The sequence below is a fragment of the Pseudomonas sp. Pse79 genome (assembly GCF_024519615.1).
GTDB classification, from domain to species: domain Bacteria; phylum Pseudomonadota; class Gammaproteobacteria; order Pseudomonadales; family Pseudomonadaceae; genus Aquipseudomonas; species Aquipseudomonas veronii.
Genome location: NZ_JALJRR010000002.1, coordinates 386150 through 481901, shown reverse-complemented (window position 1 = coordinate 481901; position 95752 = coordinate 386150). Strand labels below are relative to the sequence as shown.

The following is a 95752-nucleotide window of genomic DNA, read 5'->3' as shown; positions in this document are numbered from 1 at the left end:
ACTGGCGTTCATGACGGGGATTCAGGACAAGTCGATCCAGATCAAGGGCAACCCGGCGCTGGTGATCTGGTTCCAGGGCTTGACCAAGTATTTGAAGCCGAAGAAAAAGCAGTAGACCGAGGTGGATTCATCGGGGGCAAGCCCCCTCCCACACTTGACCGTGTTCGCAGATCAAAATGTGGGAGGGGGCTTGCCCCCGATAGCGATCTAACAAGCTACCGATTCAGCCCTGGCTGAACTGCGAGGCCAATTCGCGCAACAGCACCTCGGCATCCAGCACCTTGGCCACGACTTCTTCAGCCTTGTCACGGCTCAAGCCCAAACGTTCAAGCAGCTCGTCGGGGATGGTTTCGTGCGGCCCGGAGCCGATGCCCCGGCTGCGCAGCAGGCGCACGGCCAGGCATACCAGGTTGGGGTACTCGGCGTATTGGCCGTCGTAGGTTGGGTGACAAAGACCTGGCGTTCATGACGGGGATTCAGGACAAGTCGATCCAGATCAAGGGCAACCCGGCGCTGGTGATCTGGTTCCAGGGCTTGACCAAGTATTTGAAGCCGAAGAAAAAGCAGTAGACCGAGGTGGATTCATCGGGGGCAAGCCCCCTCCCACACTTGACCGTGTTCGCAGATCAAAATGTGGGAGGGGGCTTGCCCCCGATAGCGATCTAACAAGCTACCGATTCAGCCCTGGCTGAACTGCGAGGCCAATTCGCGCAGCAGCACCTCGGCATCCAGCACCTTGGCCACGACTTCTTCAGCCTTGTCACGGCTCAAGCCCAAACGTTCAAGCAGCTCGTCGGGGATGGTTTCGTGCGGCCCGGAGCCGATGCCCCGGCTGCGCAGCAGGCGCACGGCCAGGCACACCAGGTTGGGGTACTCGGCGTATTGGCCGTCGTAGGACGGGTCGTGCTGGAAGCGCAGGGCGGTGGACAGTTCGTCCGGCATGTCCCAGTAGCGCATCAGCCAGGCGCCGATCTGTTCGCGGCTGATACCCAGCAAATGCTGCTCCACATAGCTGTGGCACAGGTGCGGGTTGACCTCCAGGTGTCGGCAGATCAGCGAGAAGTGCGGCGGAAACACGTGGGCCAGCAGCAGGTAACCGAAGTTGTGCAGCAGACCGGCCAGGTAGGTCAGGCCGGCTTCCGGGCGTTGCGCGCGCGGCATGGCGCGGGTCAGGCCTTCGATGACGGCGGCGGTGTAGATCGACTGGTGCCAGTACGGCGTGGCCTGGTGCGGGTGGTCCTTGGGCAGGCTCAGGGTTTTGCCCAGGGCCAGGCCCAGCGCCAGGTTGATCACCAGGTCGAAGCCCAGCACCCGCACGATGGCGTCTTCCACCGAGCGGATCTTGCCCGGCGAGGCGTAATAGGGCGAGGCGGCCCAGCTGACCACCTGGGCGGCCAGCGCCGGGTCGGTTTCGACCACGCCGGTGATGTCGTCGATGGTGGCGTTGGGGTCGACGCGCAGTTTGATGATTTTCTGCGCAGTGTCGGCCAGCGGCGGAATCTCGATGGTCGCTTCCAGGCGTTGCTGGATGCGCCGGGCCGTGAACGCCTGCATGGCCTGGGTGATTTCCTCGCGGTCATCATGGGGCCGGTCGAGGTTGGGCCGGATGTTGCTCAGCGGCTCGCCGAATTGAGCGGCGCTGGCCTTGGTCAGCATGGTTTTGAAGTCGACGCTGGCGATCTCCAGCAGCAAACCGGCTTCGCCCGAGTGAACCAGCAGGCTCGACTCATCGAGCAGGCTGCCTTCATACAGGCAAGGTGAGCTGGTCAGCGCCGGCAGGCCGGGCAGCAGGCTGAGGTCATGCTTGCCCAGCATGCGTTCGATACGTTCCGGCGACACCGATGTCAGGCGGCGGCCGGTGAGTTCGGTCAGGCGGTTGAGGTCGAGCAACTGGTTCTGCGGGAACAGCACCATGAGCGCGCCCACCGCATCTTCCAGCAGCACCGCCTGGATCTTTCGCGCAGGGTTCAGGCCCGGATGTTCGGCGACTTCCGTGTAGCTGATGGAGAGTTTCGCGAGCAGCGCCCGAATAACCGGCGGGGCGGTCAGTGGTGCGGCGGCGTGGGCAACTTCTGACATGGCCTGATCCAAATTCGTACAGTCTTTGGAGTATAACCAGCTTGATACAAATGTTGGTCGGATAAGTGAAACAGGCGTCACACTTGGCCGTATTGCTGCCCATGCCTGAGCCAGCGATCCAGCAGCGGGCTGACGTGATCCGGCCAACGCTCGAGCAGGGCCTGGGCCGCATCGCGCACTGCCGGCAGCAGGTCGGCGTCGCGCATCAGGTCGGCGACCTTGAATTGCAGCAGGCCGGTCTGGCGGGTGCCGAGCATCTCGCCGGGGCCGCGCAGTTCGAGGTCTTTTTCGGCGATGACAAAACCGTCGTTGGTTTCACGCATGATGCCCAGGCGTTGACGGCCGATCTGCGACAGCGGCGGATGATACAGCAGCACGCAGTGGCTGGCCGCGCTGCCCCGGCCGACGCGGCCACGTAGCTGGTGCAGTTGCGCCAGGCCGAGGCGCTCGGGGTTTTCGATGATCATCAGGCTGGCGTTGGGCACGTCCACCCCGACCTCGATCACCGTGGTGGCCACCAGCAGTTGCAGGTCGCCGGCCTTGAATTGCGCCATCACCGCGGCTTTTTCCGCCGGTTTCATGCGCCCGTGGATCAGCCCGACCTTGAGTTCGCCCAAGGCGCTGGTGAGGTCTTCGTAAGTGGTTTCGGCGGCCTGGCAGGTCAGCTCTTCGGACTCTTCGATCAGCGTGCATACCCAATACGCCTGGCGGCCTTCGGCGCAGGCGCCGCGCACGCGCTCGATGACTTCCACGCGCCGGGAGTCGGTGACCAGCACGGTATTGACCGGGGTGCGGCCGGGCGGCAGTTCGTCGAGGATCGAGGTGTCGAGGTCGGCGTAGGCGCTCATGGCCAGGGTGCGTGGGATCGGCGTGGCGGTCATGATCAATTGGTGCGGGCTCATGCGCCCGCCCGCGCCTTTCTGGCGTAGGGCCAGGCGCTGTTGCACGCCGAAGCGATGCTGTTCGTCGATGATCACCAGCGCGAGGTTCTTGAACTGCACTTCGTCCTGGAACAGCGCATGGGTGCCCACCACCATCGGTGCGCCGCTGGCGATCTGCTCCAGCGCGATTGTGCGGTTTTTGCCTTTGAGTTTGCCCGCCAGCCACGCCACTTCCAGGCCCAGCGGTTCGAGCCAGCGCTTGAAGGTGATGAAGTGCTGCTCGGCGAGAATCTCAGTGGGCGCCATCAGCGCCACCTGGTAACCGGCTTCGAGTGCCTGCAGGGCGGCGAGGGCGGCGACCACGGTCTTGCCCGCGCCGACGTCGCCCTGGATCAGGCGCAGCATGGGTTCGGGCTGGCTGAGGTCGTAGGCGATTTCATTGCCCACGCGCTGTTGGGCACCGGTCGGCGCAAAGCCGAGGTTCGCCAGGTACTGCGCGGGCAGGCGCGTGGCCTTGGGCATCGCCGGGGCGCGCAGGGAGCGCATGCTCTCGCGCAGGCGTTGCTGGGACAGTTGGTGGGTCAGCAGTTCTTCGAAGGCCAGGCGGTGCTGCGCCCAGTGATGACCGAGGGCCAGTTCGTCCACGTCCGCGTCGGCCGGTGGGTGATGCAGGTAGCGGATCGCATCGTCCAGCGGCGCCAGTTGATAGTCGCGGGCCAGCTCCACGGGCAGCCAATCGGGCAGGCTTTTCGGGCCGAGCATCGTCAGGGTCTGCTGGCACAGTTGGCGCAGGCGTTGTTGGGTGAGGCCTTCGGTCAGCGGGTAGATCGGCGTCAGGGTGGTGTCGACCGGCGGCGGCTCGTCGCCCGTAATGGCGCGGTATTCCGGATGGTAGATCTCCAGGCCCGAGGCGCCGGGGCGTGCTTCGCCGTAACAGCGCACGCGGGTGCCGCGCTTGAGGCCTTCCTTCTGCGCGTTGCTGAAATGGTAGAAGCGCAGGCTCAGGCCGCCGGTGCCATCCTGCAGGCGCACCACCAGGCTGCGGCGCTTGCCCATCACCACGTCGGCGCCGCTGACGGTGCCTTCGATCACTGCGTCCTGCCCAGGGCGCAAATGACCGATGGGCACTACGCGGGTGCGGTCCTGATAGCGCAGAGGCAGGTGGAACAGCACGTCCTGAAGGTTCTCCAGGCCGACCTTGGCCAACTTCTCGGCCATGGCTTCGCCGACACCCTTGAGTGCCGTCACCGACACCTGCGACAGCTCAGTCATACAGTGGCTCAGCTCGCAGCAGGCGGTTTGGCCACCGAACACAGGCGGATCGAGTCGGCCAGGATCTCAATGGCTTTGGGCCGCGGGAAGCTGGCGCGCCAGGCGATCGCCACGGTGCGGAACGGCACCGGCGGCGTGAGCGGGCGCACGGCGATCACGCCCGGGGCGTAGTGATGGCTGTCCACCGCCGACAGCGGCAGGATCGAAATGCCCAGGCCGGAGGCGACCATGTGGCGAATGGTTTCCAGGGAGCTGGATTCCACGGTGGTGTGTTTGGCGCCGTCGTGGCCCTTGGTCAGGGTCGGGCAGGCTTCCAGCACCTGGTCGCGGAAGCAATGGCCTTCACCGAGCAGCAGCAGGCTCTTGTCGTTGAGCAGGCCGGCGTCGATGCTGTCTTTCTGCGTCCACGGGTGCGAGGCCGGCATCAGCACGTAGAACGGCTCGTCGTAGAGCGGCAGGGTCAGCACGTCGGCCTCGTTGAACGGCAGGGCGATGATGATCGCGTCCAACTCGCCGTTGCGCAGTTTGTCGCGCAGCACGTGGGTGAAGTTTTCTTCGATATACAGCGGCATCTGCGGCGCGACGCGGTGCAGTTGCGGAATCAGGTGCGGGAACAGGTACGGGCCGACGGTGTAGATGGCGCCGACTTTCAGCGGCGCGGTCAGCTGGTTTTTGCCGGCCTGGGCCAGTTCGCGAATGCTTTGGGCTTGCTCCAGGACCTTTTGGGCCTGGGCAACGATGCCTTCACCAACCGGGGTCAGGCGCACGGCGCTTTTGCTGCGCTCGAAAATCAGCACACCGAGTTCGTCTTCAAGCTTTTTCACGCCCACCGACAGCGTCGGCTGGCTGACGTGGCAACGCTCGGCCGCGTGGCCGAAGTGTTGTTCTTGGGCGAGGGTCACGATGTAGCGTAATTCTGTAAGAGTCATAGCGGGCGTCCATGAGGTTGCGAGCCAAGCATACCGGCTGCAATCGATAGACACACGTTATCAGAACTTTGATAAGGATTGAGCGGGGAATGTGCGAGATTTTGCTGAAGCGATAAAACCCGATGTGGGAAGGGGCTTGCTCCCGATGGCGATGGGTCAGTCGAGGACGTGTCGACTGATGTACCGTCATCGGGAGCAAGCCCCTCTCACATAGCCCTGCGCGTGCCTTTAGCGGCGACGCTTCTCGATGTTGTAAACGAACGGCGCGACGATCTCGATGCTGCCGCTTTTCACCATATCGGCCGGTGGCTTGGGCAATGGCTGGGCGCGACGGATCATGTCCAGGGTGGCGCGGTCCAGGTCGGCGTTGCCGGAGCGGCCCACCAACTCGTAGGACAGCACATTGCCTTCGGCATCGACCACGAAGCGCAAGCGATTCATGCCTTCCTTGCCACTGTTCTGCGCGCTTTGCGGGTACTTTTTGTACTTCTGCAAGTGCGCCAGCAGGGCGCCTTCCCAGGAGGCTTTGGCGGCGACCTGTTGCGGCGACGGGCCCGGTGCGGGCTGGGCCGATTTCTCCGCCGGTGTATTGGTCGGCGGCGTGTCGCTTGGCGGCGTCTCGGAAGGTTTCTCCTTGGGCGGCTCGGGCTTTTTCTCCTCCGGTTTGGGCGGCTGGGGTTTCGGCTTGGGCTTGACCGGCTTGGGCACCTGGATCGTCGGCTTGGGCGCTTCGGCCAGTTTCGGCAGCGGCAGCTCTTCCACCGGGGCGGGCGGCTGCGGCGGCGTGACCACCTTGGGCGGTGCCGGCGGCGGCGGTGCGGGCATTGGCGCCAGGTCGATGACCATGGCCGCCGGTGGCAGCTGGACCGTGCGCGGCGCCGACCAGTGGAGCGCGATGGCAATCGCGATGGCATGCACGCCCAGCACGACGGCGAGGCTGGTGCCATAACGCGTCAGTTTGTGGCGCGTCGTGATCATTTTTTGGCTGCCGTCTCAAGTCCGACCAGGCCGACCTTGAGGTAGCCGGCTGCCCGCAGGGCATCCATCACGCTCATCAGGTCGCCGTAGTCCACGCCTTTGTCGGCCTGGAAGAAGATCGTCGTGTCTTTCTTGCCTTGGGTCTTGGCGTCGAGCGCCGGCCCCAGGGTTTCGGCTTTGACTTCTTCTTCGCCCAGGAACAGGCGCTGGTCCGCCTTGACGCTGAGGAAAATCGGCTTCTCCGGCCGCGGCGCGGGTTTGGCGCTGGACGCGGGCAGGTCGACCTTGATATCCACGGTGGCCAAGGGGGCCGCCACCATGAAGATGATCAGCAGCACCAGCATCACGTCGATAAACGGCGTGACGTTGATTTCGTGGTTCTCGACGAGTTCGTCGTCGCCTTGATTCAAATGCAGGCCCATGGCCGATTACCCCACTTTCACCATGTGCGGTTGCGAGCTGCGCTCGGAAGGCAGGTGATCGAGGTCGCGGCTGACCAGCAGCAGGACTTCTGCCGACGCGTCCGATACCTGGGCCTTGTAGCCGGCAATCGAACGGGCGAAGACGTTGTAGATCACCACTGCGGGAATCGCGGCAACCAGGCCCAGGGCGGTTGCCAGCAAGGCTTCGGCGATGCCGGGAGCGACGACGGCAAGGTTGGTGGTCTGGGTTTTGGCGATGCCGATGAAGCTGTTCATGATGCCCCACACGGTGCCGAACAGACCGACGAACGGCGCGGTGGAACCGATGGTCGCCAGCACGCCGGTGCCGTTGCTCATGTTACGACCGCAGGCTGCCACCAAGCGCTCGAGACGGAACGCCACGCGCTCCTTGATGCCCTCTTTTTCGCGGGTGTTGGCCGACAGGCGCATTTCTTCCAGCGCGTCGTGTACCAGCGTATTGGCCAGGGTGCCCTTCTTGGTCGCCGTTTCGCTGGCTTCCTTGAGGGTGGTGGCCTTTTTCAGGTGGACGATCTCGCTGCGCAGGCGGCGCTTGGCGCCCAGCAGTTCGAAGCCTTTGGCGATCCAGATGGTCCAGGTGATGATCGAGGCGATGGCCAGGCCGATCATCACGGCTTTTACCACCACGTCAGCGTTTTGGTACATGCCCCATGGCGACAGGTCGTGGGCCATGCCAAGGGTGTTGTTTTCTTCCAGCACCACGCCGGGCTCGTCGGCGGTGGCCGGCGCTGCAGCCTGGGCTGGGTCTGTGGCGGCCGGCACCGCAGGGGCGGCGGTGGCATTCTGTTCGGCGGCAGCAGGAGCCGCCGGCGCGGTGGCATCAGCGAATGCGGCGGTCGGTGCCAGCAGTACGCTGAACAGCAGCGCCGCAATCGCACGCCAGGCGCGGGATGGACTGTGAAGTTTGGTTGGCGAAGCGGGGTGTGTATTACGTGTCATGCTGGCCGGACCTGAGAGAAAAAAATGAGTGATCGTCCTTCCAGACCCTGCGAGGTCGAGGACAAATGGGTCGTTATTATTGCAAGTAATTCTTGTTAACAGAAGTAATACAGTAACTTTATTTGTCCTTTTTCTGGCCGCTGGTCTCCTGCGACGGCTAATCTAGACCTTTCAGTACGGAGTTTTGTGATGTCTGCGCCTTCTGTTGTGATTGCCGGTTGTGGCGATGTGGGGAGTCGGCTGGCCAGCCAATTGCTCGCCTCGGAATGGGAGGTTCATGGCCTGCGGCGTGATATTTCGCGCCTGCCCGATGGCGTGATCGGCATTGCCGGTGACCTGTTCAATAAGGATTGCCCTGACACCTGGCCGATCGGCGGGGTGGATTACCTGGTGTATTGCGCGGCGGCGACGGATCACGACGAAGCCGGTTATCGCGCCGCTTACGTGCAAGGGTTGCAGCATGTGTTGGAGTGGTTGAAGGATTACGGCCAGGAGCCCAAGCATCTGCTGTTTGTGTCCAGCAGCAGTGTGTATGGGCAGCAGCAGGGCGAATGGGTCGACGAAACGTCCGAGACCCAGGCAAAAGGCTATTCCGGGCAGGTGATGCTGGAAGCCGAGCAAGTCGCGCTGAACAGCGGCATTGCGGCGAGCATCGTGCGCTTGACCGGGATTTACGGGCCGGGCCGCGAGTGGCTGCTGACGCAGGTGCGCCAGGGGTATCGCGTGGCGATCGATCCGCCTTTATATGGCAACCGGATCCACGTCGATGATGCGGCTGGCCTGCTGGCGTTTTTATTGCGGCATGTGGAGCAGGGCGGTTCGCTGGATCGCATCTATATCGGTGTCGATGACGCACCGGCGCCGTTGGCCGAGGTGGTGGCCTGGTTGCGTGAGTACCTGGGTGTGACGCAATGGTCCGATGACGCCAGTGTGCGCCGCGCCGGGAGCAAGCAATGCAGCAACGCCCGGGCCAAGGCGTTGGGCTGGGTGCCGACGTATCCGAGTTATCGCGAAGGCTACGCGGCCATCCTGAAGGGCTGAGCCGCGGTCAGAAAAGGTGGGAGGGGGTTTGCTCTGTCAGCCACGGTTGTAGTGGCTGATGCGCCGCGATCGGGAGCAAGTCGAATCGTCGCAGCGCCCCTCCCACATTCAGGTCTGTGGGATGACGGTTATTGTTTTTCAAGCAGCCACTGGCGTGGCCCCGGTGTAAACGAAGGCACTTCGTCGGCCTGCGAGGTATTGATCGCCTGGAAGATTTCCAGCTGCTTGCCCTTGCGTGCAAAGATCCACGCATTGCCCACGCCGTTGCGTTGCAACCACATGCTGTCGTAGCCGCCGCTCATGGAGGCGCAATCACCCGCCAGGCATAACGAATATCGATCGGCACCCGGCAGGCCGGCCACTTGGCCGTTGGCCTGGAACTGCACGGTGGCGCCTTCGCCATTGCCGTTGGCGATTTTCCAGTCGCCGCCCATATAAGCGGCGTACAGCGCGCGCTCGAAGTTGGCGCCCAATGGCGCGCCTTCCGGTGCGGGTTCCTTGGCGCGGGCAAACAGCTGTTCGGGCTCGTTGTCGTTGGCCACTTGCAGCAGTTGCCGACCTTTGCGCTTGAGATCGGTGGCGGCGCTGCCGTAGAAGTCGACGCTCCAGGCACCGGGCTTCTCACCGAGCAACTTGCCTTCCGCTACTTCAAAACCGTTGTAGTAGCGGGCCTGCAGGGCCTTGGTGTTGACGTCCCACTCGAGGTTCGGGCCAAAGCTCTGCAGTGCTTCACGCAAAGGGCCGCCCTTGGCTGCCGCGTCGATGGCAACCTGGTTGATCCAGGTGCCGCTCACATCCAGGTCGGCGGGGTTGCTGGCACAGCCGCCGAGCAACAGGGCGAGCAACGAAGAGGCTACAAGCGCTTTGCGCATCATGAAATCCTTTTAAAACGAAGTCGGCGCAGCCTATGGAGGCTGCGCCGGGTGTTTTACTCGATGACCAGAATCGCGTCCATCTCAACCTGTGCGCCCTTTGGCAGGGCAGCAACGCCGATAGCGGCGCGGGCTGGGTAAGGCTGTTCGAAGTACTTGCCCATGATCTCGTTGACCTTGGCGAAGTGGCTCAGGTCGGTGAGGAAGATGTTCAGCTTGACGATGTCCTTGAACGAACCACCGGCAGCTTCGGCGACCGACTTGAGGTTTTCGAAGACCTGTACGGTTTGTGCTTCGAAGCCTTCAACCAGTTCCATGGTCTTTGGGTCCAGTGGGATCTGGCCGGACATGTAGACGGTGTTGCCCGCCTTGATCGCCTGGGAGTAGGTGCCGATGGCGGCTGGGGCTTTGTCGCTGGTGATAACAGTCTTGGTCATGAATGACTCCTTGTAAGAGGTGGGCTATGCACGCATGCGGGTGATGCGGATCACACCGGTCAAGGCGCGCAGTTTCTTGATCACGCGGGCCAGGTGTACGCGGTCGTGTACGCTGACCACCAGTTGGACTACGCTGATGCGACCATCGCGCTCGTCCATGCTGATTTTCTCGATATTGCCGTCGGCCGCGTTGACGCTGCTGGCCAGCAGGGCGATCAGGCCGCGCTGGTGCTCCAGCTCGACCCGCAGCTCGACGTTGAATTCGCCGGTGACATCCTTGGCCCACGAGAGCTGGATGCATTTTTCCGGGTTGTGGCGGATTTCGCTGATATTGCGGCAGTTGTCCAGGTGGACCACCATGCCTTTGCCCGCCGACAGGTGCCCGACAATCGGGTCGCCCGGGATCGGCGTGCAGCACTTGGCGTAGCTGAGCACCAGGCCCTCGGTGCCGCGAATCGCCAGCGGACCTTCCGGGCTTGGCAATTGCTCGCCTTCGCCGAGCAGGCGACGGGCGACCACATAGGCCATGCGGTTGCCCAGGCCGATGTCTTCCAGCAGGTCTTCGATGGTTTCCTGGCGATACTCGCTGAGCATCGCTTGCACGCGCTCGCCGGGGATTTTCTCGAGGGCGCTGTCGAAGCCGTTGAGCACCTTGTTCAGCAAACGTTCGCCCAGGCTGATGGACTCGGAGCGGCGCTGCAGTTTCAGGGCGTGGCGAATATGGGTGCGCGCCTTGCCGGTGACCACGAAGTTGAGCCACGCCGGGTTCGGCCGGGCGCCCGGTGCGCTGACGATCTCCACGGTGGAGCCGCTTTGCAGCGGTTCCGACAGCGGGGCCAGGCGCCGGTTGATGCGGCAAGCGATGCAGCTGTTGCCGACATCGGTGTGTACGGCGTAGGCAAAGTCGACGGCCGTGGAGCCTTTGGGCAACTCCATGATCCGGCCCTTGGGCGTGAACACGTAGACCTCGTCCGGGAACAGGTCGATCTTCACGCTCTCGATGAATTCCAGGGAGTTGCCTGCACGTTGCTGCATTTCCAGCACGCCTTTGACCCACTGGCGCGCGCGGGCGTGGGTGCCTTTGGGCTGCTCGTCGCCGCTGGATTTGTACAGCCAATGGGCGGCGATGCCGTTGTTGGCCATCTCTTCCATTTCCCGGGTGCGGATCTGGATCTCGATCGGCACCCCATGCATACCGAACAGCGTGGTATGCAGCGACTGATAGCCGTTGGCCTTGGGAATGGCGATGTAGTCCTTGAAGCGGCCCGGCAGGGGTTTGTACAAATTATGTACAGCGCCCAATACGCGGTAGCAGGTGTCGACCTTGTCGACGATGATCCGGAACGCATACACGTCCATGATCTCGTTGAAGGCCCGGCGCTTGCCGCGCATCTTCTTGTAGATGCCGTAGATGTGCTTCTGCCGCCCGCTGACCTCGCCCTCGATCTCGTCGATCGCCAGGCAATGGCTCAGCGACTCTTCGATCTTGTTGACGATTTCCTTGCGGTTGCCCCGGGCGCGCTTGACCGCCTGGTAGATGCGCGCCGAACGCATCGGGTGCATGGCCTTGAAGCCGAGGTCTTCGAATTCGATACGAATGGCGTGCATGCCCAGCCGGTTGGCGATGGGCGCGTAGATTTCCAGGGTTTCCTTGGCGATGCGCCGGCGTTTTTCGCCGGACAGCACTTCCAGTGTCCGCATGTTGTGCAGCCGGTCGGCCAGCTTGACCAGGATCACACGGATATCCCGGGCCATGGCCATCGCCATCTTCTGGAAGTTTTCCGCCTGGGCTTCGGCCTTGGTCTCGAAGTTCATCTGGGTCAGTTTGCTGACCCCATCGACCAGTTCGGCCACGGTTTCGCCAAATTGCGCGCTGAGCGCTTCCTTGGCGATGCCGGTGTCTTCGATCACGTCATGCAGCATCGCGGCCATCAGGCTCTGATGGTCCATGTGCATGTCGGCGAGAATATTGGCCACCGCAAGAGGATGGGTGACATACGCCTCGCCGCTGCGGCGGCGTTGGCCGTCGTGGGCTTGTTCGGCGTAGAAATACGCTCGGCGGACCAGGTTGACCTGGTCTGGGCCGAGGTAGGTCGATAAGCGATCGGCGAGGGCGTCTATGCTCGGCAAAGGATGGACTCCTGCCGCGTGCGTTGACACCGCGCCGTGCTACGTCGACCAGGCATAGGCTTAGACGGCCTCGTTGGACTCGTCCTCGAACGCTGCAAACAGCGGTTCGTCTTCAACGATCTCGGCGTTGGCGATGAACTCGTAGCTCATCAGGCCTTCAGCGATTTCGCGCAGAGCGACAACGGTAGGCTTGTCGTTTTCCCACTGGACCAGGGGCTCTTTGCCGCCAGTGGCCAGTTGACGGGCACGCTTGGTAGAGAGCATGACCAGCTCAAAGCGGTTATCCACGTGTTCTAGGCAGTCTTCAACGGTTACGCGGGCCATGGTATTCCTCGGAGCGAATGCAAGATGCGCGCTGCCCGGTTGGGCGAGCGGACTAAACAGTTTAAAAAATCACCAGCGTTTAGGGAAGCGCTGATTTTTCCCAGGCTCTCGCAAAACCGCTGCAAGTGCCAATGTAAGGCCCTCGCAGCGGTTTTGGGAAGAGCTGATCAACCGAGCAGTTCGGCCAATAACTTGCCGAAACGCTGTTGTTGGCGTTTTTGCTGGAGCTGATTGGCGCGGAAAATCGCCTTCAAATCGTCCAGGGCGTGGGCAAAATCGTCATTGATGATCAGGTAATCGTAGTCGACGTAGTGGCTCATTTCGCTGACGGCTTCACGCATGCGGCCTTCGATGATCGCGTCGCTGTCCTGGCCGCGGTTGGTCAGGCGCTGGTGCAAGGCTTCCAGGGACGGCGGCAGGATGAAGATCGACCGCGCCTTGGGCATCAGCTGGCGCACTTGCTCGGCGCCCTGCCAGTCGATTTCCAGGATCAGGTCGTGGCCTTCGTCCAGGGTCTGTTGCAGGTGGCTTTGCGAGGTGCCGTAGAGGTTGCCGAACACTTCGGCGCGCTCAAGGAAGGCGCCGTGCTCGATCATCTTGACGAACTCGGTGCGCTCGACGAAGTGATAGTGAACGCCGTTCACCTCGCCCGGGCGCATGGCGCGGGTGGTGTGGGACACCGAGATGCGGATCTGTTCGTCAGCGTCGGTCAGGGCCTTGACCAGGCTGCTCTTGCCCGCGCCCGAGGGGGCGGAAATGATGTAAAGGGTGCCGGTGCTGTGGGTCATGGAAGTTGCCTTACTCAATATTCTGTACTTGTTCGCGCATTTGCTCGATCAACACTTTGAGGTTGACCGCCGCCGTGGTGCTGCGCGGATCGAACGCCTTGGAGCCCAGTGTATTGGCTTCGCGGTTGAGTTCCTGCATCAGGAAATCCAGGCGCCGACCGGCGGCGCCGCCGGACTTGAGCACGCGGCGTACTTCAAGGATGTGGGTGCTCAGGCGATCGAGTTCTTCGGCGACGTCGCTCTTCTGCGCCAACAGGACCATTTCCTGCTCCAGGCGTACCGGATCGAGGTCGGCCTTCATGTCGGCGAAGCGGTCGAGGACCTTCTGGCGCTGGGTCGCGAGCATCTGCGGCACCAGCTCGCGCAAGGTGACCACGTCGGCTTCGATCGCGCTCAGGCGCTCGCTGATCAGGCGGGCCAGCTCGGCGCCTTCGCGCTCGCGGCCGGCCTTGAGTTCCTTCAAACCCTGGGTGAACAAGGCGAGGGCTTCGGCGTTGAGGGCTTGCGGGTCGCTGGCGTCGGCCACCAGCACGCCGGGCCAGGCCAGCACCTCCAGCGGGTTCAGCGCGGCCGGCTGCTTGATCAGGCCGGCGATGGTTTCGGCGGCGGCGACCAGTTGCGCGGCGCGCTCGCGGTCGACCTGCAGCGGTTTGCCGGTGGTTTCCTCGGTAAAGCGCAGGGTGCATTCCAGCTTGCCGCGGGAAATGCCCTGGCGCAGTGCTTCACGTACCGCGCCTTCGAGGTCGCGGAACGATTCCGGCAGGCGCAGGTGCGGCTCCAGGTAGCGGCTGTTGACCGAGCGCAGTTCCCAGCTCAGGGTGCCTTGCGCGCCGGCTTTTTCGACGCGGGCGAAGGCGGTCATGCTGTGCACCATGGAGGTACCTCGCGTTGCAGTCCCGCGATGGCGGGCTGATGGGTAAATTGAAGCCGACAGGCTGCGAAGGCGCAGGAGTGTAGCGCAGTGGGACGATTGGCCCCAAACCCTGGCACTGACAAAGCACCGCCAGTCGACGATTCGTAACCGAATTTTTTAGACGTGCCCCGAATCGGCTCGCGGCTCTATAATGCTCGGCAGTTTTTCGTCCTCCGTACAGGTATCCCCTATGAAACGTCCAAGTGGTCGCGCTGCCGATCAGCTCCGCTCGATCCGCATCACCCGCAACTACACCAAACACGCCGAGGGATCTGTACTGGTCGAGTTTGGCGATACCAAGGTGATCTGCACCGTCAGCGTCGAAAACGGCGTGCCGCGTTTCCTCAAGGGCCAGGGCCAGGGTTGGTTGACCGCCGAATACGGCATGCTGCCGCGCGCCACCGGCGAGCGTAACCAGCGTGAAGCCAGCCGTGGCAAGCAAGGCGGCCGTACCCTGGAAATCCAGCGCCTGATCGGCCGTTCGCTGCGTGCTGCCCTGGACATGTCCAAGCTGGGCGACGTGACCCTGTACGTCGACTGCGACGTGATCCAGGCCGACGGCGGCACGCGCACTGCCTCCATCACCGGTGCCATGGTTGCGCTGGTCGACGCGTTGAAAGTGATCAAGAAGCGTGGCGGCCTGAAAGCCGGCGACCCGCTCAAGCAGATGATCGCCGCTGTGTCGGTGGGCATGTACCAGGGCGAGCCAGTGCTGGACCTGGATTACCTGGAAGACTCGGCCGCCGAGACCGACCTGAACGTGGTGATGACCAGCACCGGTGGTTTCATCGAAGTGCAGGGCACCGCCGAAGGTGCGCCATTCCAGCCGTCTGAGCTGAATGCCATGCTGGCGCTGGCGCAGAAAGGCATGACCGAGATTTTCGAGCTGCAGAACGCCGCGCTGGCCGACTGAACCGGCTTCAAGGAGAAACGCCATGAGTGACAGTCAATTGCCGGTTCCGGCACCGTCCAAGGAAGTCCGCCAATGGGCGATGTTGTGTCACTTCGCGGCGTTTCTGGGCCTGGTGTTCCCTTTCGGCAGCCTGTTGGGGCCGCTGATCCTGTGGCAGATCAAGAAGGACATGGACCCGCTGATCGATGATCAGGGCAAGGAAGCCCTGAATTTCCAGATCACCGTGGCCATTGCCTGGCTGGTCTGCATGGTGCTGGGGTTCGTGGTGATCGGCTTCCTGTTGATGTTGATCCTGGTGGTCGCGGCGCTGGTGCTGACGATCATTGGCGGGATCAAGGCCAACAACGGCACGGCCTACCGCTACCCATGGACCTGGCGGCTGATCAAGTAACCAGGCGCGCACAAAAAAACCGACAGCGATGTCGGTTTTTTTTGTGCCTGGGCAAAGACCTCAGATGGTCAGTGTCCAGTCATAGTCCACGATCAGCGGCGCGTGCTGCGAGAAGCGCGGCTGGCGTGGCAGGCGTGCGCTGCGCACAAAGCGACGCAGGCCTGGGGTCAGCAGCTGGTAGTCGAAACGCCAGCCCAGGTTGAGCATCTCAGCCTGTTCGTTGTCTGGCCACCAGCTGTACTGGTCGCCTTCGCGGCTGACTTCGCGCAGGGCATCGACATAGCCCATGTTGCCGACAATCTCGTCCATCCAGGCCCGTTCCGGCGCCAGGAAACCCGGGGATTGCTGGCTGTCGCGCCAGTTCTTGATATCCAGCTTCTGTTGCGCCACGTACAGCGAGCCACAATAAATGTACTCGCGACGTTTGCGTCGCTGTTTATCCAGATAACGGGCGAAGTCGTCCATTAGCTTGAACTTCTGGTTCAAGTCTTCATCGCCGTTCTGCCCCGAAGGAAGCAGCAAGGTCGCGATGCTGACCTTGTCGAAATCGGCTTGCAGGTAGCGCCCGTAGCGGTCGGCTGTCTCGAAGCCGAGGCCGCTGATGACCGCCTTGGGTTGCAACCGCGAGTACAAAGCCACGCCACCTTGGGTGGGCACTTCGGCATCGCAGGCATAAAGGAAGTAGCCATCCAGTTGGAAGGCTGGATCGTCCAGTTCAAAGGCGGAGGCGCGGGTGTCCTGCAGGCAGATGACGTCGGCATTCTGGGCTTGCAGCCAACTGAGCAAACCACGCTCGACTGCAGCCTGAATACCATTAACGTTCACACTGATGATCCGCATAAATGGCCCCAAAAATCGCGTGCGTGTATGATACACGCCGTCTACCTAATTAGCTAAATCCGTGGTATCTGAGGCTTTTTTCATGCAGGCGTATCAACGCGATTTCATTCGTTTTGCCATCGATCGCGGGGTTTTGCGCTTCGGTGAGTTCACCCTCAAGTCCGGGCGCACCAGCCCGTATTTCTTCAATGCTGGCTTGTTCAACTCGGGTTCGGCCCTGGCTCAGCTGGGGCGTTTCTACGCGGCTGCCATCGTTGAAAGCGGTATTTCCTTCGACGTTCTGTTCGGTCCGGCCTACAAGGGCATCCCCCTGGCCGCCGCGACGGCCGTGGCGTTGGCCGAACACCATGGGCGCGATCTGCCGTGGTGCTTCAACCGCAAGGAAGCCAAGGCCCATGGCGAAGGCGGTAGCCTGGTGGGCGCGCCGCTCACCGGCAACGTGCTGATCATCGACGACGTGATCACCGCCGGCACCGCCATCCGTGAAGTGATGCAGATCATCGCCTCCCAGGAGGGTGCCAAGGCCGCAGGCGTGCTGATCGCCTTGAACCGCCAGGAGCGTGGCAATGGTGAGTTGTCGGCGATCCAGGAAGTGGAACGCGATTTCGGCATCCCGGTGGTGAGCATCGTGTCGTTGAACCAGGTGTTGCAGTTCCTGGAAGATGATCCGCAGCTCAAGCAACACTTGCCGGCAGTACGGGCGTACCGCGAGCAATTCGGCGTCCAGTAAACGCCGCACAACAAAAAGCCCCACTCCCTGTAGGAGCGAGCTTGCTCGCGAAGAACGCCAACGATGACGCGTTTATTCTGGATGAACGCGGCGCCTTTACGTTTTTCGCGAGCAAGCTCGCTCCTACAGAGGGTGGGGCTTTTTGTGGTTAAGGACGCTTGCGGTTGCTGATCAGCGTACCCACACCGGTGTCGGTGAAGATTTCCAGCAGGATCGCATTCGGCACGCGGCCGTCAAGGATCAGCGAGCTGCCGACACCGCCCTGTACCGCTTCCAGCGCACAACGGATCTTCGGCAGCATGCCGCCGTAGATGGTGCCGTCGGCGATCAGCTCGTCCACTTGTTGGGTGGTCAGGCCGGTCAGCACCTTGCCTTGCTTGTCCATCAGGCCGGCGATGTTGGTCAGCAGCATCAGCTTTTCAGCCTTCAGCGCTTCGGCCACTTTGCCGGCAACCAGGTCGGCGTTGATGTTGTAGGACTCGCCGTTGGCGCCCACGCCGATCGGCGCAATGACCGGGATGAAATCACCTTTGACCAGCAGGTTCAGCAAGTCGGTGTTGATACCGATCACTTCGCCCACCTGGCCGATGTCGATGATTTCCGGCTGGGTCATTTCCGGCGTCTGACGGGTCACGGTCAGTTTTTTCGCGCGGATCAGCTCCGCGTCCTTGCCGGTCAGGCCAATCGCGCTGCCGCCGTGGCGGTTGATCAGGTTGACGATGTCTTTGTTCACCTGGCCGCCGAGGACCATCTCCACCACGTCCATGGTCTGCGCGTCAGTGACACGCATGCCATCGATGAAGTGGCTTTCGATCGACAGGCGCTTGAGCAGGTCGCCGATCTGCGGGCCGCCGCCGTGGACCACCACCGGGTTGATCCCCACGGCTTTCATCAACACGATATCGCGGGCAAAGCCGGTTTTCAGCTCGTCGCTTTCCATGGCATTGCCGCCGTATTTGATCACCAGCGTCTTGCCGACGTAGCGTCGAATGTAGGGCAACGCTTCGGACAGGACCTTGGCGGTGTTGGCAGCGGCTTCGCGTTCGAGGGTCATTCAGGGCTCCGGTGCAAAAAAATCAGAACGGTAATTGGAGATCAGGGGCAACACGTTTCAACTGGACGTGGAACACGTCCTTGATGCGCTGCAACTCAGCCTCGGTATCCGCCTCGAAACGCAGCACCAGCACCGGTGTGGTGTTGGACGCGCGAACCAGGCCCCAGCCTTTGGCGTAATCGACTCGCACACCATCAATGGAGGTCAGGTTGGCGCCTTCGCCCCATTGCGCGTCGTGCAATGCGTCAATGATGCTGAATTTGCTCTCTTCGGTCACATGGATATTGATCTCTGGCGTAGAAATATCATTCGGGAAGGTCTGAAACAGCTCCTGCGCCGTGGATTTTTCCTTGCTGAGGATCTCCAGCAGACGAGCGGCGCTGTAAATGCCGTCGTCAAACCCGAACCAACGCTCCTTGAAGAACACGTGGCCGCTCATTTCGCCGGCCAGCAGCGCGCCGGTTTCCTTCATTTTCTTTTTGATCAACGAGTGACCGGTCTTCCACATCAGCGGGCGACCGCCATATTCCTTGATCAGCGGCGTCAGGCGACGGGTGCATTTTACGTCGAAGATGATTTCGGCATTCGGGTTGCGCGCCACCACATCACGGGCGAACAGCATCAGCAGGCGGTCGGCGAACACGTTTTCGCCGGTGTTGGTCACCACGCCCACGCGGTCACCGTCGCCGTCAAAGGCCAGGCCGACGTCGGCCCCGGTTTCCTTGACCTTGGCGATCAGGTCCACCAGGTTTTCAGGCTTGCCCGGGTCTGGATGGTGGTTGGGGAAGTTGCCGTCGACGTCGCAGAACAACGGCACCACTTCGCAGTTCAGGGCTTCGAGCAGTTGCGGAGCGATCACGCCGGCCGCGCCGTTGCCGCAGTCCACCACCACTTTCAGGCGGCGCGCGAGTTTGACGTCGCCGGTGATTTCGTCGGAGTAGCGCTGAAGAATGTCGACCTTGGTGATGCTGCCTTTGCCGCTGGTCAGGTCGTTGGTTTTCAGGCGTGTGTGCAGGGCCTGGATCTGTTCGTTGGCCAGGGTGTCGCCGGCGATGACGATCTTGAAGCCGTTGTAGTCCGACGGGTTGTGGCTGCCGGTGAGCATCACCCCGGATTTGCCGGCCAGCACGTTGGCGGCGTAGTACAGCGCCGGGGTCGGCACCAGGCCGACGTCGCTGACATGGCAACCGCTGTCGGCCAGGCCCTGGATCAATTGCTCCACCAGCTCGGGACCGGACAGGCGACCGTCACGGCCGACCGAAACGTTCGGTTCGTCCTGGGCCAGGCTTTGGGCGCCGATGGCGCGGCCAATCCAGTAGGCGGTTTCGGCGGTCAGGGTCTTGGGCACCACGCCACGGATGTCATAGGCGCGGAAGATGCTGTCGGGGAAGGTCGGGGCTACTCGGGCGGCGGTACTCATCGCGGGGGGAAACTCCATCTGAAAGAGACAAGGCTGGCCTTAATGTGGCTGACCGGCAGGCTTAAACTGAAGGGTATGACGGCGTTTTCGGTGCAGAGTTCGTGGTGCAAAAAGGCCATCGGAGCATCCGCTCCGCGCTTATGTTTGCGTAATGCATTGATTTTACTTGGAAAGTGTCGCTCGTCAGGTCCGCGCATTCTTCATCCTGAAAGGCCATGCGGTGGCATCTAACCGGGCCGGACGGTAGCGTCCGCCCCGGTTTGGTGTGGTCAGTGACTGCCGGAATGCCCAAAACCGCCTGCGCCGCGTTGGGTTGCGTCGAATTCCTGTACCAGTTCGAAGTGCGCCTGCACCACCGGCACCAGCACCAGCTGCGCGATGCGCTCGCCGACGACGATGTTGAAGGCGGTCTGGCCGCGGTTCCAGCACGACACCATCAGCTCGCCCTGGTAGTCCGAGTCGATCAGGCCGACCAGGTTGCCCAGCACGATGCCGTGCTTATGGCCGAGGCCCGAGCGCGGCAGAATCAGCGCCGCCAGGCCCGGGTCGCCGACATAGATCGACAGGCCGGTCGGAATCAGCAGGGTCTGGCCCGGCTCGAGGACGGTGTCTTCCTTGAGCATGGCGCGCAGGTCCAGGCCGGCGGAGCCCGGTGTGGCATAGGCCGGCAGGGGGAAGTCGGTGCCGATGCGGGGGTCGAGGATCTTGGCTTGCAAAGCGTGCATGTAAATTAAACCTGGTTCAGCCGTTGGGCGATAAAAGAGATCAGTTGGCGGGCAATCTTGCCCTTGCTGGTCTGGGCGAAAAGGGTGGCGTGCAGGTCGCGATCGATCACGCTGCAGGCGTTTTCCTCACTGTTGAAGCCGATGCTTGGGTTGGCGACATCATTGGCAACGATCAGGTCGAGGTTTTTGTCTTTCAATTTACGTGCGGCGTAGTCCAGCAGGTGCTCGGTCTCGGCGGCGAAACCGACGCTGAACGGACGGTCCGGGCGGCTGGCGATGGTGGCCAGGATGTCCGGGTTACGCACCATTTGCAGGAGCAGGCCGTCGCCGCTGGTAGGGTCTTTCTTGAGCTTTTGCGGGGCGACGACTTCCGGGCGGTAATCCGCAACCGCTGCCGAGGCGATAAACAGGTCGCAGGGAATGGCCGCCTCACAGGCCGCCAACATGTCCCGGGCGCTGACCACGTCGATCCGGGTGACACGATCGGGCGTCGGCAAATGCACCGGGCCGGTGATGAGGGTCACGCGCGCGCCTGCCTCGACCGCCGCTTCAGCCAGGGCAAAGCCCATTTTTCCTGAGCTATGGTTGGTGATGTAGCGCACCGGGTCGATGTTTTCCTGGGTCGGGCCGGCGGTGATCAACACGTGCTTGCCAGTCAGGGCCAGGTGCTGGAAGCACTCGGCGGCGCACAGTGCCAGGTCGGTGGCTTCGAGCATGCGGCCCATGCCGACGTCGCCGCAGGCCTGGCTGCCGGAGGCCGGGCCGAACACCTTGAGGCCACGGCTTTGCAGGAGCTGCGTATTGGCTTGGGTGGCCGGGTCGCGCCACATGGCCTGGTTCATGGCCGGGGCGATGGCGACAGTGGCGTCGGTGGCCAGGACCAGCGTGGTCAGCAAGTCATCGGCGATGCCTTGCGCCAGGCGGGCGATCAGGTCGGCGGTGGCCGGGGCGATCAGCACCAGGTCGGCCCATTTGGCCAGTTCGATATGGCCCATGGCGGCTTCGGCGGCCGGGTCCAGCAGGTCCAGGTGAACCGGGTGGCCGGACAAGGCCTGCATGGTCAGCGGGGTGATGAACTCACTGCCGCCGCGGGTCATGACCACGCGCACTTCGGCGCCCTGGTCGAGAAGCCTGCGAACCAGCTCTGCGCTCTTGTAGGCGGCAATGCCGCCGCCGACGCCGAGAACGATGCGTTTCCGATACAGACGCTGCATTGGTTTGCCTTTCCAGTTCAGTGAAGCCAGTTCAGTGACGCCTGCGATGCCCCCTCCCCAGGTGAAATCGCATGCAAAAAAGAGGGCCTACGATAACACAGCGTCCGCCAGGCAACAGCGGCGCACATGCACAGGGAGGCGGGATGAGTATTCGTGATTGGCCGGTGGCCGAGCGGCCGCGGGAGAAGCTTTTGGAATGGGGGGCCGCAACGCTGTCCGACGCCGAACTGTTGGCTATCTTCCTGCGCACCGGCGTGGCCGGGCGGAGCGCGGTGGACCTGGCGCGGCATCTGTTGGCGCAGTTCGGTGGCTTGCGCCCGCTGCTGGAGGCCAGCCAGGTGCTGTTCAGCCAGCAGTTGGGGCTGGGGCCGGCGAAGTTTGCGCAACTGCAGGCGGTGCTGGAAATGTCCCGGCGCCACTTGGCCGAACAACTGCGCAGTGACTCGGTGCTGGAAAGCCCGGTCGCTGTGCGTGACTACCTCAAGGCGCTGTTGCGCCATGAGCCTCACGAGATTTTCGGCTGCCTGTTTCTCGATTCAAAGCATCGGGTGCTGGGGTTCGAGGCGTTGTTCCAGGGCACCATCGACGCCACCGTGGTTTACCCGCGGCAAGTGGTCAAGCGCGCCCTGGCGTATAACGCGGCGGCGTTGATCCTGTGCCACAACCATCCCTCGGGGAGCGTGGAGCCGAGTGCGGCTGATCGAAAATTGACCAAGATTCTGCAAAAAGCCTTGGAAGTGGTGGATGTGCGGGTGCTGGATCACATCATCGTGGGCGATGGTGATCCATTGTCGATGGCGGAATACGGGTGGATGTAGGAGGGGCAGCAGTTGCAAGGTTGCAGCTGCAAGCCTCAAGGGGGCTTGCAGCTTGCAGCTTGCAGCTTGCAGCTCAGGGCTTGACGCTGACTTTCGAAAAATCCTGCCGCCCAAACGGGCTCACCTGGTACCCCTCGACATTCTTGCGGGTCAGGGCGAACGCCATCGGGTGCGCCAGCGGCAGCCACAGTGCCTGCTGTTGGATCTGCGCCTGGGCCTGTTGATACAGCTTGCTGCGCACCCCTTGCTCGCTGGTGGTCTTGCCGGCGCTGATGAGCTTGTCCAGGGCCGGGTCGCAATAGCGGGCGAAGTTGGTGCCGGATTTCACTGCCGCGCAGGAGAACTGCGGAGTCAGGAAGTTATCCGGGTCGCCGTTGTCGCCGGCCCAACCCATGAACAGCAGGTCGTGTTCGCCGGCCTTGGCGCGGCGGATCAACTCGCCCCATTCGATCACGCGGATCTCGGCCTGGATGCCGACCTCGGCCAGGTCCGCCTGCAGCAGTTGCGCGCCGAGGTTGGGGTTGGGGTTCAGCAGGCTGCCGGTGGGGCGTGTCCAGATCGTGGTCTTGAAGCCGTCCTTGAGCCCGGCGCGCTCCAGCAGCAGCTTGGCCTTGGCGATGTCCTGTGGATAACCCGGCAACTCCTTGGCATAGCTCCAGGTGTTGGGCGGGTAGGGGCCGTTGGCGGCTTCGGCGGTGCCTTCGAACACGGCTTTGAGGTAGCTGTCCTTGTCGAAGGCCAGGTTGATCGCCTGGCGCACTTCGGGCTTGTCCAGCGGTGGGTGCTGGCTGTTGATCGCGACGAATGCAGTCATGAATGCTGCGGTTTTTTCTATTTTGAGTGCGGGATCTTTCTCGGCTTCGCCCACATCCAGGGGTTTGGGCGACAGTGCGATCTGGCATTCGTCGCGGTGCAGTTTCTGCAGGCGCACGTTCGCATCCGGGGTGATGGCGAAGATCAAGTTATCCACAGCCGGTTTGCCGGCGAAATAATCCGGGTTGGCTTTGTAGCGCACCACGGCATCTTTCTGGAACCGTGTGAAAATGAACGGGCCGGTGCCGATGGGCTGGCTGTTGAGCTTTTCCGGGGTGCCGGCCTTGAGCAGCTTGTCGGCGTACTCGGCCGGGTAGATCGAGGCAAAACCCATGCTCAGCGCGGCGAGGAAGGTTGAGTCGGGGTGATCGAGGGTGAAGCGCACGGTCAGCGGGTCAAGGGCGTCGATCTTCTTGATCAGTGCCGGCAATTGCAGCGACTGGGCATGGGGGAAGCCGCTCTGGGCGATCTTGTGCCATGGGTTGGCCGGATCGAGCATGCGCTCGAAGCTGAAGCGGACATCTTCGGCGGTCAGGGTGCGGCTCGGGGTGAAATAGTCGGTGCGGTGGAATTTTACGTTGGGGTGCAACTGGAAGGTGTAGGTCAGGCCGTCCGGCGACACTTCCCAGCTGTCCGCCAGGCTTGGCACCAGCTTGCCGCTGGCTGCGTCATAGTTCACCAGGCTGTTCATCAGCACGTCGGCCGAGGCGTTGGTGGTAGTCAGCGAGTTGTACTGCACTACGTCAAACCCTTCGGGACTGGCTTCGGTACACACGCTCAGATTGGTGGCCGCCAAGGCCTGCGGCGCGATAAACAGAGGGGCTAGCAAAAGCGGTAGGGCAGCGAGGCGCATGTTCGGTTTCCTGTGCAGATCGAAGGCCCATCTGCGAGTGCAGTCTGGAAAAGTCCTACCGTAGTGGTCTGATTGATAAATGACTAGTCCATTTTTGCCTGTGCTTTTGGCTCAAATGCTGTTTTGATGGCGCCTCAGCGCGTTTCGCCTTGTACTTTTTGGTACTTGCGGGCGTTGTAAATCATTCTGTGCGACGAGCGGTCGGCTATTGCAGCGGCCCCTCCTGGCAACGGTTCGGCCATCTGTCGCCGAGATTTACGCCGGTAAAAACACACGGGCTGTTGTTGCACTTGGGTCTTTCTGGTATAAAGCAGCGCTCTTTTCTAGGGGCCCGGTTCCTTCGCTTGTAGGTGTAGCCGGTAAGACCCTAAAGAAACGCGGCGCCTGGCGCCAAATGACTGAGAGATTAAGCGGCCAACCCATGCCGGGTTGGGCATGTGGTTTTAGAGGGCTGAGGCATGTCGAGAGTCTGTCAAGTTACCGGTAAGGGTCCGGTGACTGGGAATAACATTTCCCACGCAAATAACAAAACCCGTCGTCGTTTCCTGCCGAACCTGCAGCATCACCGCTTCTGGGTTGAAGAAGAGAAACGTTTTGTGCGTCTGCGCGTATCTGCCAAAGGCATGCGCATTATCGACAAGCGTGGCATCACTGTCGTGCTGGCCGAAATCCGCGCCGCTGGCAAGATCTAAGGAGCTCTATCATGCGTGAATTGATTCGAATGATCTCTAGCGCCGGTACTGGTCACTTCTACACTACCGACAAGAACAAGCGTACTACCCCGGACAAGCTCGAAAAGAAAATGTTCGATCCGCGCGTTCGCAAGCACGTGATCTACAAAGAAGGCAAAATCAAGTAATTGATTTTCTTCCTTGTGAAAAAAAGCCCGTTTCTCACGATTCGGGCTTTTTTTTGCGCAGGATTTGCTGATCAGGCCTTCTGTTCGAACACCACATAGATCTTGCGGCAGGGCTCGAGCACTTCCCAGGTGCCGCTGAAGCCGGCCGGGATCACGAAGCGGTCGCCGGCGCGCAAGGTCTTGGCGTTGCCCTCGGCATCGCGCAGTACGGAAACCCCCTGCACAATCTCGCAGTACTCATGTTCGGTGTAGTTGACCTTCCACTGCCCGACGTCGCCTTCCCAGACGCCGGCGCTCATCTGGCCGCACGGGCTGTTGTAGTGGTTGTAGATCGTTTGCTCGGGATTGCCCTTGAGGATTTTTTCCGGGGCAGGGAGGTAGCGATCGGGGGCGGTGTTGGCTTGGCTGAAGTCGACGATGTCCTGGATGCTCATGTGCGTGTCCCGTCTGGCCTGCGGTTGGAGAGCCCAAAGTCTATGTTTATTAAAATGAACATCGCAAGGGCGTTTACCGGCGTTATGTCAAATATATTGATACATCCCCAGCCGCTGGTTTAGGGTGGCAGTTGCCTTGAGCCGAACAACTGGCTGGCGGGGCAAGCATTCTTTGAGGCTGCCGGGGCACATCGCCTGGCCCTTGTATTCAATAAGAGGAGGACACTCGCATGACCACCCTGACCCGTGCCGACTGGGAGCAACGCGCCAAGGATCTGAAGATCGAAGGCCGCGCCTATATCAATGGCGAGTACACCGCCGCCGTTTCCGGCGACACGTTCGAATGCATCAGCCCCGTCGATGGCCGCCTGCTGACCAGCGTTGCCAGCTGTGACGTCGCCGACGCCCAGCGCGCCGTGGAAAATGCCCGCGCCACGTTCAATTCCGGTGTCTGGTCGCGCCTGGCGCCGGCCAAGCGCAAGGCCACCATGATCCGTTTCGCCGCGTTGCTCAAGGCCAATGCCGAAGAGCTGGCGCTGCTGGAAACCCTGGACATGGGCAAGCCGATCAGCGACGCCCTGAATATCGACGTACCCGGCGCGGCGAATGCCCTGAGCTGGAGCGGCGAGGCCATCGACAAGATTTACGATGAAGTCGCTTCCACCCCTCACGATCAGCTGGGTCTGGTGACCCGTGAGCCGGTCGGTGTGGTTGCCGCCATCGTGCCGTGGAATTTCCCGCTGATGATGGCTTGCTGGAAACTCGGGCCGGCGCTGTCGACCGGTAACTCCGTGATCCTCAAACCGTCCGAAAAATCCCCGCTGACCGCCATCCGCATCGCGGCCCTGGCCGTTGAGGCCGGTATTCCAAAAGGCGTGTTCAACGTGCTGCCGGGCTACGGCCACACCGTGGGTAACGCGCTCGCGCTGCACATGGATGTCGACACCCTGGTGTTCACTGGCTCCACCAAAATCGCCAAACAGCTGTTGATCCGCTCCGGCGAATCGAACATGAAACGTGTATGGCTGGAAGCGGGCGGCAAGAGCCCGAACATCGTGTTCGCCGATGCCCCGGACCTGCAAGCCGCCGCCGAATCCGCCGCCGGCGCGATTGCCTTCAACCAGGGCGAAGTCTGCACCGCCGGTTCGCGTCTGCTGGTGGAGCGCTCCATCAAGGATAAATTCCTACCGCTGGTGATCGCCGCGCTGAAGGGCTGGAAGCCAGGCAACCCGCTGGACCCGGCCACGAACGTCGGCGCGCTGGTAGACACTCAACAGATGAACACCGTGCTGTCCTACATCGAAGCCGGTCATGCCGACGGTGCCAAACTGGTGGCGGGCGGCAAGCGCACGCTGGAAGAGACCGGTGGCACTTACGTCGAGCCGACGATTTTCGACGGAGTGACCAACGCCATGAAGATCGCCCGCGAAGAAATCTTCGGCCCGGTCCTCTCGGTGCTCACTTTTGACAGCGCCGAAGAAGCCGTCGCCATCGCCAACGACACCCAATACGGCCTGGCCGCGGCGGTGTGGACGGCGGATATCTCCAAGGCGCACCTCACCGCCAAGGCACTGCGCGCCGGTAGCGTGTGGGTCAACCAGTACGACGGCGGTGACATGACCGCGCCGTTTGGTGGCTTCAAGCAGTCGGGCAACGGTCGCGACAAGTCGCTGCATGCGTTCGACAAGTACACCGAGCTGAAGGCGACCTGGATCAAGCTCTAAGCAACACCGCAGGTCCCCTGTAGGAGCGAGCTTGCTCGCGAAGAACTCAAAGACGCCGCGTTCAACCAGACAGCACGCGTTATCGTTGGCGTTTTTCGCGAGCAAGCGCGCTCCTACAGTTCGTTTGCAGCCCTGAAAAAACTATCCACAGGAGCGTGGAAATGCGTTGGGCGACTTATTTCGCCGTGCTGGCCTCGGTGCTCAGCGTTGGTCTGGCGTTGGGCGTCAGCATGCCGCTGGTGTCCCTGCGTCTGGAAGGCTGGGGCTACGGCAGCTTCGCCATTGGAGTGATGGCTGCGATGCCGGCCTTCGGCGTGCTGTTGGGGGCGAAGGTTTCCAGTCGGCTGGCGTCCTGGCTGGGCACTGCGCATCTGATGCGCCTGTGCCTGTGGGCGGGGGCGGTGTCCATCGGTCTGTTGGCGATCCTGCCGAGCTACCCGGTGTGGCTGGTGCTGCGGCTGATGATCGGGGTGATCCTGACCATCGTGTTCATTCTTGGCGAAAGCTGGATCAACCAGTTGGTGGTGGAGCAATGGCGCGGCCGGCTGGTGGCGCTGTATGGCTGCACCTATGCGCTGAGCCAGCTGTCGGGGCCGCTGCTGTTGGGCGTGCTGGGCACCGATCATGACTATGGGTTCTGGGTGGGCGTGGGCCTGTTGACGCTGGCGCCGTTGCTGTTGCTGGGGCGTTCCGGGGCGCCGACCGCCGAGTCCTTCAGCGTGACGTTTGCCGAGCTGTGGCGCTTCTGTCGGAGCCTGCCGGCGATTGCCTGGGCGGTGGCGTTATTCGCGGCGTTCGAGGCGATGATCCTGACGCTGCTGCCGGTGTATTGCCTGCAGCAAGGCTTCACGGCCGAGATCGCCCTGGCGATGGTCAGCACGGTGGTGGTGGGCGATGCGTTGCTGCAGCTGCCCATCGGCGCACTGGCCGACTACCTGCCGCGGCGCACGCTGTTCTTGAGCTGCGCGCTGCTGTTGCTGGGGGCGAGCCTGGCAGTCCCGTTGTTGATGCACACGCTGCTGATCTGGCCGGTGTGGGTGCTGTTCGGCGCGAGTGCGGGTGGTTTGTTCACCTTGTCGTTGATCCTGATCGGCGAGCGTTACCGCGACGATGCGCTGGTGCGCGCCAATGCCCACGTGGCGCAGCTCTGGGGCATCGGTTGCCTGATCGGGCCGCTGGTGGCCGGTGCGGGCAGCCAGTGGATCAGCGGGCATGCATTGCCGTGGCTGATGGCGGCCGGGGCGCTGGGGTTGGTGGTGCTGTTGTTGCGCCAGGGGGCGTTTGGCGCCGCGCAGCCCGCTTAGGCGCGAGGGGATGAAGGCTGGTTAAGTGCGGTGTTCTTGCGTTCTTCGCGAGCAAGCTCGCTCCTACAGCATGCGCTCCAGGCCGACGGAGGTGGCGAACCAGGCGTTGAAGTGGCGCCACCAACTGCCCGGCTCGCGGGTCAGGGTGTGCGGTTGCCCGTTATCTTCGGTGGTCCACACCACCTGGCCATCCTGTAATTTCGCCTCGTAGCTCAATGCTGGCGCCATGCCTTGCAGCGCCAGATTGCGCAGGTGCTCGGCCAGCTCAGGGCTGTCCACCAGCACGCCGACTTCGGTATTCCACAGCACCGAACGCGGGTCGAAGTTGAACGAGCCGATAAACGATTTCTGCCGATCAAAAATCATCGCCTTGCTATGCAGGCTGGAATCCGAGCCGAGGAACAGGCCGCGACGAAACAGGTGGGGCCCGCTGCCTGTGCGGGGTGCGCCGGGTTGGCGGCGCAACTCATAGAGTTTCACGCCGTGCTCCAGCAGCGCCTTGCGATAGGGCGCGTAGCCGCCGTGTACGGCCGGCACGTCGGTGGCTTCGAGGGAGTTGGTCAGCAGGCTCACCGAGACGCCCGCATCCGCGCGACCGGTCAGGTACACCAGGCCCGGCTGCCCCGGCACGAAATACGCCGAAATCATCATCAACTCATGGTTGACGCCTTCGAGTTCCGGTTCCAGTTGGGTGGTCAGCAGCAGGTGCGGGTCCGGATCATTCTTGGCGAGTACCTTGCTCGGGGCGTCCCACAACGCCTGGTTCCAGGCCCAGATCAGCTCGCGCCGCCAGATGTCCAGGCGCGGTTCGGTCTTGTAGGTGCGCAGGCGGTTGTACAAGGCGTGGTTCTGTTGGCGCGACTGGGCCAGGGATTCTTCCAGGCGCAGGCGTGCGCTGGCCAGGTCGCCTTTGGACGGCAGGTTGGAGATGAATTCATTGATGGGCTTGCTCAGGGCGCTGTTCCAGTACTGGTCGAAACTGTGGCCGAGTTGCTCGGCCACCGGGCCCACGCTGAGCATGTCGATGTCGGTGAAATTCAGGTTAGGTTCGGCGTCGAAATACTCGTCGCCCAGGTTACGCCCGCCGACGATGGCCGCGCTGTTGTCCGCCAGCCACAGTTTGTTGTGCATGCGCCGATGTTGCAGCGACAGGTTGAGCAGGCGCCCCATGGCGCGCGTCACGCCGGTGCTGCGCCCCAGGTGCAGCGGGTTGAACAGGCGAATCTGGATGTTGGGATGGGCGGCGAGGGTGGCGATGACCTGATCGAGGCCGTCGCTGGTGGTGTCGTCCAGCAGGATACGCACACGCACGCCACGGTCGGCGGCCTTGAGCAGTTCATCCACGAGCAGGCGGGTGCTGATGCCGTCGTGGACGATGTAGTACTGCAGGTCGAGGCTGGTCTGGGCGTTGCGGATCAGTTCGGCGCGGGCCATGAACGCCTCGCTGCTGTTGGGCAGCAGGCGAAAGCCGGAGCGGCCCTGATGCGGCGCGGCCTGGGCCTGGATCGAACGGCCGAACGACGACTGCGTCGCCGGCAGGGCATCGCTGGGGATGCGCGGCACATTCACCATGGCGCAGCCGCCCAGGGCCAGGGCGCCCAACAGGAAAAACGCTAAAAGCCGTCGAGTCATCAAGGGCACCGTTTCCAGATCAGGGCGGTTGTCGACATAGGACGGCTATTTTCCCGGAAAGGTCAGTCGGCGGCCTCGGCCAGCATCTTGCTCGCGACGGCGCCGACTTTGCGCACCGCCTCTTCAATCTGCGGCGTAGGTTTGGCAGCGTAGTTCATGCGCAGGCAATTCCTGTACTTGCCGGACGCGGAAAAGATACTGCCCACGGCGATTTGTACGCCTTGTTCCACCAACACCCGGTTGAGCTTGAGGGTGTCGAAACCTTCCGGCAGCTCGATCCACAGCATGAAGCTGCCTTGAGGTCGGCTGGCGCGGGTGCCGGCGGGGAAATAACGGCTGACCCAGTCGAGCATCATGTCGCGATTACGTTGGTATTGAGTACGCATCCGCCGCAAATGCGGTTCGAAATGGCCGCCCTTGAGAAATTCGGCGATGGCGATCTGCGGCTGGGTCGCAGTGGAGCCGGTGCTGATGTATTTCATGTGCAACACCCGCTCCAGGTAGCGGCCCGGCGCGACCCAGCCAATCCGCAGGCCTGGCGCCAGGGTTTTCGAGAACGAGCTGCAGAGCAATACGCGGCCATCTTCGTCGAAGGATTTGATGGTGCGCGGGCGCGGGTAGCTGTAGGCCAGTTCGCCATACACATCGTCTTCGATGATTGCCACATCAAAGCGCTGGGCCAGGGTCAACAGCGCCCGCTTGCGTGCCTCCGGCATGATGTAGCCCAAAGGATTGTTGCAGTTGGGGGTCAGTTGAATGACTTTGATCGGCCACTGTTCCAGCGCCAGTTCCAGGGCTTCGAGGCTGATGCCGGTGAGCGGGTCTGTGGGGATTTCCAGGGCTTTCATGCCCAGGCCCTTGAGGGTCTGCATGGCGCCGTGGAAGCTCGGCGAGTCCACCGCAACGATATCCCCCGGCTCGCAGATGGAGCGGATGCTGGCAGACAGCGCCTCATGGCAGCCGGTGGTGATCACGATGTCTTCGGCGGTCAACTGGCAGCCGGAATCCAATGACAGTCGGGCGATTTGTTCGCGCAACTCCATACAGCCGAGGATATTGTCGTAATACAGCCCCGGCAGGTCCTGGCGCCGGCTGACGCGGGCCAGGCTGCGCAGCAGCGGCTTGAGGGTGGGCGACAACACATCCGGCATGCCGCGGCCCAGCTGTACGACATCTTTACGCGGTACCGCGCGGATCAACTCGAGCACTTGGTCCCACTGGGAAATTTCCACCGGGCGCTGGGCCGGGCGGCCGACTTCGGGCAAGGCCGGCAGCTCACGGCCGACGGGCACGAAGTAACCGGACTTGGGCTTCGGCATCGCCAGACCGTTGTCTTCCAGCATGCGATACGCTTGCTGCACGGTGCTCAAACTGACCCCGTGCTCGACACTCAAGGCCCTTACGGAAGGCAGCCGGTCACCGGGGCGGTAGAAGCCCTGTTCGATGCGGGTGCCCAACAATTCGGCAAGGTTGACGTAAAGGGTCACGGTGATCACTCCCAGGGGACCAGTACAGATTCTGGGAAAATACAGGATTCAGCCACTCGTGGGCAGTATCTGTATGGATTTAATAAAATTTGGTTGAATCTGTAATGGTTTTGTTCACTCGCTCATTCTAGTCACTCATGGCAACCAGCAAATGAGGACGACAAAATGAACGGCATGAGCGATGTGCGGCTGACGTTACACGGCCAGGAACTCGAAGCGGGGCAGGCGCGGGCGATGTCGGCCCCGACCCGCAACCGCTGGAGCCTGTTCTGGCACCGTCGCCACACGCGCAAGGTGCTGCTGGAGCTGACTGCCGAGCAACTGCGGGATATCGGGTTGACCGCCGAGCAGGCGCGCCAGGAAGGCTTGAAGCCGTTCTGGCGCAGTTGAGTCACACCAGTTCTTTCAACCGGTGCCAGAGCATCCCCAGCGCCAACAGCGGCGAGCGCAAGTGCTTGCCGCCGGGGAAGGTGATGTGCGGCACCTGGGCGAACAGATCGAAACGTCCCTGCTGCTGGCCGCTGATGGCTTCGCCCAGCAGCTTGCCCGCCAGGTGTGTCGCGTTGAGGCCATGACCGGCGTAGGCCTGGGCGTAATACACATTGGGTTGATCTGCCAATCGGCCGATCTGCGGCAAGCGGTTGGCACCGATGCCGATCATGCCGCCCCATTGATAGTCGATCTTCACGTCGGCCAGTTGGGGGAACACCTGCACCATCTTCGGCCGCATGTAGACGCCGATGTCCTTGGGGTCGCGTCCGGAATAGTGGCAGGCGCCGCCGAACAGCAGGCGACGGTCGGCAGACAGTCGGAAGTAGTCCACCGTCACCCGCTGATCACACACCGCCATGTTTTGCGGCAGCAATTGGGCCGCCTGGGCGGCGCTTAACGGCTCGGTGGCGATGATATAGCTGCCGGCCGGCAGCACTTTGCCGCTCAGCAGTGGGTTGAGCCCCTTCAGATAGGCGTTGCAGGCCAGCACCAGGGTCTTGGCGCGCACATTGCCGCGGGCGGTGTGTACGTTGACCTCGGGGCCGTAGTCGATGCGCGTCACTTCGGAGTGCTCGAACAGTTGCACGCCGAGTTTTTGGGCGGCAGCTGCCTCGCCGAGGGCCAGGTTCAGCGGGTGCAGATGGCCCGAGCCCATGTCGATCATGCCGCCCACGTAGCGCTCGGAACCGATCACGCTGCCCATTTCGCTGGCTTGCAGCAGGCGTACTTCGTGGCGATAGCCCAGGCTGCGCAATTCTTCGGCGTCTTCGGCGAGGCCGAGCAGGTCGCGGGGTTTGTTGGCCAGGTCGCAGTAGCCCCAGGTCAGGTCGCAGGCGATCTGGAAACGCTCGACGCGCTCGCGCACGATTTCTACCGCCTCCAGGCCCATCAGTTTCATCTGGCGCACGCCGTCGGTGCCGATCACGTTGGTGAATTGCTCCAGGCCATGGCCAACGCCGCGGATCAACTGGCCGCCATTGCGCCCGCTGGCGCCCCAGGCGATCTTGCGCGCTTCCAGCAGCACCACGCTGAACCCGCGTTCGGCCAGTTCCAGCGCGGTGTTGAGCCCGGAAAAACCGCCGCCGATCACGCACACGTCGGCCACCGTTTCGCCGGCCAACGCCGGATAGTCGGGTTGCGGCAGGCTGCTGGCGGCGTAGTAGGAAGCGGTGTGCCGGGCGCTGGCAGTCATGGGAACATCCCCGTTTGGAAAATTTGACGCAGGATACAGCGGTCGGACGAAGCTGTCTCACCGCGGGGTTTTGCGGCAGAATCCACGCCTATTCGCCGTTCGGTACGTGTTTCGATGAGTTGCAACAGTCAGAAAATCAGCGCATTGCGCCGACAGATCCCCTCGTTTGAGTGCGTCCCCGGTTGCCACGATTGCTGTGGGCCGGTGACGACTTCCCCCGAGGAAATGTCGCGCCTGCCGCGTAAGACCGCTGCCGAACAGGAAGCCGCCATGGACGAGTTGAACTGCGTACACCTGGGGCCCAATGGCTGCACGGTGTATGACGAGCGCCCGCTGATCTGTAGGCTTTTCGGCACCACAAAGACCTTGCCGTGCCCCAATGGACGGCGGCCGGTGGAGCTGATTCACCCGCGGGTGGAGAAGCAGATCCACGAATACATGGCGAGTACCCGGCAGGTGCTGGTCTAAATGTGGGAGCAAGCAAGCCCTCGCCCACATTGGCCCGGTTGTGTCAGTCAGTCGGGGATGGGCAGATTGAGGCTCTCTTTCACCTCTTCCATCACGATATAGCTCTTGGACTCCCGCACATGGGGCAGTTTGAGCAGGATGTCGCCGAGCAGTTTGCGGTACGAGGCCATCTCGGAAATCCGCGCTTTCACCAGGTAGTCGAAGTCCCCCGAGACCAAGTGGCACTCCAGCACATGGGGCAATTTCAGCACGGCGCGGCGGAATTCTTCAAAGGTGTCGCCGGATTTGTAGTCGAGGCTGATCTCGACAAATACCAGCAAACTCGCCTTCAAATGCTGGGGGTTGAGGCGTGCGTTGTAGCCCATGATGATCCCTTCACGCTCAAGGCGGCGCACGCGCTCGGTGCAGGGGGTGGTCGACAGTCCGACCTTTTCCCCCAGCTCCGTGAACGAAATGCGCCCGTCGGCTTGTAGGATGCGCAAGATGTTCCGGTCGATCTTGTCCAGCTCCCGTTTGGTCTGGGTGTTGGTACGCATAGGGGATACGCCTCTGTGAAAAGGGTTGTTGCCAAGAATTGTCGCCAAATATAGGCATTTATATAGTGAAATGCACTGGTGATTGCTTTTTATACTGCTCACATCATTGCTCGAACAACACACGTCGGCGGTCAAGCCGCGATGAGGATATAAAAATGCGCGTTCTGGTCTTGGGTAGCGGCGTCATTGGTGTGACCAGTGCCTACTATTTGGCGCGAGCCGGTTTTGAGGTGGTCGTGGTCGACCGCCAGCCAGCCGCGGCCATGGAAACCAGTTTCGCCAACGCCGGCCAGGTCTCTCCAGGCTACGCCTCGCCATGGGCCGCGCCGGGTGTGCCGCTCAAGGCCATCAAGTGGCTGCTGCAACGCCACGCGCCGCTGGCGATCAAGGCCACTGCCGATATCAACCAATACCTGTGGATGGCGCAGATGCTGCGCAACTGCACCGCCAGCCGGTATGCGGTGAACAAGGAGCGCATGGTCCGCCTGTCCGAGTACAGCCGCGATTGCCTCGACGAACTGCGCGCTGAAACCGGCATTGCCTACGAAGGCCGCAGCCTCGGTACCACTCAACTGTTCCGCACCCAGGCGCAGCTCGATGGCGCTGCCAAAGATATCGCCGTGTTGAAAGAGTCCGGCGTGCCGTTCGAATTGCTCGACCGTGCCGGCATCGCCCGCGTCGAACCGGCTCTGGCCAGCGTCACCGACATCCTCGCCGGTGCCCTGCGCCTGCCGAACGACCAGACCGGCGACTGCCAGATGTTCACCACGCGCCTGGCCGACATGTGCAAGCAGTTGGGCGTGGAATTCCGTTTCGAACAGGACATCCAGCGCCTCGACCACGCCGGTGATCGCATCAACGGTGTGTGGATCGACGGCAAGCTGGAAACCGCCGACCGCTACGTCCTGGCCCTCGGCAGTTATTCGCCGCAGTTGCTCAAGCCGCTGGGGATCAAGGCGCCGGTGTACCCGCTCAAGGGCTACTCGCTGACCGTGCCGATCACCAACCCGGCGATGGCGCCGACGTCGACCATTCTCGACGAGACCTACAAGGTCGCGATCACCCGTTTCGACAACCGCATCCGTGTCGGCGGCATGGCTGAAATCGCCGGTTTTGACCTGTCGCTGAACCCACGTCGGCGTGAAACCCTGGAGATGATCGTCAACGACCTTTATCCTCAGGGCGGCAATCTGACCGAAGCGATCTTTTGGACTGGCCTGCGTCCGACCACACCGGACGGTACGCCGATTGTCGGCGCCACCCCGTTCAAGAATCTGTTCCTGAACACCGGCCATGGCACCCTCGGTTGGACCATGGCGTGCGGCTCCGGTCGTTTGCTGGCTGACCTGATGGCCAAGAAAACGCCGCAGATCAGTGCCGAAGGCCTCGATATTTCCCGTTATGGCAACCACCAGGAGTCTGCAAAACATGTCAATCCAGCGCCAGCTCACCAATGAGCGCATGAGCCAGATCGTTGCCCACGGCGGCACCGTGTACCTGGCAGGGCAAGTCGGCGACGACCTGAGTGCCGGGATTGAACAACAGACCCGTGAAACCCTGGCCAATATCGAGCGCTTGCTGGACTTGGCCGGCACTGACAAAAGCAAGCTGCTGTCGGTGACGATCTACCTCAAAGACATCGACGCCGACTTCGCCGGCATGAACGCGGTGTGGGACGCATGGCTGCCCAAAGGCGTCGCCCCGGCCCGCGCCACGGTTGAAGCGAAACTGTGCGAGCCACAAATCCTGGTGGAGCTGTCCGTCGTGGCCGCCCTGCCTTAAGCAACGATCCCTCTCCCGGTACCGATGCGGTTGGTCGGTGCCGGTTTTTTTCACTCTGCCGCCTAGAAGCCTGCCGCCATGCGTCCTGCCCGTGCCCTGATCGACCTCCAAGCCCTGCGCCACAATTACCAATTGGCCCGTGAAGTCACGGGGGCCAAGGCCCTCGCTGTGATCAAGGCCGATGCCTACGGCCATGGCGCAGTGCGCGTGGCCCAGGCGCTGGAAGCCGAGGCCGATGGTTTTGCCGTGGCCTGTATCGAGGAAGCACTGGAGCTGCGGGCTGCCGGTATCCGCGCGCCGGTATTGCTGCTGGAAGGTTTTTTCGAAGCCGACGAGCTGCCGCTGATCGTCGAGCATGATTTCTGGTGCGTGGTGCATTCGCTGTGGCAACTGGAGGCCATCGAGCAGGCGGCCTTGCGCAAGCCCCTCACCGTGTGGCTCAAACTGGACTCGGGCATGCACCGCGTCGGCCTGCATCCCAAGGACTACCACGAGGCGTACCAGCGCCTGCTCGCCAGCGGTAAGGTGGCGAAGATCGTATTGATGAGCCACTTCGCTCGCGCCGATGAGCTCGATTGCGTGCGCAGCAATGAACAAGTGGCGGTGTTCGAAGCGGCGCGCCAGGGGCTGTCGGCCGAGGTCAGCCTGCGCAATTCGCCGGCGGTGATGGGCTGGCCGAAGGTGCCCAGCGACTGGGTACGCCCCGGCATCATGTTGTACGGCACGACGCCGTTTGGTGAAGACCAGGCCACCGCCGCGCGCTTGCAGCCGGTAATGACCCTGGAATCGAAAGTCATCTGCGTGCGCGAACTGCCGGCCGGCGAGCCGGTGGGCTACGGTGCCAAATTCATCACGCCGAAACCGATGCGGGTCGGCGTGGTTGCCATGGGCTATGCCGACGGTTATCCACGTCACGCCCCCACCGGCACGCCGGTGCTGGTGGCGGGGCAGCGCAGCCAATTGCTCGGCCGCGTGTCCATGGACATGCTGTGCGTCGACCTCACCGACGTGCCCCAGGCCGGCCTCGGTTCCACCGTGGAGCTGTGGGGCAAGAACATCCTCGCCAGTGACGTCGCGGCCGCCGCCGAGACCATCCCCTACCAGATCTTCTGCAACCTGCGCCGCGTGCCAAGGCTCTATTCCGGGGCTTGATCGGCCTCTACGAACGGTGCGGGGGAGGATTTAGGCCCAAGTGTTGTAAATACTGAACGCTGTCGCCATGATAACGCTCAATTACAACAAAGCCTGAATCCTAGGAGGCTCCCGCATTGGACGTCGGCGAACGACTGCAATCCATCCGTAAACTGAAGGGTCTTTCCCAGCGCGAGCTCGCCAAGCGTGCGGGTGTCACCAACAGCACCATTTCGATGATCGAAAAAAACAGTGTCAGCCCTTCCATCAGTTCCTTGCGCAAGGTGCTGGGCGGCATTCCCATGTCGATGGTCGAGTTCTTTTCCGAGGAAATCCTCCAGGAAATACCGACCCAGGTCGTCTATAAAGCCAACGAGCTGATTGATATCTCCGACGGCGCCGTCACCATGAAACTGGTGGGGCGCGCACATCCGAGCCGGGCGATCACGTTTCTCAACGAAATTTACCCGCCTGGCGCCGATACTGGCGAAGAAATGCTCACCCACGAAGGCGAAGAAACCGGGATTCTGGTGGAAGGTCGCCTGGAATTGGTCGTCGGTCTTGAAACTTTTGTGCTCGAAGCTGGCGATAGCTACTACTTTGAAAGCACCAAGCCCCATCGTTTTCGTAATCCGTTCGAGGTGCCGGCGCGACTAATCAGCGCAGCCACGCCCGCGAACTTTTGACAGAAGAGGCGTCCTGCCAGCATTGCAGAGACTCCCGCAGCGTATTCCGTGAGACTGAATCTCCCTTTGCTTAATAGGGTTGTTTCAGCCAGACGGGCTAACCGTTATACTTTCGCCGCCTGCGAAACCGTGGCCGCAGGCGTGAATAGCCACCATTGAGGGTGAACGCGTGAACCTAATTATGAAAATGCTGGCTGCACCAGCAACCGTACTGGCCCTATGGGCTGTCAGCGCTCAAGCTGCGACCAATGATGACATTGCCAAGCGCTTGGAGCCTGTTGGCCAAGTGTGTGTGCAGGGGCAGGAGTGCAAGGGGATGGAAGTCGCCGCAACAGCGGGCGGCGGCGGCGGTGCGAAAACACCAGATGAGATCATTGCCAAGCACTGCAATGCATGCCACGGAACCGGCCTGTTGGGTGCTCCGAAAGTCGGCGACACCGCCGCCTGGAAAGACCGCGCCGACCACCAGGGCGGCCTCGACGGCATCCTGGCCAAGGCGATCACGGGTATCAATGCCATGCCGCCAAAAGGCACCTGTGCTGATTGCACGGATGCTGATCTGAAAGGCGCGATCAAGAAGATGTCCGGGTTGTAATCCAGCGATCTTCGTCAAAAATGCCGCTTACGAGCGGCTTTTTTGTGCCTGCGATCGAGGGTTGAGGCTGTTCTTTGCAACCAAGACGGGCCACTCTCTATCCAACCCCTAATCATCAAATGTTCAGGAGGGTCGGATGGTGCAGTTATGTTCAATCGAGCAAGCCGTTGACGACGTACTCGCGCGCTTGCCAGCGCATATCCACATGGGCCTGCCCCTGGGCCTGGGCAAGCCCAATCTGTTCGTCAACGCGCTGTACCGACGTATCGCCAAGCTGCCGGAGCGGGCGCTGACGATCTATACCGCCTTGAGCTTGGGTCGCCCGGCGTTGGGCGATGGCTTGCAGAAGCGCTTCCTGGAACCGTTTACCGAGCGGGTGTTTGGCGATTATCCCGAGCTGGATTATCTCGCCGATCTGCACAAGGACAGCCTGCCGGCGAATATCCACGTCCAGCAATTTTTCATGCAGCCCGGCAGCCTGCTTCACAGCCAATCCGCGCAACAGGACTACGTCAGCAGCAACTACAGCCATGCCGCGCGCGATATCTACGCCGCCGGCCTGAACCTGGTGGCGCAGTTGGTGGCCAGCAGCGCCGAGCACCCCGACCGGCTGAGCCTGAGCTGCAACCCCGATGTCACCCTCGACCTGCTGCCGATGATCGCCAAGCGTCGCGCCGCTGGGGAAACCGTGCTGATGGTCGGCCAGGTCCACACCGATTTGCCCTACATGCCCGGGGATTCGGAGTTGGGCATGGATGCGTTCGACTACCTGCTCGATGAGAAGGACAGCAGCACGCTGTTCTCCACACCGAATATGCCGGTGGGTTTCCAGGACCATTTTATCGGCCTGCATGCCAGCACCCTGGTGCGCGATGGCGGCACCTTGCAGATCGGTATCGGTTCGATGGGCGATGCGCTGACCGCCGCCTTGCTTGCGCGCCAGGCCGATAACGAAGCCTATCGGCTGCTGCTGACCGACCTCGATGTGTACCGCTGGGCGGCGCTGATCAGCCGCGAAGGGGGCGTCGAGCCGTTTGCCAAAGGCCTTTATGGTTGCAGCGAAATGTTCGTCAACGGCCTGCTGGTGCTGGCGGATGCGGGGATTGTGCGGCGCAAGGTCTACCCGGATGTGGCGACCCAGGAACAGGCAAATGCCGGCCTGCTCGATGATGCGGCCCAGCCCGACGGCATTTCGATCCATGGCGGTTTTTTCGTTGGCCCGCGTAGTTTTTACCAACGCTTGCAGGACATGACCCTCGCCAAGCGTCAGGCGTTCAACATGACGCGCATCAGCTACATCAACGAGCTGTACGGGCAGGAAGAACTCAAGCGTTTGCAGCGTCTGGATGCGCGGTTCATCAACAGCGCGATCGTGGTGACCTTGCTCGGCGCCGGGGTTGCCGACCAACTGGAAGGTGGCCGCGTGCTCAGTGGCGTGGGCGGGCAGTACAACTTTGTTGCCCAGGCCCACGCGCTGGAAGGCGCGCGCGCGATCCTGATGTTGCGCAGCTGGCGCGAGGCGGCGGGGGAGGTCAGTTCCAATATCGTGTGGGAATACGGCCATTGCACGATCCCACGGCACCTGCGGGACATTGTCATCACCGAATACGGAATTGCCGACTTGCGCGGTCAGACCGATGCCAAGGTAATTGAGGCGTTGCTCAACATCACCGACTCCAGGTTCCAGGGCGACTTGATCGAGCAGGCGCAAGAGGCCGGCAAGCTATCCCGGGATTTCCAGCTGGACCCGCGCTTTACCGACAACACTCCGCAGCGGCTCCAGAGCCTTCAGGCCCGGCATCGCCGGTTGTTTCCGGAGTATCCGCTGGGCACCGACTTCACGGATGTCGAACGGGACCTGTTGCGCGGGTTGAACTGGCTCAAGAGCAAATTCAAGCTGAGCGAGATTTTCGACCTGGGCAAGGCGGCGCTGGATGCACCGGAGCCGGAGGCGTTTCCCGAGCATCTGAAGCGGATGGGGTTGGACCAGCCGGAAGGGCTAAAAGAGGACGTGTATCAGCGGCTGTTGCTCGCCGGCCTCCAGGCCACCGCGCACTAAATGTAGGAGGGGGCTTGCCCCCGATAGCAGTGGATCAGCCAACACATTTGGTGACTGATACACCGCTATCGGGGGCAAGTCGAATCGTCGCACCGCCCCTCCCACAGTTTTAACCGGGTTCCGTCAGCGATTACTCGATGAAGGTGACGACACCACCGCTCAGCGACTTCACGCGCGCCAGCGACTCAACCCGATAACCCTGCGCATCCAGCTCGGCACGCCCGCCCTGGAACGACTTCTCGATCACGATCCCCAGGCCGGCAACGGTGGCGCCGGCCTGCTTGATGATCGAGATCAGCGCCTGGGACGCCTTCCCGTTGGCCAGGAAGTCATCGATGATCAGCACGCGGTCGCTGCTGGTCAGGTGGCGCGGCGAGATCGCTACGGTGCTTTCGACTTTCTTGGTGAAGGAATACACCGTTGCCGACAGCAGGTTTTCGGTCAGGGTCAGGGACTGTTGCTTACGCGCGAAGATCACCGGCACGCCGAGGTTCAGGCCGGTCATGATCGCCGGGGCGATCCCCGAGGCTTCGATGGTGACGATCTTGGTGATCCCCGAATCCTTGAACAGCGCGGCGAATTCGTCGCCGATCAGTTTCATCAGCGCCGGGTCGATCTGATGGTTCAGAAAGGCGTCGACTTTGAGTACCTGATCGGAAAGCACGACGCCTTCTTCGCGAATTTTCTTGTGCAGTGCTTCCACGGAACGCTTCCTCTAATGGCGCACGGTGCGCCGAAAGTAGATTAAAAAATAGTCGATTCTAGCGCTTTAACATCGCGCGAATATCCGCCAGGGCGGTGTTGCCGCGAACGGCCTTGACCTCGGTCGGGGTGTCATCGTTGCCTTCCCAGGCCAGGTCGTCCGGCGGCAGTTCGTCGAGGAACCGGCTGGGGGCGCAATCGATGATTTCGCCGTATTGCTTGCGCTTGGCGGCAAAGGTGAAGGCCAATGTCTGGCGTGCGCGGGTAATGCCCACGTAGGCCAGGCGCCGTTCTTCCTCGATGGTGTCGGCTTCGATGCTGGAGCGGTGCGGGAGGATTTCCTCTTCCATGCCCATGATGAACACGTAGGGAAATTCCAGGCCCTTGGACGCATGCAAGGTCATCATCTGTACACCTTCGGCGCCGTCTTCCTCTTCTTGCTGGCGCTCGAGCATGTCGCGCAGCACCAGCTTGCCGATGGCGTCTTCGACGGTCATTTCGCCGTCTTCGTCTTTTTCCAGGGTGTTCTTCAACGCTTCGATCAGGAACCAGACGTTGCCCATGCGGTAATCCGCGGCCTTGTCGCTGGAACTGTTGGTGCGCAGCCAGTTTTCATAGTCGATGTCCATGACCATGCTGCGCAAGGCGCTGATCGGGTCTTCACCGGCGCATTGCTCGCGCACTTTGTCCATGAAGCGCTTGAAGCGCGACAGGCGATCGGTGAAGCGCGTGTCCAGGTGTTCGCCCAGACCGATTTCGTCGGTGGCGGCGTACATCGAGATCTTGCGTTCGGTGGCGTAGTTGCCGAGTTTTTCCAGGGTGGTCGAACCGATTTCCCGACGCGGTACGTTGATCACGCGCAGGAAGGCGTTGTCGTCGTCCGGGTTGACGATCAGGCGGAAGTAGGCCATCAGGTCTTTGACTTCCTGGCGTCCGAAAAAGCTGTTGCCGCCGGACAGACGATACGGCACCTGATGGTGCTGCAGTTTCAGCTCGATCAGCTTGGCCTGGTAGTTGCCGCGATAGAGGATCGCGAAGTCGCTGTAGGGCCGGTCGGTGCGCAAGTGCAGGCTGAGGATTTCCACGGCCACGCGCTCGGCTTCGGCGTCTTCGTTGCGGCAGCGGATCACGCGGATCTCGTCGCCATGGCCCATCTCGCTCCACAGTTGTTTTTCAAACTCGTGGGGGTTGTTCGAGATCAGCACGTTGGCGCAGCGCAGGATGCGGCTGGTGGAGCGGTAGTTCTGTTCCAGCATCACCACTTTCAGGGACGGATAGTCGTCCTTGAGCAGCATCAGGTTTTCCGGGCGGGCGCCGCGCCAGGCGTAGATCGACTGGTCATCGTCGCCCACCACGGTGAACTGGTTGCGCTTGCCGATCAGCAACTTCACCAGCAGGTATTGGCTGGCGTTGGTGTCCTGGTATTCGTCCACCAGCAGGTAACGTACCTTGTTCTGCCACTTCTCGAGGATGTCGGCGTGTTCCTGGAACAGCTTCACCGGCAGCAGGATCAGGTCGTCGAAGTCCACCGCGTTGAACGCCTTGAGCGTGCGCTGGTAGTGGGTGTAGACGATGGCGGCGGTCTGTTCCTTGGGGTTGCGCGCGTTTTCCAGGGCTTCGGGCGGCAGGACCAGGTCGTTTTTCCAGGCGCCGATCATGTTCTTGATCTCGTCGACGCCGTCGTCGCCCGCGTATTCCTTCTGCATGATGTCGGTCATCAGGGCTTTGACGTCGGTCTCGTCGAAGATCGAGAAACCCGGCTTGTAGCCCAGCCGCACATGCTCCTTGCGGATGATGTTCAGCCCCAGGTTGTGGAACGTACACACAGTGAGGCCGCGGCCTTCGCCACCCTTGAGCAGGGTGCCGACCCGCTCTTTCATTTCCCGCGCCGCCTTGTTGGTAAAGGTCATGGCGACGATGTACTGGGCGCGGATGCCGCAGTTCTGGATCAGGTGCGCGATCTTGCGGGTGATCACGCTGGTCTTGCCGGAGCCAGCACCGGCGAGCACCAATAGAGGGCCGCCGACGTAGTTCACGGCTTCTTGCTGCCGGGGATTGAGTCGGGACATACAGAGTTCAGGGAGTCGTTGTTCAAAAGGGCGGGCATTTTAACAGGCTGGTGAGATTCTGCTGCCTTGGATCGACGGTGTGACGTACCACTCGATCTAAATTTGCCGCTTTTGCTACTTTGCCGCAGGATGTGGGGGTATTTGCGACTTTTGTGCGTACTGCTCGTATTTGATAACTTTTATCATTTGTGAATGCTCGACCTGACGTCATAATACTTGCCGCCAACGAAATCTTGCAGAGTCTAGGGAGCTAGCTTGTCCACGCCTGTCGAACCCTTGCGTTTGCTGCTACTGGCCGATACGCCTGAGTGGGCAGCATTGTTGCGCGAGTGCCTGGTGCCGATGGGCGACGGGGCTGTGCTGATCAGCGCGCCCAACTGGGACTCGGTGAGTCGTCTGTTCGATGACGACCACAGCGCCGTGCTGTTGACCACGCCCAACCTGCAACCCGGCCCGGGCCGTTGCAGCTTGCCGTGCGTGTTGTTGCTGGAACAGGAGCCGTTGGTGGCGCCCCTGGGAGTCAGTGACTGGCTGATCCGTCTTGCCATGGACGCCGACACCCTGCGCCGCTGCCTGCGCCATGTGCGCGAACGTGGCGTGCTGGAAAACACCTTGCAGCGCCTGGCCGAACAAGACCCGCTGACCGGTATCGCCAACCGCCAGGGCTTCCAGACCCTGTTGGCCGCACGCCTGGCAGACAACGAAGGGCGCGGCCTGGCCCTGGGCCACCTGGACCTCGACAACTTCCGCCACGCCAACGATGCCCTCGGCCACCAGGCCGGCGACCGGCTGATCCTGCAAGTGGTTTCGCGGCTCAAGAGCCAGCTCGAAGCCGGCGACCAACTGGCGCGCCTGGGCAGCGATGAGTTTGCCTTGCTGATCGACACCCGCCGCGCGCCCCAGCGTGCCGAATGGATGGCCGAGCGTATCACCGAAGCCATGGCCGAACCGTATTGGGTGGATGGCGAGAGCCTGCTGATCGGTTGCAGCCTGGGCGTCGCGCATGCCCGCGCGCGTGCCGGCGCCGACCCGTTGATGTGGCATGCCCATATCGCCATGCAGCAAGCCAAAAGCACCCAGGGCTGCACCTTTCATATCTTCAACGAACGCATCAACCGCAACGCCCGCAGCCTGGCCGACCTGGAAAGCGAATTGCGCCGCGCGCTGCGTCGCGACGAACTGGAACTGCACTACCAGCCGCGCCTCGACCTGGACGACGGCCATATCGTCGGCCTCGAAGCCCTGGTGCGCTGGCGCCACGGCGAGCGCGGTCTGTTGCCGCCCAGCGAATTCGTGCCGCTGGCCGAACAGAGTGGGTTGATCGTACCGCTGGGTTACTGGGTGATCTCCCGGGCCCTGCGCGATATGCAAGACCTGCGCGAACGCGGCCTGCCGCCGCTGCATATGGCGGTCAACCTGTCGTTCCGCCAGTTCCAGGACAGCCAATTGCTCTCGACCCTCAGCCGGCTGATTGTCGAGCGCGGGGTGGATGCGCAATGGCTGGAATTCGAGCTGACCGAAACCGCCGTGATGCGCCGCAGTGACCTGGTCAAGCAGACCATGGACGCCCTCGGTCGCCTCGGTGTGCGCTTTTCCCTCGACGACTTCGGCACCGGCTTCTCATCGTTCGTCCACCTCAACAGCCTGCCGATTGCCTTGTTGAAGATCGACAAGAGTTTCGTCGGCGGCATGGAAGAGCGTGAAGAAAACCGCAAGCTGGTCCACGCCATGATCAACCTGGCCCACAACCTCAACCTGGAAGTGGTGGCCGAAGGCGTGGAAACCGCGGAACAACTGGCGCTGTTACGTTTGTTCGGTTGCGACCAGGCCCAGGGTTACCTGATCAGCAAACCGCTGCCATTGCCGGAGTTGGTGGACTACCTGACGTTCGGCAAGGACCAGCAGGCTTTGTTGGGCTAGCTCATCCTTTTCTTGCCAACCAACCCCCACATTTCAACCGCGCAAGACTTCTAATCGGTCTGCGCGGCATGGAATGAGCGTTGAGCGTCTGGCTCCTGCCGAATCATGCGCTTCATCTTCGCCTCGAACGCACAGGTCAGGCTGATCGCCGCACAGGCCAGGCCCAGCGCCAGGCCCCACCACACGCCGGTCGGCCCCCAGCCCAGGGTGAAGGCCATCCACCAGGCCGCTGGCGCACCGATCAGCCAATAGCAACCCAGGCCCACCAGGAAGGTGGTCTTGGCGTCCTTGAGCCCACGGATGCAGCCCATGGCGATGGTCTGCACGCCGTCGAACAGCTCGAACCAGGCCGCCACGGCCAGCAGGCTGACGGCGAGCACGATCACCTCGTGGAATGCTGGGTCGTTATGGTCGAGGAACAGCCCGACCAGCGGATCGGAATACAGCCACAGCACCGCGGCAAATCCCAACATCACCGCCGCGCCAAAGCCGATGCCGACACGCCCCGCCATGCGCGCCTGCAGCAGTTGCCCGGCGCCATAGTGTTGGCCGATACGCATGGTCACCGCGTAGGACATTCCCGCCGGCACCATGAACGCCACCGAGACGATTTGCAGCGCGATCTGATGCGCCGCCAATTGCGTACTGCCCATGGTGCCCATGCACAGCGCGGCGAAGGCAAACAACCCGACTTCCACCGCGTAGGTGCCGCCAATCGGCAGGCCCAGCCGCCACAGCTCGCGCAAGTAGTGGGTGTTCAGACGCAACAGGCCTGCGCTCAGCGGGTAGGCTGAGTACGCGCGGTTACTGCGGATGTACGCCATCAGCGCCAGCGCCATGCCATTGGCGACGATGGCCGTGACCAGGCCGATGCCCATCAAGCCGAGTTTCGGCAGGCCGAACATGCCCTCGATCAACGCGTGGTTGAGCAGGTAGTTGACCACTGTGCCGCCGAGACTGATCACCATCACCGGTGTGGCTTTGCCGATCGCGCTGGTGAAGCCGCGCAGGGCCATGAAACTCAGGTAGCCGGGCAGGGCGAACGGCAGGATCGTAAGGAATTGCCCCGCCGCGTCCACGTTGGTCTCGGTCTGGCCGAACATCAGCAACACCGGCTTGAGGTTCCACAGCAGCAGCGCCGCCGCCAAGGCCATCAGCCAGGCGAGCCACAGCCCGGCCTGGGTCAGGCGGGTGGCGCCGTCGATATCGCCCGCGCCGTGGCGGATGGCGACCAGGGTGCCCACGGCAGCAATCACGCCGATGCAGAAAATCGCCACGAACGAGTAGCTCGCCGCGCCCAGGCCACCGCCGGCCAGGGCCTCGGGGCTCAGGCGGGCCATCATCAGGGTGTCGGTCAGCACCATCAGCATGTGCGCCAACTGTGAGGCAATCAACGGCCCTGACAGCCGCAGAATGGCCCAGAGTTCGGTACGTGCCGGATGTTGCATGATCATCACGCTCAAATTTTCGGAGGAGGGGGAGAACGTCGATTCTCGGCGCTCTCAGCTCATTGCACAAAGGGATAAAAGCGATTGGTCGCATGATTAAAACTCATGCCTGATTGATTCTGGTAGGGTTTCAGCATCGTGCTGTCGGAGCTTTCCTTATGTCTCGTCGTCTTCCTCCGCTTTATGCGCTACGGGCTTTTGAGGCCGCTTCCCGACACAATTCCTTCACCCGTGCGGCGCAGGAGCTGTCCATCACCCAAAGTGCGGTGAGCCGACATATCCGCACCCTCGAAGAGCATTTCGCCTGCCGCCTGTTCCTGCGCAGCGGGCGCAACCTGCAGCTCACCGAGGCCGCACGCTTGTTGCTGCCCGGGGTGCGCGAGGGCTTTGCCGCGCTGGAGCGGGCCTGTCATACCTTGAACGCCGAAGATGACATCTTGCGCATGAAGGCACCCTCGACCCTGACCATGCGCTGGCTGTTGGCGCGGCTCAGTCGTTTCCGGCATTTGCAGCCGGGCAACGAAGTGCAGCTCACCAGCGCGTGGATGAGCGTGGATGAAGTCGACTTCAACCAGGAGCCTTTTGACTGCGCGGTGTTGTTGAGCGACGGGCACTTTCCGGCGGATTGGGAAGCCAGTTACCTGTTCCCGGAACTGTTGATTCCAGTCGGCGCGCCCAATTTGTTAAGCGACGGCCCATGGGACGTCAATCGCCTGGCCAGCGCCGAGTTGCTGCACCCCACACCCGACCGCCGCGACTGGCGTAACTGGTTGGAGCGCATGGGGCTGTCCGCCCAGGTGTCGCTCAAGGGCGGGCAGGTGTTCGATACCCTGGAGCTGGGCATGATCGCCGCCGCCCGGGGTTACGGCGTGTCCATGGGCGATCTGCTGATGGTCGCCGAAGACGTGGCCCAGGGGCGCTTGAGCCTGCCGTGGCCGACCGCCGTCGCCAGTGGGGAAAATTATTACCTGGTGTGGCCGAAAACCCGCCCGGGCGGCGAGCGTCTGCGCCGGCTGGCGGAGTTTCTGCAGGGCGAAGTGCAGGCCATGGTGTTGCCTGTCGTCGAGCGTCTCGATTGAATCGCTTCAGCGTGAGAGAGCAATCGTTTGCGTGATACCCCTGCACTTCGCTCAAGTATTGCCCGGCGCCGCCGAAGTAGGGGTGTTGGAACTATCGTGCACCAACGAATCTCACTAGATAATTTGCCGAGCAACGCTATGAGATCAGGATGATCCAGGCCTCGGCCAGGAGCTGTCATGTCTCAACCTCGTGCTCGGATCGCCTCCCAGCTAGGCCTCGCGTTAGCCGTGATTCTGGCTGTCGTCATCAGCGGCAGTACGGTTTTTGCCTTGCGTTCCCTCGACTCCGCCAACCTCGATACCCGGGAAGAACATCTGGCCAGCGAGGCGCGGCTGCTGGCCGATCAACTCAGTACCTTCCACGGCACCTTGCGCGAGAGCACCCAGCGCTTGAGCGGGCTGTTTGAAAAACGCTTCGGCGCCGGCTTGAGCGTGCAGGCGGATCAGCCGGTCGCCGTGGCCGGCGTGCAGACCCCGAGCCTGTACCTGGGCAAGGCGCTGCTGAACAACAACTTCGGTGACGTCGACGAGTTCAAGCAGATATCCGGCGGCGTGGCCACGGTGTTCGTGCGCAGCGGCGACGACTTTATCCGCATCAGCACGTCCTTGACCAAGCAGGACGGCAGCCGTGCCATCGGCACGGTGCTGGATCGCCAGGGGCCGGCCTACTCGCGGGTGGTCGGTGGGCAGACGTACATCGGCCGCGCCGTGCTGTTCGATCGCTCCTACATGACCCAGTACAGCCCGGTGCGCGACGCCAGCGGCAAAGTCATCGCGGTGCTGTTCATCGGCTTCGACTACACCGATGAGCAGAATGCCCAGTTCGCCAACCTCAAGCGCTTCCGCATCGGCCAGACCGGTTCGCTGGCGCTGCTGGATGAGCAGAAACACTGGCTGGTACCACCGGCCGGGGTGCAGGCGCCGGACCAGGCTGTGCCGGTGATGCTGGACCTGGCCAAGGCGCCCGGCAAGGGCCGCTTCTGGAGCGACAAGCAGGAAGATTTCTACAGCGTCTCGGTGCCGTTTGCCGGCGGCCCCTGGTCGGTGGTGGCGAGCATGCCGAAAGCCGAGATCCGCGCGGTCACGTGGTCGGTGGGCATTCGCCTGGTGATCGGCAGCATGCTGGCGATGCTGCTGGCGGTGGGCGCAACGGTGTGGTTGTTGCGCAGCAAACTGGCGCCGTTGAGCGACTTGGTACGCCAGGCCGAAGCCTTGGGCGGCGGTGACTTGAGCGCACGCCTGAACGTGTCCAGCCATGACGAGATCGGCCAACTGGCGCGCAGCTTCAACCAGATGGGGGAAGCGCTGTCGACCATGGTGTCGCACATCCGCAGGGCCGCCGAAGAGGTCAACGGCCGGGCGCAGGCGTTGTCCGGTTTGTCCGGCGGTGCCTATGAAGGCATGGAGCAGCAGTCCGGCGAAATCACCAGCATGGCCGGCGCGGTGGAGGAATTCAGCGCCACTTCGCTGAACATCGCCGACAACATGGGCAACACCGAACGCCTGGCCCAGGAAAACGCGCAGCAGACCCGCATCGGCCGCAACTCGATGCAGGAGGCGTCGTCGTCCCTGGAACACATCGCCACCGCCCTGAACAGCACGGCCACGGTGATCAACACCTTGGGCCAGCGTTCCCAGGAAATCGGCGGCATCGTCGGCGTGATCACTTCGATCGCCGAACAGACCAACCTGCTGGCGCTCAATGCCGCCATCGAAGCCGCCCGCGCTGGCGAGCAGGGCCGTGGGTTTGCGGTGGTCGCCGACGAAGTGCGCAACCTGGCCTCGCGCACCCGCCAGGCCACCGATGAGATTTCCGGGATGATCCAAAGCATCCAGCAGGAAACCGGTAACGCCATCAGCACCATGGAACAGGGCAATGCGCTGATGCAGGAAGGCCTGTCACGCAACGCCGACGTGGCGTCGGCCCTGGCACGCATCGATGAGCAGAGCCGCTCGGCCGGGCAGCAATTCGCCGCGATCACCACTGCCACTCAGGAGCAGAGCAGCACGGCGACGTTGCTGAGCAGCAACCTGCAGAGCATTGCGCTGGCCAACAGCGAGCAACGCGAAGTGGTGTCGAACCTGGCGATTACCGCCAAGGAGCTGGAGACGCTGGCGGCAGGCTTGCGCCAAGAGGTCGATCGGTTTCGTTGAAGGCGCGCCTGGAGCGGCTAGCGCGCCTTGAGCGCGTTAGCCAGGCGCTGCATGGCGGTTTCGATTTCATGGGCGGTCAGGGACGAGTAGCCCAATAACCATCCCTGTTGCGTGGCCGCACCGGCATACAACCGGCTGAGGCCGGAGAGTTGCACACCCGCGCTGGCGGCCTGGCGGATGGTTTTTTCTTCCGACCACCCCTCATGCAGCACGCAAGGGATTTGCAGCCCGCCCTGGGGCCGGCATGCGGTGACCACATCGCCGAGGTACTTGCCAATGGCGTCGAGCATGATGGCTTGGCGCCCGGCGTAGAGTTTGCGCATCGCCCGGACATGGGCGTTGTAATGCCCGTCCTCCATGAAGCGCGCCAGCGTCAGTTGCAGGATTTGCGGAGTGTGGCCGTCCATCATGCTGCGCGCATAGGTGAAGGCCTTGACCAGTTCCGGGGGCAGCACCATGTAGCCCATGCGCAGGCCGGGGAACAGGGTCTTGCTGAAGGTGCCGAGGTACAGCGTGCGCTGGTACTTGTCCAGGCCCTGCACGCAGGCCGTGGGTTTGCCTTCGTAGTGGAACTCGCTGTCGTAGTCATCTTCGATGACCCATTTGCCTTTTTCCGCGGCCCAGTTGATCAACTCCAGACGCCGCTCCAGGGTCAGCGTGGCGCCGGTCGGGTATTGATGAGACGGCGTGACATACACGCAAGTGGCGCCGCTGCGGTCGGCGTGCAGCAGGTCGGTGCGGATGCCCGCCGCATCGACATCGATGGGCACGACCTTGGCCTCGGCGGTTTCGAAGGCCTTCCTGGCGCCGTAGTAGCCTGGGTTTTCCAGCAGGATCGGTTTGCCGACGTCCACCAGCAGTTGCGCACACAGAAACAGCGCTTGGCGCGTACTGCTCAGCACCAGGACCTGGTCGGGCGAGCACTTCGCCCCACGCTCAAGGTTCAAGTACGTCGCGATGGCTTTGCGTAACGACTCGGCTCCTTGCGGGTCACCGTGCAACAGCACGCTGCTGCGATAGTCCTTCATCACCTGGCGCTGCAGGCGCTCCCACACATCGGTCGGGAACGAGCGGGTTTCGGGCAGGCCCGTGGCGAATGCCTTGATCACCTGTTGATCGTTCACGCCGCCGCTGTCGAGGATCATCCGCCCGCGCAGGCTCAAGCCGGCGCCCGGTGCGGCCTGGCTGGTTTTGACGGCCTGTGCCTTGATGCGGCGGCGCGAGGCACCGCGCAATTCGGTGCCGATGGCCTCGCACACGTAACTGCCGGAGCCCTCGCGCCGCACGATAAAACCATCGCGGTGCAACTGCACGTAGGCGTTCTCCACCGTGTCGCGCGCGACCCCCAACGACGTGGCCAGCACCCGCGTCGCCGGCAGCTTCAGGCCCGGCGAGAGTGCGCCGTCGAGGATCAAGGCGCGCAGCGCGCGTTGAATGCGCTGGTGCAGGCCCAACCGCTGGAATTGCGCGTCGTTGAGGCGCATCTGCAGGGTTTCCAGCGCGAAGGATTTTGCCATGCGGTCTGCCTCGCCCTGAAGAATTGGCCGGTAATAGCAGGCCAGTCTATCCGTAGACTTTCACCTGTGCCACTGCCTTCACGCCGGCCAATGACCCATCACACGAGGCTCAACCCCTCGTCTGGCAAGGAGCAAAGTCCCTATGTCTTCGTCAATATCGCCGTCGCCGCCGCGCCCGCGCGACCTGTTGCACCCCATCGTGGCCGGGCTGATTTCAGTCATCGTCAATTATGGCGGTACGTTCATTCTGGTGTTCCAGGCGGCCAAGGTGGCCGGGCTCAGCCCCGAGCTGACGGCTTCGTGGGTCTGGTCGGTATCGATCGGCGTGGGGGTGACCGGGCTGTTTCTCAGCTGGGTGAGCCGTGAGCCGATCATCACCGCCTGGTCGACCCCTGCTGCGGCGTTTCTGGTGGTCGCGCTGTCTGCCACGCCTTACGCCGAGGCAGTCGGCGCGTACATGGTTTCAGCCGTGGCGTTTGTGCTGCTGGGGCTGTCCGGCTGTTTCGAAAAAGTCATCCGGCTGATTCCGCCGGGCATCGCGGCGGCCATGCTGGCGGGGATTCTGCTGCAGTTCGGTATCGGCGCGTTTGGTGGCATGAGCCTCGACCCGGTGCTGGTCGGCGTGTTGATCGCCGCTTACGTCGGGCTCAAGCGCTTTACTGCGCGCTACGCGGTCGTCGGCATTCTGCTGCTGGGCTTGGGATTCCTGCTGGTGCAGGGGCGGGTGGACTTGTCGGGCCTGTCCCTGCAACTGGCGGCGCCGGTATTCACCCGGCCCGAGTTTTCGCTCAATGCGTTGCTCAGTGTGGCGTTGCCGCTGTTTCTGATCACCCTCACGGGCCAGTACATGCCGGGCATGCTGGTGTTGCGCAACGATGGTTTCAAGACCAGCGCCAACCCGATCCTGACGGTGACCGGTTTGGGGTCGCTGCTGATGGCGCCGTTCGGCTCGCACGCGTTCAACGTCGCGGCCATCACGGCGGCCATCTGCACGGGCAAGGAAGCCTCGGAAGACCCTTCCAAACGCTGGGTCGCCGGGGTTGCCGCTGGGGTGTTCTACATCCTCGTCGGCGTGTTCGGGGTAACGCTGGCCGCCGTATTCATGGCGTTCCCGTCGGCATTCATCACCACGCTGGCCGGCTTGGCCCTGCTGGGCACCATCGGCGCCAGCCTGGCCAACGCGATGGCGGACGTCAGGTCGCGTGAAGCCGCGCTGATCACCTTTCTGGCGTGCGCCGCCAACATCAACCTGCTCGGGATCGGCGGCGCGTTTTGGGGGTTGTTGATCGGGTTGGCGGCGTATGCGTTGCTCAATGGCCGCTTGCCACGTCGCCGTGCGCCGGCTTCCGAGGCGGTGGCGGCGGCCAAGGGAGCGGCCCAATGATGCGCGCCGAACCGCCAGCCAGCGCCACCCTGCATGCGCGTCACGGGCGTTACCCGCAGGCCACCAGCGTGGAGGATTTCCGGCGCAATCTGACGGCCGTACAGCAACGTATCGCCAGTGCCTGTGCGCGGGTCGGGCGCGACCCGGCGAGCGTGCGCCTGTTGCCGGTCAGCAAAACCTTTGACGAGGCGCACCTGCGCCTGGCGTATGCGGCGGGCTGTCGGCTGCTGGGTGAGAACAAGGTGCAGGAAGCCCAGCGCAAATGGCAGGCCATGAGCGATCTGGCCGATCTGCAGTGGTCGGTGATCGGCCACCTGCAAACCAACAAAGCCAAGCAGGTCGCGCGCTTTGCCAGTGAGTTCCAGGCGCTGGACAGCCTGCGAGTGGCCGAGGCGCTGGATCGTCGCCTGCAGATCGAAGGGCGCCAACTGGATGTGTTCGTGCAGGTGAATACCTCCGGGGAAGCCAGCAAATACGGCCTGGAGCCGCACGCCGTCGCGGGTTTTCTGCAGGCCCTGCCAGCGTTCCCGGCCTTGCGCGTTCGCGGGCTGATGACGCTGGCGCTGTTTTCGGCCGATGTGGCCCGCGTGCGCCCGTGCTTTGTGCGGCTGCGCGAACTGCGCGAGCGCCTGCGCGATCACGCCCCGGCGGGCGTCAGCCTGGAGGAATTGTCGATGGGCATGTCCGGGGATTTCGAGATCGCCATCGAGGAAGGCGCGACCGTTGTCCGCGTCGGCCAGGCCATCTTCGGCGCCCGCGCCATGCCGGATGACTACTACTGGCCGAGCGCCGATCAACCGTCAACGACCTGACTTTTTCAGCAAGGACCTGTTCATCATGTACGACTCAACATTGACACTTGAAAGCTTCGACCCGCAGCTGTGTGAGGCTATTCATAACGAGGAGCGCCGTCAGGAAGACCATGTCGAGCTGATCGCTTCCGAAAACTACGCCAGCCCGCTGGTCATGAGCCTCCAGAGCACGGTACTGACCAACAAATACGCCGAGGGCTACCCCGGCAAGCGCTACTACAGCGGCTGCGAATACGTCGATGTGGCCGAGCGCCTAGCCATCGAACGGGTCAAGGCCCTGTTCGACTGCGATTACGCCAACGTGCAGCCCCATGCGGGCGCCCAGGCAAACGCCGCGGTGTTCCTGGCCTTGATCAACCCCGGCGATACGGTGATGGGCATGAACCTGGCCCAGGGTGGCCACCTGACCCACGGCAATCCCTCCAACTTCTCGGGCCGGCATTACCACATCGTGCCTTACGGGCTCGACCCGCAGACGGGCTTGCTCGACTACGACGAGATGGAGCGCATCGCTGTGGAAACGCGGCCGAAGATGCTGATCGGCGGGTTTTCGGCCTACTCGCGGTACAAAGACTGGGCGCGCATGCGGGCGATTGCCGACAAGGTCGGTGCGATTTTCTGGGTCGACATGGCTCACGTCGCCGGCTTGGTTGCCGCTGGCGAGTACCCGGACCCGTTGCCGCACGCCCACGTGGTCACCAGCACCACGCACAAGACCTTGCGTGGCCCGCGAGGCGGGTTGATTTTGTCCAAGGGCCAGGACGCAGCGTTTTACAAAAAGCTCGATTCGGCGGTGTTCCCAGGTGTTCAGGGCGGGCCGTTGATGCATCAGATTGCCGCCAAGGCGGTGGCCTTCAAGGAAGCCTTGAGGCCCGAGTTCAAAACCTACCAGGCTCAGGTCGTGGTCAATGCCCGGGCCATGGCGGCCGTGTTGCAGCGGCGCGGTTACAGGATTGTCTCGGGTGGCACCGATAACCACATGATGTTGATCGACCTGTCCGACCGGCCTTACACCGGCAAAGACGCCGATGCGGCCTTGAGCAACGCCGGCATCACCGCCAACAAGAATTCGGTGCCCAACGATCCGCGCTCCCCCTTTGTCACCTCGGGGCTGCGCATCGGCACGCCGGCCGTCACCACCCGCGGTTTCGGCGTGTTCGAGTGCGAGCAACTGGCCGCTTGGCTGTGCGATGTACTGGACGCCCTGCAACGCGGGGAAAGCGATAGCGTTGCGCTGCAGGTGCGTGAACAGGTGATTGCGCTGTGCCGCCGACACCCGGTTTATCGCTGACTTTTCCCTTCTAAACGTTGGCGCTGTCGACCTGACTGGAGGCTGAGGGGCGGTATTGCAGGGCTTCGGCGATGTGGCTGCGGCGGATGCTGTCTGTGTGTTCCAGATCCGCCAGCGTGCGGGCGACCTTGAGCAGGCGGTGGGCCGCGCGAAGGGACAGGGTCAGGCGCTCGCAGGCGCTTTCCAGCCAGGCTTCATCCGGCCTCGACAGCGCGCAATGCTGGCGCAACCCCGGTAGGTCGAGGAACGCATTGGCGCAGCCCTGGCGCTGTTGCTGGCGGTCCCGGGCCTGGGCTACCAGTGCCGAGGCGGTGGACGTGTTGTCGCCGGGCTGCGGGGCCGGGTTCAGCGCGGTGATTTCGCGAGCGACGGTCAGGTGCAGGTCGATCCGGTCCAGCAACGGCCCGGAGAGTTTGTTGCGATAGCGCTGGACCTGCTCCGGCGTACAGCGACAGCGCGCGCTGGGGTCGCCCATGTAACCGCAAGGGCAGGGGTTCATTGCGGCGACCAGTTGAAAGCGCGCCGGGAAACTCACGCGGTCGCGAGCGCGGGAGATCACGATATGCCCCGACTCCAGTGGCTCGCGCAAAACCTCCAGCACCTTGCGATCAAACTCCGGCAGCTCATCCAGGAACAGCACGCCATGGTGGGCCAAGGTGATTTCCCCCGGTTGCGGCTTTGACCCTCCACCCACCAGCGCCGGGCCGGAGGCCGAATGGTGCGGCTGGCGAAACGGCCGATGGGGCCAATGACTCAGGGGCGCCAGGCTGACCACTGATTGAATCGCTGCCACTTCCAGCGCTTCGTGCTCACTCAGCGGCGGCAGCAAACCCGGCAGGCGGCTGGCGAGCAAGGTCTTGCCGGTGCCGGGCGGGCCGCTGAACAACAGGTTATGCGCGCCTGCCGCAGCGATCAGCAGTGCGCGTTTGGCGGCGAGTTGGCCCTGGACTTCGCTGAGGTCCGGGTAAGGTTTGTTCAAGTACAGCAGACCGTCGGACTTGAAGGGCTCGATCGGCACATGCCCATTCAGGTGCGCCACCACCTGCAGCAGGTGGTCCACCGCAATCACCTTCAACCCCGATGCCAGGCAGGCCTCTTCGGCATTCGCCCGGGGCACGATCACGCTGCGCCCGGCCTTGCGCGCCGCGAGCGCTGCCGGCAACACACCTTTCACTGCGCGTACCTCGCCCGATAGCGCCAATTCCCCCAGGCATTCCACGTCGTCGAGCATCTGCGTCGGCACCTGCACGCTCGCCGCGAGAATCCCGAGGGCTATCGCCAGGTCAAAACGTCAACACACGGGTTAGTTTGTCTACTATGGACAAGCGTGGCGAACGCTCTAGCAAAACGATTTCAAGGCTTTAGCTGATGTCCATGGAACAAGTCATTTTTAAGTCTAAAGCCTACCCAAGCTGTCCATGCTTGACGTTTATCATTCTGATTGCAGTCATACTTCCTTCGGTGTGTTTTTTGTTGAGTTGACCTCCTCTGTGATTGTTGCTCGATGGGGCAATAAAATACTCATATAATTTATTTCTGGCATTGGCTCATTTTTCAGTTTTCTTTCGAAGCTATATATTGATTTCTGGTGCGGGAACTCCTCAACTGCATAAGAAATTAATTCGATAGCGCGCGTTTCATTTCCGGATGATCGATGCATTTCAGCAAGCCATAAAATCAATGCGGCGCCAAGTAAAGGTCCAGCATTTAGGCCGTTCTTGTGGTGTCTTTGAGAAATATAGACCTTCAATAGTTCTTCGCTTTTTTCAAGTCCCCACTCTGGTTTATCTCCGCCACTGAACACATGCACCACCAAATGAGCAATTAGACTGTCAATGCTCGGCTCTTCAAAACATTGCCAATAATTTGTCAAGAATAAGCGGGCTTCCTCACGCTCCTCAGAAGGAAGGTAATAGGAAAATAGAACATAAAGAGCCAGCATCGGCATTTTTTGGTTGAGTTTTGCCAATGATGGAACAAGCTCTCTTATTTTCTGCATAACAAGACGCATATCTGTGACTTTTCCCGCTGGCTCTGCCATGCACTTTTCAATCTGTGACAGAAAGCCATTTAAATACATGCGCGCAGTATAATGAGAATAGCTTTCCGGATTTCCAATCCAATATTGAGGCGCCGCATTCATTACGATGGTGCCTGGATACTCCGACGTAAAATCAAATTTTTCTTGGCCGATTTTCGGTGATAGCTTTGCGAACGACATTATGACGTGACGGGCGATTCGTGCTAGGCCATTAAAAGTTAGCAAGGGGCGCGAATCAACAATCAGGATATCTCCAAGTGAGGGGATTCTGACGAGATTTTTCGGAAGTGATCTTAGTGTATGGATGTACCCGGAGCGAATGTCGTACGCGTGTTTTAACGCTATTTCAATATCAGTGCGTCCGGCGGGAGATTGATGCTCACTTGCACCATTTCTAAAAAATTCTGGCTGTAAGTAGTGACTTGTAAACTCGCAGAATCTTCTCTTCAGTGCGGTATGTTCTGACTTAAGAATTGCAGTGCGTACTTTATCGGATGTTTCATTTGGTACACCGTCAAGCGCTTCGTCGACTGGTTTGCGTTTTTGTTCTGCAAGATCACTCCATTGCGGAGTAAACTCATCGAATTCTTGCGCCAGTGATTCAATTGATGCAACCAATAAAGCGTAAGCCAAATCCAAGTCGTCTGCCATTCTATGCATGGCTGTAACGTATCGGCGAACAGCCCGCATGGTTCCGGAGTAGTGTTTCCGCTCCAGTCCCATTAATTCTGTAATAAATGACCTTAAAGCATCTTGATCTCCGCTTTGATAGGATATGTCGGTGTCAAATATGCGTGATATATATCCCCGTGGTAACGCGAAACTTCCAAGAGGTGGGCGTTGTGCAGAGACTAATTGTCTTGCCAAGTTGTGATCCGGTGTGCAAATCACATTTAAGTTGAACGATATCAAAGCAGCAAAATCTTGGATCATCGTATTCTGACCACCAGCAGAAATAACGTCCCCAGGCAAGATGTCTCGATCTGGTTTAGGGAGTCGCTCAGTAACTTCACACACAACAGTCTGGAAATCCTCCCACCTTGCAGCAGGTAAAATATCACCAACATCTGTAACTATTCGATCATCGAAGAATCTGTAGTTAGTATAATAAACGCCTCGATGTATAGTTTCATATAAGTGTTCAGTGGCTGTCGTTGTATAAAATTTGCCAGTACTTATTTGTAGCATAGATCACCTATTTCTGAGTTCTTTGTTTAGTCGTGGATCTATAATCAACATAGTACCGGGTTTGGCTATGTAATTTAAATTAAAGGTCAATTGTTGGCTCCACCCCAAGGAATCTTAACTCTGGCGGATCCTGTGGCATTTGCCATCCAAAAACGAAATGTGCCCATTTCATATCTCTGTTTTCACGATCAGTAACCAGTAGGAGAGTCCATCCGGCTTTTAATAGGATGTTAGCGTTTATTTCGCTTCCTGTGCTCGTAATCGATCTTGTTTCTCCAATCATTATGGCGCCCCTCAAGTTTTGGTTTGGTAGTTGGAGGTTGGAAATAATGAGTGTAAATTTCATTACCTGACAGCCATGAGACTTTTCCGACAGAATTCCATTCCAGTCCATTCACTACGCTTTTGGTTTACGAATCGGATTGACATTGGCAGTGTGGAGCATCGCTTGTAAACGGAGGTTCTCCATAGTCAATTCAAGAATCTTGGCGTCCGCTTCAACCAGCAATGAGGCGACGTTATCGCGTTGCGATTTAAGGTCATTAATGATTTCCTTGAGAGATCTATTCCTTTTACGTAGGGAGAGAGTTTTTTGTCTGGCTGATGGAGGTGTTTCAATGTTGTGCTCGTTTATCCAATGTTGGATTTCGTTGATCAGCCCAGGATATCGCGACTTCTTGAGAGCTGAGGGATCACTGCCAGTTTCCCTAGCCACATTGTTTTGCGACACAGGTGTACCGTGGGGCAGCTTTTCTGGCTTGCCGAGTTTTAATCGCTCAAAGGCATCACGAAACGCTTTCTCTGCCCTTCCCACTGCTGATGGGTTAACTGATCGAGATGACATCAATGGCGTTCTCCACTGCGCGTTGTTGAGCATGTAAAGACTCGCGATATGGCGAGTTTAATGGAGCGTCGATTAATCGCGAATCGATCACGCGCGCTAGTTGCCGAATAGATTGTTCCTTATTCCGGTCAAATAATGCATCCGCACAAGGGCCTTGTTTGTCACCTCCACCGCACCGTATGACATTATCGACACCTCCATACTCGCAAGGGCCGCGCTTGGTGCACCCGCCAAGTAGGGTCTGACGCCATGATACCTGACCTGCTCTAGCGGCCTTGCCAAGTTTTTTAGCATCATTAGGATCAACAACTCTTAAAATTTCAGACTTACGGTTGTCCCCGTATGGGCTGATAAAGCGATCCGAGAATAAAAGGACAATCTCTTTACTTAGAACTTCATACATCGTTCGAATATAATGAGTGCGTGAGTCATCATTCAGTCGAACCCGTGAATACCCTTGGCCATAATAAAGTGACATAACCCGCGTGGCGTGTTTTAGCTGATATTGAACCGAAGCATCTGAGACTAACCCTGATGCCAACATATTCACTGCGCCAGTCCGGCGCAGCTGATGCCAGGCTAGCGGCCAGATTTTACCTACTACAAAAACATCTTCGTCTAATGTAGTTGTGACAAGCCGAGCGATTTGTAAATCTGCTTCGGTGATTCGGAGTTCTTCAGGATCGAAGAGGTTGGGGTATGACTGAATAACAGTTTGGTAGCTGGGGTATACTGGCCGTACATAGAGAGGCTCGTCTGTATTTTTAGCATTAGCCCAAGGCTCATAAGGGCGTACGACAAGATATGGATATTTGGCGTCCTCCGAGGTAGTGGGAACGTTACGATTGGCTTCTGCACATATCATTCTCAGCCGAGTGACACAAGCCATCGCCTCAACTGCAATTTCTGTAAATGGCGATGTGATCCAGCGAGCATCGTCATCCTCAACTGTTTTGGTTGTAACACCACGTAATAAGTAGACGTTACCAAAGCTCTCGTCCTTTTCAACCTCTAAGCAGTTTGTTCGAAGTGCCCACGCCTCCTCGATCCGCATCATTGAGAAGTTAAGTATGTAGGCCGTCCCTACCTTACCCACCATTGTGAAATAGCTTGAAAGCGTTACTGTGCTGCGTCCAGCGCTATCGAGTGATTGGCCGGGTTGCAGCACCCATCGGCGTAACAATTCACTAATGCCAAACCGTTGCGCGATACTCGAAAATCTACCCTCGTACTCGAACTCCTCAGTCAAAGCATCGCGATTTCGTGGATGGAATGGTGAGGGCTGGCTTTTGTTGGCGTGTTGCGAGCGGTGGCAAGCTTCGCCTAGGGAACCGTAATATTTAGCATATTTATCAAGGCAAAATCGGTAGCAGGCTTCAATATTTTCACGGTGCTTATGAAATTCATCTAGGAACTTACGAAGGCGGTCTACTTGGTACGCCCATATCCGAGGCGGGATATACGGGGTCTGCTTTGCTTGATGTTCGGGTATCGCGGCCTCAAACCGTCGCAGCCCCTCTCGGTCGAGGATTGTGAAGCCGAGTTGGTCACGTTGCTCGAACAATGCATGCAGATGCGTCAGTGCTTCCACCGCGTTCGAAGGCGAAACTACAGTCGTTAACTTATCGGCAACTCTGGGGAATTTCCATAGATCTGACGCCGCAATTCCTTCTTCGGAACATAAGGTGAATAGCGGGAATAAAGACACGAAACGTGCTTTGAGAGACGCGGCACTGCGGACGGCATACGGCCCCCACAACCACCAAGCCGCAACTTGTCGCGCCAGATTAGCGTTGACTGGCGTTGTAATTGGATCATCCTTGCGTTGCGCATTATCCCCAAAATTGAGTCTAAGTGACTGTTTGGCCCACGGCGTGAGATTCCATATGGTATCCCCGTAATGGCTTACTACCTTACCGTTTGAATCAACGACGACAGGGAAATCATTTGGAGGTGGCCAGCTAGGGAGTCGATAGTTTTCCGATGTAGGTAGCACTAAAGGAGAGTCGATTGCCATCCCCCAGTTAGAAATCGTTGCACTCATACGCGTACCTCAATAAGACGGATAAAGCCATCCCACTTTGGATGAAAAGTTCCCTCTTCTACACGGTTTATCGCTTCGCTTACCCAGAGGGCACGTACTGCACTACTCAATTCGAAATTCTTGAGTTTTTCGGTAAGTCGGTCGATAGTCAATAACGCTGGATTATCATTTTCACTCTTATTCGAAGGGCGACTCCACATTAGCTCCAAAGACTTATAATATCGATAACTTGCCAGCGACCAGACGTGGTCGGCATCGTCAATATCACGATGGTGATCACAAAATAAGCACCCGGCAGGGCTTGAGCAGTTAGGGCGCGGGGCTTTAGAAGGTGGATTTTTTTCAGGAGTAGGGGTTGGTTTAATGCATACTCCGGGACCTGGCGGCTCATACGTTGCATCAGATATAGCGTGAAATCTGCTTATCTCTGATACCGCACTTTGGTGGTGTGGTTGGTCATAGATACGAAGCAGTGTTTCCTGCGTGTGCTGTGCCATCTCTGCGGTTAAAATCGGATCACCAGATCTTCTTATCAGCCAATTAATCCTTGTTTTTCGAAGTTCTCTTGGCGGGATATATCGAATGCCTAGCTCCTTGCATCTTTTTTGAATTGCATAAAAATTGGGAGCTATGTCTGGGGAACGCTGCTGAGGCGAGGAATCGGGAAACAAGAGGCCTTCATCGTCATCAGGAAATATATCATTGCGCCATTTTAGATATCTCTCAAAAATTGACCGGTACTCACTGAATATTTCAAATTCTATTTCACCATGTCTGCGCCCTTTATAGATGCGACGTACCTGATATCCATTAAGGTAACTTTGGAATGAGCATTTTCCAGCCTTGAGTTTGTTAGCTTGCGCTAGGTTCATGCCCGTTTGCGAAATAAAAATCAGCATCTCGGCTTGGATTCTGAGATTGATCAGTGGATATCGAGTACGCCATGAACTGTCTTTTTCCCATCGGTCACGGGCCTCCTTGACCCTCTTTCTTCCGTTGGAGTTCCCATAGCCAGGAGTAAGGTACTTGACCTTATCCGCCGGTGTTAGTCCGGACCACTCTTCGAGAACCTGTCCCGTCCGAATATGGATTTCCACCGGCAGCGATCCACGAATTACTTCGGTTGTCAGAGCGTTGGAGATATCGAGTAGAGCGCTTCCGAACGTAAATGAATCACTCAGCTTAACTTTGTCAGCTTGAGTGCCTAAGACCTTTTTCTTATTATATCGTTTAGGTATCCGCGTATTGCGATACAGCCCAATCTTTAGTTCGAGGGCTTGGTCAAGTAATAGGCTTACGGTCGTCGCTTTACCCGCAATGGTGGCAGTTTTTAAGTCTCGTTTGCTGCGCTGTCGAGATAATAATTGATCAGTCCAGTCGATAAATATTTCTTCAACAGAGTTGAGTGTGGGGGACCGCCCGGTCTTATCAGCCCAAGTGTAAAACTCTCGCATAGCTTGTATGCTGGCTTTCGTAGTAAAGCGGCTCCCTCCACTTGCAAGAGTGCCTTGAATGATATCGTGAATTTTAATTAGTAGTGGTAGTCGCTCCAGGAGTGGGAGGCCTAAATCCCCATTCGAAACAGCGCTGGAAAATTTTCGGATGTCAGTACTTGCACCACCTCGGTAAAGTAGTTGTGACAAGTTTAGCGGCGTTTCCCTTGGGCCGTAATTTATGCCTTGGAATGTCAGGTCCGGTAGCGACATGCTAGACATTTGCATGCTGCTGCCCGGAAATAATTCCGAGAAAGGCCTTGGTGAAACTGTTCGCCAACTCCTGCTTTATAGGTGTTTTTTCAACAAATTTTATGTATTTAAGGGCCGTTGATTCGTGCTTGTGTAAAAGCGCTTCCTTAACAATCGCTACGGCGTGAACCCCTCCACCGGCAGCTATAGCAAGTCTCGCCAATTCAGTCGCGAAGGTACAACGTGTCTGATGAAAGCGGAAGTCACGCATTGTTAGGAGTCCATTCGTCAATGCGACTTTCCTGAAGTTATGCATCTCTACATTGATGGCTACAGATTTATCCGAGCCACGTTCAGCATATGAGTTACCAAAACGTGTCAAGAACACGAGATCTTTGCAATCTGAAGATGCCTTGATTTCTCGCTTAAGGCGGCGCTCGCTGTACGAGTAGCGTAGAAGCTCATCAAGTAGATCTTTCGTAATCCAGACTTGACCCGTTACACCAAATTTAGTCGCTACTGATGGACTAGCACCAGGGCCCACCGCTAGTCGATAAAGATTTTGATCTGCTGGATCTGGTATGGCATTTATCAGCGTTTGTATTTTGAGGTCCGTTAATGTTTGAAGCCTCATCCCAGTAAAAAAACCAGAGGTCAAAAGAAGAAAAAACTCCTCAGATGCCTGGTCGCGGGCGAAGTCGAGGATTCGATTGCGGTCTGCCGCCGATATTGGTAATAGGCCATCTTCCAGACGCTCGCCTGGTCGGGATCGGTTAGGAATCGACAGATCAGTGGTAGTAACTACAAGTGTTCGCTCAAGGCCGAAAGAATTAGTGAGGTGTATACCTACAGTTCGTTCAAGCCACATTGGCCAGTCTGGAGAAAGAAGCCCTGTAACTCGTAGCCACCGATAAAAGCCGATGATTACTCGCATTCGTTGCGTCACGGTCGATGGGGCCAATTCCGACTTATCCCTAGCCTCCACGAGAGCACCCCGATAGCGCACTAAACAACGGTGTTCCTTCCTAGCAGGAAAATCCCACCAAGCGTTGCCTGACGCCTCCAGCCAGTTTGCGTAGGCGTGCAAGCATGTTGCCTTTGCTTGCACCGTCTTCAAATCAACATCCCGGTTGCAGGCACGCTCCATGAACCAGAGATTTGCTTCACGCCACGGGCTTCCATTCGCCCAAAAAAGTTGAGGTAGGCCTTTGATTACATGACCGTGCACCACCGCTGTCCAGCGCACCCGGCCCTCCGTAACTATTGAGCGATGGGGGGTGAGATTGATTGACTCAAGTCGCGCCATGAGTGCCTTCCCGGTCGTGACGGTCAGTAGCCAAGCGCAGGCTTGGCAAATGAGCAGCAGCGAAAGCGTAGCTTAGAAGTGGAAAACGTCCATGGGCGAACTAATTACTATGTGTTGTCCATACCCTTACCTAATCCGTGCCCGCCGTCCTTGGGCAGGTCGGCGGGCGCGAGGTTGAGGGTGATGCGGCGGGACGGGTATTGCAGCGCGGAGTTGAGGATGGCACTGCGCACGCGGTCCTTGCTTTCCTTGACGGCGGTTTCCGGCAAGCCCACCAGGGTGAGCGATGGCAGACCATTGGCCATGTGTACTTCGACGCTGACGGCAGGGGCTTCGACGCCGATCTGGGCGCGACTGTGGACGATGGCGAGGGACATGCTCATTCCTTGAAAGGGCGGGCCGCTTCCTGCGGTTTTTCAAGGGTAGACGAGGTGGGGTGGAGCGGGACGCGGGAGGTTTTACAGAACGTATCCGCAGAGTGACGCAGAACAGGTGGGGGCGCTGGCTTGCGTGCGATAGGGGCGGTCAGGCGTATCAGAGGGACCGAGGTGATTCCATCGCAGGCAAGCCAGCTCCTACATTGGTCGGGGGTTATTCGGAGGCTGCCGGGGTCAACCGTGCTTCCAGCTCCGCCACTTTCGCCTCCAGGCTTTCCAGGCGTGCTCGGGTGCGGGCCAGCACCACCATTTGGCTGTCGAACTCTTCCCGGCTGACCAGGTCGAGCTTGCTGAAGCCGCTTTGCAGCAAGGCCTTGAACTGGCTTTCGATTTCATTGCGGGGCAGCGGGGTCTCGCCGCTGAACAGGCGGGAGGCATGGCCGCTCAGGGCGTCGAGGAGGTCTTTGGGCGCGAGCATGGGAAATATTCCGGAAAACTGTTGGCGGGCAGTGTATCACGCAGCGTCTATAGTCATTTCCACGACCTCGGGCGCACGCTTTTCGCGCAGGGTGTCGGGCGGTAGCGCACCGTTTTCGTGCGCAATCACCCCGCCAAAAAGCCCCGCAGGTGGGCACAAGTGGGCAAGGGACTGATTTCAGTGGTTTTTACGGAGCTGGCAAGGTTTCTGCTTAGACGAACATGACCCATGCACTGATGCAGTCGCTGTGACGAATGCAGTGCGCCGACGGATCAGGGGTACAGGTTTCGTCACCAGTGGTTCGCTGGCGTCGCAATGGCAACTGCTCTTGCGACGACGCGTTACAAAGCCAGGCGCTGCGCTTAGACTTGAGACGGGTTTGTTTTCCTGGGGCAAGTCCACCAATTCGGGAGAGAGTTTTCATGAAGCTAGTCACTGCCATCATCAAGCCGTTCAAGTTGGACGATGTACGCGAGTCGTTGTCCGAAATCGGCGTGCAGGGCATTACCGTTACTGAGGTCAAAGGCTTCGGGCGGCAGAAGGGTCACACCGAGCTGTATCGCGGCGCGGAATACGTGGTTGATTTCCTGCCGAAGGTGAAGATTGATGTCGCCATTGACGACAAGGATCTTGATCGGGTTATCGAGGCGATAACCAAGGCCGCCAACACCGGCAAGATCGGTGACGGCAAGATCTTTGTGGTCAATCTGGAACAGGCTATTCGCATCCGTACCGGCGAAACCGATACCGACGCAATCTAAGCCGCCAAACCCAACGCCCCAGGAGAAAACAATATGACTCTGCGTAAATTCGCAGGGCTCGGAGCCCTGTTGTCCATCGTAATGCCAAGCCTGGCCATGGCGGCAGACGAAGTGGCTGCTCCAGTCCTCAATTCCGGCGACACCGCGTGGATGCTTACATCCACCGCGCTGGTGCTATTCATGACCATTCCCGGCCTGGCGCTGTTCTACGGCGGTATGGTTCGCTCGAAAAACATTCTGTCGGTGATGATGCAGTGTTTTGCCATCACTGGCCTGATCAGCATTCTGTGGGTCATCTACGGTTACAGCATCGCGTTTGACACGACCGGCATGGAGCAGGGCGTTGTAAACTTCAACTCCTTCTTTGGCGGCATGGGCAAGGCGTTCCTGGCGGGCGTAACCCCGGCCAGCATCACCGGGCCTGCGGCGCTGTTTCCGGAAGCGGTGTTCGTCACCTTCCAGATGACCTTCGCCATCATCACCCCGGCGCTGATCGTCGGTGCGTTCGCCGAGCGCATGAAGTTCTCCGCGATGCTGATCTTCATGGCTATCTGGTTCACCCTGGTTTACGCGCCGATCGCACACATGGTCTGGAGCGGCAATGGCGGCCTGCTGTGGGACTGGGGCGTGCTGGACTTCGCTGGTGGCACCGTGGTGCATATCAACGCGGGTGTGGCTGGTCTGGTGGCGTGCATCGTGCTTGGCAAGCGTAAAGGCTACCCGACTACCCCGATGGCCCCTCACAACCTGGGTTACACCTTGATCGGTGCGGCCATGCTGTGGGTCGGTTGGTTCGGCTTCAACGCCGGCTCCGCTGCTGCGGCCAACGGCACTGCCGGTATGGCGATGCTGGTGACCCAGATCGCTACAGCTGCTGCGGCGCTGGGCTGGATGTTCGCCGAGTGGATCACCCACGGTAAGCCAAGTGCCCTGGGCATCGCCTCGGGTGTGGTGGCTGGCCTGGTCGCCGTCACGCCTGCGGCAGGCACCGTGGGCCCGATGGGCGCTCTGGTGATCGGCCTGGTTGCCGGTGTGATTTGCTTCTTCTGCGCCACCAGCCTCAAGCGCAAGCTGGGCTACGACGACTCCCTGGACGCGTTCGGCGTACACGGTATCGGTGGCATCGTCGGTGCGATCCTCACGGGCGTTTTCGCAGCCCCAGCCCTGGGTGGCTTCGGCACCGTGACTGACGTGGCGGCCCAAGTCTGGATTCAGTGCAAAGGCGTCGGCTTCACTGTGATCTACACCGCCATCGTGACCTTCATCATCCTCAAGGTGCTGGATATGGTCATGGGCCTGCGGGTTACCGACGAAGAAGAGGCTGTCGGCCTCGACCTGGCACAACACAACGAACGCGGCTACAACTTGTAAGTAGGCGAAAAAAACATGCCCGGCTTGCCGGGCATTTTTTTGTCTGGCATTTGTCAGTCAGGACACGGGGTGCCGGTTTTTTGCGTCGCATGTGTGATGGCGCGCACACCGCGCTTTTCCGGGTGCGAATGTCTTACAGGCATGTAGGCGTATTCGGCACTTTGTTTTTTCCCTGAGCGCGCTAGAATGCGCGCCGATGGGCGGAGAACTGTATGTGGCAACAGACCCTGATTACCCTGCGGGCCAAGCCCCGGGGCTTTCACCTGGTAACCGACGAGTTGCTTGCCGGCTTGCCTGAATTGAAGGCGTGTCGCGTGGGCCTGTTGCATCTGTGGTTGCAGCATACCTCGGCCTCGTTGACCATCAACGAGAATGCCGATCCGGCGGTTCGTCGTGACTTCGAGCGTTTTTTCAACTCGCTGGTGCCGCAAGGCCGAGCCGGGTTCGAACACAACGACGAAGGCCCGGACGATCTGCCGGCGCACTTCAAGGCCAGTCTCCTGGGTTGCCAGCTGAGTTTGCCGGTCAAGGCCGGCCGCTTGGCGATGGGGACCTGGCAAGGTGTTTATCTGGGCGAGCACCGTGATCATGGCGGTGCTCGTAAAGTCCTCGCCACTTTGCACGGTGATGGGGCATAAGCCACTGGTTATCCGGTGGATGTTGATTTTTTTCCGGCGACCTTCGACAGATGGTGAAGCTGGGCTATAACTAATCTGCTTTTCGCAAGTCATGAGGTAGAACATGAGCGACGATGATCTGGAAAACGACGAACTGGAAGTAGGCGACGAAGACGACACCGAAGAAGGTCTTGAGGCGGCAGCGGAAGACGTTGCTGACGACGACGGTGGCGATGACGTTCCTGTTCCGGCTGCCAAAGGCAAAGCCAAGGCCGCTGTTTCGGTCGATGAGCTGCCAAGTGTTGAAGCCAAGAACAAAGAGCGCGACGCGCTGGCCCGTGCGATGGAGGAATTCCTCGCTAAAGGCGGCAAAGTGCAGGAAGTCGAGGCCAACGTGGTGGCAGATCCACCCAAGAAGCCGGATAACAAGTACGGCAGCCGACCTATCTGAGGTCTGCTTCTGGCTTGCTGGAAAAGCCCGCCGTCGCTGCGGGCTTTTTCATGCCTGAAACAAATTCCTACGGCTCACCGCCTGCCAATATAGGGGAGGCAAGCCCCCTCCCACTTACTGCCAGCTTTTGAGCAGCGGAGGCAGTTCCGTCAGGCTGCGAATCTGCGCATCCGGGAGTTTATCCCCTTCCCAGACCTTGCCTGTCGGGTTGAACCACACGGCACGCAGCCCCGCCTGTTGCGCTCCGGCGATGTCGTCACCGGGATGATCGCCGATATGCACCGCCGCGCTGGCGTCCACCCCGCCCCGTTGCAGCGCTTCCTGAAACAACCGCGCATCCGGCTTGGCGATGCCGATGTCTTCGGCGCGCAACGCGAAGTGGAAGTAGTCCGCCAACCCGATGCGCTGTACGTCAGCGTTACCGTTGGTGATCACGCCCAGCAGGAAGTGTTTGCGCAGCGCTTGCAGCATCGGCTCGGCTTCGGGGAATACGGTGAGTTGGTGGCGCGCATGAATGAACGCTTCAAAGCACACATCGGCCATTTCCGTCGCTTCAGGTTGTGGATAACCGGCCTCTTCAAACGCGTGCATCAGTACGCGGTGGCGCAGCATGCTGATGCGGTGCTTGAGTTCGGGATGGCGTTCCAGCACCTGCTGGCGAAGGCTGGCGAAATGTTCCAGGGGCAGTTCGCCGACCTTGGCGGCATGGGTGGCCAGCCATTCGCGCATCGACGCTTCGGCGCTGATGATGACGGGGACGTTGTCCCAGAGGGTGTCGTCGAGGTCGAAGGTGATCAGCTTGATACTCATGAGTCGCCGCCCTTGATGCGTTTGGCCCGTGGATGGGCGCTGTCGTACACCGTTGCCAGGTGTTGGAAGTCCAGGTGGGTGTAGATCTGTGTCGTCTTGATATCAGAGTGGCCGAGCAGTTCCTGCACCGCGCGCAGGTCTTGGGACGACTCCAGCAAATGGCTGGCAAACGAGTGCCGCAGCATGTGCGGATGCAGGTTCTGCCCCAGCTCGCGCTCGCCGGCCGCCTTGACCCGCAGTTGAATCGCCCGCGGCCCCAGGCGCCGGCCCTGCTGGCTGACGAATACGGCGTCGTCCGCCGGGTTGGTCAGTGCGCGCAGGGGCAGCCACAGTTGCAGCGCTTCCCGGGCCTTCCTGCCCACCGGCAGCACGCGGGTCTTGCTGCCTTTGCCGAGCACTTGCACCAGGCCGTCGGCGAGGTCGAGCTGATCGAGGTTCAGCCCGGTCAGTTCCGACAGGCGCAGGCCCGAAGAATAGAACAGCTCCAGGATCGCCTGGTCGCGATGGGCCAGGAAGTCGTCCTCGACGGCGCCATCGAGCAATTGCAGGGCGCGGTCGGTGTCGAGGGTCTTGGGCAGCCGCCGCTCGCCCTTGGGCGGGGCCAGCCCATTGGCCGGGTCGTGATCGCACAGGCCTTCGCGGTTGAGGTAGTGATACAGGCCGCGCACCGCCGACAGCAGGCGCGCCAGGCTGCGCGAAGATTGGCCCTGTTGGTGCAGGCGCGCGATCAGGCTGCGCAGGCCCTGGATGTCCAAGGCCTTCCAACTGGGGATCTGCTGCTTTTCGCAGTAGGCCAGAACCTTGTTCAAGTCCCGTCGGTAGGCTTCCAGGGTGTGGGGCGACACCTGGCGCTCGCTGCGCAGGTGTGCGCAGTAAGCGTCCAGTTGCCGTTCCATGGTCAGCGCACCGCGCGCAGGGCGGTGGTGAAGCGCGGTAATACGCGGCCCAGCACTTCGGCGATGTAGGTCAGGAACAACGTGCCCACCGAACTTTTGTAGTGCGCAGGATCACGGCTGGCGATGGCCAGTACCCCATGCAGGCCTTGATGGCTGAGGGCGACCACGGCGGTCGAACCGATCTGCTTGCGCTGCTCGGCGCCAAACAAAAAGTCCAGTTCATGCTCGCGCAAGGTGCCGCTGATGGTCTTGCCTTCGGAAAGCAGGCCGCCGATCGCCGTTTGCGCTTCGCCGCCGCTGACCCAGCGCCCGACCGGCATCGGGTTGTCGCTGAACAGGATCAGGCTGACGAAGGGCACCTGGAAGTCCTGGCGCAGGCTGTCTTCCACGGCGATCACCGTTTCTTCCAGGCTGGTGGCGTCCATCAGCGTCAGAATCAGGCGACGGGTCTTGTCGAACAGGCGGTCGTTATCGCGGGCGACGTCCATCAAGTGCGAGAGCCGATGGCGCATTTCGATGTTGCGCTCGCGCAGGATCTTCATCTGCCGCTCCACCAGCGACACGGTGTCGCCACGCTGGTGGGGGATGCGCAGGGCCGGCAGCAGTTCTTCGTGTTCGACGAAGAAGTCCGGGTTAGCCTCAAGGTACGCCGCGACGGCAGCGGCCTCCAGACTTTCGCTCGGGGATGCTTGTGCGGGTACTTGAGGCTTATCGGTCATTTGCTTGGCTCACTCATAGACGGACCTGTCCTTCGTATACGCGCGTGGCCGGCCCGGTCATCATCACCGGGTGGCCGGGGCCTGCCCATTCGATGGACAAACGTCCGCCGGGCAGGTCGATCAGCAGCGGCGAATCCATCCACCCCTGGCTGATCGCGGCCACGGCAGCGGCGCAAGCACCGGTGCCGCAGGCCTGGGTTTCGCCGGCGCCGCGTTCCCATACGCGCAATTGCGCGCGGGAGCGGTCGATCACCTGCAGGAAGCCCACATTGACCCGTGCCGGAAAGCGCGGGTGATGTTCGATCTTCGGCCCCAGCTCGTGCACCGGCGCATTATTGATGTCGTCGACCCGCAGCACCGCATGGGGGTTGCCCATGGACACCGCCGCCAGTTCGACAGCCTGGCCGTCGACATCGACGGTGTAGTGGGTGGCCTGCTCGGTGGCCTGGAACGGAATATCCGCCGGCACCAAGCGTGGCGCGCCCATGTTGACGCTGATCTGGCCGTCGCTGCGGACATCCAGCTCGATCACGCCGCTCTTGGTCTCGACGCGAATCTGCCGCTTGGCGGTCAGGCGCTTGTCCAGCACAAAGCGGGCGAAGCAGCGCGCACCGTTGCCGCACTGTTCCACTTCGGAACCGTCGGAGTTGAAGATCCGGTAACGGAAATCCACCTCCGGGTTGCTCGGCGCCTCAACGATCAGCAACTGGTCGAAGCCGATGCCGGTATGACGGTCGCCCCACTGTTTGGCGTGCTTGGGCAGGATGTGCGCGTGCTGGCTGACCAGGTCAAGGACCATGAAGTCATTGCCCAGCCCGTGCATCTTGGTAAAACGCAGCAGCATGGCTTACTCCGGCAGCAGGCTTTCGCCAGCATACAACTCGGCTACCGTCTCGCGGCGACGCACTTCAAACGCTTGATCACCGTCCACCAACACCTCGGCGGCACGCCCGCGGGTGTTGTAGTTGGAACTCATGACAAACCCGTAGGCACCAGCCGAATGAATGGCCAGCAGGTCGCCTTCTTCCAGGGCCAACTGACGATCCTTGGCCAGGAAGTCGCCGGTTTCGCAGATCGGGCCGACGACGTCATAGGCGCGCGCTGCGCTGTCGCGAGGCGTTACGGCGGTGACATTCATCCAGGCCTGGTACAGCGCCGGGCGGATCAGGTCGTTCATCGCCGCATCGACGATGGCGAAATCCTTGTATTCGGTGTGCTTGAGGTACTCGACCTGGGTCAGCAGCACGCCGGCATTGGCGACGATGTAGCGGCCCGGCTCGAACATCAGCGTCAGGTCGCGGCCTTCCAGGCGTTCGCGCACGGCCTTGATGTAGTCGCCGATCAGCGGCGGCTCTTCATCGCGGTACTGCACGCCCACGCCGCCACCGAGGTCGATGTGCTGCAGGTAGATGCCGCACTCGCCGAGGCGGTCGGTCAGCGCCAGCAGACGGTCGAGGGCATCCAGGAACGGCGGCAGGGTGGTCAGTTGCGAGCCGATATGGCAGTCGACACCCAGCACTTCCAGGTTCGGCAATTGGGCGGCGCGGATGTACACGTCCTCGGCGTCGGCGATGGCGATGCCGAACTTGTTCTCTTTCAGACCGGTGGAAATGTACGGGTGGGTGCCAGCGTCGACGTCCGGGTTGACGCGCAGGGAAATCGGCGCGCGAACGCCCATCTCGGCGGCGACCACTTGCAGGCGCTCCAGCTCGTCGGTGGATTCGACGTTGAAGCAATGCACGCCGACTTCCAGGGCACGGCGCATGTCTTCGCGGCTCTTGCCGACGCCGGAGAAGACGATCTTGTCAGCCTGGCCGCCAGCCGCCAGGACACGTTCCAGCTCGCCGCGGGAGACGATGTCGAAACCGGCGCCCAGACGCGCCAGGACATTGAGCACGCCCAGGTTGGAGTTGGCCTTGACCGCGTAGCACACCAGGTGCGGCACGCCGTTCAACGGGTCGGTGAAAGAGCGATATTGGGCTTCGATATGCGCGCGCGAGTACACATAGGTCGGGGTGCCAAAGCGCTCGGCAATTGCGGACAGCGCCACGCCTTCCGCGAACAGCTCGCCGTTCCGGTAGTTAAAAGCGTCCATGGGGTTCCCTTAGTAAGTGTCGTGCTTATGCGCTTTGGCAGGCTTTTGCGACGATTGCGCCTGTTCATTCGGGTCTTTGCTGTCATCGGGCAGATACAGCGGGCCTTTTTGACCACAGGCACTAACGAGGCAAGCGACCGCGACGAGCGCAGCAAGGGAAGAGATCAGGCGCTTCATGGCGAAATCCTTGAATATGCATTAATTGCGCCCGAGTATACCGACCACCCGCCAGCTTGCCTATGCGCCGGAATACCCGTCCGGCGGGGGTTTGCCGACATAACTGCGAAGCTGGCTACGCTAGTCAGGGATATTTCTTACCGCCATCGGTAATGAACTCGGTATCCTTTGCAATCGGCGGAGCGCGTCCGTATCGTGCGGCGCTTGAGCAAAACCAGACACTTTTGAGGTTGCCGCAATGAGTTTGACCGAAGCCCGTTTTCACGACCTGGTGGATTCGACCCAGAACGCGCTGGAAGATATTTTCGACGACAGCGGCCTGGATGTGGACCTGGAAAGCTCGGCCGGGGTGCTGACCGTCAAGTTCGAGAACGGCACTCAACTGATCTTCAGTCGCCAGGAACCGCTGCGCCAACTGTGGCTGGCAGCACGTTCCGGTGGTTTTCACTTCGATTACAACGAAGAAGACCGCAATTGGCAGTGCGATACCAGCGATGAGCTGCTCAGCGAAATGCTCGCGCGGCTGGTTCAGGAACAAGCCGGCGTCGAGCTCGGCTTCGATGAGCTGAACCCCGACGAGAATTGATGGTGAGCCAGCCTGCAATCGTGCGTCCGCCCAAGCCGTTGTTCAGTAATGTCAGCCCGGCGGTGCCATCACCTTGTATCAGTTTGTGTCGGCTGGACGAGGCAAAAGTCTGCCTTGGCTGCTTTCGCCATGTGGAAGACATCCGTGAATGGCGCTCCGCCGATGATCAGCGGCGACGCGTGATCGTGGCCCAGGCCGAGCAGCGCAAAGTCGGGCCTTGAGCCCGTCTTGTTTATTTGCGGTGCTGTGGTAGTGTCCGGGTACACCTCAACTCATCGAGGTCCGTGAGAACCCCGCCTTTTCCTGGCGGGGTTTTGCTTTTTTGTGCAGAAAAAAGGAGTCTGCCTGAATCATGACCGCACCTTCCATCATTCTTACCCGTCTCGACGTGCAGCGTCTTGAGCAACTGATCGACCGTGTCGGCGAGAATTCGCCAGGTGTAGAAGCCCTGCAGCACGAACTCGACCGCGCCGAAGAAGTGGTTGGCCACGATGAAGTGCCTGCAAGCGTCGTGACCATGAACTCCAGCGTGCATTGCCGCGAGCAAGGCAGCGGCAAGGACTATCACCTGACCCTGGTTTACCCCAAGGATGCGAATGCCGACGCGGGCAAGATTTCGATCCTGGCGCCGGTGGGCAGCGCGTTGCTCGGCCTGAAAGTGGGCCAGCACATCGACTGGCCAGCACCCGGCGGCAAGACCCTCAAGCTCGAACTGCTCAGTGTTGAAGGTCAGCCCAAAGACGGCGGCGCCTTTTCGCTTTAAATCTGCTTCAGCGCGTCATTGAGCGCCTGTTCCAGCTCGGCCTTGTAACGCAGGTACAGATTGCTCGGGCTTTGTACGTCGCCGAGCAGGCCCGAGAGATCCAGATCAGTGATATAGCAGCGGTAGCGCTCGGTTTCGCGGCGCTGCCCGACGATCTCCCGGGCGACCACTGCAAACAGCTGGTCGCCAAACTCCAGTTCGGAAAACTCCCGCTGATTGCAGTACAGGGTGATCCCCACCTGGCCCGGCGCCGCCTTGCCGATAATCGCCTGCACGTCATAAAACGGCTTGTTGGCCGGGTTTTGCGGTGCCGGCCGAGGCTCGATACCGCGTGCGCGATTGCTGCCCGACGGCAACAGTTGGTAATACAAGGTTTGCACCGCGCCCAGCGGTTCTTGCGGGTCCAGGGGCGACAGCGCGTCCCGGCGATAGATGATCGACTGCAGAAAACGCTGCAACGGCGCCAGCAGGCTCTGTTCATCATGGAACGGCAAGCGTTGCTGCCAGAGCGCGTTGAACTCATCCAGCACGTACAGCTCGGCGAAGCCTTCGTTGACCCGGTAAAACACCTGCACGCATTCGGCCATGCCCATCGGCAGCAGCAGCGCCAGGTCGTGGTCTTCCAGGGCCATGGCGTCCAAGTGCAGCGGGCTGTAGCTGGCCAGTTCTTCGCTGAGGTAGGCGATCAGCGCGTCCTGGGTCGCCAGTGAGACGTGGGTGGCCTGGCCGGGCATCAGCTCCATCACGTGATAGTGCTGCTGCACCTGCAGCAAGTAGCGATGGTTGCCCTGGCCCAGCAGCAGGTTCTGCGCGGTGTCGAAGATTTCTTCCACGCGCTGGGCAATGAACTGTGCGCGGTTGTGGCAGAAGCAGCGCACCCGCAGGCGTGGCAGGTGGTCCGACGGCAACTGGTTGAGGTAATCGCGCAGGCAGTCGAGCAGGGCATGGGGACCGTCGTAGCGGCTGACCATCACCTCGTTCCAGCTGTTGAGCGTGACCTGGTCGAGGGTCAGCACCAGGTTTTCGCGCACGCCGGCGTAACTCAGGGAGTCGGTGCGCTCGGTGGTCATCAGGATGTTCAGGTCGCGATGGTGCTTGAGCGGGTCGACGCCGACGTTGATCAGCAACAGCACTTCTTCCGGCACCGCCGAGCGCAGCAGGCGTTCTTCATCGACGCTGGCCAGGGGCAGGGCGATGGTCTGTTGCAGGCTGCCCAGCAGGTTGAACAGTTCGAATTCGGTCATGTCGCTGACGCCTGGGTGCAGCGCCAGGCGCGTGCTGCTGTCGATCACGCCGTTGCGGTGGCACCAGGTGAGCATTTCCAGCAGGTCGCGGCTGCGCTTGATCGGCGCGAAGTGCTCCGATTCCAGGGCGGTGAGGTTGCCGTTGTACAGGCCCCAATGATACTGGCCCGGTTCCTTGCGGTTGGCCGATTGCACCAGGGTCAGGGTGTCTTCGGCCAGGTCCGGGGCGATGCCGGGGTTGATGAATTCGACCTTGCCGGCCTTGCGTTCAAACGCCGCGTACAAGCGACGGCCAAGCACATTGAGGTCACGCTTGTTGATCAGGCTGACGGTCTGTTCGGTGCGGGCGAACTGGGTCAGGAAGCGATAGCTGTAGTTCAGCTCATTGACCAGGGCGCGGCGCTCGGAGGCCACCTGGCGTACTTTCCATTGGCTGCGGCTGTCGAGCAGCGCCAGTTGACGCTGGTCCCAACCCCATTCATGGGCCAGGCGTTCCAGCAACAGGCGCTGCCAGCCGACGGTGCGCTGGCCGGCGCTGAGCTTGCGGTTGACCTTCAAGTACAGCGCGCGCCGTACCAGTTCCAGGCGTTCCGGCTCGTTGCGCGCGTTGAGGTATTCCTCGATGCGCCGGTAGACCACGACGTAAGGGTCCAGCTCGTCCAGGTCCATCCGGTTGGCGAACACCGCCCGTTTGAAGCGCAGGCTCAGGCACTGCACGTTCGGGTGCTCGCTGGCGTAGACCTCGGTCAGCAGCAGCTTGAGCAGCGACTTGTAGGGCGATTCGATGCCCTTGAACAATTGCCACAGCCCGGCGCCAATGAATTCGCCGGGCGGGATGCGCGCCAGGTGGCCGAGGTCGAGGGTTTCATCGGCGCGGATAAAGCGTTTGGAAATCAGTGTGTGGGTGAACTCGGCGTAGCGCACTTCTTCATACACCGGCACCAGCCACCAGATCGGCGTGCGACCGGCGAGCCAGATGGCGGTGCGATAGAACTCATCCAGCAACAGATAATGCTGGGTGGTGCCGCAGTCGTCGGAGCTCAGTTGCGTGTCGCGTTCGCCCAAGACAAACCGGCTCGGCTCGATCAGGAAGAAGTGCGCCTCGGCGCCCATGCTCTGGGCCCAGGCTTCCAGTAACTGGCATTTCTTGCGCAGCTCGACCAGTTCGTTGTCGCCCAGGTCGGGGGCGTGGCATACCCACACGTCCATGTCGCTCTGGTCGGCTTGGGCCAATGTGCCGAGGCTGCCCATCAGGAACAGGCCATGGATCGGCTGCGGCGGGTTGCCGTGGCGCGGTTTGTAGGAGAACGAACGGGTCAGGCGTTGGGCTTCGTTCAGGGCCTGCGCGTCGGGTTCGAAATTCGACAGCCCGGCCGGGGTGCTGCCCGACACGTAACCGGGCAATAGCGGGTGATTGACGTGGAAAAACAGCGGCAGCAGGGTCAATACGCTTTGCTGGCGTGGCGTCAGCCCTTCGACGGCCCGGGCCATGCGCCCTGCGTTAAGCGCCATGAACCGCGCGCGCAGTTGGGCCAGCACCTTGCGGTCGATGCCTTCGTCCAGGTCGGGGCGGATCTCATGGGTGCGGGTCATGTCGAACTCGGCGGCGCGCAAGGCCCGACATGGGCGGCCGTGTAGGAGTTTACATTCAGAAGCGTAGGAGGTTTAGAGGGGAAACGGTTTTTGGCGTCAGAATTTTATCCGGTTCACGGCAATGCCCTCGGAATCCGCCGCGGCGGACTCCATGGGCAGTATCCGGAATCAGGCAGCTTCTTTGGTTGCGGCGGTGGTCAGGATGGTCAGCAGGGTTTGGGCTTGTTCTGCAGCGTCCCGGCCAAGGCTGGTCAGGTAACCGCCGTCCGGTTGGTCGATCAGTTTTTTCTCGAACAGGCGTTTGGCGGCGGCGATAGCAGTCGGTGCGGCAGTCTGATGGACTTTCAGACCTTCCTGGGAGCTGTCCAGGTTGAAGAGTGCAAGGATTTCCAGTTCGGCAACCAACTCAGGGGTATACGACATAGGGACTCCAGACTTTCTAAGAATTTGTTAGAGGCTAGCAGGCCCTAAGGTGAACGTACTTTGGCGGGCTGTCCAGTGGGAAACTCGCGGCTGTTGATATGGCGCAGTGTTGTGGCGAGGAAGCAGGCTTCCCGGCCACACGGGCGCTCGCTTCAGGCGTTTTCAGGCGGCAGCTCGGGCAGTGCGCGCAAGGCGGATTCATACCATTGGGTATCGAAGGCGCGGTCTTCGTCGAGCATCTTGTCGATTTCCACCGCCAGCACATGGGCCATCATGTTCAAAATCTCTTCGCGCTCGTAACCCACCAGCGTCAGCTTGTTGAACGTGGCCTTGGCGGCGGGCGGATTGTCGCTTTCGATCTGGTTTTCGATGGCCTGGGTCAGCGTGCTTTCGGTGAACGCTTCTTCGTCGTTGTCGATATCGGTCGGCTCGCTCATGGCAGGCTCCTCAAGAAAAGGGCGCCAGTCTACCCCCATTCAGGCAGGTGATGCTGCTAGCCAGGTTGGTCGGGCGGATCTATAACTCATGCAGCCAACCCCGCACATGGCCTGGAGGCTTTGCGATGCTCAAGCTCTACGGATTTTCGGTCAGCAATTACTACAACATGGTCAAGCTGGCGCTCTTGGAGAAAGGCCTGGCATTCGAAGAGGTGCCTTTTTTTGCCGGGCAAACACCCGCCGCCCTGGCGATCAGCCCGCGGGGCAAGGTGCCGGTGCTGGGTGTCAAACAGGGCTTTATCAACGAAACCAGCGTGATCCTCGAATACATCGAGCAAACCCAGGAGGGCCCCTCGCTGCTGCCGGCCGAACCGTTTCAGCGCGCTCAGGTGCTGACATTGTGCCGGGAAATCGAGCTGTACATCGAGCTGCCCGCCCGTGCGTGTTTCGCCGAAGCGTATTTCGGCATGCCGGTGCCGGAGGCGATCAAGGACAAAGCCCGGGCCGAGTTGCTGCTGGGGGTGGGGACGTTAGGTCGGCACGGCAAGTTCGCGCCTTACGTAGCGGGGGAGAGCTTTACGATTGCCGATCTGTATTTCATGTACAGCCTGAACCTCGCCTGCGGCGTGGCCGAGAAGCTGTTCGGCCTGGACCTGTTGGCTGAATTGCCGACGGCCAAGGCATTGCTGGAGCGTTTGCACGCCATGCCTAACGCCCTGAAGGTGGCGGCGGACAGGGAAGCGGCGATGCCGGCGTTCATGGCGATGGTGGCGGCGAAGAAGTGATCAATGTGGGAGGGAGCAAGCCCCCTCCCACATTTTCGACCTAGCGGCTGGCGAGCAGGACCTGACCGCGCACGACGGCGGCCTTGACCTGGGCCGGCGCGGTACCGCCCACGTGGTTGCGCGCATTCACCGAACCTTCCAGGGTCAGCACGGCAAACACGTCCTGCTCGATCTGGTCGCTGAACTGGCGCAGTTCTTCCAGGCTCATTTCCGCCAGGTCCTTGCCGCTTTCCACGCCGTACTTCACGGCATGGCCGACGATTTCGTGGCAGTCGCGGAACGGCAGGCCACGGCGCACAAGGTAGTCCGCCAGGTCGGTCGCGGTGGAGAACCCACGTAGCGCCGCTTCACGCATGATCGCGTGCTTGGGCTTGATCGCCGGGATCATGTCGGCAAAGGCACGCAGCGAATCGCGCAGAGTGTCGGCGGCGTCGAACAGCGGTTCCTTGTCTTCCTGGTTGTCCTTGTTGTAGGCCAGGGGTTGGCCTTTCATCAGGGTCAGCAGGCCCATCAGCGCGCCGAATACGCGGCCGCTCTTGCCACGTACCAGCTCCGGCACGTCGGGGTTTTTCTTTTGCGGCATGATCGAGCTGCCGGTGCAGAAGCGGTCGGGCAGGTCGATGAACTGGAATTGCGCGCTGGTCCATAGCACCAGTTCTTCGGAGAAGCGCGACAGGTGCATCATCGCGATACTGGCGGCGGCGCAGAATTCGATGGCGAAGTCGCGGTCCGACACGCCGTCCAGGGAGTTGCCGCCCACGGCGTCAAAACCCAGCAGTTGTGCGGTGTACTCGCGGTCGATCGGGTAAGTGGTGCCCGCCAGCGCGGCGCTGCCCAACGGCATGCGGTTGGCGCGCTTGCGGCAGTCCACCAGGCGCTCGTAGTCGCGGCTGAGCATTTCGAACCAGGCCAGCAGGTGGTGGCCGAAGGTTACCGGTTGTGCGGTCTGCAGATGGGTGAAGCCGGGCATGATGGTGTCCGATTCACGCTCGGCCTGTTCCAGCAAACCTTTTTGCAGGCGGGTGATTTCGGCCAGGATCAGGTCGATTTCGTCACGCAGCCACAGGCGGATATCGGTGGCCACCTGGTCGTTACGGCTGCGCCCGGTGTGCAGTTTCTTGCCGGTCACGCCGATGCGATCGGTGAGGCGGGCTTCGATGTTCATGTGCACGTCTTCCAGGTCGACGCGCCAGTCGAACGTGCCGGCTTCGATCTCACCGCGGATGGTGGTCAGGCCGTCGATGATGCTGTCGCGCTCGGCGTCGGTCAGCACGCCGACCTTGGCCAGCATCGTGGCGTGGGCGATCGAGCCCATGATGTCGTGGCGGTACAGGCGCTGGTCGAAGGTGACGGAGGCGGTGAAGCGGGCGACGAAGGCGTCGACGGGTTCACTGAAGCGGCCGCCCCAGGACTGGTTGGTCTTGTCGGTGCTCATGGATTCGCTCGTGATCTGCTTAAAAGAGGCGTGGAGGTGTGCCGACGATAATAACAGGGTTGCCCGTGGAGGCGGTGCTGCGGGTGGTCGGCATTTTATTTGTGCCAAGCATGGCTAAGTGCCTTGCCGCCGACCGCGTCCGGGAAGAGACTGGGCAGAGGTGCTTATTGAAACGATATTTGACGAATGAGCAATGTCGTCTCGGCGAGCGTCTACAGTTGGACTGAGTAGTGTGTGAATGCACCAAAGTCAGGTGATGCGGTCATAACCCTGACTACCATTAAACAAGGGGGGTATTCGGATTGTGTATCAGCAAACCCTACGACGATGCCCAAGGGCGGCAGGTTTTGGGCGCTATTGAACAGGTCCGGATAAATATGAGTGCCACTCTCAGGGCACTTTTTGCCGCTCGCGCTAGTCTTAGCGTGGATCGCTGTGACGCAAGTCACCGCACCTGTCTACGCTATCCTTGTGCGAGACTCACGCAGGAATCCAGCGCAATATGAATGTCCTGATCGTTGATGACGAACCCCAAGCCCGCGAGCGACTGAGCCGTCTGCTCAGCGAACTCGAGGGTTATACAGTCCTTGAACCGAGCGCCAGCACGGGTGAGGAGGCGTTGACGTTGATCGACAGCCTCAAGCCGGATGTGGTGCTGCTCGACATCCGCATGCCGGGCCTGGATGGCCTGCAAGTCGCCGCCCGCCTGAGCGAGCGCGAATCGCCGCCGGCCGTGGTGTTGTGTGCCGCCGAGGAAGAATTCCCTGCCGAAACTCTGGAAGCCAGCGGTGTCAGCTTCCTGGCCAAGCCGGTGACTGCCGAGGTGTTGCTCAAGGCGTTGAAAAAAGCCGAGCGCCCCAATCGCGTCCAGCTTGCCGCCCTGACCCAGCCCGCCGCCCAGAGCGGTAACGGGCCGCGCAGCCATATCAGCGCGCGCACCCGTAAGGGTATCGAGCTGATCCCGCTGAGCCAGGTGATCTACTTCATCGCCGATCACAAGTACGTGACCCTGCGTCACGAGTCTGGCGAAGTGCTGCTCGATGAGCCGCTCAAGGCCCTTGAGGATGAATTCGGCGACCGTTTCGTGCGTATCCACCGCAACGCGCTGGTGGCCCGCGAGCGCATCGAGCGCCTGCAACGCACGCCCCTGGGGCACTTTCAGTTGTTCCTGAAAGGGCTTAACGGCGATGCCTTGATCGTCAGCCGCCGCCATGTCGCCGGCGTGCGCAAGATGATGCAGCAGCTTTAGTCCAAGGGCTGCAGCGCGCTCTATCGTCGTGATCCCGGTGCGCTGTGGCCAGGGAGGCCCCGCACTTGCTGATTCAAATCAAAGCGAATTTGCCTGAGCTGTTATTATCTGCCGTATCTATTCAGTACGGATTGATCCATGTCCTCTCGCGAAATCCGCATCGCCACCCGTAAAAGCGCCCTGGCCTTGTGGCAGGCCGAATACGTCAAAGCACGTCTCGAGCAGGCCCACCCTGGGCTCCAGGTATCCCTGGTGCCCATGGTCAGTCGCGGCGACAAGCTGCTCGACTCGCCGCTGTCGAAGATCGGCGGCAAGGGTCTGTTCGTCAAGGAACTGGAAACCGCGCTGCTGGAAAACGAAGCCGACATCGCCGTGCATTCGATGAAAGACGTGCCCATGGACTTCCCCGAAGGCCTGGGCCTGTTTTGCATCTGCGAGCGCGAAGACCCGCGCGATGCCTTTGTGTCCAATACCTACGCGTCCTTGGATGAGCTGCCGTTGGGCAGCATCGTCGGCACTTCCAGCCTGCGTCGTCAGGCCCAGTTGCTGACGCGTCGCCCGGATCTGCAGATCCGCTTCCTGCGCGGCAACGTCAACACGCGTCTGGCCAAGCTCGATGCCGGTGAATATGACGCGATCATCCTCGCGGCGGCCGGCTTGATCCGGCTCGGCTTCGAGGACCGCATCACCTCGGTCATCAGCGTCGAAGACAGCTTGCCTGCCGGCGGGCAGGGCGCAGTGGGCATCGAATGTCGCACCGCCGACAGTGAAATCCACGCCTTGCTCAAACCGCTCGACCACCACGACACCGACGTCCGTGTCACCGCCGAACGCGCCCTGAACAAACACCTCAATGGTGGCTGCCAGGTGCCAATCGCCTGCTACGCCGTGCTCGAAGGCGAAAACCTGTGGCTGCGTGGCCTGGTGGGCGACCCGGAAGGCGGCAACTTGATCACCGCGCAAGTGCGCGGGCCGCAGCGTGATGCGACGGCGCTGGGGATCCAGGTCGCCGAAGAGCTGCTGGACCAGGGCGCCGGTGCCATCCTGCAAAAAGTCTACGGCGAGGCCGGCCCGCAGTGACCGATTGGCGTGTGCTGCTGACGCGGCCTGCCGAGGAGTCTGCGCTGTTGGCGGCGTCGTTGTCGGATGTCGGGATTTTCAGCAGCAGCCTGCCGTTGCTGGAGATCGAAGCCTTGCCGGTCACGCCTGAGCAGCAGGCGGTCTGGGCTGACCTGGGTCGCTATTGCGCGGTAATTGTGGTCAGCAAGCCGGCGGCGCGCCTTGGCGTGCAACGCCTGGAGCGACACTGGCCGCGGTTGCCGTGGTTCAGCGTGGGTGCCGCCACCGCCCAGGTACTGGCCGATCACGGCCTGGACGTTCATTATCCGCCCAGCGGCGACGACAGCGAGGCCTTGCTGGCCTTGCCCGCCTTGCGCGAGGCCATTGCGCGCACCGATGCGCGGGTGCTGATCCTGCGCGGCGAGGGCGGGCGAGAGCTGCTGGCGGAGCGTTTGCGCGAGCAAGGTGCTAGTGTCGACTATCTGGAGTTGTATCGCCGTTTCCTTCCGGCCTACGACCCGGGTGTACTGATGCAGCGCATCCAGTTGGAACGCTTGAACGGCCTGGTGGTCAGCAGTGGGCAGGGTTTTTTGCACCTGCAGGCCCTGGCCGGTTCGGATTGGCCACAGGTGGCCCGGCTGCCGTTGTTCGTGCCCAGCCCGCGCGTCTATGAGATGGCGCGGGCGGCTGGCGCAGAAAAAGTTGTGGATTGTCGCGGCGCGAGTGCCGCGGCTTTGTTAGTGGCGTTACGGAGCCATTCCGTTCCCACTCTCTGATACGCAAAGGATGGATACGTGAGCGAAACAGCCTTGCCTAAAGATGAAGCTCAGCCCGCGCTCGATGCGCCGGGCCAGACACCGGTCACTGCGCCGCGCCGTGGCAATGGCCTGGCAATCGTCGCCTTGCTGCTGGGTGCTGCGGGCGTTGCCGCCGGCGGGTGGGGGATCTGGCAGGTCCGCACCCTGCAAGCCAGCGACCAGCAACAGCTGAGCCAGGTAAAGAGCCTCGACGACCAGTCCCAGACCCTCAAGCAAAGCCAGCAACAGTTGGCTGCACGCCTGGCGCAATTGCCGGGCGCGGACGAACTGGAGGAGCGCCGCCGCTTGCTGGCCCAGTTGCAGGGCGACCAGCAGCGTTTGGGCCAGCGCCTGGAAACCGTGCTCGGGGCCAGCCGCAAGGACTGGCGCCTGGCAGAAGCCGAACACTTGATTCGTCTGGCGAGCCTGCGCTTGTCTGCCCTGCAGGACATCAACAGCGCGCAGTCGCTGGTCCAGGGCGCCGACGAGATTCTTCGCGAGCAGAGCGATCCGGGTTCCTACGCCGCGCGCGAGCAATTGGCCAAGAGCCTTGCCGCGTTGCGCAGTACCGAACAACCGGACCGCACCGGGCTCTACCTGCAATTGGCGGCCTTGCGCGATCAAGTCGTGCAACTGGCGGCGATTGCGCCGGAGTACCAGCTTCAGGAGCCGACATCCCATGGGCGTCCGACCACCGATACGGAAAACCGCTTGAGCCAATGGTGGGAGCAGCTCTCGCGTTACTTCCGCATCGACTTCAACCCAGATGACAACATTCGCCCACTGCTCGCCGGCCAAGGCCTGAACCAGGTTCGCCTGGCCCTGAGCCTGGCCCTCGAGCAGGCGCAATGGGCTGCGCTCAATGGCGAGGCGGCGGTGTACAGCCGTTCGCTGGGTGAAGCGCGCAGCGTGTTGCAGGACAACTTCAACCAGGACAACCCGCAGAGCAAAGCGATGCTCGCGCGTATCGCCGAGCTTGAGCCCAAGGCCGTCTCGGTCGTGACTCCGGACCTGGCCGCCAGCTTGGCCGCCGTGCAGGCATACCTTGAACGTCGTCACTTGCCTGCCGACGAAGCCAAGGCTTCGGCCGGCACGCCGGCGAGCCAGGAGTAGAGCCGATGAAGCGTTTCTATGTGATCCTGGTGCTGGCGATCGCGGTCGCCCTGGCGCTGGCCGTGGGCATTTCGAAACACACCGGCTACGTGTTGATTACCTATCCCCATCTGCTGCATTACGAGTCGAGCCTGTGGGCTACCCTGGTGGCGGTATTTGTCATCGGCCTGGCGATCTACCTGATTCGTGTGCTGTTGAGCCTGTTGAGCACCTCGGGCGGCGTGGTCAACCCATGGTCGCGGCGTAACCGCAGCCGTCGCGTGCAGATCGCGATCGAGCACGGCCAGATGGACCTCGCCGAAGGCCGCTGGGCCAGTGCCGAACGCCACCTGCATCGTGCCGCCGAAGCCGAACGCCAGCCGCTGCTGTATTACCTTGGCGCGGCCCGGGCGGCAAACGAGCAAGGGCGATATGAAGAGTGCGACGGCCTGCTGGAGCGCGCCCTCGAGCGACAGCCCCAGGCCGAACTGGCGATTGCCTTGAGCCATGCGCAATTGCAGACGGACCGTGGCGACACCGACGGCGCGCTGACCACCTTGCAGGCCATGCACGAGCGTCATCCGCATAACGCCCAGGTGCTGCGCCAGTTGCAACGCTTGCATCAGCAGCGGGGCGATTGGTCGTCGGTGATTCGTCTGTTGCCTGAGCTGCGCAAGGACAAAGTATTGCCGGCCGGCGAATTGGCCGAGCTGGAGCGCCGCGCCTGGGGTGAAAACCTGAGCCTGGCCGCCCAGCGTGAAGAGCAGGGTGAAGCGGGGTTGCAGGCGCTTGAGCGCGCCTGGCAGCAACTGACGTCCGCCCAGCGCCAGGAGCCGCCGTTGGTGCTGGCCTACGCCGAGCAACTGCGCCAGCTGGGCGCCGATGCCAAGGCCGAAGAGGTGCTGCGCGGCGCGCTCAAGCGTGCGTATGACAGCCACCTGATCCGCCTGTATGGCCTGTTGCGCGGCAGTGACCCGGCCCGTCAGTTGAAGTTTGCCGAAGGCTGGCTCAAGGATCATCCCGGTGATGCCAGCTTGCTGTTGACCCTCGGGCGCCTGTGCCTGCAAAACAGTCTGTGGGGCAAGGCGCGGGACTATCTGGAAAGCAGCCTGCAGGTGCAGCGTAACCCCGAGGCGTGTGCCGAACTGGCACGCCTGCTGGCCCAGTTGGGTGACACCGAGCGCAGCAACCAGTTGTTCCAGGAAGGCCTGGGCCTGCTGGACAACCGTCTGCTCGCCTCACCGTTGCCCGCGCCGGTGCGGGGTTGAAGCAGGAACAGGTACGAGGGTTGGCTCGGATGCATCCGACAGCCAACCCTTGGGTTCTGTGTAAAGACTCGGTTTAACTGGGTTCGTAATACATTCCTACGTTGCGTCAGGTTATGTCCTCCAAGCTCTGGCGGGATGTCCCTACGTTTTAACGGAATCGTCTGCTCTAACGCGTATTGAAAGGGGTCAGGCCTTTCCTCTACCGTAACGGCCTATCTCTCGCGGTACGGATAAACAATGTCTTTGGCCCCCTCACGCTCCTTGTTTTTCCTGGCGTTCATGGCCGGTGCGCTGACGTTGGGTGCGTCTTTCTACCTGGAATATGGCGCGCTGCTGCGGCCCTGCTTTCTGTGCCAGGTTCAGCGGCTATTCCTCGCCACCTTTACGTTGATCAACCTGGTCGCGGCTGTTCATAACCCCAAGCGCTACGGCATCTATGGGTACGGGTTGGTGAGCATGGGCTGTGCCGCGCTAGGCGCAATTACCGCAGTGCGCCAGGTGTTGCTGCAGAACACTGCGTCTGATCAGGCTGGCGATTGTTGGCCCAGTTTGCAGTACATGCTCGAAAACCTGTCGTTCTCGCAGGCGCTGCGCTCGATCTTCAACGGTACCGTCGACTGCGTGGAAATCACCTGGACCCTGTTCGATTTGAGCCTCCCGGAGTGGAGTCTGTTGTTTTTCGTGGCGATGTTGATCCTGGGTTTCATGCAGTTTTCACGGCTGATATTCAGCCAACGCTTGCGCCTGTCGACACGCTGAAAAGTGGTCGCAAGTTGTAGGACGGGATTAAACACTTGTATGAACTTTCTCTCCTGCGTACCTTGAAGCCATAGTCATGCGGGCATAATCTGGCCCGCATGCGTTATTGAAACCGTTGTCAGATGCGGCTTTGTCCGGCTGCCGCTTTATCTTTGAAGTATTGCGCGGGCACACAGCGGCAGCGCCCCCTATAGGGAAGAGAGATCATCATGCTGGAAAGTTGTCAGAATGCTCAGGAACGCTGGGGTGGGGTGCACAAGCTGATCGACAGCTGGTTGAAGGCACGCCACGAACTGGTTCGGGCGTTTGATGCTCTCGGCGAGAAGCCCGAAGCATTAGCGATGAATCGCAAGCCGCTGCAGGCGTTTTGCGGTGTCTTGGTGGACTACGTGTCTGCCGGTCATTTCGGCGTCTACGAACAGTTGACCAAGGAGGCGGAAGCCTTTGACGATCAGCGTGGTCTTGAATTGGCCGAGACCCTCTACCCACGCATCGATGTGATCACCGAGAAGCTGCTGGCGTTCAATGACCTGTGTGATGCCGGCAAGTGTGTTGCCGAGAAATTCAAAGAGCTGGGCGGTCTGCTCCATGAGCGTTTCGAGTTGGAGGATTGCCTGATCGAAGTGCTGCACAATGCTCACCGGGATGTGGCTGTCGCCCCGGCCTGACCGTTGCTGATGAGATAAAAAAACGGTGCGTATGACGCGCCGTTTTTTATTGGATCAATGCCGGGTGCCGAGCAATTCGATCTCGAATACCAGAGGCGTGTAAGGCGGGATCAACGTGCCAGCACCATCGGCGCCATAGGCCTGCGCCGATGGAATCACCAGGCGCCACTTCGCGCCCACCGGCATCTGTTGCAGCGCACTGCTCCAGCCGCTGATCACACTGTCCAGACGAAACCATTGCGCCTGGGTGCTTTGATCGAACACCGTCCCATCGGGCAATCGCCCCACGTATTTCACCTGAACCTCATCACTGGCCAACGGCTTGTTGCCGCTGCCGGGCGTGAGTTCCGTGAGCAGAACGCCATCGGCCAATTCGCGCACGCCGCTCGCGGCTTTTTCCTGGGTCAAAAACTGCTGTTCGGCCGTCAGTGCTTTTTCGCTTTGCGGTGCCTGAGCATCGGCTTCGTCCTGCGCTTCATGCTGCGCCAGGAGTTGTTCGATGCGCGCGTTATCCAGTGCCAGCGGTTTACCTTGATAGGCTTGCTTGAGACCCTCGATCAACGCCTGGATCTGCAGGTCGGGGACTTCCTGGCGCAGCCGCTCACCGAGGCTGGCGCCCAGGCTGTACGCGAGGTCGTGCGCGTCCGGGGCAGTGGTTTTGGATGACGCTGGCTCGCTTGCATTGGCCACGGAAATCGCCAAACCAAGCGCAAGAAAAAGGTAACGCGACATGGGTCTTCTCCAGCCGAAAGTGCGACGGATTATGCCAGTGTGAGAGGGTAAAAAGTGGCGTGGTTTTTCGTTATATCGATAAGATTTTTCGCACGGTGCAACGCAAGGCAAACGATACTGTCAACATGCCCTAGCGGCGGTAAGAGCAGAGGGCTAGTATGAGCCGCACCCACGTCAGCCAGGAGGTAAACCATGTCGGCCAAACAGAAGCCTGTAAATACCCCGTTGCACTTACTCCAACAACTCTCGGGCAGTCTGCTCGAACATTTGGAAAGCGCGTGTTCCCAAGCCTTGGCTGATGCAGAAAAACTGCTCGCCAAGTTGGAAAAGCAACGCGGTAAAGCGCAAGAAAAACTGCATAAGTCCCGCACCAAATTGCAAGACGCCGCCACTGCCGGCAAAGCCAAGGCTCAAGCCAAAGCCAAAGACGCAGTCAAAGAACTTGAGGACATGCTGGACGCCCTCAAGGATCGCCAAGCCGAAACCCGCACCTACATTTCCCAACTCAAAAAAGATGCTCAAGAAAGCCTGAAACTGGCCCAGGGCGTTGGTCGTGTGAAGGAAGCTGTATCGAAAGTGCTGGGCGCTCGTACACCGGCAAAAGCCGTTGCCGCCAAAGCGCCGGCTAAGGCCGCCGCCAAGCCAGCTGCCAAGACTGTTGCTGCAAAACCAGCTGCCAAGCCAGTTGCCAAGACCGCTGCTGCAAAACCGGCCGCCAAGCCAGCTGCCAAAACGGCTGCTGCAAAACCAGCCGCCAAGCCAGTGGCTAAAGCCGTTGCTGCCAAACCAGCCGCCAAACCAGTTGCTAAAGCCGCTGTTGTAAAACCGGCTGCCAAGCCAGTTGCCAAAACGGCCGCTGCCAAACCAGCCGCCAAGCCAGTGGCTAAAGCCGCTGCTGCAAAACCGGCCGCCAAGCCAGTTGCCAAAACTGCTGCTGCAAAACCAGCTGCCAAGCCAGTGGCTAAAGCCGCTGCTGCCAAACCAGCTGCCAAGCCAGTGGTTAAAGCCGCTGCTGCCAAACCAGCTGCCAAGCCAGTGGTTAAAGCCGCTGCTGCAAAACCAGCCGCCAAGCCAGTGGTTAAAGCCGCTGCCGCGAAACCAGCGGCCAAGCCAGTGGCTAAAGCTGCTGCTGCAAAACCAGCACCGGCCAAGCCAGCCACCCCGGCAGCATCGGTTGCTACCCCAGCAGCGCCAAGCGCATCGACCAGCACCCCTGCGTCGGTCGCGCCAAGCAACAGCACTCCAACCAGCGCTTCCTAAGTGCCGGTGACTGCGACGCGCAGCTGCTGCAGCGCGTCGTGGTCAAGGTTGGCGGCTCCCTCAGCCGCCAGGCCTTCCAACCATCGTTGACCCATCGCCTCGCCTGTCAGCCATGTCGTTGCCAGCGTTTCCAGACGCGCCAGCAACTCGCGTTCCGCGTCCAGCTCCAGGGCTTTGACCCGCTCCCGTAACGCCGCCAAGGGCGCATCCTGCTGCGCCACGGCCCGCCATTGCCGGCGTACCTGTCGCAACGGTTCAACCACCTGCGATTGCCAGGGCTCGGCGATTTGCCTCAGCGCCAGCGCGCGTTCACGCGTCAGCGCCACGCCCCGCTGTTCCAGCCACGCCCCGCAGAGCAACAGGCACACATCCGCGCCTTGTTCCTGCACACGCAGGCACGCAGCCTCGACGCCCGGGCGGGCGTAAGTCGAGAGGGCAAAGCTCCACAGGTCAGCGCACATATTCACACCCAAGCCAGCGGCCAACGAAGCTGGTAGACTCCGCCGCCATTATGATCCGACTTCAAAGCCTAACATTACAGCGTGGCCCGCAACGTCTTCTCGAAGACGCCGAGCTGACCCTGCACGCCGGTCACAAAGCCGGCCTGATCGGTGCCAACGGCGCCGGCAAATCCACGTTGTTCGCCCTGTTGCTGGGTGAGCTGACCCCGGACTCCGGGGACTGCTTGCTGCCGGCCGACTGGCGCATCGCCCATATGCGCCAGGAGATCGACACCCTGGACCGCATCGCGATCGACTACGTGCTCGATGGCGACCTGCGTCTGCGCCAGGTGCAACACGACCTGGCCGCGGCCGAGAAAGCCCAGGACGGCGCCGCTCAAGCCCGCCTGCACGCGGAACTGGACAGCGCCGACGGCTACACCGCCGACGCCCGTGCGCGCAAGATGCTCGCCGGCCTTGGCTTTACCAACGAACAGATGGACCGCCCGGTCGCCGACTTCTCCGGCGGCTGGCGCATGCGCCTGAACCTGGCCCAGGCACTGATGTGCCCCTCGGACCTGTTGCTGCTCGACGAACCGACCAACCACTTGGACCTCGATGCGATCCTGTGGCTGGAGGATTTCCTCAAGAGCTACCAGGGCACCTTGCTGCTGATTTCCCACGACCGGGATTTCCTCGACGCCGTGGTCGACAACATCGCTCACGTCGAACAGAAGAAAATCACCCTCTACCGTGGCGGCTACACCGCGTTCGAACGCGCCCGCGCCGAACGCCTGGCCCAGCAACAGCAGGCGTTCGAGAAGCAGCAGGCGCAGCGCGCGCACATGGAAAGCTACATCGCCCGGTTCAAGGCCCAGGCCACCAAGGCCCGCCAGGCCCAGAGCCGGATCAAGGCGCTGGAGCGCATGGAAGAACTGTCGGCGGCCCACGTCGATTCGCCTTTCGATTTCGTGTTCCGCGAGTCGGTGAAGATCTCCAGCCCGTTGCTCGACCTGTCCGATGCCCGCCTGGGCTATGGCGAGAAAACCATCCTCGAGAAGGTCAAGCTGCAACTCACGCCGGGTGCGCGCATTGGCCTGCTCGGGCCGAACGGCGCGGGCAAGTCGACGCTGATCAAGAACCTGTCGGGCGAGCTGCAACCCCTGGCCGGTCGCCTGACCCGTGGCGAGAACCTGGTGGTCGGCTACTTCGCCCAGCATCAGTTGGACTCCCTGGACGCCAAGGCCAGCCCGTTGCTGCACCTGCAGCGCCTGGCGCCGACCGAACGCGAGCAGCCCCTGCGCGACTTCCTCGGCGGCTTCGACTTCCGTGGCGCGCGCATCGATGAGCCGGTGCTGAATTTCTCCGGCGGCGAAAAAGCCCGCCTGGCCCTGGCGTTGATCGCCTGGGACCGGCCGAACCTGTTGCTGCTCGACGAGCCGACCAACCACCTCGACCTGGAAATGCGCCTGGCGCTGACCATGGCCTTGCAGGAGTTCAGCGGTGCGGTACTGGTGGTGTCTCACGATCGCCACTTGCTCAAGAGCACCACCGACAACTTCCTGCTGGTGGCCGACGGCAAAGTCGAAGAGTTCGACGGTGACCTCGATGACTACGCGCGCTGGCTGACGGAATACCGCCTGCGCAACGCGCCGACCAGCAACACCCCGGTCAACCCGGACAAAACCGACAAGAAGGCCCAGCGCCAGGCCGCCGCCGCCCTGCGCCAGCAGTTGGCGCCGCACAAGCGCGAAGCCGACAAGCTGGAAGCCGAGTTGGGCAAGGTCCACGAGCGCCTGGCCAAGATCGAAACCAGCCTGGGCGACAGTGCTGTGTACGAAGCCGCGCGCAAGGATGAACTGCGCGATCTGCTGGCCGAGCAGGCCAAGCTCAAGGTCCGTGAAGGGCAGTTGGAGGAAAGCTGGATGGAAGCCCTCGAACTGCTCGAAAGCCTGCAAGCGGAGCTGGAGGCGCTGTCCTGATGGACGCGCTGCAACTGCCGCTGCCGGCGCAATGGGTCGCCCCCGTGTGGATCGGCGTGCAAATCCTGCTGATCCTGCTGGCCGGCTACCTGACCCAGCGGTTTGTCGCCAAAGGCCTGACCCGCCTCGGCGAGCACTACCCCTTCCCGCCGCAGCTGTTGATGCCGCTGCGTGGCGGCTTGCGCTGGCTGATCATGGGCAGTGCGCTGATCTTCGTGCTGGAGCGCCTGGGCGTGTCCGCCACGGTGTTGTGGACCGCGCTGTCGGGGTTTGTCGCGGTGGCGGCGGTGGCGTTTTTCGCCATGTGGTCGGTGTTGTCCAACCTGTTGTGCGCGATCCTGATCTTCACCGTCGGGCCGTTCCGCCTCGGTGATGTGGTCGAGCTGGTGGACACCGTCGACAAGCCCGGCGTCAAAGGCCGGGTAGTGGCGATCAACCTGCTTTACACCACGCTGATCGAAGTGGAAGAGGCGGGGACCGGCGGCGTGACGGTGCAGGTGCCCAATAGCCTGTTCTTCCAACGCTCGGTGCGCCGCTGGCGCGACAGTGCTGTCCTCCCGGGCCAGCGCTAGCGTTCACATCTTGCAAAAAACTATAGCCAGCCTTCGGTCGGCAGCGTTAGCTTAAGGCACAACCGCAAACTCGCTGCTGAGGTGTGCAATGGCACTCGACACATGGCTGGCTTTTTTCCTCGCTAGTTGGATCATTTCCCTTTCTCCTGGCGCAGGCGCCATCGCCTCGATGTCCAGTGGCTTGCAATACGGTTTCCTGCGCGGTTACTGGAACGCCATCGGCCTGCAAATCGGCCTGGCGATGCAGATCGCCGTGGTCGCGGGCGGCTTGGGAGCCATTCTGGCGGCGTCGTCCACCGCGTTCTATGCGATCAAATGGTTTGGCGTGGCGTACCTGGTGTACCTGGCCGTCAAGCAATGGCGCGCGTTGCCCATGGACATGACCGATGACGCTGCAGTACGGCCGATCGGCAAGCCGATGGCGATGATGTTCCGTGGCTTTCTGGTCAACGCCAGCAACCCCAAGGCGTTGGTGTTCATGCTCGCGGTGCTGCCGCAGTTCGTGAACCCGCAGGCGCCGCTGCTGATCCAATACCTGATCCTCGGCGCGACGATGATCAGCGTCGATATGATCGTGATGGCGGGCTATACCGGCCTGGCGTCGAAAGTCTTGCGCCTGTTGCGCACGCCCAAGCAGCAAAAACGCATGAACCGCACGTTTGCCGGGTTGTTCGTGGGGGCTGCGGGCTTCCTCGCCAGCTTGCATCGCGCGACGGCTTGAACCCGGACCGGGCTGAATAAACCGGATCGACAATGTGGGAGCGGGCTTGCTCGCGATAGTGGAGTGTCAGTCACCGAGTCAGTCGGCTGACCCACTGCTATCGCGAGCAAGCCCGCTCCCACATTGGTTTTGCGTTTTCTGTGCGCGTTGGGGGCAGCGCAGAATCGTCGGGCGTGGCGTCATTGCTACAGCTCAATCTGCTCTGTTACTCAAAATACAAATCACTTACACCTTGAGTCAAATCTCATAAAGCTCAACAATGTGTTACTTCGTATTTCCCTTTGAGATTCGTTCATGACTGCCCCCTTCCGTTTTCTCGCCTGGCTGCTATTGCCGGCGTTGATGTCGTGCAGCTTCAATCTGTTGGCCGCGCCTGCCGAGGGCGCCACGAAAGCCCTGCATTTGCTGGACTACATCGGCGCGGACTATCCGCCGACGGTAGCGGCGGGCAAGGTCGTCGATGAATCGGAATACCGTGAGCAGGTGGAATTTCTGGGGGTATTGCAGGGCCTGGTGGCTGAGCTGCCGTCCAAGCCCGAGCGCGCGGAATTGGTCAAAGGGGTCGATGAATTGGTCGCGGCCGTGACCGCTCGTCAGGATGGTGCCAGCGTGGCCCGCCAGTCCCGGCAGTTGGGCGCCAAGCTGGCGGCGGCGTATGAAGTCAGCCAGGCCCCGGCGATTACGCCCGACCCGACCCGCGGCGCACCACTGTATGCCCAGCACTGCTCGGTCTGCCACGGCACGGCCGGCGCCGGTGATGGCCCGGCGGGCGTCGGCATGACGCCGCCGCCGGCGAACCTGCAGAACGCGGAGCGCCTGGACCGCCTGAGCCTCTATGCGATCTACAACACGCTGGGCCTGGGTGTCGAAGGCACGGACATGCCGTCCTTCGCCGACCAACTGGACGAACGCCAGCGCTGGGACCTGGCCACCTACATCGCCGGCTTCACGGCCGACCCGGCTGCCGCGAAAAGCGCGCAACCGTTCAACCTCGCCGACCTGGCCCGCCAGACCCCCAATGAAGTGTTGGCCGCCAACGGCCCGGCCGCTGCTGCGACGTTCCGCGCCCAGCGTGCCCAGCCGCCGCAGGTCAAGCGCGGCCCGGCGCAGTTGCTCGACTACACCGCCGCGACCCTCGACAAGAGCCTTGCGGCGTTCCGCAGCGGTGACCATGAGCAAGCCTACGACCTGTCGGTAGCGGCGTATCTGGAAGGGTTCGAGTTGGTGGAAAGCTCCCTCGACAACGTCAACGCCAACGTGCGCAAAGACACCGAGAAGGCCCTGATGGCCTATCGGCAGTCGTTGCAGGACGGCTTGCCGCTCGAACAGGTGCAGCAGCGCCTGGACGCCGCCAAGGGCAAACTCACCGAATCTGCCGGCTTGTTGGGCGGCGATGGCCTGAGCTGGTCGTTGAGCTTTATCTCAGGCTTGCTGATCCTGCTGCGCGAAGGTCTGGAAGCGATCCTGGTGCTGGCGGCGGTCCTCGCCTTCCTGCGTAACACCGGCCAGGAATCGGCGGTGCGCGGCGTCCACGTCGGCTGGGGCCTGGCCTTGTTGGCCGGCTTGGCCACCTGGGCGTTGGCGGCCTATGTGATTGATGTGAGCGGCGCCCAGCGCGAATTGCTCGAAGGTTGCACGGCGTTGTTTGCCAGTGTGATGGTGCTGTGGCTCGGCGTGTGGATGCATGACCGGCGCCACGCAGCGGCCTGGCAGGACTACATCAAGAGCAGCCTGGTGGGCGGCGGTGGCCGTTTCGGCTTCGCGCTGCTGGCGTTCTTCTCGGTGTACCGCGAGCTGTTCGAAGTGATCCTGTTCTACGAAACCCTGTGGTTGCAAGCCGGCCCGGCCGGGCACAACGCCGTGCTGGGGGGTGGCGCCACGGCGCTGGTGCTGTTGGTGGGCCTGGCGTGGGTGATCCTGCGCGGTTCGGCGAAGCTGCCATTGGCGCTGTTCTTCGGGATCAACGCGGCGCTGCTGTGTGCGTTGTCGGTGGTATTCGCCGGGCACGGCGTGAAGGCGTTGCAGGAAGCCGGCATCTTCGGCACGCGGCCGGTGGCGTTCTTTGACTTCGACTGGCTGGGTATCCACGCCGATGCCTACTCGCTGAGTGCGCAGGTGGTGGCGATCCTGGCGATTATGGTGATGTATGGCCGCAGTCGGATCGCCGACAAGCGCCGGCTGGCGGCATAAGCATGCGCGTGTGGATCGACGCCGATGCCTGCCCGCGCGCGGCCAAGGACCAGGTGGTGAAGTTCGCCCTCAAGCGTCAGTTCGAGGTGGTGCTGGTGGCCGGGCAGAGCCAGATCAAGCCGGCCTTCGCCTGCGTTAAGCTGATCGTGGTGCCCAGCGGCCCGGACGCGGCGGATGACTACCTGGTGGAGCACGCGGTGCCCGGTGAACTGGTGATCTGCAGCGACGTGCCCCTGGCCGACCGCCTGGTGAAGAACGGCGTGACGGCCCTCGACCCGCGCGGCAAGGAATTCAGCCCGCAGAACATGAGTGAGCGGCTGGCGGTGCGTAACCTGTTCACCGATCTGCGCGAGCAAGGTCAGATGGGCGGTGGTCCACCGCCCCATGGGGAAAAGGACAAGCAAGCGTTCGCCAACGCACTCGACCGCCTGCTCACGCGCTTGATGCGGGCCGGTTAGTCGTTTTCGTGGGTCAGCTCCAGCACCCGATCCACCAGCTTGTTGATGCCTGACGCGACTTCGCTGATGTTCTTGCCGAGCATATAGGCGGGAGTGCTGACCAGCTTGCGCGCGGTGTCTTCGACGATATCGTCCACCGCGCATGCCTGGTGGTGGGCGCCCATCTTGTCCAGCGCGGCGGCGGTGTCGGCATCGTTGCCGATGGTGCAGGTTACTCCCGGGCCATAGATCTTCGCGGCCAGGGCCGGCGAGATGCAGATCAGTCCCAGCGGCTTGCCCGCTTCGACAAAGGCTTCGGCCAGCGCCAATACCTGCGGGTTGAGGCTGCAACCGGCGCCTGCGCTGGCAAAGTTCGACAGGTTCTTCGCCGCGCCAAACCCGCCAGGCACGATCAGCGCGTCGAAATCCTCGGCGTTGGCTTCACGAATGTCTTTCACGTCGCCTCGGGCAATGCGGGCGGACTCCACCAGCACATTGCGCGACTCGGGCATTTCTTCGCCCGTGAGGTGGTTGATCACGTGCAACTGTGCGATGTCGGGTGCAAAGCATTGGACCTGAGCGCCGCGCTGATCCAGGCGCAGCAGGGTGATCACGCTTTCGTGGATTTCTGCACCGTCGTACACGCCACAGCCGGAAAGGATCACTGCAATCTTTTTGCTCATGGGCATTTCTCCTGATTCATGGCGTTAAATGTCTACTAATTTGTCATCTGTTGCCAATGGGAACTCTCGCCGCAGCCCCTAATCTTGATGCAATAAAAACAGACCGGACTAGCCCATGGACTTCGTGCCTTACGCGGTACCGTTT

The 95752-nt window shown here is 61.1% G+C and carries 90 protein-coding genes and 6 pseudogenes (1 of these 96 only partly in view); 47 read left to right on the top strand and 49 right to left on the bottom strand.

What is annotated here, in order from left to right; genetic code table 11:
* Positions 1 to 115 (top strand): annotated as a pseudogene (locus NR164_RS05420) (helicase); the annotation flags it as partial.
* A 108-nt stretch (positions 116 to 223) separates the two neighbouring features.
* Here NR164_RS05420 and NR164_RS05415 read toward each other — a convergent pair.
* Positions 224 to 445, bottom strand: a pseudogene (locus NR164_RS05415) (histidine kinase); the annotation flags it as partial.
* A gap of 11 nt (positions 446 to 456) precedes the next feature.
* On the opposite strand from NR164_RS05415, the pseudogene NR164_RS05410 reads away from it, so the two are divergent.
* Positions 457 to 570, top strand: a pseudogene (locus tag NR164_RS05410) (helicase); the annotation flags it as partial.
* A 108-nt stretch (positions 571 to 678) separates the two neighbouring features.
* On the opposite strand, the gene NR164_RS05405 reads toward NR164_RS05410, so the two are convergent.
* The 6 genes from NR164_RS05405 to exbB all read right to left on the bottom strand — a co-directional run bounded on the left by NR164_RS05405 (position 679) and on the right by exbB (position 7539).
* A complete protein-coding gene (locus tag NR164_RS05405) occupies positions 679 to 2079 on the bottom strand; it encodes an aminoacyl-tRNA deacylase and HDOD domain-containing protein (protein ID WP_057004017.1) in 1401 nt (466 codons plus the stop codon).
* Positions 2080 to 2156: 77 nt separating this feature from the next.
* Positions 2157 to 4232, bottom strand: a complete 2076-nt coding sequence (gene recG / locus NR164_RS05400; protein ID WP_256822414.1) for an ATP-dependent DNA helicase RecG — start codon at positions 4230 to 4232, stop codon at positions 2157 to 2159.
* An 8-nt stretch (positions 4233 to 4240) separates the two neighbouring features.
* Positions 4241 to 5161 (bottom strand): hydrogen peroxide-inducible genes activator, encoded by a 921-nt coding sequence (locus tag NR164_RS05395; RefSeq protein WP_046381642.1) that lies wholly within the window; start codon positions 5159 to 5161, stop codon positions 4241 to 4243.
* 228 nt (positions 5162 to 5389) lie between these two features.
* A complete protein-coding gene (locus NR164_RS05390) occupies positions 5390 to 6139 on the bottom strand; it encodes an energy transducer TonB (RefSeq protein ID WP_017846065.1) in 750 nt (249 codons plus the stop codon).
* Positions 6136 to 6561 (bottom strand): TonB system transport protein ExbD, encoded by a 426-nt coding sequence (gene exbD, locus NR164_RS05385; protein WP_017846064.1) that lies wholly within the window; start codon positions 6559 to 6561, stop codon positions 6136 to 6138. The genes NR164_RS05390 and exbD overlap by 4 nt, the downstream gene beginning before the upstream one ends.
* A gap of 6 nt (positions 6562 to 6567) precedes the next feature.
* The gene (exbB, locus tag NR164_RS05380; protein WP_046381643.1) at positions 6568 to 7539 is read right to left on the bottom strand and encodes a tonB-system energizer ExbB; all 972 of its coding nucleotides are present in this window, start codon (positions 7537 to 7539) and stop codon (positions 6568 to 6570) included.
* A 189-nt stretch (positions 7540 to 7728) separates the two neighbouring features.
* Between exbB and NR164_RS05375 the strand changes: the two genes are divergently transcribed.
* Positions 7729 to 8580: an SDR family oxidoreductase gene (locus NR164_RS05375; RefSeq protein WP_126585190.1), complete on the top strand. Its 852-nt coding sequence runs from the start codon at positions 7729 to 7731 to the stop codon at positions 8578 to 8580.
* A 128-nt stretch (positions 8581 to 8708) separates the two neighbouring features.
* Here the strand turns inward: NR164_RS05375 and NR164_RS05370 are convergent, their stop codons facing one another.
* From NR164_RS05370 to NR164_RS05345, 6 genes are all read right to left on the bottom strand, one after another.
* Complete coding sequence (locus NR164_RS05370; protein WP_017846061.1) at positions 8709 to 9452, bottom strand: hypothetical protein; 744 nt, start codon at positions 9450 to 9452, stop codon at positions 8709 to 8711.
* A 56-nt stretch (positions 9453 to 9508) separates the two neighbouring features.
* The gene (locus NR164_RS05365; protein WP_003176922.1) at positions 9509 to 9889 is read right to left on the bottom strand and encodes a RidA family protein; all 381 of its coding nucleotides are present in this window, start codon (positions 9887 to 9889) and stop codon (positions 9509 to 9511) included.
* 24 nt (positions 9890 to 9913) lie between these two features.
* Positions 9914 to 12019, bottom strand: coding sequence for a bifunctional GTP diphosphokinase/guanosine-3',5'-bis pyrophosphate 3'-pyrophosphohydrolase (spoT, locus tag NR164_RS05360; RefSeq protein WP_017846060.1), 2106 nt, complete (start codon positions 12017 to 12019; stop codon positions 9914 to 9916).
* A gap of 60 nt (positions 12020 to 12079) precedes the next feature.
* Complete coding sequence (gene rpoZ / locus NR164_RS05355; protein WP_003176920.1) at positions 12080 to 12343, bottom strand: DNA-directed RNA polymerase subunit omega; 264 nt, start codon at positions 12341 to 12343, stop codon at positions 12080 to 12082.
* A gap of 167 nt (positions 12344 to 12510) precedes the next feature.
* Positions 12511 to 13131, bottom strand: a complete 621-nt coding sequence (gmk, locus tag NR164_RS05350) for a guanylate kinase (protein WP_017846059.1) — start codon at positions 13129 to 13131, stop codon at positions 12511 to 12513.
* A 10-nt stretch (positions 13132 to 13141) separates the two neighbouring features.
* The gene (locus NR164_RS05345) at positions 13142 to 14005 is read right to left on the bottom strand and encodes a YicC/YloC family endoribonuclease (RefSeq protein ID WP_017846058.1); all 864 of its coding nucleotides are present in this window, start codon (positions 14003 to 14005) and stop codon (positions 13142 to 13144) included.
* Positions 14006 to 14234: 229 nt separating this feature from the next.
* On the opposite strand from NR164_RS05345, the gene rph reads away from it, so the two are divergent.
* Together rph and NR164_RS05335 are read left to right on the top strand one after the other, a co-directional pair.
* Complete coding sequence (rph, locus tag NR164_RS05340; protein WP_046381645.1) at positions 14235 to 14957, top strand: ribonuclease PH; 723 nt, start codon at positions 14235 to 14237, stop codon at positions 14955 to 14957.
* A 22-nt stretch (positions 14958 to 14979) separates the two neighbouring features.
* Positions 14980 to 15348, top strand: a complete 369-nt coding sequence (locus tag NR164_RS05335) for a DUF4870 domain-containing protein (RefSeq protein ID WP_017846057.1) — start codon at positions 14980 to 14982, stop codon at positions 15346 to 15348.
* A gap of 60 nt (positions 15349 to 15408) precedes the next feature.
* Here NR164_RS05335 and NR164_RS05330 read toward each other — a convergent pair whose 3' ends face one another.
* The gene (locus NR164_RS05330) at positions 15409 to 16188 is read right to left on the bottom strand and encodes an exodeoxyribonuclease III (protein ID WP_003195493.1); all 780 of its coding nucleotides are present in this window, start codon (positions 16186 to 16188) and stop codon (positions 15409 to 15411) included.
* A gap of 82 nt (positions 16189 to 16270) precedes the next feature.
* Here NR164_RS05330 and pyrE point away from each other — a divergent pair, with 82 nt between their 5' ends.
* Complete coding sequence (gene pyrE / locus NR164_RS05325) at positions 16271 to 16918, top strand: orotate phosphoribosyltransferase (protein ID WP_017846056.1); 648 nt, start codon at positions 16271 to 16273, stop codon at positions 16916 to 16918.
* A 148-nt stretch (positions 16919 to 17066) separates the two neighbouring features.
* Here pyrE and argB read toward each other — a convergent pair whose 3' ends face one another.
* The 4 genes and pseudogenes from argB to coaBC form a co-directional block, all read right to left on the bottom strand.
* Entirely contained in the window at positions 17067 to 17972 is a 906-nt protein-coding gene (gene argB, locus NR164_RS05320) for an acetylglutamate kinase (protein WP_017846055.1), read from the bottom strand.
* Between the two features lie 22 nt (positions 17973 to 17994).
* A pseudogene (locus NR164_RS05315) lies at positions 17995 to 19419 on the bottom strand (phosphomannomutase/phosphoglucomutase); the annotation flags it as partial.
* 242 nt (positions 19420 to 19661) lie between these two features.
* Positions 19662 to 20117: a dUTP diphosphatase gene (dut, locus tag NR164_RS05310; RefSeq protein ID WP_017846053.1), complete on the bottom strand. Its 456-nt coding sequence runs from the start codon at positions 20115 to 20117 to the stop codon at positions 19662 to 19664.
* Between the two features lie 5 nt (positions 20118 to 20122).
* Positions 20123 to 21331 carry a bifunctional phosphopantothenoylcysteine decarboxylase/phosphopantothenate--cysteine ligase CoaBC gene (coaBC, locus tag NR164_RS05305; protein WP_017846052.1) on the bottom strand — a complete coding sequence of 403 codons (1209 nt, stop codon included), beginning with the start codon at positions 21329 to 21331 and terminating at the stop codon, positions 20123 to 20125.
* 143 nt (positions 21332 to 21474) lie between these two features.
* Between coaBC and radC the strand changes: the two genes are divergently transcribed.
* Positions 21475 to 22149, top strand: a complete 675-nt coding sequence (gene radC, locus NR164_RS05300) for a DNA repair protein RadC (RefSeq protein WP_017846051.1) — start codon at positions 21475 to 21477, stop codon at positions 22147 to 22149.
* Positions 22150 to 22222: 73 nt separating this feature from the next.
* Here the strand turns inward: radC and NR164_RS05295 are convergent, their stop codons facing one another.
* Positions 22223 to 23815 carry an ABC transporter substrate-binding protein gene (locus NR164_RS05295; protein WP_046381647.1) on the bottom strand — a complete coding sequence of 531 codons (1593 nt, stop codon included), beginning with the start codon at positions 23813 to 23815 and terminating at the stop codon, positions 22223 to 22225.
* A 458-nt stretch (positions 23816 to 24273) separates the two neighbouring features.
* Here NR164_RS05295 and rpmB point away from each other — a divergent pair, with 458 nt between their 5' ends.
* Both rpmB and rpmG read left to right on the top strand, forming a co-directional pair.
* A complete protein-coding gene (rpmB, locus tag NR164_RS05290; protein ID WP_003176907.1) occupies positions 24274 to 24507 on the top strand; it encodes a 50S ribosomal protein L28 in 234 nt (77 codons plus the stop codon).
* Positions 24508 to 24518: 11 nt separating this feature from the next.
* Complete coding sequence (rpmG, locus tag NR164_RS05285; protein WP_003176906.1) at positions 24519 to 24674, top strand: 50S ribosomal protein L33; 156 nt, start codon at positions 24519 to 24521, stop codon at positions 24672 to 24674.
* 71 nt (positions 24675 to 24745) lie between these two features.
* On the opposite strand, the gene NR164_RS05280 is transcribed toward rpmG, so the two are convergent.
* A complete protein-coding gene (locus tag NR164_RS05280; protein ID WP_046381648.1) occupies positions 24746 to 25108 on the bottom strand; it encodes a cupin domain-containing protein in 363 nt (120 codons plus the stop codon).
* 230 nt (positions 25109 to 25338) lie between these two features.
* Here NR164_RS05280 and NR164_RS05275 point away from each other — a divergent pair, with 230 nt between their 5' ends.
* Both NR164_RS05275 and NR164_RS05270 read left to right on the top strand, forming a co-directional pair.
* Complete coding sequence (locus tag NR164_RS05275) at positions 25339 to 26832, top strand: aldehyde dehydrogenase (protein WP_046381649.1); 1494 nt, start codon at positions 25339 to 25341, stop codon at positions 26830 to 26832.
* Positions 26833 to 26993: 161 nt separating this feature from the next.
* Positions 26994 to 28136 (top strand): MFS transporter, encoded by a 1143-nt coding sequence (locus tag NR164_RS05270; protein WP_057004015.1) that lies wholly within the window; start codon positions 26994 to 26996, stop codon positions 28134 to 28136.
* A gap of 63 nt (positions 28137 to 28199) precedes the next feature.
* Here NR164_RS05270 and NR164_RS05265 read toward each other — a convergent pair whose 3' ends face one another.
* A complete protein-coding gene (locus NR164_RS05265) occupies positions 28200 to 29768 on the bottom strand; it encodes a phospholipase D family protein (protein ID WP_256822411.1) in 1569 nt (522 codons plus the stop codon).
* 62 nt (positions 29769 to 29830) lie between these two features.
* Positions 29831 to 31255, bottom strand: coding sequence for a PLP-dependent aminotransferase family protein (locus tag NR164_RS05260; RefSeq protein WP_046385149.1), 1425 nt, complete (start codon positions 31253 to 31255; stop codon positions 29831 to 29833).
* 165 nt (positions 31256 to 31420) lie between these two features.
* Between NR164_RS05260 and NR164_RS05255 the strand changes: the two genes are divergently transcribed.
* A complete protein-coding gene (locus NR164_RS05255) occupies positions 31421 to 31645 on the top strand; it encodes a DUF1127 domain-containing protein (RefSeq protein ID WP_017846042.1) in 225 nt (74 codons plus the stop codon).
* A gap of 1 nt (position 31646) precedes the next feature.
* Here the strand turns inward: NR164_RS05255 and NR164_RS05250 are convergent, their stop codons facing one another.
* Positions 31647 to 32939 (bottom strand): FAD-binding oxidoreductase, encoded by a 1293-nt coding sequence (locus tag NR164_RS05250; protein ID WP_177032061.1) that lies wholly within the window; start codon positions 32937 to 32939, stop codon positions 31647 to 31649.
* Between the two features lie 114 nt (positions 32940 to 33053).
* Between NR164_RS05250 and NR164_RS05245 the strand changes: the two genes are divergently transcribed.
* The gene (locus NR164_RS05245) at positions 33054 to 33407 is read left to right on the top strand and encodes a YkgJ family cysteine cluster protein (RefSeq protein ID WP_017135860.1); all 354 of its coding nucleotides are present in this window, start codon (positions 33054 to 33056) and stop codon (positions 33405 to 33407) included.
* Positions 33408 to 33454: 47 nt separating this feature from the next.
* Here the strand turns inward: NR164_RS05245 and NR164_RS05240 are convergent, their stop codons facing one another.
* Positions 33455 to 33943 carry an Lrp/AsnC ligand binding domain-containing protein gene (locus tag NR164_RS05240; protein WP_017846039.1) on the bottom strand — a complete coding sequence of 163 codons (489 nt, stop codon included), beginning with the start codon at positions 33941 to 33943 and terminating at the stop codon, positions 33455 to 33457.
* A gap of 155 nt (positions 33944 to 34098) precedes the next feature.
* On the opposite strand from NR164_RS05240, the gene dadA reads away from it, so the two are divergent.
* From dadA to NR164_RS05210, 6 genes are all read left to right on the top strand, one after another.
* Complete coding sequence (gene dadA, locus NR164_RS05235) at positions 34099 to 35400, top strand: D-amino acid dehydrogenase (protein ID WP_017846038.1); 1302 nt, start codon at positions 34099 to 34101, stop codon at positions 35398 to 35400.
* Entirely contained in the window at positions 35372 to 35725 is a 354-nt protein-coding gene (locus tag NR164_RS05230) for a RidA family protein (RefSeq protein ID WP_017846037.1), read from the top strand. Before dadA ends, NR164_RS05230 begins: the two co-directional genes overlap by 29 nt.
* 78 nt (positions 35726 to 35803) lie before the next feature.
* Positions 35804 to 36877 (top strand): alanine racemase, encoded by a 1074-nt coding sequence (alr, locus tag NR164_RS05225; RefSeq protein WP_046381652.1) that lies wholly within the window; start codon positions 35804 to 35806, stop codon positions 36875 to 36877.
* A 116-nt stretch (positions 36878 to 36993) separates the two neighbouring features.
* A complete protein-coding gene (locus tag NR164_RS05220) occupies positions 36994 to 37542 on the top strand; it encodes a cupin domain-containing protein (RefSeq protein WP_017846035.1) in 549 nt (182 codons plus the stop codon).
* 181 nt (positions 37543 to 37723) lie between these two features.
* Complete coding sequence (locus tag NR164_RS05215; protein ID WP_079444924.1) at positions 37724 to 38137, top strand: cytochrome c5 family protein; 414 nt, start codon at positions 37724 to 37726, stop codon at positions 38135 to 38137.
* 136 nt (positions 38138 to 38273) lie between these two features.
* The gene (locus NR164_RS05210; protein ID WP_177032059.1) at positions 38274 to 40196 is read left to right on the top strand and encodes an acetyl-CoA hydrolase/transferase family protein; all 1923 of its coding nucleotides are present in this window, start codon (positions 38274 to 38276) and stop codon (positions 40194 to 40196) included.
* Between the two features lie 130 nt (positions 40197 to 40326).
* On the opposite strand, the gene NR164_RS05205 is transcribed toward NR164_RS05210, so the two are convergent.
* Together NR164_RS05205 and rep are read right to left on the bottom strand one after the other, a co-directional pair.
* On the bottom strand, positions 40327 to 40899 hold the full coding sequence (locus NR164_RS05205) for a xanthine phosphoribosyltransferase (RefSeq protein ID WP_017846032.1): 573 nt from the start codon (positions 40897 to 40899) through the stop codon (positions 40327 to 40329).
* Positions 40900 to 40957: 58 nt separating this feature from the next.
* Entirely contained in the window at positions 40958 to 42967 is a 2010-nt protein-coding gene (gene rep, locus NR164_RS05200) for a DNA helicase Rep (RefSeq protein WP_046381655.1), read from the bottom strand.
* A 255-nt stretch (positions 42968 to 43222) separates the two neighbouring features.
* Between rep and NR164_RS05195 the strand changes: the two genes are divergently transcribed.
* Positions 43223 to 44887: a bifunctional diguanylate cyclase/phosphodiesterase gene (locus NR164_RS05195; protein WP_017846030.1), complete on the top strand. Its 1665-nt coding sequence runs from the start codon at positions 43223 to 43225 to the stop codon at positions 44885 to 44887.
* Between the two features lie 50 nt (positions 44888 to 44937).
* On the opposite strand, the gene NR164_RS05190 is transcribed toward NR164_RS05195, so the two are convergent.
* Positions 44938 to 46341 (bottom strand): NorM family multidrug efflux MATE transporter, encoded by a 1404-nt coding sequence (locus NR164_RS05190; RefSeq protein WP_017846029.1) that lies wholly within the window; start codon positions 46339 to 46341, stop codon positions 44938 to 44940.
* A gap of 152 nt (positions 46342 to 46493) precedes the next feature.
* On the opposite strand from NR164_RS05190, the gene NR164_RS05185 reads away from it, so the two are divergent.
* Both NR164_RS05185 and NR164_RS05180 read left to right on the top strand, forming a co-directional pair.
* A complete protein-coding gene (locus NR164_RS05185; RefSeq protein WP_026139908.1) occupies positions 46494 to 47414 on the top strand; it encodes a LysR substrate-binding domain-containing protein in 921 nt (306 codons plus the stop codon).
* A gap of 177 nt (positions 47415 to 47591) precedes the next feature.
* Positions 47592 to 49568 carry a methyl-accepting chemotaxis protein gene (locus NR164_RS05180; protein WP_256822408.1) on the top strand — a complete coding sequence of 659 codons (1977 nt, stop codon included), beginning with the start codon at positions 47592 to 47594 and terminating at the stop codon, positions 49566 to 49568.
* Between the two features lie 17 nt (positions 49569 to 49585).
* Here the strand turns inward: NR164_RS05180 and NR164_RS05175 are convergent, their stop codons facing one another.
* Entirely contained in the window at positions 49586 to 51085 is a 1500-nt protein-coding gene (locus NR164_RS05175; protein ID WP_256822407.1) for a PLP-dependent aminotransferase family protein, read from the bottom strand.
* A gap of 142 nt (positions 51086 to 51227) precedes the next feature.
* Between NR164_RS05175 and NR164_RS05170 the strand changes: the two genes are divergently transcribed.
* The 3 genes from NR164_RS05170 to glyA are packed head-to-tail and all read left to right on the top strand — an operon-like array spanning position 51228 to position 54572.
* Positions 51228 to 52469 (top strand): benzoate/H(+) symporter BenE family transporter, encoded by a 1242-nt coding sequence (locus tag NR164_RS05170; RefSeq protein WP_256822406.1) that lies wholly within the window; start codon positions 51228 to 51230, stop codon positions 52467 to 52469.
* Positions 52466 to 53281: a YggS family pyridoxal phosphate-dependent enzyme gene (locus NR164_RS05165; protein WP_256822405.1), complete on the top strand. Its 816-nt coding sequence runs from the start codon at positions 52466 to 52468 to the stop codon at positions 53279 to 53281. Before NR164_RS05170 ends, NR164_RS05165 begins: the two co-directional genes overlap by 4 nt.
* Positions 53282 to 53306: 25 nt before the next feature.
* Positions 53307 to 54572, top strand: coding sequence for a serine hydroxymethyltransferase (glyA, locus tag NR164_RS05160; RefSeq protein ID WP_046381661.1), 1266 nt, complete (start codon positions 53307 to 53309; stop codon positions 54570 to 54572).
* Between the two features lie 10 nt (positions 54573 to 54582).
* Here the strand turns inward: glyA and NR164_RS05155 are convergent.
* From NR164_RS05155 to NR164_RS05120, 8 genes and pseudogenes are all read right to left on the bottom strand, one after another.
* Positions 54583 to 55863, bottom strand: a pseudogene (locus NR164_RS05155) (YifB family Mg chelatase-like AAA ATPase); the annotation flags it as partial.
* Positions 55864 to 56019: 156 nt separating this feature from the next.
* Entirely contained in the window at positions 56020 to 57801 is a 1782-nt protein-coding gene (locus NR164_RS05150) for a hypothetical protein (RefSeq protein WP_256822403.1), read from the bottom strand.
* Positions 57802 to 58198: 397 nt separating this feature from the next.
* Positions 58199 to 58645 carry a hypothetical protein gene (locus NR164_RS05145; RefSeq protein WP_372340285.1) on the bottom strand — a complete coding sequence of 149 codons (447 nt, stop codon included), beginning with the start codon at positions 58643 to 58645 and terminating at the stop codon, positions 58199 to 58201.
* A complete protein-coding gene (locus NR164_RS05140; RefSeq protein ID WP_256822399.1) occupies positions 58626 to 60689 on the bottom strand; it encodes a hypothetical protein in 2064 nt (687 codons plus the stop codon). The genes NR164_RS05145 and NR164_RS05140 overlap by 20 nt, the downstream gene beginning before the upstream one ends.
* Entirely contained in the window at positions 60686 to 62404 is a 1719-nt protein-coding gene (locus NR164_RS05135; protein WP_256822398.1) for a site-specific integrase, read from the bottom strand. The genes NR164_RS05140 and NR164_RS05135 overlap by 4 nt, the downstream gene beginning before the upstream one ends.
* The gene (locus tag NR164_RS05130; protein WP_256822397.1) at positions 62397 to 63620 is read right to left on the bottom strand and encodes a site-specific integrase; all 1224 of its coding nucleotides are present in this window, start codon (positions 63618 to 63620) and stop codon (positions 62397 to 62399) included. Before NR164_RS05130 ends, NR164_RS05135 begins: the two co-directional genes overlap by 8 nt.
* 200 nt (positions 63621 to 63820) lie before the next feature.
* Positions 63821 to 64057 (bottom strand): annotated as a pseudogene (locus NR164_RS05125) (magnesium chelatase domain-containing protein); the annotation flags it as partial.
* A 214-nt stretch (positions 64058 to 64271) separates the two neighbouring features.
* Positions 64272 to 64535 (bottom strand): accessory factor UbiK family protein, encoded by a 264-nt coding sequence (locus NR164_RS05120; protein WP_017845178.1) that lies wholly within the window; start codon positions 64533 to 64535, stop codon positions 64272 to 64274.
* Positions 64536 to 64957: 422 nt separating this feature from the next.
* On the opposite strand from NR164_RS05120, the gene glnK reads away from it, so the two are divergent.
* From glnK to sutA, 4 genes are all read left to right on the top strand, one after another.
* Positions 64958 to 65296 carry a P-II family nitrogen regulator gene (gene glnK / locus NR164_RS05115; protein ID WP_002555808.1) on the top strand — a complete coding sequence of 113 codons (339 nt, stop codon included), beginning with the start codon at positions 64958 to 64960 and terminating at the stop codon, positions 65294 to 65296.
* 33 nt (positions 65297 to 65329) lie between these two features.
* A complete protein-coding gene (locus tag NR164_RS05110) occupies positions 65330 to 66667 on the top strand; it encodes an ammonium transporter (protein WP_046381663.1) in 1338 nt (445 codons plus the stop codon).
* Between the two features lie 212 nt (positions 66668 to 66879).
* Positions 66880 to 67305 (top strand): secondary thiamine-phosphate synthase enzyme YjbQ, encoded by a 426-nt coding sequence (locus NR164_RS05105; RefSeq protein WP_017845176.1) that lies wholly within the window; start codon positions 66880 to 66882, stop codon positions 67303 to 67305.
* Between the two features lie 103 nt (positions 67306 to 67408).
* A complete protein-coding gene (gene sutA, locus NR164_RS05100) occupies positions 67409 to 67735 on the top strand; it encodes a transcriptional regulator SutA (RefSeq protein ID WP_017845175.1) in 327 nt (108 codons plus the stop codon).
* Positions 67736 to 67849: 114 nt separating this feature from the next.
* Here sutA and NR164_RS05095 read toward each other — a convergent pair whose 3' ends face one another.
* The 6 genes from NR164_RS05095 to NR164_RS05070 are packed head-to-tail and all read right to left on the bottom strand — an operon-like array spanning position 67850 to position 72432.
* Positions 67850 to 68545 carry an HAD family hydrolase gene (locus NR164_RS05095; RefSeq protein WP_177031869.1) on the bottom strand — a complete coding sequence of 232 codons (696 nt, stop codon included), beginning with the start codon at positions 68543 to 68545 and terminating at the stop codon, positions 67850 to 67852.
* Positions 68542 to 69441 (bottom strand): tyrosine recombinase XerC, encoded by a 900-nt coding sequence (gene xerC, locus NR164_RS05090; RefSeq protein WP_046381665.1) that lies wholly within the window; start codon positions 69439 to 69441, stop codon positions 68542 to 68544. Before xerC ends, NR164_RS05095 begins: the two co-directional genes overlap by 4 nt.
* A gap of 2 nt (positions 69442 to 69443) precedes the next feature.
* Positions 69444 to 70160 (bottom strand): DUF484 family protein, encoded by a 717-nt coding sequence (locus tag NR164_RS05085; RefSeq protein WP_017845172.1) that lies wholly within the window; start codon positions 70158 to 70160, stop codon positions 69444 to 69446.
* A 13-nt stretch (positions 70161 to 70173) separates the two neighbouring features.
* Positions 70174 to 71004 carry a diaminopimelate epimerase gene (gene dapF / locus NR164_RS05080; protein WP_017845171.1) on the bottom strand — a complete coding sequence of 277 codons (831 nt, stop codon included), beginning with the start codon at positions 71002 to 71004 and terminating at the stop codon, positions 70174 to 70176.
* 3 nt (positions 71005 to 71007) lie between these two features.
* A complete protein-coding gene (gene lysA / locus NR164_RS05075; protein WP_017845170.1) occupies positions 71008 to 72255 on the bottom strand; it encodes a diaminopimelate decarboxylase in 1248 nt (415 codons plus the stop codon).
* Positions 72256 to 72264: 9 nt separating this feature from the next.
* Complete coding sequence (locus NR164_RS05070) at positions 72265 to 72432, bottom strand: lipoprotein (RefSeq protein ID WP_017845169.1); 168 nt, start codon at positions 72430 to 72432, stop codon at positions 72265 to 72267.
* Between the two features lie 238 nt (positions 72433 to 72670).
* Here NR164_RS05070 and cyaY point away from each other — a divergent pair, with 238 nt between their 5' ends.
* The 3 genes from cyaY (at position 72671) to rnk (ending at position 73781) form a co-directional block, all read left to right on the top strand.
* Positions 72671 to 73018, top strand: coding sequence for an iron donor protein CyaY (gene cyaY, locus NR164_RS05065; protein WP_017845168.1), 348 nt, complete (start codon positions 72671 to 72673; stop codon positions 73016 to 73018).
* Positions 73019 to 73020: 2 nt separating this feature from the next.
* Positions 73021 to 73239, top strand: coding sequence for a DUF1289 domain-containing protein (locus tag NR164_RS05060; RefSeq protein ID WP_256822393.1), 219 nt, complete (start codon positions 73021 to 73023; stop codon positions 73237 to 73239).
* A 131-nt stretch (positions 73240 to 73370) separates the two neighbouring features.
* Positions 73371 to 73781 carry a nucleoside diphosphate kinase regulator gene (gene rnk / locus NR164_RS05055; protein ID WP_017845167.1) on the top strand — a complete coding sequence of 137 codons (411 nt, stop codon included), beginning with the start codon at positions 73371 to 73373 and terminating at the stop codon, positions 73779 to 73781.
* Here the strand turns inward: rnk and NR164_RS05050 are convergent.
* The 3 genes from NR164_RS05050 to NR164_RS05040 form a co-directional block, all read right to left on the bottom strand.
* Positions 73778 to 76618, bottom strand: coding sequence for a class I adenylate cyclase (locus NR164_RS05050; RefSeq protein ID WP_256822391.1), 2841 nt, complete (start codon positions 76616 to 76618; stop codon positions 73778 to 73780). The genes rnk and NR164_RS05050 overlap by 4 nt on opposite strands.
* A 168-nt stretch (positions 76619 to 76786) precedes the next feature.
* The gene (locus tag NR164_RS05045; RefSeq protein ID WP_017845165.1) at positions 76787 to 77041 is read right to left on the bottom strand and encodes a TIGR02647 family protein; all 255 of its coding nucleotides are present in this window, start codon (positions 77039 to 77041) and stop codon (positions 76787 to 76789) included.
* 152 nt (positions 77042 to 77193) lie between these two features.
* Positions 77194 to 77478, bottom strand: coding sequence for a hypothetical protein (locus tag NR164_RS05040; protein ID WP_017845164.1), 285 nt, complete (start codon positions 77476 to 77478; stop codon positions 77194 to 77196).
* A gap of 125 nt (positions 77479 to 77603) precedes the next feature.
* Here NR164_RS05040 and NR164_RS05035 point away from each other — a divergent pair, with 125 nt between their 5' ends.
* Positions 77604 to 78263 carry a glutathione S-transferase family protein gene (locus NR164_RS05035; RefSeq protein ID WP_046381668.1) on the top strand — a complete coding sequence of 220 codons (660 nt, stop codon included), beginning with the start codon at positions 77604 to 77606 and terminating at the stop codon, positions 78261 to 78263.
* 40 nt (positions 78264 to 78303) lie between these two features.
* On the opposite strand, the gene argH is transcribed toward NR164_RS05035, so the two are convergent.
* A complete protein-coding gene (gene argH / locus NR164_RS05030) occupies positions 78304 to 79698 on the bottom strand; it encodes an argininosuccinate lyase (protein WP_046381669.1) in 1395 nt (464 codons plus the stop codon).
* Between the two features lie 502 nt (positions 79699 to 80200).
* Here argH and NR164_RS05025 point away from each other — a divergent pair.
* From NR164_RS05025 to NR164_RS04995, 7 genes are all read left to right on the top strand, one after another.
* The gene (locus NR164_RS05025) at positions 80201 to 80947 is read left to right on the top strand and encodes a LytTR family DNA-binding domain-containing protein (protein WP_046381670.1); all 747 of its coding nucleotides are present in this window, start codon (positions 80201 to 80203) and stop codon (positions 80945 to 80947) included.
* Positions 80948 to 81085: 138 nt separating this feature from the next.
* A complete protein-coding gene (hemC, locus tag NR164_RS05020) occupies positions 81086 to 82027 on the top strand; it encodes a hydroxymethylbilane synthase (protein WP_017845160.1) in 942 nt (313 codons plus the stop codon).
* Complete coding sequence (locus NR164_RS05015) at positions 82024 to 82782, top strand: uroporphyrinogen-III synthase (protein WP_046488891.1); 759 nt, start codon at positions 82024 to 82026, stop codon at positions 82780 to 82782. The genes hemC and NR164_RS05015 overlap by 4 nt, the downstream gene beginning before the upstream one ends.
* Before the next feature lie 18 nt (positions 82783 to 82800).
* On the top strand, positions 82801 to 83916 hold the full coding sequence (locus NR164_RS05010) for a uroporphyrinogen-III C-methyltransferase (protein ID WP_256822390.1): 1116 nt from the start codon (positions 82801 to 82803) through the stop codon (positions 83914 to 83916).
* A 5-nt stretch (positions 83917 to 83921) separates the two neighbouring features.
* Positions 83922 to 85163: a heme biosynthesis protein HemY gene (locus NR164_RS05005; protein WP_017845157.1), complete on the top strand. Its 1242-nt coding sequence runs from the start codon at positions 83922 to 83924 to the stop codon at positions 85161 to 85163.
* Between the two features lie 237 nt (positions 85164 to 85400).
* Positions 85401 to 85922, top strand: coding sequence for a disulfide bond formation protein B (locus tag NR164_RS05000; protein ID WP_046381673.1), 522 nt, complete (start codon positions 85401 to 85403; stop codon positions 85920 to 85922).
* Positions 85923 to 86131: 209 nt separating this feature from the next.
* Positions 86132 to 86590 carry an Rsd/AlgQ family anti-sigma factor gene (locus tag NR164_RS04995; RefSeq protein ID WP_017845155.1) on the top strand — a complete coding sequence of 153 codons (459 nt, stop codon included), beginning with the start codon at positions 86132 to 86134 and terminating at the stop codon, positions 86588 to 86590.
* Between the two features lie 54 nt (positions 86591 to 86644).
* On the opposite strand, the gene NR164_RS04990 is transcribed toward NR164_RS04995, so the two are convergent.
* Positions 86645 to 87322, bottom strand: coding sequence for an FKBP-type peptidyl-prolyl cis-trans isomerase (locus NR164_RS04990; protein ID WP_256822388.1), 678 nt, complete (start codon positions 87320 to 87322; stop codon positions 86645 to 86647).
* A 192-nt stretch (positions 87323 to 87514) separates the two neighbouring features.
* Between NR164_RS04990 and NR164_RS04985 the strand changes: the two genes are divergently transcribed.
* Positions 87515 to 88582, top strand: coding sequence for an AlgP family protein (locus NR164_RS04985; protein ID WP_256822385.1), 1068 nt, complete (start codon positions 87515 to 87517; stop codon positions 88580 to 88582).
* On the opposite strand, the gene NR164_RS04980 is transcribed toward NR164_RS04985, so the two are convergent.
* On the bottom strand, positions 88579 to 89043 hold the full coding sequence (locus NR164_RS04980) for a TIGR02444 family protein (RefSeq protein ID WP_177031876.1): 465 nt from the start codon (positions 89041 to 89043) through the stop codon (positions 88579 to 88581). The genes NR164_RS04985 and NR164_RS04980 overlap by 4 nt on opposite strands.
* Before the next feature lie 50 nt (positions 89044 to 89093).
* On the opposite strand from NR164_RS04980, the gene NR164_RS04975 reads away from it, so the two are divergent.
* The 5 genes from NR164_RS04975 to NR164_RS04955 all read left to right on the top strand — a co-directional run bounded on the left by NR164_RS04975 (position 89094) and on the right by NR164_RS04955 (position 94945).
* A complete protein-coding gene (locus NR164_RS04975; RefSeq protein WP_017845151.1) occupies positions 89094 to 91004 on the top strand; it encodes an ATP-binding cassette domain-containing protein in 1911 nt (636 codons plus the stop codon).
* A complete protein-coding gene (locus tag NR164_RS04970; RefSeq protein ID WP_046381676.1) occupies positions 91004 to 91576 on the top strand; it encodes a mechanosensitive ion channel family protein in 573 nt (190 codons plus the stop codon). The genes NR164_RS04975 and NR164_RS04970 overlap by 1 nt, the downstream gene beginning before the upstream one ends.
* Before the next feature lie 88 nt (positions 91577 to 91664).
* The gene (locus tag NR164_RS04965) at positions 91665 to 92297 is read left to right on the top strand and encodes a LysE family transporter (protein WP_026139801.1); all 633 of its coding nucleotides are present in this window, start codon (positions 91665 to 91667) and stop codon (positions 92295 to 92297) included.
* 294 nt (positions 92298 to 92591) lie between these two features.
* Entirely contained in the window at positions 92592 to 94487 is a 1896-nt protein-coding gene (locus tag NR164_RS04960; RefSeq protein ID WP_256822384.1) for an FTR1 family protein, read from the top strand.
* A 2-nt stretch (positions 94488 to 94489) separates the two neighbouring features.
* On the top strand, positions 94490 to 94945 hold the full coding sequence (locus tag NR164_RS04955) for a YaiI/YqxD family protein (protein ID WP_017845147.1): 456 nt from the start codon (positions 94490 to 94492) through the stop codon (positions 94943 to 94945).
* Here NR164_RS04955 and elbB read toward each other — a convergent pair.
* Positions 94942 to 95607, bottom strand: coding sequence for an isoprenoid biosynthesis glyoxalase ElbB (gene elbB / locus NR164_RS04950; protein ID WP_079444912.1), 666 nt, complete (start codon positions 95605 to 95607; stop codon positions 94942 to 94944). The two genes, NR164_RS04955 and elbB, sit on opposite strands and share 4 nt — an antisense overlap.
* A gap of 115 nt (positions 95608 to 95722) precedes the next feature.
* On the opposite strand from elbB, the gene NR164_RS04945 reads away from it, so the two are divergent.
* On the top strand, positions 95723 to 95752 hold the start of the coding sequence (locus NR164_RS04945; RefSeq protein WP_256822382.1) for a sterol desaturase family protein. It continues 1206 nt past the right edge of the window; the window shows 30 of its 1236 coding nt (coding positions 1-30); it begins with the start codon at positions 95723 to 95725; the stop codon falls past the right edge of the window.

What these genes read in the sequence shown, in the direction of transcription:
- NR164_RS05215 (WP_079444924.1), top strand. Translation starts at nt 37,724, where the DNA reads ATGAAAATGCTGGCTGCACCAGCAACCGTACTGGCCCTATGGGCTGTC.
- NR164_RS05000 (WP_046381673.1), top strand. Translation starts at nt 85,401, where the DNA reads ATGTCTTTGGCCCCCTCACGCTCCTTGTTTTTCCTGGCGTTCATGGCC.
- rpmB (WP_003176907.1), top strand. Translation starts at nt 24,274, where the DNA reads ATGTCGAGAGTCTGTCAAGTTACCGGTAAGGGTCCGGTGACTGGGAAT.
- NR164_RS05280 (WP_046381648.1), bottom strand. Translation starts at nt 25,108, where the DNA reads ATGAGCATCCAGGACATCGTCGACTTCAGCCAAGCCAACACCGCCCCC.
- lysA (WP_017845170.1), bottom strand. Translation starts at nt 72,255, where the DNA reads ATGGACGCTTTTAACTACCGGAACGGCGAGCTGTTCGCGGAAGGCGTG.
- NR164_RS05040 (WP_017845164.1), bottom strand. Translation starts at nt 77,478, where the DNA reads ATGAGCGAGCCGACCGATATCGACAACGACGAAGAAGCGTTCACCGAA.
- NR164_RS05185 (WP_026139908.1), top strand. Translation starts at nt 46,494, where the DNA reads ATGTCTCGTCGTCTTCCTCCGCTTTATGCGCTACGGGCTTTTGAGGCC.
- NR164_RS05035 (WP_046381668.1), top strand. Translation starts at nt 77,604, where the DNA reads ATGCTCAAGCTCTACGGATTTTCGGTCAGCAATTACTACAACATGGTC.
- NR164_RS04970 (WP_046381676.1), top strand. Translation starts at nt 91,004, where the DNA reads ATGGACGCGCTGCAACTGCCGCTGCCGGCGCAATGGGTCGCCCCCGTG.
- NR164_RS04990 (WP_256822388.1), bottom strand. Translation starts at nt 87,322, where the DNA reads ATGTCGCGTTACCTTTTTCTTGCGCTTGGTTTGGCGATTTCCGTGGCC.
- sutA (WP_017845175.1), top strand. Translation starts at nt 67,409, where the DNA reads ATGAGCGACGATGATCTGGAAAACGACGAACTGGAAGTAGGCGACGAA.
- NR164_RS05405 (WP_057004017.1), bottom strand. Translation starts at nt 2,079, where the DNA reads ATGTCAGAAGTTGCCCACGCCGCCGCACCACTGACCGCCCCGCCGGTT.
- rpoZ (WP_003176920.1), bottom strand. Translation starts at nt 12,343, where the DNA reads ATGGCCCGCGTAACCGTTGAAGACTGCCTAGAACACGTGGATAACCGC.
- exbB (WP_046381643.1), bottom strand. Translation starts at nt 7,539, where the DNA reads ATGACACGTAATACACACCCCGCTTCGCCAACCAAACTTCACAGTCCA.
- NR164_RS05270 (WP_057004015.1), top strand. Translation starts at nt 26,994, where the DNA reads ATGCGTTGGGCGACTTATTTCGCCGTGCTGGCCTCGGTGCTCAGCGTT.
- NR164_RS04965 (WP_026139801.1), top strand. Translation starts at nt 91,665, where the DNA reads ATGGCACTCGACACATGGCTGGCTTTTTTCCTCGCTAGTTGGATCATT.
- NR164_RS05045 (WP_017845165.1), bottom strand. Translation starts at nt 77,041, where the DNA reads ATGTCGTATACCCCTGAGTTGGTTGCCGAACTGGAAATCCTTGCACTC.
- NR164_RS05370 (WP_017846061.1), bottom strand. Translation starts at nt 9,452, where the DNA reads ATGCGCAAAGCGCTTGTAGCCTCTTCGTTGCTCGCCCTGTTGCTCGGC.
- NR164_RS05170 (WP_256822406.1), top strand. Translation starts at nt 51,228, where the DNA reads ATGTCTTCGTCAATATCGCCGTCGCCGCCGCGCCCGCGCGACCTGTTG.
- glnK (WP_002555808.1), top strand. Translation starts at nt 64,958, where the DNA reads ATGAAGCTAGTCACTGCCATCATCAAGCCGTTCAAGTTGGACGATGTA.
- NR164_RS05210 (WP_177032059.1), top strand. Translation starts at nt 38,274, where the DNA reads ATGGTGCAGTTATGTTCAATCGAGCAAGCCGTTGACGACGTACTCGCG.
- NR164_RS05095 (WP_177031869.1), bottom strand. Translation starts at nt 68,545, where the DNA reads ATGAGTATCAAGCTGATCACCTTCGACCTCGACGACACCCTCTGGGAC.
- rph (WP_046381645.1), top strand. Translation starts at nt 14,235, where the DNA reads ATGAAACGTCCAAGTGGTCGCGCTGCCGATCAGCTCCGCTCGATCCGC.
- rnk (WP_017845167.1), top strand. Translation starts at nt 73,371, where the DNA reads ATGACCGCACCTTCCATCATTCTTACCCGTCTCGACGTGCAGCGTCTT.
- NR164_RS05105 (WP_017845176.1), top strand. Translation starts at nt 66,880, where the DNA reads ATGTGGCAACAGACCCTGATTACCCTGCGGGCCAAGCCCCGGGGCTTT.
- NR164_RS05245 (WP_017135860.1), top strand. Translation starts at nt 33,054, where the DNA reads ATGAGTTGCAACAGTCAGAAAATCAGCGCATTGCGCCGACAGATCCCC.
- NR164_RS04985 (WP_256822385.1), top strand. Translation starts at nt 87,515, where the DNA reads ATGTCGGCCAAACAGAAGCCTGTAAATACCCCGTTGCACTTACTCCAA.
- NR164_RS05375 (WP_126585190.1), top strand. Translation starts at nt 7,729, where the DNA reads ATGTCTGCGCCTTCTGTTGTGATTGCCGGTTGTGGCGATGTGGGGAGT.
- argB (WP_017846055.1), bottom strand. Translation starts at nt 17,972, where the DNA reads ATGACCCTCGAACGCGAAGCCGCTGCCAACACCGCCAAGGTCCTGTCC.
- NR164_RS05295 (WP_046381647.1), bottom strand. Translation starts at nt 23,815, where the DNA reads ATGCGCCTCGCTGCCCTACCGCTTTTGCTAGCCCCTCTGTTTATCGCG.
- dapF (WP_017845171.1), bottom strand. Translation starts at nt 71,004, where the DNA reads ATGCTGCTGCGTTTTACCAAGATGCACGGGCTGGGCAATGACTTCATG.
- NR164_RS05150 (WP_256822403.1), bottom strand. Translation starts at nt 57,801, where the DNA reads ATGCTACAAATAAGTACTGGCAAATTTTATACAACGACAGCCACTGAA.
- NR164_RS05145 (WP_372340285.1), bottom strand. Translation starts at nt 58,645, where the DNA reads ATGTCATCTCGATCAGTTAACCCATCAGCAGTGGGAAGGGCAGAGAAA.
- exbD (WP_017846064.1), bottom strand. Translation starts at nt 6,561, where the DNA reads ATGGGCCTGCATTTGAATCAAGGCGACGACGAACTCGTCGAGAACCAC.
- NR164_RS04995 (WP_017845155.1), top strand. Translation starts at nt 86,132, where the DNA reads ATGCTGGAAAGTTGTCAGAATGCTCAGGAACGCTGGGGTGGGGTGCAC.
- NR164_RS05255 (WP_017846042.1), top strand. Translation starts at nt 31,421, where the DNA reads ATGAACGGCATGAGCGATGTGCGGCTGACGTTACACGGCCAGGAACTC.
- NR164_RS05265 (WP_256822411.1), bottom strand. Translation starts at nt 29,768, where the DNA reads ATGACTCGACGGCTTTTAGCGTTTTTCCTGTTGGGCGCCCTGGCCCTG.
- NR164_RS05110 (WP_046381663.1), top strand. Translation starts at nt 65,330, where the DNA reads ATGACTCTGCGTAAATTCGCAGGGCTCGGAGCCCTGTTGTCCATCGTA.
- NR164_RS05335 (WP_017846057.1), top strand. Translation starts at nt 14,980, where the DNA reads ATGAGTGACAGTCAATTGCCGGTTCCGGCACCGTCCAAGGAAGTCCGC.
- rep (WP_046381655.1), bottom strand. Translation starts at nt 42,967, where the DNA reads ATGTCCCGACTCAATCCCCGGCAGCAAGAAGCCGTGAACTACGTCGGC.
- NR164_RS05025 (WP_046381670.1), top strand. Translation starts at nt 80,201, where the DNA reads ATGAATGTCCTGATCGTTGATGACGAACCCCAAGCCCGCGAGCGACTG.
- NR164_RS05365 (WP_003176922.1), bottom strand. Translation starts at nt 9,889, where the DNA reads ATGACCAAGACTGTTATCACCAGCGACAAAGCCCCAGCCGCCATCGGC.
- NR164_RS05250 (WP_177032061.1), bottom strand. Translation starts at nt 32,939, where the DNA reads ATGACTGCCAGCGCCCGGCACACCGCTTCCTACTACGCCGCCAGCAGC.
- NR164_RS05240 (WP_017846039.1), bottom strand. Translation starts at nt 33,943, where the DNA reads ATGCGTACCAACACCCAGACCAAACGGGAGCTGGACAAGATCGACCGG.
- NR164_RS05330 (WP_003195493.1), bottom strand. Translation starts at nt 16,188, where the DNA reads ATGCGGATCATCAGTGTGAACGTTAATGGTATTCAGGCTGCAGTCGAG.
- NR164_RS05050 (WP_256822391.1), bottom strand. Translation starts at nt 76,618, where the DNA reads ATGACCCGCACCCATGAGATCCGCCCCGACCTGGACGAAGGCATCGAC.
- NR164_RS05345 (WP_017846058.1), bottom strand. Translation starts at nt 14,005, where the DNA reads ATGGTGCACAGCATGACCGCCTTCGCCCGCGTCGAAAAAGCCGGCGCG.
- dut (WP_017846053.1), bottom strand. Translation starts at nt 20,117, where the DNA reads ATGCACGCTTTGCAAGCCAAGATCCTCGACCCCCGCATCGGCACCGAC.
- NR164_RS05070 (WP_017845169.1), bottom strand. Translation starts at nt 72,432, where the DNA reads ATGAAGCGCCTGATCTCTTCCCTTGCTGCGCTCGTCGCGGTCGCTTGC.
- NR164_RS05395 (WP_046381642.1), bottom strand. Translation starts at nt 5,161, where the DNA reads ATGACTCTTACAGAATTACGCTACATCGTGACCCTCGCCCAAGAACAA.
- gmk (WP_017846059.1), bottom strand. Translation starts at nt 13,131, where the DNA reads ATGACCCACAGCACCGGCACCCTTTACATCATTTCCGCCCCCTCGGGC.
- NR164_RS05005 (WP_017845157.1), top strand. Translation starts at nt 83,922, where the DNA reads ATGAAGCGTTTCTATGTGATCCTGGTGCTGGCGATCGCGGTCGCCCTG.
- NR164_RS04960 (WP_256822384.1), top strand. Translation starts at nt 92,592, where the DNA reads ATGACTGCCCCCTTCCGTTTTCTCGCCTGGCTGCTATTGCCGGCGTTG.
- rpmG (WP_003176906.1), top strand. Translation starts at nt 24,519, where the DNA reads ATGCGTGAATTGATTCGAATGATCTCTAGCGCCGGTACTGGTCACTTC.
- NR164_RS04975 (WP_017845151.1), top strand. Translation starts at nt 89,094, where the DNA reads ATGATCCGACTTCAAAGCCTAACATTACAGCGTGGCCCGCAACGTCTT.
- elbB (WP_079444912.1), bottom strand. Translation starts at nt 95,607, where the DNA reads ATGAGCAAAAAGATTGCAGTGATCCTTTCCGGCTGTGGCGTGTACGAC.
- NR164_RS05275 (WP_046381649.1), top strand. Translation starts at nt 25,339, where the DNA reads ATGACCACCCTGACCCGTGCCGACTGGGAGCAACGCGCCAAGGATCTG.
- xerC (WP_046381665.1), bottom strand. Translation starts at nt 69,441, where the DNA reads ATGGAACGGCAACTGGACGCTTACTGCGCACACCTGCGCAGCGAGCGC.
- NR164_RS05175 (WP_256822407.1), bottom strand. Translation starts at nt 51,085, where the DNA reads ATGGCAAAATCCTTCGCGCTGGAAACCCTGCAGATGCGCCTCAACGAC.
- NR164_RS05140 (WP_256822399.1), bottom strand. Translation starts at nt 60,689, where the DNA reads ATGAGTGCAACGATTTCTAACTGGGGGATGGCAATCGACTCTCCTTTA.
- NR164_RS05390 (WP_017846065.1), bottom strand. Translation starts at nt 6,139, where the DNA reads ATGATCACGACGCGCCACAAACTGACGCGTTATGGCACCAGCCTCGCC.
- recG (WP_256822414.1), bottom strand. Translation starts at nt 4,232, where the DNA reads ATGACTGAGCTGTCGCAGGTGTCGGTGACGGCACTCAAGGGTGTCGGC.
- argH (WP_046381669.1), bottom strand. Translation starts at nt 79,698, where the DNA reads ATGAGCACCGACAAGACCAACCAGTCCTGGGGCGGCCGCTTCAGTGAA.
- glyA (WP_046381661.1), top strand. Translation starts at nt 53,307, where the DNA reads ATGTACGACTCAACATTGACACTTGAAAGCTTCGACCCGCAGCTGTGT.
- NR164_RS04980 (WP_177031876.1), bottom strand. Translation starts at nt 89,043, where the DNA reads ATGTGCGCTGACCTGTGGAGCTTTGCCCTCTCGACTTACGCCCGCCCG.
- radC (WP_017846051.1), top strand. Translation starts at nt 21,475, where the DNA reads ATGAGTATTCGTGATTGGCCGGTGGCCGAGCGGCCGCGGGAGAAGCTT.
- coaBC (WP_017846052.1), bottom strand. Translation starts at nt 21,331, where the DNA reads ATGCAGCGTCTGTATCGGAAACGCATCGTTCTCGGCGTCGGCGGCGGC.
- hemC (WP_017845160.1), top strand. Translation starts at nt 81,086, where the DNA reads ATGTCCTCTCGCGAAATCCGCATCGCCACCCGTAAAAGCGCCCTGGCC.
- NR164_RS05230 (WP_017846037.1), top strand. Translation starts at nt 35,372, where the DNA reads ATGTCAATCCAGCGCCAGCTCACCAATGAGCGCATGAGCCAGATCGTT.
- NR164_RS05120 (WP_017845178.1), bottom strand. Translation starts at nt 64,535, where the DNA reads ATGCTCGCGCCCAAAGACCTCCTCGACGCCCTGAGCGGCCATGCCTCC.
- dadA (WP_017846038.1), top strand. Translation starts at nt 34,099, where the DNA reads ATGCGCGTTCTGGTCTTGGGTAGCGGCGTCATTGGTGTGACCAGTGCC.
- NR164_RS05085 (WP_017845172.1), bottom strand. Translation starts at nt 70,160, where the DNA reads ATGACCGATAAGCCTCAAGTACCCGCACAAGCATCCCCGAGCGAAAGT.
- cyaY (WP_017845168.1), top strand. Translation starts at nt 72,671, where the DNA reads ATGAGTTTGACCGAAGCCCGTTTTCACGACCTGGTGGATTCGACCCAG.
- NR164_RS05190 (WP_017846029.1), bottom strand. Translation starts at nt 46,341, where the DNA reads ATGATCATGCAACATCCGGCACGTACCGAACTCTGGGCCATTCTGCGG.
- pyrE (WP_017846056.1), top strand. Translation starts at nt 16,271, where the DNA reads ATGCAGGCGTATCAACGCGATTTCATTCGTTTTGCCATCGATCGCGGG.
- alr (WP_046381652.1), top strand. Translation starts at nt 35,804, where the DNA reads ATGCGTCCTGCCCGTGCCCTGATCGACCTCCAAGCCCTGCGCCACAAT.
- NR164_RS04955 (WP_017845147.1), top strand. Translation starts at nt 94,490, where the DNA reads ATGCGCGTGTGGATCGACGCCGATGCCTGCCCGCGCGCGGCCAAGGAC.
- NR164_RS05135 (WP_256822398.1), bottom strand. Translation starts at nt 62,404, where the DNA reads ATGTCTAGCATGTCGCTACCGGACCTGACATTCCAAGGCATAAATTAC.
- NR164_RS05165 (WP_256822405.1), top strand. Translation starts at nt 52,466, where the DNA reads ATGATGCGCGCCGAACCGCCAGCCAGCGCCACCCTGCATGCGCGTCAC.
- NR164_RS05180 (WP_256822408.1), top strand. Translation starts at nt 47,592, where the DNA reads ATGTCTCAACCTCGTGCTCGGATCGCCTCCCAGCTAGGCCTCGCGTTA.